This window comes from Pseudoalteromonas sp. XMcav1-K (assembly GCF_044005875.1).
In the GTDB taxonomy this organism is placed as follows: domain Bacteria; phylum Pseudomonadota; class Gammaproteobacteria; order Enterobacterales; family Alteromonadaceae; genus Pseudoalteromonas; species Pseudoalteromonas spongiae.
In genome coordinates this window covers 115343-230685 of the sequence record NZ_JBIPJE010000050.1, presented here as the reverse complement: position 1 = coordinate 230685, position 115343 = coordinate 115343, and the positions used below count along the sequence as shown (strand labels likewise).

102 protein-coding genes and 2 pseudogenes (2 of these 104 running past the window's edge) are annotated in these 115343 nt (G+C 40.8%); 55 read left to right on the top strand and 49 right to left on the bottom strand.

Going from position 1 to position 115343, the window contains the following annotated elements:
- A protein-coding gene (locus tag ACHSBP_RS17850; protein WP_100914613.1) for an autotransporter domain-containing protein crosses the window boundary here: on the bottom strand, positions 1-647 show its 5' portion. Its footprint begins 178 nt before the window's first position; 647 of the gene's 825 nt are visible here — the first part of the coding sequence; the start codon lies at positions 645-647; its stop codon lies beyond the left edge, outside the window.
- Between the two features lie 463 nt (positions 648-1110).
- Between ACHSBP_RS17850 and ACHSBP_RS17845 the strand changes: the two genes are divergently transcribed.
- Entirely contained in the window at positions 1111-1344 is a 234-nt protein-coding gene (locus ACHSBP_RS17845) for a hypothetical protein (protein ID WP_010558399.1), read from the top strand.
- 23 nt (positions 1345-1367) lie between these two features.
- Here ACHSBP_RS17845 and ACHSBP_RS17840 read toward each other — a convergent pair whose 3' ends face one another.
- Positions 1368-1967, bottom strand: coding sequence for a lytic transglycosylase domain-containing protein (locus ACHSBP_RS17840; protein WP_100914614.1), 600 nt, complete (start codon positions 1965-1967; stop codon positions 1368-1370).
- 364 nt (positions 1968-2331) lie between these two features.
- Positions 2332-4230: a beta-ketoacyl synthase gene (locus ACHSBP_RS17835; RefSeq protein WP_395389905.1), complete on the bottom strand. Its 1899-nt coding sequence runs from the start codon at positions 4228-4230 to the stop codon at positions 2332-2334.
- Positions 4231-4358: 128 nt separating this feature from the next.
- On the opposite strand from ACHSBP_RS17835, the gene ACHSBP_RS17830 reads away from it, so the two are divergent.
- From ACHSBP_RS17830 to ACHSBP_RS17820, 3 genes are all read left to right on the top strand, one after another.
- Entirely contained in the window at positions 4359-5345 is a 987-nt protein-coding gene (locus ACHSBP_RS17830; protein ID WP_395389904.1) for a GlxA family transcriptional regulator, read from the top strand.
- Positions 5346-5897: 552 nt separating this feature from the next.
- The gene (locus ACHSBP_RS17825; protein WP_395389902.1) at positions 5898-7715 is read left to right on the top strand and encodes a S8 family peptidase; all 1818 of its coding nucleotides are present in this window, start codon (positions 5898-5900) and stop codon (positions 7713-7715) included.
- Positions 7716-7725: 10 nt separating this feature from the next.
- Positions 7726-8166 carry a hypothetical protein gene (locus ACHSBP_RS17820; protein ID WP_395389901.1) on the top strand — a complete coding sequence of 147 codons (441 nt, stop codon included), beginning with the start codon at positions 7726-7728 and terminating at the stop codon, positions 8164-8166.
- A 45-nt stretch (positions 8167-8211) separates the two neighbouring features.
- On the opposite strand, the gene ACHSBP_RS17815 is transcribed toward ACHSBP_RS17820, so the two are convergent.
- Positions 8212-10341 carry an EAL domain-containing protein gene (locus tag ACHSBP_RS17815; RefSeq protein WP_395389900.1) on the bottom strand — a complete coding sequence of 710 codons (2130 nt, stop codon included), beginning with the start codon at positions 10339-10341 and terminating at the stop codon, positions 8212-8214.
- A 275-nt stretch (positions 10342-10616) separates the two neighbouring features.
- Entirely contained in the window at positions 10617-11183 is a 567-nt protein-coding gene (locus ACHSBP_RS17810; RefSeq protein ID WP_395389899.1) for a DUF6942 family protein, read from the bottom strand.
- Between the two features lie 85 nt (positions 11184-11268).
- Between ACHSBP_RS17810 and ACHSBP_RS17805 the strand changes: the two genes are divergently transcribed.
- On the top strand, positions 11269-11619 hold the full coding sequence (locus tag ACHSBP_RS17805) for a gamma-glutamylcyclotransferase family protein (RefSeq protein WP_395389897.1): 351 nt from the start codon (positions 11269-11271) through the stop codon (positions 11617-11619).
- 262 nt (positions 11620-11881) lie between these two features.
- Here ACHSBP_RS17805 and ACHSBP_RS17800 read toward each other — a convergent pair whose 3' ends face one another.
- Entirely contained in the window at positions 11882-12997 is a 1116-nt protein-coding gene (locus tag ACHSBP_RS17800) for an anhydro-N-acetylmuramic acid kinase (protein ID WP_395389895.1), read from the bottom strand.
- A gap of 172 nt (positions 12998-13169) precedes the next feature.
- On the opposite strand from ACHSBP_RS17800, the gene ACHSBP_RS17795 reads away from it, so the two are divergent.
- From ACHSBP_RS17795 to ACHSBP_RS17780, 4 genes are all read left to right on the top strand, one after another.
- A complete protein-coding gene (locus ACHSBP_RS17795; RefSeq protein ID WP_395389893.1) occupies positions 13170-15482 on the top strand; it encodes a S8 family serine peptidase in 2313 nt (770 codons plus the stop codon).
- Positions 15483-15494: 12 nt separating this feature from the next.
- Positions 15495-16031 carry a hypothetical protein gene (locus ACHSBP_RS17790; RefSeq protein ID WP_010558388.1) on the top strand — a complete coding sequence of 179 codons (537 nt, stop codon included), beginning with the start codon at positions 15495-15497 and terminating at the stop codon, positions 16029-16031.
- 369 nt (positions 16032-16400) lie between these two features.
- Positions 16401-16598, top strand: a complete 198-nt coding sequence (locus ACHSBP_RS17785; protein WP_395389892.1) for a GlyGly-CTERM sorting domain-containing protein — start codon at positions 16401-16403, stop codon at positions 16596-16598.
- 196 nt (positions 16599-16794) lie between these two features.
- Complete coding sequence (locus ACHSBP_RS17780) at positions 16795-18375, top strand: methyl-accepting chemotaxis protein (protein WP_395389891.1); 1581 nt, start codon at positions 16795-16797, stop codon at positions 18373-18375.
- Positions 18376-18488: 113 nt separating this feature from the next.
- Here ACHSBP_RS17780 and ACHSBP_RS17775 read toward each other — a convergent pair whose 3' ends face one another.
- From ACHSBP_RS17775 to ACHSBP_RS17765, 3 genes are all read right to left on the bottom strand, one after another.
- On the bottom strand, positions 18489-20663 hold the full coding sequence (locus ACHSBP_RS17775; RefSeq protein ID WP_395389889.1) for a M3 family metallopeptidase: 2175 nt from the start codon (positions 20661-20663) through the stop codon (positions 18489-18491).
- Between the two features lie 334 nt (positions 20664-20997).
- Positions 20998-22005 (bottom strand): S66 peptidase family protein, encoded by a 1008-nt coding sequence (locus ACHSBP_RS17770; RefSeq protein WP_395389888.1) that lies wholly within the window; start codon positions 22003-22005, stop codon positions 20998-21000.
- The gene (locus tag ACHSBP_RS17765; protein ID WP_100914629.1) at positions 22005-22538 is read right to left on the bottom strand and encodes a dihydrofolate reductase family protein; all 534 of its coding nucleotides are present in this window, start codon (positions 22536-22538) and stop codon (positions 22005-22007) included. The genes ACHSBP_RS17770 and ACHSBP_RS17765 overlap by 1 nt, the downstream gene beginning before the upstream one ends.
- Positions 22539-22754: 216 nt before the next feature.
- On the opposite strand from ACHSBP_RS17765, the gene ACHSBP_RS17760 reads away from it, so the two are divergent.
- From ACHSBP_RS17760 to ACHSBP_RS17750, 3 genes are all read left to right on the top strand, one after another.
- A complete protein-coding gene (locus ACHSBP_RS17760; protein ID WP_395389887.1) occupies positions 22755-23480 on the top strand; it encodes a substrate-binding periplasmic protein in 726 nt (241 codons plus the stop codon).
- A 243-nt stretch (positions 23481-23723) separates the two neighbouring features.
- On the top strand, positions 23724-24635 hold the full coding sequence (locus tag ACHSBP_RS17755; protein WP_395389886.1) for a DMT family transporter: 912 nt from the start codon (positions 23724-23726) through the stop codon (positions 24633-24635).
- 85 nt (positions 24636-24720) lie between these two features.
- Positions 24721-26766: a TonB-dependent receptor gene (locus ACHSBP_RS17750; RefSeq protein WP_395389883.1), complete on the top strand. Its 2046-nt coding sequence runs from the start codon at positions 24721-24723 to the stop codon at positions 26764-26766.
- 68 nt (positions 26767-26834) lie between these two features.
- Here the strand turns inward: ACHSBP_RS17750 and ACHSBP_RS17745 are convergent, their stop codons facing one another.
- Entirely contained in the window at positions 26835-28460 is a 1626-nt protein-coding gene (locus ACHSBP_RS17745) for a methyl-accepting chemotaxis protein (protein WP_395389882.1), read from the bottom strand.
- Between the two features lie 451 nt (positions 28461-28911).
- On the opposite strand from ACHSBP_RS17745, the gene ACHSBP_RS17740 reads away from it, so the two are divergent.
- Positions 28912-32343 carry a PAS-domain containing protein gene (locus ACHSBP_RS17740; protein ID WP_395389879.1) on the top strand — a complete coding sequence of 1144 codons (3432 nt, stop codon included), beginning with the start codon at positions 28912-28914 and terminating at the stop codon, positions 32341-32343.
- Positions 32344-32655: 312 nt separating this feature from the next.
- On the opposite strand, the gene ACHSBP_RS17735 is transcribed toward ACHSBP_RS17740, so the two are convergent.
- The gene (locus tag ACHSBP_RS17735) at positions 32656-33027 is read right to left on the bottom strand and encodes a DoxX family protein (protein ID WP_010558377.1); all 372 of its coding nucleotides are present in this window, start codon (positions 33025-33027) and stop codon (positions 32656-32658) included.
- 110 nt (positions 33028-33137) lie between these two features.
- On the opposite strand from ACHSBP_RS17735, the gene ACHSBP_RS17730 reads away from it, so the two are divergent.
- From ACHSBP_RS17730 to ACHSBP_RS17720, 3 genes are all read left to right on the top strand, one after another.
- On the top strand, positions 33138-34016 hold the full coding sequence (locus tag ACHSBP_RS17730) for a LysR family transcriptional regulator (protein ID WP_395389878.1): 879 nt from the start codon (positions 33138-33140) through the stop codon (positions 34014-34016).
- Positions 34017-34201: 185 nt separating this feature from the next.
- The gene (locus tag ACHSBP_RS17725; RefSeq protein WP_395389875.1) at positions 34202-35443 is read left to right on the top strand and encodes an EAL and HDOD domain-containing protein; all 1242 of its coding nucleotides are present in this window, start codon (positions 34202-34204) and stop codon (positions 35441-35443) included.
- Positions 35444-35939: 496 nt separating this feature from the next.
- Positions 35940-37790 (top strand): hypothetical protein, encoded by a 1851-nt coding sequence (locus ACHSBP_RS17720; protein ID WP_395389874.1) that lies wholly within the window; start codon positions 35940-35942, stop codon positions 37788-37790.
- A gap of 82 nt (positions 37791-37872) precedes the next feature.
- On the opposite strand, the gene ACHSBP_RS17715 is transcribed toward ACHSBP_RS17720, so the two are convergent.
- The 7 genes from ACHSBP_RS17715 to ACHSBP_RS17685 all read right to left on the bottom strand — a co-directional run bounded on the left by ACHSBP_RS17715 (position 37873) and on the right by ACHSBP_RS17685 (position 46017).
- On the bottom strand, positions 37873-39201 hold the full coding sequence (locus ACHSBP_RS17715; protein WP_395389872.1) for an ATP-binding protein: 1329 nt from the start codon (positions 39199-39201) through the stop codon (positions 37873-37875).
- Positions 39188-39883, bottom strand: coding sequence for a response regulator transcription factor (locus ACHSBP_RS17710; protein WP_395389871.1), 696 nt, complete (start codon positions 39881-39883; stop codon positions 39188-39190). The genes ACHSBP_RS17715 and ACHSBP_RS17710 overlap by 14 nt, the downstream gene beginning before the upstream one ends.
- A gap of 242 nt (positions 39884-40125) precedes the next feature.
- Positions 40126-41007, bottom strand: a complete 882-nt coding sequence (locus ACHSBP_RS17705) for an NAD-dependent epimerase/dehydratase family protein (RefSeq protein WP_395389870.1) — start codon at positions 41005-41007, stop codon at positions 40126-40128.
- Positions 41008-41052: 45 nt separating this feature from the next.
- Positions 41053-41994: a DMT family transporter gene (locus tag ACHSBP_RS17700; protein WP_395389869.1), complete on the bottom strand. Its 942-nt coding sequence runs from the start codon at positions 41992-41994 to the stop codon at positions 41053-41055.
- 99 nt (positions 41995-42093) lie between these two features.
- A complete protein-coding gene (locus tag ACHSBP_RS17695) occupies positions 42094-42801 on the bottom strand; it encodes a helix-turn-helix domain-containing protein (RefSeq protein WP_395389867.1) in 708 nt (235 codons plus the stop codon).
- 121 nt (positions 42802-42922) lie between these two features.
- The gene (locus ACHSBP_RS17690; protein WP_395389865.1) at positions 42923-43594 is read right to left on the bottom strand and encodes a response regulator; all 672 of its coding nucleotides are present in this window, start codon (positions 43592-43594) and stop codon (positions 42923-42925) included.
- Between the two features lie 110 nt (positions 43595-43704).
- Positions 43705-46017 (bottom strand): TonB-dependent receptor, encoded by a 2313-nt coding sequence (locus ACHSBP_RS17685; protein ID WP_395389863.1) that lies wholly within the window; start codon positions 46015-46017, stop codon positions 43705-43707.
- A 258-nt stretch (positions 46018-46275) separates the two neighbouring features.
- Between ACHSBP_RS17685 and ACHSBP_RS17680 the strand changes: the two genes are divergently transcribed.
- Genes ACHSBP_RS17680 through ACHSBP_RS17660 form a run of 5 tightly spaced genes read left to right on the top strand, consistent with a single transcriptional unit; the run spans position 46276 to position 50896 of the window.
- Entirely contained in the window at positions 46276-47577 is a 1302-nt protein-coding gene (locus tag ACHSBP_RS17680) for a GntP family permease (RefSeq protein WP_395389861.1), read from the top strand.
- Positions 47578-47586: 9 nt separating this feature from the next.
- Entirely contained in the window at positions 47587-48762 is a 1176-nt protein-coding gene (locus tag ACHSBP_RS17675; RefSeq protein WP_395389859.1) for a homoserine O-acetyltransferase, read from the top strand.
- Complete coding sequence (locus ACHSBP_RS17670; RefSeq protein ID WP_395389858.1) at positions 48762-49523, top strand: 3-hydroxybutyrate dehydrogenase; 762 nt, start codon at positions 48762-48764, stop codon at positions 49521-49523. Before ACHSBP_RS17675 ends, ACHSBP_RS17670 begins: the two co-directional genes overlap by 1 nt.
- Positions 49524-49532: 9 nt before the next feature.
- Complete coding sequence (locus ACHSBP_RS17665; protein ID WP_395389856.1) at positions 49533-50237, top strand: CoA transferase subunit A; 705 nt, start codon at positions 49533-49535, stop codon at positions 50235-50237.
- Complete coding sequence (locus ACHSBP_RS17660) at positions 50237-50896, top strand: CoA transferase subunit B (protein ID WP_395389853.1); 660 nt, start codon at positions 50237-50239, stop codon at positions 50894-50896. Before ACHSBP_RS17665 ends, ACHSBP_RS17660 begins: the two co-directional genes overlap by 1 nt.
- 74 nt (positions 50897-50970) lie before the next feature.
- On the opposite strand, the gene ACHSBP_RS17655 is transcribed toward ACHSBP_RS17660, so the two are convergent.
- From ACHSBP_RS17655 to ACHSBP_RS17640, 4 genes are all read right to left on the bottom strand, one after another.
- On the bottom strand, positions 50971-52047 hold the full coding sequence (locus ACHSBP_RS17655) for a DUF4340 domain-containing protein (protein WP_395389852.1): 1077 nt from the start codon (positions 52045-52047) through the stop codon (positions 50971-50973).
- Between the two features lie 10 nt (positions 52048-52057).
- Entirely contained in the window at positions 52058-54985 is a 2928-nt protein-coding gene (locus ACHSBP_RS17650) for a Gldg family protein (protein WP_395389851.1), read from the bottom strand.
- Positions 54975-55928: an ABC transporter ATP-binding protein gene (locus ACHSBP_RS17645; protein ID WP_395389848.1), complete on the bottom strand. Its 954-nt coding sequence runs from the start codon at positions 55926-55928 to the stop codon at positions 54975-54977. The genes ACHSBP_RS17650 and ACHSBP_RS17645 overlap by 11 nt, the downstream gene beginning before the upstream one ends.
- Positions 55929-57050: 1122 nt before the next feature.
- Positions 57051-57602, bottom strand: coding sequence for a TetR/AcrR family transcriptional regulator (locus tag ACHSBP_RS17640; protein ID WP_395389847.1), 552 nt, complete (start codon positions 57600-57602; stop codon positions 57051-57053).
- Between the two features lie 105 nt (positions 57603-57707).
- Between ACHSBP_RS17640 and ACHSBP_RS17635 the strand changes: the two genes are divergently transcribed.
- Positions 57708-58172 (top strand): HPP family protein, encoded by a 465-nt coding sequence (locus ACHSBP_RS17635; protein WP_395389846.1) that lies wholly within the window; start codon positions 57708-57710, stop codon positions 58170-58172.
- A 143-nt stretch (positions 58173-58315) separates the two neighbouring features.
- Here ACHSBP_RS17635 and ACHSBP_RS17630 read toward each other — a convergent pair whose 3' ends face one another.
- The 4 genes from ACHSBP_RS17630 to ACHSBP_RS17615 form a co-directional block, all read right to left on the bottom strand.
- Positions 58316-58675, bottom strand: a complete 360-nt coding sequence (locus tag ACHSBP_RS17630) for a hypothetical protein (RefSeq protein WP_010558355.1) — start codon at positions 58673-58675, stop codon at positions 58316-58318.
- A 164-nt stretch (positions 58676-58839) separates the two neighbouring features.
- A complete protein-coding gene (locus ACHSBP_RS17625; protein WP_010558354.1) occupies positions 58840-59049 on the bottom strand; it encodes a cold-shock protein in 210 nt (69 codons plus the stop codon).
- A 482-nt stretch (positions 59050-59531) separates the two neighbouring features.
- On the bottom strand, positions 59532-60074 hold the full coding sequence (locus ACHSBP_RS17620) for a redoxin domain-containing protein (RefSeq protein WP_395389843.1): 543 nt from the start codon (positions 60072-60074) through the stop codon (positions 59532-59534).
- An 11-nt stretch (positions 60075-60085) separates the two neighbouring features.
- A complete protein-coding gene (locus ACHSBP_RS17615; protein WP_395389841.1) occupies positions 60086-60667 on the bottom strand; it encodes an NAD(P)H-dependent oxidoreductase in 582 nt (193 codons plus the stop codon).
- Between the two features lie 117 nt (positions 60668-60784).
- On the opposite strand from ACHSBP_RS17615, the pseudogene ACHSBP_RS17610 reads away from it, so the two are divergent.
- From ACHSBP_RS17610 to ACHSBP_RS17590, 5 genes and pseudogenes are all read left to right on the top strand, one after another.
- Positions 60785-61149, top strand: a pseudogene (locus ACHSBP_RS17610) (winged helix-turn-helix transcriptional regulator).
- A 182-nt stretch (positions 61150-61331) separates the two neighbouring features.
- On the top strand, positions 61332-63203 hold the full coding sequence (locus ACHSBP_RS17605) for a methyl-accepting chemotaxis protein (protein ID WP_395389839.1): 1872 nt from the start codon (positions 61332-61334) through the stop codon (positions 63201-63203).
- Positions 63204-63268: 65 nt separating this feature from the next.
- On the top strand, positions 63269-64399 hold the full coding sequence (locus ACHSBP_RS17600; RefSeq protein WP_395389837.1) for a porin: 1131 nt from the start codon (positions 63269-63271) through the stop codon (positions 64397-64399).
- Positions 64400-64405: 6 nt separating this feature from the next.
- Positions 64406-65212, top strand: coding sequence for a substrate-binding periplasmic protein (locus ACHSBP_RS17595; RefSeq protein WP_395389834.1), 807 nt, complete (start codon positions 64406-64408; stop codon positions 65210-65212).
- 29 nt (positions 65213-65241) lie between these two features.
- Positions 65242-65616, top strand: coding sequence for a hypothetical protein (locus ACHSBP_RS17590; protein ID WP_395389832.1), 375 nt, complete (start codon positions 65242-65244; stop codon positions 65614-65616).
- 76 nt (positions 65617-65692) lie between these two features.
- Here the strand turns inward: ACHSBP_RS17590 and ACHSBP_RS17585 are convergent, their stop codons facing one another.
- The 4 genes from ACHSBP_RS17585 to ACHSBP_RS17570 form a co-directional block, all read right to left on the bottom strand.
- A complete protein-coding gene (locus ACHSBP_RS17585; protein WP_395389831.1) occupies positions 65693-66628 on the bottom strand; it encodes a GTP-binding protein in 936 nt (311 codons plus the stop codon).
- Positions 66629-66742: 114 nt separating this feature from the next.
- Positions 66743-67408 (bottom strand): DUF1826 domain-containing protein, encoded by a 666-nt coding sequence (locus tag ACHSBP_RS17580; protein WP_395389829.1) that lies wholly within the window; start codon positions 67406-67408, stop codon positions 66743-66745.
- 36 nt (positions 67409-67444) lie between these two features.
- A complete protein-coding gene (locus ACHSBP_RS17575; protein WP_395389828.1) occupies positions 67445-68773 on the bottom strand; it encodes a dihydroorotase in 1329 nt (442 codons plus the stop codon).
- A gap of 31 nt (positions 68774-68804) precedes the next feature.
- Positions 68805-69254, bottom strand: coding sequence for a Fur family transcriptional regulator (locus ACHSBP_RS17570; protein WP_395389826.1), 450 nt, complete (start codon positions 69252-69254; stop codon positions 68805-68807).
- Between the two features lie 133 nt (positions 69255-69387).
- On the opposite strand from ACHSBP_RS17570, the gene ACHSBP_RS17565 reads away from it, so the two are divergent.
- Positions 69388-70788: an alkaline phosphatase PhoX gene (locus ACHSBP_RS17565; RefSeq protein ID WP_395389825.1), complete on the top strand. Its 1401-nt coding sequence runs from the start codon at positions 69388-69390 to the stop codon at positions 70786-70788.
- 110 nt (positions 70789-70898) lie between these two features.
- Positions 70899-71612, top strand: a complete 714-nt coding sequence (bla, locus tag ACHSBP_RS17560; RefSeq protein WP_040642207.1) for a subclass B1 metallo-beta-lactamase — start codon at positions 70899-70901, stop codon at positions 71610-71612.
- A 28-nt stretch (positions 71613-71640) separates the two neighbouring features.
- Here bla and ACHSBP_RS17555 read toward each other — a convergent pair whose 3' ends face one another.
- The gene (locus tag ACHSBP_RS17555) at positions 71641-72045 is read right to left on the bottom strand and encodes a helix-turn-helix domain-containing protein (protein ID WP_084616563.1); all 405 of its coding nucleotides are present in this window, start codon (positions 72043-72045) and stop codon (positions 71641-71643) included.
- Positions 72046-72156: 111 nt separating this feature from the next.
- Here ACHSBP_RS17555 and ACHSBP_RS17550 point away from each other — a divergent pair, with 111 nt between their 5' ends.
- The 4 genes from ACHSBP_RS17550 (at position 72157) to ACHSBP_RS17535 (ending at position 75950) form a co-directional block, all read left to right on the top strand.
- A complete protein-coding gene (locus tag ACHSBP_RS17550; RefSeq protein ID WP_010558339.1) occupies positions 72157-72636 on the top strand; it encodes a nuclear transport factor 2 family protein in 480 nt (159 codons plus the stop codon).
- Positions 72637-73255: 619 nt separating this feature from the next.
- On the top strand, positions 73256-74353 hold the full coding sequence (locus ACHSBP_RS17545; protein ID WP_395389823.1) for a hypothetical protein: 1098 nt from the start codon (positions 73256-73258) through the stop codon (positions 74351-74353).
- Positions 74354-74458: 105 nt separating this feature from the next.
- The gene (locus ACHSBP_RS17540; RefSeq protein ID WP_395389821.1) at positions 74459-74932 is read left to right on the top strand and encodes a hypothetical protein; all 474 of its coding nucleotides are present in this window, start codon (positions 74459-74461) and stop codon (positions 74930-74932) included.
- Positions 74933-75005: 73 nt separating this feature from the next.
- Positions 75006-75950 carry a glycerophosphodiester phosphodiesterase family protein gene (locus tag ACHSBP_RS17535; RefSeq protein WP_395389820.1) on the top strand — a complete coding sequence of 315 codons (945 nt, stop codon included), beginning with the start codon at positions 75006-75008 and terminating at the stop codon, positions 75948-75950.
- 135 nt (positions 75951-76085) lie between these two features.
- Here ACHSBP_RS17535 and ACHSBP_RS17530 read toward each other — a convergent pair whose 3' ends face one another.
- The gene (locus tag ACHSBP_RS17530; RefSeq protein ID WP_395389819.1) at positions 76086-76589 is read right to left on the bottom strand and encodes a lactoylglutathione lyase family protein; all 504 of its coding nucleotides are present in this window, start codon (positions 76587-76589) and stop codon (positions 76086-76088) included.
- 102 nt (positions 76590-76691) lie between these two features.
- On the opposite strand from ACHSBP_RS17530, the gene ACHSBP_RS17525 reads away from it, so the two are divergent.
- Positions 76692-77591, top strand: a complete 900-nt coding sequence (locus ACHSBP_RS17525) for a LysR family transcriptional regulator (RefSeq protein WP_395389818.1) — start codon at positions 76692-76694, stop codon at positions 77589-77591.
- Here the strand turns inward: ACHSBP_RS17525 and ACHSBP_RS17520 are convergent.
- Positions 77586-78200: a LysE family translocator gene (locus ACHSBP_RS17520; protein ID WP_395389817.1), complete on the bottom strand. Its 615-nt coding sequence runs from the start codon at positions 78198-78200 to the stop codon at positions 77586-77588. The two genes, ACHSBP_RS17525 and ACHSBP_RS17520, sit on opposite strands and share 6 nt — an antisense overlap.
- Before the next feature lie 9 nt (positions 78201-78209).
- Entirely contained in the window at positions 78210-78545 is a 336-nt protein-coding gene (locus ACHSBP_RS17515) for a DUF2834 domain-containing protein (protein WP_395389816.1), read from the bottom strand.
- A gap of 230 nt (positions 78546-78775) precedes the next feature.
- Between ACHSBP_RS17515 and ACHSBP_RS17510 the strand changes: the two genes are divergently transcribed.
- The 5 genes from ACHSBP_RS17510 to ACHSBP_RS17490 all read left to right on the top strand — a co-directional run bounded on the left by ACHSBP_RS17510 (position 78776) and on the right by ACHSBP_RS17490 (position 83253).
- Positions 78776-79480, top strand: a complete 705-nt coding sequence (locus tag ACHSBP_RS17510; protein ID WP_274761672.1) for a spondin domain-containing protein — start codon at positions 78776-78778, stop codon at positions 79478-79480.
- A 12-nt stretch (positions 79481-79492) separates the two neighbouring features.
- Positions 79493-80203, top strand: a complete 711-nt coding sequence (locus ACHSBP_RS17505; protein WP_395389815.1) for a spondin domain-containing protein — start codon at positions 79493-79495, stop codon at positions 80201-80203.
- A 142-nt stretch (positions 80204-80345) separates the two neighbouring features.
- Positions 80346-81083, top strand: coding sequence for a response regulator transcription factor (locus tag ACHSBP_RS17500; protein ID WP_395389814.1), 738 nt, complete (start codon positions 80346-80348; stop codon positions 81081-81083).
- Positions 81080-82555 (top strand): sensor histidine kinase, encoded by a 1476-nt coding sequence (locus ACHSBP_RS17495; protein WP_395389812.1) that lies wholly within the window; start codon positions 81080-81082, stop codon positions 82553-82555. Before ACHSBP_RS17500 ends, ACHSBP_RS17495 begins: the two co-directional genes overlap by 4 nt.
- A 140-nt stretch (positions 82556-82695) precedes the next feature.
- Complete coding sequence (locus ACHSBP_RS17490) at positions 82696-83253, top strand: type II secretion system protein (RefSeq protein ID WP_395389811.1); 558 nt, start codon at positions 82696-82698, stop codon at positions 83251-83253.
- Between the two features lie 15 nt (positions 83254-83268).
- Here the strand turns inward: ACHSBP_RS17490 and ACHSBP_RS17485 are convergent, their stop codons facing one another.
- Both ACHSBP_RS17485 and ACHSBP_RS17480 read right to left on the bottom strand, forming a co-directional pair.
- Positions 83269-84393 (bottom strand): hypothetical protein, encoded by a 1125-nt coding sequence (locus ACHSBP_RS17485; RefSeq protein ID WP_395389810.1) that lies wholly within the window; start codon positions 84391-84393, stop codon positions 83269-83271.
- A gap of 86 nt (positions 84394-84479) precedes the next feature.
- A complete protein-coding gene (locus ACHSBP_RS17480; RefSeq protein ID WP_395389809.1) occupies positions 84480-85511 on the bottom strand; it encodes a helix-turn-helix transcriptional regulator in 1032 nt (343 codons plus the stop codon).
- A 191-nt stretch (positions 85512-85702) separates the two neighbouring features.
- Between ACHSBP_RS17480 and ACHSBP_RS17475 the strand changes: the two genes are divergently transcribed.
- The 5 genes from ACHSBP_RS17475 to ACHSBP_RS17455 are packed head-to-tail and all read left to right on the top strand — an operon-like array spanning position 85703 to position 90925.
- Positions 85703-87061, top strand: a complete 1359-nt coding sequence (locus tag ACHSBP_RS17475; protein WP_395389808.1) for a DASH family cryptochrome — start codon at positions 85703-85705, stop codon at positions 87059-87061.
- On the top strand, positions 87062-88513 hold the full coding sequence (locus tag ACHSBP_RS17470) for a deoxyribodipyrimidine photo-lyase/cryptochrome family protein (protein WP_395389806.1): 1452 nt from the start codon (positions 87062-87064) through the stop codon (positions 88511-88513).
- Positions 88513-88665 carry a DUF2256 domain-containing protein gene (locus tag ACHSBP_RS17465; protein ID WP_010558322.1) on the top strand — a complete coding sequence of 51 codons (153 nt, stop codon included), beginning with the start codon at positions 88513-88515 and terminating at the stop codon, positions 88663-88665. The genes ACHSBP_RS17470 and ACHSBP_RS17465 overlap by 1 nt, the downstream gene beginning before the upstream one ends.
- Entirely contained in the window at positions 88655-90214 is a 1560-nt protein-coding gene (locus ACHSBP_RS17460) for a cryptochrome/photolyase family protein (RefSeq protein ID WP_395389804.1), read from the top strand. Before ACHSBP_RS17465 ends, ACHSBP_RS17460 begins: the two co-directional genes overlap by 11 nt.
- A 54-nt stretch (positions 90215-90268) precedes the next feature.
- Positions 90269-90925 (top strand): flavin reductase family protein, encoded by a 657-nt coding sequence (locus ACHSBP_RS17455; RefSeq protein WP_395389802.1) that lies wholly within the window; start codon positions 90269-90271, stop codon positions 90923-90925.
- 76 nt (positions 90926-91001) lie between these two features.
- Here the strand turns inward: ACHSBP_RS17455 and ACHSBP_RS17450 are convergent, their stop codons facing one another.
- From ACHSBP_RS17450 to ACHSBP_RS17440, 3 genes are read right to left on the bottom strand one after another with little or no spacing between them, the layout of a single operon-like run.
- Entirely contained in the window at positions 91002-92192 is a 1191-nt protein-coding gene (locus ACHSBP_RS17450; protein WP_395389801.1) for a hypothetical protein, read from the bottom strand.
- Between the two features lie 16 nt (positions 92193-92208).
- Positions 92209-92619: a phosphate ABC transporter substrate-binding protein gene (locus tag ACHSBP_RS17445; RefSeq protein WP_010558318.1), complete on the bottom strand. Its 411-nt coding sequence runs from the start codon at positions 92617-92619 to the stop codon at positions 92209-92211.
- Between the two features lie 14 nt (positions 92620-92633).
- On the bottom strand, positions 92634-93713 hold the full coding sequence (locus ACHSBP_RS17440; RefSeq protein ID WP_010558317.1) for a porin: 1080 nt from the start codon (positions 93711-93713) through the stop codon (positions 92634-92636).
- A gap of 157 nt (positions 93714-93870) precedes the next feature.
- Between ACHSBP_RS17440 and ACHSBP_RS17435 the strand changes: the two genes are divergently transcribed.
- Positions 93871-95484: a methyl-accepting chemotaxis protein gene (locus tag ACHSBP_RS17435; RefSeq protein WP_395389800.1), complete on the top strand. Its 1614-nt coding sequence runs from the start codon at positions 93871-93873 to the stop codon at positions 95482-95484.
- A 52-nt stretch (positions 95485-95536) separates the two neighbouring features.
- Here the strand turns inward: ACHSBP_RS17435 and ACHSBP_RS17430 are convergent, their stop codons facing one another.
- Positions 95537-96067 carry a GNAT family N-acetyltransferase gene (locus tag ACHSBP_RS17430; RefSeq protein WP_395389799.1) on the bottom strand — a complete coding sequence of 177 codons (531 nt, stop codon included), beginning with the start codon at positions 96065-96067 and terminating at the stop codon, positions 95537-95539.
- Positions 96068-96275: 208 nt separating this feature from the next.
- On the opposite strand from ACHSBP_RS17430, the gene ACHSBP_RS17425 reads away from it, so the two are divergent.
- Together ACHSBP_RS17425 and ACHSBP_RS17420 are read left to right on the top strand one after the other, a co-directional pair.
- On the top strand, positions 96276-97061 hold the full coding sequence (locus tag ACHSBP_RS17425; RefSeq protein ID WP_395389798.1) for a hypothetical protein: 786 nt from the start codon (positions 96276-96278) through the stop codon (positions 97059-97061).
- Between the two features lie 283 nt (positions 97062-97344).
- On the top strand, positions 97345-97884 hold the full coding sequence (locus ACHSBP_RS17420; RefSeq protein ID WP_010558313.1) for a hypothetical protein: 540 nt from the start codon (positions 97345-97347) through the stop codon (positions 97882-97884).
- 146 nt (positions 97885-98030) lie between these two features.
- Here ACHSBP_RS17420 and ACHSBP_RS17415 read toward each other — a convergent pair whose 3' ends face one another.
- A complete protein-coding gene (locus ACHSBP_RS17415; protein ID WP_395389796.1) occupies positions 98031-98909 on the bottom strand; it encodes a LysR family transcriptional regulator in 879 nt (292 codons plus the stop codon).
- A 136-nt stretch (positions 98910-99045) separates the two neighbouring features.
- Between ACHSBP_RS17415 and ACHSBP_RS17410 the strand changes: the two genes are divergently transcribed.
- From ACHSBP_RS17410 to ACHSBP_RS17400, 3 genes are read left to right on the top strand one after another with little or no spacing between them, the layout of a single operon-like run.
- The gene (locus tag ACHSBP_RS17410; protein ID WP_395389794.1) at positions 99046-99663 is read left to right on the top strand and encodes a glutathione S-transferase family protein; all 618 of its coding nucleotides are present in this window, start codon (positions 99046-99048) and stop codon (positions 99661-99663) included.
- A complete protein-coding gene (locus tag ACHSBP_RS17405) occupies positions 99653-100015 on the top strand; it encodes a nuclear transport factor 2 family protein (RefSeq protein ID WP_395389792.1) in 363 nt (120 codons plus the stop codon). Before ACHSBP_RS17410 ends, ACHSBP_RS17405 begins: the two co-directional genes overlap by 11 nt.
- Positions 100016-100017: 2 nt before the next feature.
- The gene (locus ACHSBP_RS17400; RefSeq protein ID WP_395389791.1) at positions 100018-100248 is read left to right on the top strand and encodes a 4-oxalocrotonate tautomerase family protein; all 231 of its coding nucleotides are present in this window, start codon (positions 100018-100020) and stop codon (positions 100246-100248) included.
- 73 nt (positions 100249-100321) lie between these two features.
- On the opposite strand, the gene ACHSBP_RS17395 is transcribed toward ACHSBP_RS17400, so the two are convergent.
- Positions 100322-102169, bottom strand: coding sequence for a TonB-dependent receptor plug domain-containing protein (locus ACHSBP_RS17395; RefSeq protein ID WP_395389790.1), 1848 nt, complete (start codon positions 102167-102169; stop codon positions 100322-100324).
- A 178-nt stretch (positions 102170-102347) separates the two neighbouring features.
- On the opposite strand from ACHSBP_RS17395, the gene ACHSBP_RS17390 reads away from it, so the two are divergent.
- A complete protein-coding gene (locus ACHSBP_RS17390) occupies positions 102348-102869 on the top strand; it encodes a peptide-methionine (S)-S-oxide reductase (protein WP_395389788.1) in 522 nt (173 codons plus the stop codon).
- Between the two features lie 464 nt (positions 102870-103333).
- Here the strand turns inward: ACHSBP_RS17390 and ACHSBP_RS17385 are convergent, their stop codons facing one another.
- Positions 103334-103642 (bottom strand): hypothetical protein, encoded by a 309-nt coding sequence (locus ACHSBP_RS17385; RefSeq protein WP_395389786.1) that lies wholly within the window; start codon positions 103640-103642, stop codon positions 103334-103336.
- Between the two features lie 244 nt (positions 103643-103886).
- Between ACHSBP_RS17385 and ACHSBP_RS17380 the strand changes: the two are divergent.
- A pseudogene (locus ACHSBP_RS17380) lies at positions 103887-105812 on the top strand (alpha/beta fold hydrolase).
- A 48-nt stretch (positions 105813-105860) separates the two neighbouring features.
- On the opposite strand, the gene ACHSBP_RS17375 reads toward ACHSBP_RS17380, so the two are convergent.
- Complete coding sequence (locus tag ACHSBP_RS17375) at positions 105861-106511, bottom strand: peroxiredoxin-like family protein (protein ID WP_395389785.1); 651 nt, start codon at positions 106509-106511, stop codon at positions 105861-105863.
- A gap of 106 nt (positions 106512-106617) precedes the next feature.
- Here ACHSBP_RS17375 and ACHSBP_RS17370 point away from each other — a divergent pair, with 106 nt between their 5' ends.
- Positions 106618-107499, top strand: coding sequence for a LysR family transcriptional regulator (locus ACHSBP_RS17370; protein ID WP_395389783.1), 882 nt, complete (start codon positions 106618-106620; stop codon positions 107497-107499).
- A 49-nt stretch (positions 107500-107548) separates the two neighbouring features.
- Here ACHSBP_RS17370 and ACHSBP_RS17365 read toward each other — a convergent pair whose 3' ends face one another.
- From ACHSBP_RS17365 to ACHSBP_RS17350, 4 genes are all read right to left on the bottom strand, one after another.
- A complete protein-coding gene (locus tag ACHSBP_RS17365; RefSeq protein ID WP_395389781.1) occupies positions 107549-109198 on the bottom strand; it encodes a hypothetical protein in 1650 nt (549 codons plus the stop codon).
- Positions 109199-109496: 298 nt separating this feature from the next.
- Complete coding sequence (locus tag ACHSBP_RS17360) at positions 109497-110759, bottom strand: M23 family metallopeptidase (protein ID WP_395389780.1); 1263 nt, start codon at positions 110757-110759, stop codon at positions 109497-109499.
- Between the two features lies 1 nt (position 110760).
- Positions 110761-112071 carry a M23/M56 family metallopeptidase gene (locus tag ACHSBP_RS17355; protein ID WP_395389779.1) on the bottom strand — a complete coding sequence of 437 codons (1311 nt, stop codon included), beginning with the start codon at positions 112069-112071 and terminating at the stop codon, positions 110761-110763.
- 3 nt (positions 112072-112074) lie between these two features.
- Positions 112075-112449, bottom strand: coding sequence for a BlaI/MecI/CopY family transcriptional regulator (locus tag ACHSBP_RS17350; RefSeq protein ID WP_010558299.1), 375 nt, complete (start codon positions 112447-112449; stop codon positions 112075-112077).
- 384 nt (positions 112450-112833) lie between these two features.
- Here ACHSBP_RS17350 and ACHSBP_RS17345 point away from each other — a divergent pair, with 384 nt between their 5' ends.
- Both ACHSBP_RS17345 and ACHSBP_RS17340 read left to right on the top strand, forming a co-directional pair.
- Complete coding sequence (locus ACHSBP_RS17345; protein WP_395389778.1) at positions 112834-113286, top strand: GNAT family N-acetyltransferase; 453 nt, start codon at positions 112834-112836, stop codon at positions 113284-113286.
- Positions 113287-113607: 321 nt separating this feature from the next.
- Entirely contained in the window at positions 113608-114822 is a 1215-nt protein-coding gene (locus ACHSBP_RS17340) for a hypothetical protein (protein ID WP_395389776.1), read from the top strand.
- 60 nt (positions 114823-114882) lie between these two features.
- Here ACHSBP_RS17340 and ACHSBP_RS17335 read toward each other — a convergent pair whose 3' ends face one another.
- Positions 114883-115343, bottom strand: the 3' portion of a protein-coding gene (locus ACHSBP_RS17335) for a substrate-binding periplasmic protein (protein WP_395389775.1). Its footprint extends 304 nt past the window's final position; 461 of the gene's 765 nt are visible here — the last part of the coding sequence; its start codon lies beyond the right edge, outside the window; it ends in the stop codon at positions 114883-114885.

Sequence of the window (115343 nt, the reverse complement as noted above, 5' to 3'; positions counted from 1 at the left end):
ACAAACTTATCGGTTTGTTTAGTACCATCGCCTTGAAACAGTTCATTCCAGCGTATAACGCCACCTGCAAGTAAATAGGTATCGGGTCTAATTTCAATGATCTTTGACGCCGATAGTAAGCCACTTACTACCAGGGTTTCGTCCTCTAGTGCATCGCGCAATGCTAGCGCCATTTCATTTTGCTCAATCATAATATCGCGATAACGCCATTCGTTGTATTGCACAAGTAACGACGGCTCGATAACCCACTCGTCAAAAAATATACCGTAACCTACAGACAGGCCGTAACTAGGAGCATACGTTTTGTGTTGTGATGAGGGGAGTTCTAAAAATGATTCTCGGTAATCGCTTTGCCAGTAAGTGTAATTTCCCGATATCGCAAAGTTTTCAATGAAGTAGGTTAGCGTTGCAGCGTAAGATTGTGAGTCAATCTTTAGTGAATTCGCTTTTCGTGAAAAGTGGGTATCTTCCCAGTTTATATAATCTAAACTGACTCGCACGCTCTCACTAAAGTCGTGTGCTAATGAAAAACTCGTGCCACTGGGAGTTACACTAGTCAATGTGCCAGATTGATCTAGCGGTAAATCTGAATGGCTTTGGCCTACTTTAATTTCAACAGCATTCGCACCAGTTGTTATGCCAAGCATTAAAACTGGTAAAAAACAGTGATATGTAAAGCGGTTCAAATTGCACATAGCCAACTCATAACGATACAGCGGTGACGATAATAGCAGCAATTAGCCGCGGCAAATAAGTGAAATTGCTAATAAAGTGTGAAATTTTGTAATCCAATTTAACAGTTGAGTGCTTTTTGAACGCTTGTGTGGTTTTTATTTAATCGACAGCCGCGCAACCCCAAGGAAATTTGCTTAGCGTAGCGTGTGATTCAAAGTTGACGCTTTAGATTGATTGCACTTGAAAAATGAATTGTTACTGCGGATTACATAACGAATGTAAAGCTTATTCGTTTGCTTGGTAAGTTTTTATTCACTATTGCTAATTGCGTATTGCACTTTTTTTCTACTTAGTATTTAATAGCCGCCACTTTTTTGCCTTGGGCAAAAATACCGAAGTTAGTATTGGTTAGAGAAATAAAAATAACGGTGCGTTATGGATTTTTATATCCTAAAAAAAGGGGATGAGCTAAAAGCCATTCCTGCTGACAAAGCAATTTGTAAAAGCTATGAAAAATCGGGTTATAGCTATATTGATAAAGTAGCGGCATGTACTGAGCAAGCAGCTATTAACAAGCTAAAGGGAAAAACCTTTGAAACGCTTAAAGGGCCATTGCTCCGTTTAAGTGTTGTTATTTTTGCATTGATTCTACTGTGGTGGGTGAGCTAACCACCACAGCTTCCTTATTTACCCTAGCTGGGTGAAATCTTTCTTTTCTTTTTATTTATTGCCACACGATAACGGTTGTGCAGTATGCCAACGCGTTCGACATACGCTTTCGTTTCCGCAAATGGTGGTATGCCTCGGTATTTTTTAACGGCATTAGGCCCTGCATTATACGCAGCCGTTGCTAATCTGATATTGCCATTAAACTTTTCTAATAAATAAGATAAATACTTAACGCCGCCTAAGATATTTTGGCTTGGTTGAGTTGGGCGTTTTATACCCATGTATTTAGCCGTTGCCGGCATCAGTTGCATTAATCCTATTGCGCCTTTTTTTGAACGTGCATTGGCTTTAAATGCCGATTCAGCGTGGATCATTGCACGCACGAGAGCAGGGTCAACATTATGTTGTTTACTTGCTGTCGCTATTTCCAAATGATACTTGTCTGGATAGATAGGAATTTTATGCCAATTTAAAGACGAGCGCAGTTGGCAGGCATAACAGCCCGTACGATAAATACTGTAGCTGTGTTTAATTGGTTTTCGGTCGGTAAAAGCAATAGAACCATCACTTTTAACGTACTGATAAATAGGTTTAGCAGCCGCTGAAAACGCGAAAAACAGCATTATTAGAAGTAGTCTAAAAATCATTTTCGGTAAGGTATAACGTATTATTGTAATTATGGTCTGAAAGAGCAGATTTTCAACTCTTTCAATGATGGTTACTTTACCTGTTTTTAGATGTGCTTTGTAGCCTAGATAGAGGAATTCGATAAATTCTGTTATTGATAAATGAAATGCTAACAAAGCTGAGTTTATCTTATCGCGTTATGCTATATCGATAAATTAAAACGTAGTGAGCATGTTATGTAGTGCGTAATCATGATGAACTGGTTAAGTGCAGTGTTATAAAGAGTGCAAAAAAGTAAAAAGGCGCTTAACGCGCCTTTAGTAGATGACAGTGTATCCTATTTAAAGGAAGTGAATTTGCTTACACCATATCATCGAAAGGGTTGCTTGCAGTTAGTTTTACAGAGTGTGTAAAACCAGGCAAAGAAAGGGTTTCTTGCGTTAATTCGATATCGTTTTCATCAATTAAGCCATCACCAAAGCGGTAAATTAATTGGTAATCACCTAAATTTGCAGCCGCGCTGTAATCAGCTTGGTTTTGTTTAGTTTGTGTGAGTTTATCGCGATACGATGCCATTGCACTTTCGCCATGACGTTTAGTGAGCATCTCTAGCGTAATATTTGCTGAGAACATTGGCGCCGTAGCGTTATTACCGCCAAAGCCTTTTGAGTTAATAAAGGCAATATCTTGTGCTTCACACTCATAGTGTTCAGTGCGAATATCAAGGCGCTCGGCGTAAACGTCGTCAGCGACTTTATCGATAGTGGTGATACCCGGCATAATGTTATGGCTAAAAATACCAAGTGCCATGGCCATTTGGTCGCCACTTGCTGGGCCAATTGTATGACCAACAAATGCTTTCGGCGCGGCCAGTTTCCAATTATCAATATTAAATGCTTTTGCAACGCGGTCATAAATGATTGACTCAGTTACACGGTTTTGTGGTGTACTTGAACCATGGGCAAGAATATAGCTACGTTTTTGTACCGCTTCTTCACCGAGAATGCTTGTTGCAAGTGCTACTGATTTTGCCATCGTAATATAATTACCAGGACCTGGCGCAGTAATTGATTTTTTGATGCCATCAGCGTTTACAAATACATCTGGTACAGAGCCCATAACGTCAGCGCCAAGCTCTAATGCTAAGGCGTCATCCATTAATACCGCAAATTGTGCGCCTTCACCTATGGTGAAACCGCAGTTTTCACCAAATGGACGGCTGGTGCGACGTAAATCTGGGGTATCGCTATTATCAAGCTTTTTCAAGCCTTCAATATTTGCCAGTGCGCTCATATTGCCAAAGCCTTCAACAATTTCAGGCGTAATTGCACAATCAACACTACCAACAATTGCAACACGGGTACGGCCCGCTTTGATATCGTGCACTGCTGCACGTAAGTTGTATAAGAAGGTGGCGCATGCGCCTGATGTAGTGAAGGTTGTACCTACATTGCCGGTTACATAAGCGTTAATAAAGTCCGTCGACATGGTATTTAAACCAAGTGCTAAGTTTTTGGTGCTAACGCGGTCGCCTCTTAAGCGGTTTTTCATCATACCGCCGAATGCTTCATCTTGCATTTGGCCTGCAACAGATGCGGAATAAGTACCGATTTGATCAGGGTCGACAACAGCAAGTACATCTTGCCACGCTAAACCAGTTGATTTGATTGCATCAGTTGCGGCAAAAATAGTGGCTTGTAAGCCACGAGGCTGATAGCGACTGTTATAAAGCGTACTTGGATCAAAGCCCGTTGGAAATTGGCCAGCTGCTTTAATTGGATTATCGCGGTAGGTATCGTGCTTAAGTGATAATTCACCGTTAATCGTTACTTTAACTTTACCGCCTTCCAAGTTTTCTATTTGCCAATCGCGCGGCTGGGGTGACGGTAAGTGACGCGCACTTGTTTCAAATACAATGCTGTCGCCTTCACTTGGCATTACCGTCATTTTTTGATGTCCATGAGTTGCATCAACATCAAAATGATTGTTTTCAATCTTACGAATTAAGGTACCAGCAATAATTTGCTCACCAAATTTAGCTTCGATCTCGCTTGCGCAAATAGTTTGGTTTTCATGGTCAACAAGTTCACCGTTTTCTTGGCGTACTAGATTCATTAACGTTGCAAGGCCAAGAAATGTTTCTTGTCGCGCTTCTTGCGTTAATTTATCTATTACAATGCGACGGAACCCTTGGTGAGCAGATGTGCGCCCTGCGGCATTAATACCACCCATTCCAACAACAATAGGTAATGCAGTCATAAAAACCCTAGATATATACAGTTTGCGTTATTTAGGCACAGTTTATTTTGATTTTAAGTTTTAGTTTGTGTTTAATTGGACATAGTTTTGGTGTATTTGGCCATTTTGAACTGGTTTGAGCAGTTATTATGACAACAAAAGTACGACTCTTATTGTATCCACAAATATTGGCGACCAGCGTTACGCTGCCAGTAGAAATGCTTAAAGCGGGCGAAGCATCATTTCATGACCGCAAAAATCGTAAGCTCGATATTAAGTTTGTAGCCGATAAACAAGAGCTTATCCAATGCCGCGCGGGGTGTGCTTTTTTACCCGAATTAACCGTTGGCTGTGATGACGATGCCGATTTTATTATTGTACCGGGGATCTGGCGAAATCCTCGCCCTGTTATTAAGCAAAACCAAGCAGCGATTGGCTATTTGAAAGCTCAATGGCAACAAGGTGCAACAATTGTCGGTGTTGGTACTGGTAACTGTTTACTTGCGGAAGCAGGCTTGCTTGACCATCACGCAGCAACGACGCATTGGCATTACGCTAAACAATTTCGCAAAGACTATCCTAAGGTCGACCTCAAACCGGAATTTTTTATTACGCAATCGGAGCGTATTTTTTGTGCAGCCAGTTTAAACTCGCTGGCTGATATTATGGTTTACTTGATTGCGCAATTATTTGGGCGAGATGCTGCGCAAAATGTGGAACGTAACTTTTCTCATGAAATTAGAAAGCCATATGAAGAGCAGCGCTATTTAGAAGGGGCAGTTGATAGACATGCCGATGAACTGATTGCACAAATTCAATTTTGGCTCAAAAACAACGCGTCGAGCGAATTATCAATGCAACATGTTGCTGAGCAATTTGGTATTAGCCAGCGCACCTTATCACGGCGTTTTAAGGCGGCAACAGGCACCACAGCCAACCATTATTTGCAAAAAATGCGCCTTGAAATGGCGCAAGAGTTATTGGCATCGACCAACCTAACGGTGCAAGATGTAGCGGTAGCTGTAGGTTATGTTGATCAAGGTTATCTCACTAAAGTATTTAAGCGCGAGTTAAAACAAACACCGTCCGATTATCGTTTACTGGTGAGGAAAAAATTGTTTAAAACGGATTCGTGATTTTTTAATTATCTTGGTGTTTGGAATAACAGTTAAGCAGTTATCTAAAATTCATTTCTGCAAATAAGTTTAAAATTTTTTGCAACTTACTGTGCGCAAAAACGGCGTAGCAAATTGGTCATCTACAAAGGTTATATCGCGAAAGCTCAATGTATTAACAGTTGTTTTGGTAGTAACTGAACACAGATTCAATATGCTTGTTTGTGATGTTTATTGAGAGATTATATGTCTTCGATAAGGCGCAGGTAATAGCGTATTTCACGCCTATCGACAGGTGTTGAGAGCGCTCTTGTTATAGCTGAATAATCTAACTTATTTGATTTTTGTTAATTTACTGTAAATAAATGTAAACCCTTATCTTTCAATTAGTTAAGAGTGCATAAACAAGCTTAAAAAGACAGCGTTGTCATAATTAATTTGTTTAAAATTAATGGTTTATACTTTTTCGTCATTGTTTGCTGTAACTGCTATCGGCGTACTTTCTTTTTTATTGTTATCTGTTTTAAATGTTCGTCCCGATTAAAGGGGAAATACTAAATTTCAGGGGACAAAATGAAAATAAAAATAAAACCTTCCTTGTTGGCTGCGAGTGTAATACTTGCCTGTACGCCAGCAATTGCGAAAATTACTGATTCAACTTTTCCATTACAAAATGGCGATCCATTAGTTGCTGAGCAATGGCACCTACAGAACATTGGACAAACCGGCTTCTCACAGTCTGCGGGCACATCTGGCAATGACCTTGATATTGATTTTACGCATTTAATGGGTATTAAAGGTCGTGGTATTACAGTTTCTGTGATCGATTCAGGTGTAGAGATTGATCACCCAGATTTAAGAGCTAACGTTGTGGCGGGTTCTCTTAATTTAGGTGACGGTTCAGATTATCCGCAAGATAATAATGGTCATGGTACATCTGTCGCAGGCTTAATTGCTGCTACCGAGGCAAATGGACTAGGTGGGCGCGGTGTTGCACCTCACGCTAATATTGTTGGCTTTAACTATTTACCTAATCAAACTGTTGGTAACTGGCTTGTGTCTCACGGTTTGTCAGAAGATTTTCGTCAATTAGACCGTTTTACCGATCCGCGAGTGTTTAACCAAAGTTATGGCAGCACACCTGCGACACCGGTTGTGCACAATTACGTACTTAACCCGTGGCAAGAGCTGCAAGACGACGTATATCGCTACATTACTGAAGAAAGCCATTGGGGACGTGGTTCTGTTTATGTTAAATCGGCGGGTAATTCGTTCGGAACATATAACGCTTATTACCAAGGTGTGCCTATTTTAGTGCTGCCTTACGAAAACAATCAGTTCTTTAATAACCAAGGTTTACCTTTCCATAATGCGAATATTGCTCCGGATAACAATAACCATTGGAACCTAGTCGTGTCAGCGTTAGACGCGCATGGCAAGCTAACGTCTTATTCTTCTGTGGGTTCAAACGTATTTGTTGCAGCGCCGGGCGGTGAATTTGGCGAAGCTGCACCTGCAATGGTAACAATTGACTTACAAGGGTGTGAAGCTGGTAGTAATGTAGCGGGTGAGCATGGCAATGCATTGCATGGTGGCTCTGAGCTAGATCCGAACTGTGATTATACAGGCACAATGAACGGCACGTCATCGGCAGCACCTAATACATCTGGTGCAATAGCGAATATTATGTCTGCGAATCATGCACTTGACGCTCGTGCGATTCGTCATATTTTAGCGCAAACAGCACGCAAAACAGATGAAAACCACCCAGGTGTTGATTTAACATTTGAAAATGCCGATGGTGAGCTCGTTACGTATAATGCAATTCCATCTTGGCAACGAAATGCAGCTGGCTATAACTTCCATCAGTTTTACGGTTTTGGTGCGGTTGATGTGGATGATGCAGTATATAAGGCGTTGTTCACACCGGTAACACCACTGCCTGAGCAAGTGATTACGCCGTGGCAAACGCAAATCGCAGATTCTGAAATTCCTGATGCAAGTTTGACTGGCGCAACCAGCACATTGGCGTTTGAACAAGATGTGACTGTTGAAGCAGTTCAAGTGAAATTGAATATTGATCATACTCGCTTACGCGACCTTGCTATCGAATTAATTTCACCTTCCGGTACTCGCTCAGTATTAATGAGTGCACGAACTGGCTGGTTAGGTACTACTGAAGGTGGATATACCGATACACTAATGCTGAGCAATCATTTTTATGGTGAATCAGCACAAGGTGAATGGCAGTTAAATGTAATCGATACAGACAAAGGAAATAGCTTTACTGTTGGTTTCAATGCAAGCATTGGTTTAGTTGGCTTTAACCGAAATAACAATGCAGAAAACGGCGTGTTGAAAGACTGGTCGCTACGTGTAATTGGTCATTAAGGAGTAAAATATGAAGAAATTATTTATCATTGCGGTGTTAACTCTAAGCACGCAAGCTGCAATCGCAAATAGCGCCGAGCAATTTAAAGGCTTAACAATTACTCCGGTAGAACAACTCACCTTGGCGCAATCTGAAGTGGTTGTGAACGATAAAACGTTTAAAACTAATGGTACGAAAACGGTTGTGCCTGGCTTGGATGTATTTGATGTTAGCGGGCTAAATGCCTACACCGTTACGGGCGAAATTATCGTAAAACTTTCAGGTGATGTAGATTTTGAGCAATTTAATAAAGACAATGACCTGATTATTAAACAGGCATTTAAATCTTATTACATTCTTAAATCGCAAAGTCAGCGTGACTTGTTGCCATTAGTTGATGCACTGAAAAAGTTAGAAGGTGTAAGCTCGGTAACATTAGAGCTAGTTGATAAGGGCGTTATTGAAAAATAGCGTTATTAAATCACGCATTAGTATAGTTAACGTCTGCTATTTGGGCTAAATAGCAGACGTTTTTTTAAATGAATTTTGCTTTAACTTTTGCTGCATCGCAAAGGGATCTTGGCTGGCAAGTTCACGCTCAAACAATAGATGGCTAATTGGCTTAGAGACAAAGTAGCCTTGAGCATAGTCGCATCCAGCTGCCTCTAATATGAATAACTGTTCTTGTGTTTCAACACCTTCCGCGATTACTTTTAAACCCAATTTATGCGCCATTACGATAATTGCTTCACACAGCGCTTGGTTTTGTGCCGAACTTTCAAGATTCATGACAAAGGCGCGATCGATTTTTAAAAAGTCGAGTTCAAACTTGGTAAGGTAAGATAGCGCGGCGTACCCAGTACCAAAGTCATCAAGAGAGATTGCTACGCCTGCTGAGCGAAACTTCTTAAGTGTTTCTTTTATTTCGTCATTGTCATCAAGTAATAAGCCTTCGGTAATTTCGATACAAATACCGTGCTTAAGACTCAGTTGTAGTAAGGTATTGAGCCAAATAACATCGTGCTTACTCAAGCTTGATTGAAATTGCGCAGGGGAGCGGTTAACACTAATTTGAAAGTGTTGATCATAGTTTGATTGCCATTTTTTTACTTGCTCTGCGGCCTGTTGAAACACCCAGTTGCCAATATCAATAATCATTCCTGATGTTTCAGCGAGAGGAATAAAGTCAGCAGGGCTCACCATGCCAAGTTCTGGATGATGCCAGCGTAGTAGCGCTTCTGCTTTATGAATTTTTAAATCGGAGATTGATAAAATGGGCTGATAGAGCACTTCGAGCTGTTGATTAATGACTGCAAGGCGCAGTTCTTGCGTGAGTAAATGGGCTTTTTCGGATTTTTCTTGCAAGGTTTTGTTGAAATGACGGTATTGTTTGCGTCCTTCTTCTTTCGATAAATACATTGCTTGATCGGCAAAACGCAGTAACTCTTCCATTTTTTCGCTGTGATCAGGAAACAAAGTAATACCAATACTGGCCGAAATAAATATTGATTCATTATTAATGTAGAACGGCATCTCAATCGCTTGAATCAACTTTGAGGCAATGTTTTCAACATCAGCTAGGTTGTGAATATTGCACAGCAGTGCAGTAAACTCATCACCACCAATGCGCGCTACCGTATCGGTTTCGCGTAAAATTATTTTTAGGCGCTCAGATACCTCAACTAACAAAAGGTCGCCTGCATTGTGACCCATGGTATCGTTAACTTCTTTAAAATGGTCTAAATCAATAAATAACAGTGCAAATTTATCGCCTGAGCGCTTACTTTTGGCTATTTCTTGATTGAGCCTGTCGGTAAACATATTACGATTGGGTAACTGGGTGAGTGCGTCAAAGTTAGCTTGGTGCCAAATAACTTGCTGAGATTGCTTTTTCTCAGTGATATCCGACATTGAACCAACCATGCGATACGGATTGCCTTTTTCATCGCGCATGGCTTCACCAACAATATGGAACCATAACTCTTGTTGTTTGGCGCTATTCATACGCACTTCAATATCAAATGCTTCAAATGGGTCGGCTAGGTGCACCTCAAGGCTTGCTTTAAACTGTTTAATGTCATCAGGGTGGATTTGTCCAGTAAAGGAAGCAAAATCACAACCAAACGCTAGATTGTCAAAGCCAAGTAGATCAGTAAATTTAGTAGAGTAAAATACTTCGTTATTTGAAATATCCCAGTCCCATACCCCAGCGCTGGCACCTTTTGCAGCTAATTCGTAACGTTGTTGGCTTAAACAAAGCTCACGTTCTGTTTCATTGATGGTTGTTACGTCTTCAACGATACCGATATAGGCGGTGATTACTTTGTTCTCAATGAGCGGTTCAGCGTGAATCGATAACAGCTTATTTTTTGTTTTTGCAGCAGATCGGAATGTAAATTGAAAATTAGCACCTTTGGCAGTACAGGCATACCAGTGTTTAATGGCTTTTTGCCGATCATCTGGGTGCATTGCGTTAATGTAGCTGCTGCCGACGATATCAGTATTGGTTAAGCTTAACACTCGATACAGCGCATTATTTGCAAACATGCATTCGCCAGTTGGCTTGGCGACAAACAAACCAATCGGGACGTGCTGCAGCACCGCTTGTGTGTTAAATGCAAAACCTTTGCTTAACTTCCTGACCAAAATAGCTATTCCATTATCTAAATATGCTTAGCTTATAGTAAGTGTAGTCAAAAAACGTGCGTATGTTTGAAATCCTTGTCTTTTTCTAACAATAAATTGATGAATTTTTGGTGTAGAGAAAAAGTGCGTTGAGTGGGAAGTTTTTTCCGAACTATTAGCTCCGCTTTTTTAAACTAATACTTCGCGCTAATAGCTGCTTTTTGCATGCAAAACTAATCTTAGCACTTGTATAAACGACGACTCGCAGTACAAACGTTGCTTTTAAATGCTATTCGCTACAATTGCGGTAGTTGAAATCGTTCTAACTGAATACTGTTATGTTGAATTAGTTGTTCACACATTTGTGCTAAAAAATCGATTTTACGATTAGAAAGTTGGCGATAGTCTAAAAATGGTGACACCAGTAATTTGTTTTCGATATTGTACGCAAATTCGTCGTTAAGCCAGGTTAAATTGCCACCAAGTAAGTCTTGTGAAGCAAGCTTTTTTGCGTAACCGCGTCCAGCAATAATATGTAGCGTATTTGCGCGTGTGTAGTTTGGCGGGCTGAATAACAATGCGGTAGCAGAGCCTTGCTGCAGTAACTGGCTATCTCGATATTGCTGCCAGGTTGGCGCTGCGGTTTTACCCGAAAAAACACTGGAGCTTAGGTTGTAAATGAATTTAGCGTAAACATTAAACTGTTTTCGCCAGCCATTACCGCATGCTATGGAAATTTCATTAATCGCACCAGGGGGTAACTCAATTAATGAGTTTGGAGTCGCGTATGAGGAAAACAGTGGCGCGTTTTCAACATAGAAAGCAAGCTGATATTGATTGCAGCCAAAACCGATTTCTGACATGTTTAGTACTGTGTTTTTTTTTAACGAATTTATACCACAAAGCGGATAAGGCTTAAATGGTTGAGTCAAACGAAAAGGATCTAAGATGGAACGTTTGTTTAGCTATGGCACTTTGCAACAAGAAAACGTGCAGCGAGCTAACTTTGGACGGGTGTTAGAAGGCGAGTGTGCAGTACTTCAAGGATATGTTTTATCTGAAGTGAAGATTGAGGATAAGGATGTTATCACCAAAAGTGGTAAGCAGTACCATCCAATTTTAGTACGCACAGGTAACCAAACTGATGAAATTACAGGCCATTGCTATTGGCTTTCAACGAAAGAGTTAATGCAAGCGGATAGTTACGAAGTGGCGGAATATACGCGCATAAAAGCTAAAACAAAGGATGGCCAAGCATGTTGGATATACGCTGCTAGTAAAGAGCAAAAAAATGCATAGTAACTAGTAGCGTTAAAGCCTAGTATTTTGCATCATTTGCGCCATGTGGCTGCTCAACGCTCCATTGACCAAGGTTTAAATGGGCAATTTGATATAAAAACAAATAAGTATCTTTAATTGACTTCATAGTGGCTTCTCCTTTACATGTTTCTTTAGTAATGGAAAATCCGTGCCAGCATCAGTTTGTTATTTAAATCAAATGATTAGCAATATAGATATATCTATTCGAGTTATAATGGTGCAAATCTGCACCATTATAAAACTAAGGTGCAAAGGTGATCTGCCCTAATATCGCTGCCTTGTTAGCACCCGTTACAGAGGGCGCATTAGCTGGCAGATGATTTAACGTGCGATAAGCCATCCAAGCAAACGCCATTGCTTCCATAAAATCGGCACTGACACCAATATTATCGCTAGTAGTAACATGCCAACTGGGTAAATGATGTTGCAGGCGCGCAACCAAGTAAGCGTTTTTAGTACCACCGCCACACAATACCAATGTACCTTCTTTTGACTGAATAGGGTTTGCGATGGTCACGGCTGTAAGCTCAGTTAGTGTTGCTAACACATCGTGGTTGTTGAGCGTATGTTCAGTACACTTCTGCCTAAGCCAAGTCAGATTGAAATACTCTCGCCCAGTACTTTTTGGCGTGGGCAGTGCAAAGTAGTCATCATCTAATAATTGTTTCAGTAATTCTTGATTGATTTTACCTTGCTTTGCGAGGTCGCCATTGCGATCGTAAGGTTGGTCAAATGCTTGCTGTGTAAAACTGTCAATAAGTGTATTGCCTGGTCCTGAGTCAAAACCAAGTAAGGTGTCTTGGTGGCAAATCGTTAGGTTTGCAATGCCGCCAATATTGGCAAAAATCAGAGAGTCTTTATGCTTATTAGTGCTTACTTGAGCTAACAAACTTTGATGAAAAAGTGGCACTAGCGGGGCGCCTTGACCACCAAGGGCAATATCCATTTCGCGGAAGTTATGTACACAAGTAATGCCTGTTTTAGCGGCGAGCACAGATGCATTTAATAACTGGGTTGAATGCGGTGTTTCACTGTTAGGGTCATGGAAGACAGTTTGCCCATGTGCGCCAATGGCTTTTATTTCTTTGGCATCAATTTGCTGTGTTTGCAGTAAGTGATTAACGGCAACTGCGTATTCACAGGCTAGTTGATAGGACGCATTACCTATATCTGCAATATTGCATGTCTTATTAGTAATAATTGAAGATAACAACTGATGCAGAGAGTCTGTAAAGGGGGTTTCCAAGCTTGCCACTAACCTAGTTTGCCCGTTTACTATGTTAACTAACGCAATGTCGATACCATCTAAGCTAGTGCCAGACATAATGCCAATGTAGTAGATAGAGTTCTGTTTCATGATCTCAATTTTGAAATAAGTATTCGTCAATTGTAAAGGTTAATTCAATGAGATAAAGCAGTAGACGAAAATATGTAAATAAAAATTTAAAATGCAAATATTTGTAAATAGCATGTTGTGCGCTTGGTGTGACCTTGTTAACTTGTAACTAATTTATTAACAAGGGTTGATTATGAAAAATAATAAACTGAAGTTATCAGCACTTAGCGCAGCTATTTTAATTTCTCTAGCAGGATGCGGAAGTGACGATAATAAGCAATCAGTTACACCAGATGTTGCACCTACGGCAAATGATGTGATGGTATCTGATGCGATGCAATGGATGGTTTTCGAAGGCAAGTTAAATGCGCGTGATGGTAACTATGATGAATTAACCGTTAGCTTTAGTGAAAATGGCGAGACGGTTACAGCTCAAGATGGCGTATATACGTTTTCACACGGTGTGTTAGAGCTAAGCGGCATTGACTTTAAATACGTAAGTATCTCGGGTGAAGATGCGGTAATTGATTACACTGTTTCTGCAAATGGTAAGTCTGCGTCTGCTCAACTTGTTGTTTCAGGTGTAAAAGGTGACCCACTTGCTAAGCATCAGTGGCATCTACGCAACTCAGGTCAAAAGGCGTTTGCACTTAGTGACTCGTTAAAAGCACTATTAGTTCAGCTTGATGTAGGACGAGGCTTAAGCGAGGAAGAAGCTAAAGCAAAAAGAGATGCAGAGTTCGCAGCTGATGAGAATTTTTATCTTGTAGCTGGTGAAGATATTAATGTAGTTGAAGCCTACAAACATGGCGTGACGGGCGCAGGTGTTACAGCAGTTGTTGTTGATTCAGGTCTTGAAATTCGTCATGAAGATTTAGCGCCAAATGTGCTACCAAATCGTTCTCTAAATTTAAATGACAAGGCGATTGATAGAACAGATCCTACAAGCACCTCAGAAAGTGGTGACCATGGCACAAGTGTTGCCGGTTTGCTTGCGGCAAAAGGTTGGAATGGTCTTGGTGGCCGTGGTGTAGCCCCTGATACAGGGCTTATCGGGATGAATTACCTTGGTGGTGATAAAGTACCGCAAACTGAGTTTTTAGTTCATGGTTTCCCAGGCTCAGGTATTTCGCTAAATGAAGAAATTTCTGCGTTTAACCGCAGTTATGGTCTGACTGTACCTACGCATATTGTTTACTCTGAGCTAGATGAAGCGATCGAGTCTTATCCAAACAAAGCGTTACGTGGTGGTAAAGGTGCTACTAACATTAAATCAAGTGGTAACAGCTTTGTCGATGGTGGTCGTGAAGGTAGCTTCTGTGAAGATAATGGCGCTAATGCTTTAGGTCTTACATGTTATAACGGCACAAGTGAGAGTAGCCAAGCACATCCATACTATTTCTCAATAGGTGCAGTAAATTCAAATGGTAAGCATACAAGCTATTCTACGGCAGGTGCTAACGTGTTAGTAGCGGCACCAGCGGGTGAATATGGAGTGTTTGCACCAGCTATGGTAACGACCGATTCAATGACATGTTTAAACGGTTATTCTGGCTATAAAGGCAGAAGTATCGTGCAATATACGTCAGACTTTGCGGCAGCTATTTACCCGTTCGACTACCCAGGGCATGAAGAAAATACGAGCTGTAATTATACATCTACTATGAACGGTACGTCATCGGCTGCTCCAAATGCATCAGGTGTGGTTTCTCTTATTCTTTCTGCTAATAATGAGCTTACTTGGCGTGATGTACGTCATATTCTTGCAACGACTTCAACTAAGAATGACGCTGAAAATGAAGCGATTAAATTAGCAGTCGGTGAAGGTGAATTTGTTGCTCATGATGGTTGGATTGAGAACGCTGCAGGATACAAATTCAATAACTTGTATGGCTTTGGTCGCGTAGATGCAGGTGCTGCTGTCGCCATGGCTAAATCATACTCAGTTGACCTTGGTGATGAAGTGATTACACCATGGCAAGGTGCAGGCTCTGTATTGGGCCAAGAACCATTATCGTTAGAAATTCCTGATAATAATGCTACTGGCGTCGAATACAAAATAGTCATTGAAGAAGAGCTAAACATTGAGGCTATGCAATTTAAATTTGACGTATTTAGCGCTGAAATGGGTTTCGGTTTTGAAACGGATAATGGTGTACTTCAAACAACAGCGGGCACAGACCTTGCCATTGAAGTAACATCGCCTAGTGGCACACGCAGTGTACTATTATCTTCGAAGCAAGCTTTATCTTTACCAGCACTTGATTTATCTAATGGCTGGGAAGTTGGGTATATTTTGAAAGATGGTGCGTTCCTATCAAATGCGTTCTACGGTGAGTCGTCAAAAGGTGAGTGGACTGTACGCTTTTTAGATACATCTGATGCTAGCTTTACAGCAAAGGATGGTGGTGACAGTTGGGCTGGCTTTGCAGGTTATGTAAATAATACAACGCCATCTACAATGACTGGTATTGCAGTTCGTGTATTTGGTAATGCTGCTAATTAAGAGGTAATTGCAATGAAATTTAAAAACGTAACGATCACTTTAGCAGCTCTAACATTGTCCGCTCATGCGGCAGCTGCTAATAATTTAGAGCTTAATGTGCCAAAAAACGCGGTTGTGAGTAATCAAGTTAAGGGTGTTATTAAACCTGATTTTGGTACTTACAAGGTAGAGCGAAATTTGGCGCTTGTTCCCGCTTCAATTGCATCTGCAGATGCTGTGATTGAAAAAAGAGGTAATGAAGCTGTTGTAAAACTTGATAAACGAAACGATTTGGTTACACCGGGTACATTGGTACGTAATATATTTACCGGAAACCTTGCACCTGTTTCTGGGAACATTACTGTTCTTCTTTCTGAAGGTATAAGTGCTAACGATATTTTGGTTAAAACAGGCTTTAAATTAGTAAGTGAGTTTACTGAGACAGGGCTAGCTGTTATTGCAGTTGGTGACAATCAAGATGTTCTGGAAGCAGCTGAAGAGCTTCGTAGTTTGGGTCTTGTAAAAGAGGCACGTGTTGAAGTATTAGAAACGCGTCATACAGCACGTTAGTAAATGCTTTTTAAATAAAGCCCGCTTTTTAGAGCGGGCTTTTTTTGCAAAATCTCACCCAAATAACTAAAAAAGTGGCTACCTATTATTAGTATTGCCAATATGCAGAAAAAATTAAGGTCATTAATAGAGTTAAGCTTTTGCTCTGCTGCCGTTGTTGTAGCAACTAATGAGCCAACAAAGATCTCACATTCGAGTTAATCGAAGTATCAATATTTATTTAAACGCCTTTAGCTGCGCGGACCAATATTTAATTGGTGGTTTAAACTATAAAAGAGCCACAGTGTTAAAAACGAATGAGTATTAGATATCGCTAACGTTGTTGTAGCATTTTCAGTAATTAAGTTATCAACGTCACATAATTAACAAATGGAAGTGGTTGTTACCGATACTGCTGGCAATATTTCTGAGCCTGCGATGGTGAAAATTATGGTGACAGATGTGAATGAAAATCCACTTCCTGAATCAGTAACGCCACCTAAAACGAAAAAATCGTCAGGTTCATTTGGTTGGCTTGCTCTGCTTGCTGCACCACTGGCATTTATTCGTCGTAGAAAAGTGAAGTAACTATTTCATTTTTATTGAAAAACTTGCAATAATGCGGGCTTTTTTAGTGCTTTTTTCTGACGTACCAATTAATTAGATAAGTGTATACTAGCGAGCCCCAAAGAGCTTAATTAGAGGCTTAGTACAGTGTTTATTTTCTGTACTACACTTTGTATAACTAAATAAATAATTAATAAAAAATAATTGGCGTCGTCTTATGCAGAAAAACCAAACCCTCACAGGCAGTGAGGTAAAACTAAAGTCGTCACAACGGATTGTTTCAACCACGGACCTTAAAGGTCGCATTACTTACGCAAACCAAGACTTTATCGACATTAGTGGCTATCAAAGCGAAGAGCTCATTGATCACGGCCATAATATTGTCCGTCACCCAGCGATGCCGTCATTGGCGTTTAAGGATTTATGGAGCACCATCAAGCAAGGTAAGCCTTGGATGGGTATCGTTGATAACCGCTGTAAAAATGGTGATAACTATTGGGTTGATGCTTACATTACCGCTGTCATGGAAGGGCAAAAAATTGTCGGTTATCAATCGGTGCGCCTAAAGCCAGAAGAAGAATACCTAAAACGCGCAAAAGCGCTTTATAGCTCGGTTAATAATGGCGCTAGTCTTGGTCAAAAAATTACGTCAGCAATGTCGTTTAACTTAATGGGTAAGTTAACATTTGCGGGCGTGTTTGCAACTGTTATTCCTGCCTTAATTGCTTCTTTCTTTGTTTCGTCAGTTGCACAGCTTTGGCCATTAATGCTGGCATTCGTGCTGTTTAGCGTATTTGCATGGGGTGTTGCCAAGCCTTATCAGGATGCTGCACGAAAAGCGAGTGAGATTTTTGATAATGATATTGCAAAACAAGTGTACACCGGTCGCAGTGATGAGCTAGGCCAGTTGCAGCTTACGATTAAAATGTTGCAAACCCAGCAAGAAACCATTGTGTGGCGTATTAACGACGCAACATCTGGGCTTGATACTGTAGCGCACAGCACAATGGACACGGCTGAGAAAACGAATCAATTAATGCAGCAGCAAAACCGTGAAGTTGAACAGGTCGCAGCTGCCATCAATCAAATGTCTGCAACGGTAAAAGAAGTGGCGCAAAACGCCTCTCTTACCGCTGATGCAACGCAAGTAGCCGATAACGAAGTAGTCGAAGGGCAACAAGTGGTTGATAGAACGACCGCCGATATTAACGAGCTTGTACGCGAAGTAGAGTCGGCTGTTGCGGTCATTAACAAACTTGCGTCAGATAGCCAGCAAATTGGCACTGTGGTTGATGTGATTCGTGGTATTGCCGAGCAAACCAACTTACTTGCGCTTAATGCCGCAATTGAAGCTGCAAGGGCAGGTGAACAAGGTCGTGGCTTTGCCGTTGTTGCCGATGAAGTACGTACACTCGCCGCGCGCACTCAGTCATCGACCGAAGAAATTCAGCAAATGGTTGCGACGTTACAACAATCTGCGGGTGAAGCTGTGTCAGCAATGCAGCAAGGGCAAACTAGAGCAGAGCAAAGTGCCGATCAGGCGCAACTTGCAAAAGCGTCACTTAGTCGTATTTTAGATGCGGTAAATACCATTACGGATATGAGTGCGCAAATCGCAACCGCTGCAGAAGAGCAGTCTGCGGTATCCGATGAAATTACAAAAAATGTGATTAACATTGATAATGCGAGTAAAGAAACACTCGACGCGTCAGAGCATGCATTTGAGTCAACAGAAAAACTGTTAAACGAAGCAGAGCGATTAACCACGATGGCGAAGCAATTTAGTCAGCACCGTTAATCTATCGTTGGGTCATTTATTAACTAAGTTTTAAGCTAATAAGATTCAGTGTGAAAAAAATGCCGCGATATTCGCGGCATTTTTGTATCAATTGATTTTAACTCGAAGTCAGATTACTTAACTGGGAAGCCACGGTCACGCATTAGTGCTTCAACTTCTGCGTCACGTCCTCTAAATAAACGATATGCTTCAGCTGGGTCCATTGCATTACGAATTGAGAATAAGTGCTTAACAAGCTTGTCAGCTAATTCTTTATCGTAAAAACCGCCCGGTGCTTCAGCAAATGCTTCAGATGCATCTGACGTTAGTACTTCTGCCCATAAGTAGCCGTAATAACCTGCTGAATAACCTTCACCAGAGAAGATATGGCCAAAGTGTGTGCTGCGGTGGCGCATTACAAGTTCACTTGGCATACCAATGGCTTCTAATTGCTCTTTTTCAAATTTAGCTGGGTCAATTTTAGCTGGATCGGTTGTATGGTATAGCATATCCATAATTGCCGATGCTAAGTACTCAGTAGTTTTAAAGCCTTGGTTAAAGGTTGCTGATTTCTTAATTTTAGCAACTAACTCTTTTGGCATTGGCTCACCAGTTTTATAGTGAACAAGGTAGTTATTGATCACTTCATCGGTTGTTAACCAGCGCTCAAGTAATTGCGATTGGAATTCAGTATAGTCACGTACACCTGAATGCGATTTAGGGTAAGCAACCGTTGCTGATAAGAAGTGAAGTGCATGGCCAAACTCATGGAAGTAAGTCTCTGCATCTGACCATGAGATCAGCGTCGGTTCGCCTTCAGGGCCTTTAACAAAGTTAGAATTGTTTGACGACAGAACGGTTTTCTTACCATCGAATGTTGTGTGGCTACGATAGGTGGTTGCCCACGCGCCTGAACGCTTACCTTTACGGCCAAATGGGTCTAAATACCATAAACCAATATGCTCGCCAGTGGTTTTGTCTGTTACATCCCACACGCGCACGTCTTCATGGAATACAGGTACCGAACCTGCTGCCACTTCGTTAAAGTTGAAGTTAAATAAACGACCTGCCACATAGAACATCGCTTCGCGCAGTTTATCTAGTTGCAAGTATTGTTTTACTTCGTTTGAATCAAGATCGTATTTCGCTTTACGTACTTTTTCTGCGTAGTAGCGATAATCCCATGGCGCAATTTTAATGTTTGCACCTTCGCTATCAGCGATAGCTTGCATGTCAGCAACTTCTTCACCCACGCGTGCAATTGCCGCAGGCCATACTTTATCCATTAGGGCTTTTGCATTCGCCGGTGTTTTTGCCATGCGATCTTCTAAACGCCACTGGGCATAGTTGTCGTAGCCCAATAGCTGCATGCGCTCGTGACGAAGCGTTAAGATGTCCTTAATTGTTTGGTTGTTATCAAATTCATCACCGTTGCCACCGCGGTTATAGTAGTTTTTCCATACTTGCTCACGCAATGCACGCTCATCTGAGTAGGTTAAAAACGGATCCATTGATGAACGCGAATTAGTGATTGCGAACATTTCTGGTTTACCACGATCTTTCGCCGCCGCTTTTGCCGCTGAAATTAACGAATCAGGTAAGCCTGAAAGTTGCTCTTTAGTTAAAAACACCACGTAATTTTCTTCATCTGCTAACACATTGTTGGCAAATTTAGTGTGAAGACCTGCAAGCTCTTGGTTAATTTCTGCAAAGCGTGCTTTAGATGGTTTATCAAGCGTTGCTCCATTGCGTGCAAAGCTATTGTAAGTAAGCCAAGTAACTCGTTGCTCTTCTGGTGTAAGTGATTTTAATGCATCGCTTTCGTATACCGCTTTAATGCGCGCAAAAAGCTTTTCATTTTGCGTAATTTTTGAGTTGAAGGCAGATAACTTAGGAGCCATTTCTTTTTGAATTGCACGAAATTCTGCGCTTGAAACGTTTGAGCGCCAAATACCGTAGTAAGTGTAAACGCGTTTTAAAAGGCTGCCTGATTTCTCAAGTTCAACAATGGTATTGTCAAACGTCGCTGGCGCAGGGTTATTGGCAATGGCATCAACTTCTGCCAGCTTTTGTGCCATTGCGGCATCAAATGCAGGCTTAAGCTCACTGAGTGTTACTTTATCAAATGCTGGTACACCGTTATATGGACCGCTAAATGCTGCCAAAATTGCGTTGTCGTTTTTAGTGTTTGTGGCAACTGTTTTTTCGGCTGCTGGTGCGTTTGAAACTGTTGGTGCTGATTTTTCACCACAGCCTGACAAAGCAAATACTGTTGCCATCGCAACCAGCGAAAGGTTAAGTTTTTTCATTGTGTGTTCCTAGTGTTATTTGCGAGTCTAAATTGCAATCGGGTTTAGAAAATAAGGCACGCTAAGCGTGAATGCTCACTCTTTAAATAGTTAATCATTCTACGAGCTAAATAGCGTGCTGAATGCGTGCATTTGGCGTGATGTCTGATTACATACTTAATAGAATTGATACAAAACAGGCAAGTAGGTGAAAGCAAATGTTAGTAAGGGTGTTTCATACTAAAAATGTTCACTGCACCAAGTTGCTATGTTTAATTCGCTAGCAGAGCGACTCGCTTAATTCGATTGTGTGCTTATGCTAAAAAGCTTTTTGCATAAGCACAATGTTTTTGCGTTAAATGAGCGTTTGCTTAAGGTTAAGCTCAGGTGATACTTCGCACAGCGCACCGTTTACCAAGGTAAGGTTAGGCGGCTGATGGCCTATATCCATATCGTAAATAATTGGAATATCAAGTTCGGCTTGCGTGAGTGCCAAGGCAAAATCAATTTGCTTGTTAGCAGTTGAGGCCGCATGTCTGCCAACAAAAAGTGCGTTAATGCGCTCGAAATGGCCTTTGTATTTTAGCATTAGCAATGCGCGTAGCCAGGCGGTAGGGCTGAGTTCAGCATTTTCGATGTATAAAATAACACCTTCTTTTTCATAGTGTTGGCAAAAACCCTGCAGATCACAATACGGGCTATCTAAGGTAAAAATAAGCGTATCTAAACAGCCGCCGATTAAACGCCCAGAAACACCCTCACTTGGCCAATTAAGTGTTTTCCAACACGTTTTTTGCGTTAAATTATAAGCCGCATCAGGATTGTTAATTACATCAGCGTAGTCTGCTTCAAAATGACTTGATGCGGTTTGTGTAAAGCTATCGCCCTTTTTCAGCGTTATTGCGTTATAAAAAGCAGCTGTCGTGCTATCAGATTGATTAGGAACCAATTGCATTAGATTAGCTGTGTGCATACTTGCCCAACTTAACCGCGTTGACAGTGCAACTTGCAGTGTACTTACATCCGAAAAGCCAATTAGCCACTTAGGTTTCGCACTTTGTAATTGCGCAAAATCAAGCAGGGGCAATAGTTCCATTGCAAGTTCTCCACCCCAAGGCGGCATAATCGCATCGATACTATCGTCTAGCAGGCATTGCATTAGTTGTTGTGCGCGAACTTCTTTGTTGGCGCTGACATGCTGGTGGTTATGTTTTAGGTTTGGGTCAAGAACTAGTTCAAAACCCAATTGTTTGAAATGCGCTAGTGCCAAAGATAAGCGGGGGTGAAAGGCTTCGTCGACGCCCGATGAAAATGCACAAACAGCGATTTTACTGCCTACAACTAGAGCATTTGGGTACTGCATTATCTGTCTCTAATGTAATGATTTTGCACCACTTTATCTATATACTTTTTGCTTGCCAAGAGTTTAAAGCCCAATGGCTCAGGTAAATCGCCAAATAATGGGTAGCCACCACCCAACAGCACAGGAATTCGTGTCAGGATCATTTCATCGACTAAGTCTTCCTTTAAAAAGCTTTGAATAGTTTTACCGCCATCAATATAAAGGTTGTGATAGCCAAGTTCAGCTAAGTTTTTGACAATTTTTTGTAGCTCACCGTTTACCAGAAAAACCTTGCCTTCGTAACCCTTAGGAACATGTGTTAGGGAGTTAGAAAGTACAAAAACGGGTTTGCTGTATGGCCATTCCACGCCAAATGACAACACCATTTCAAAAGTGTTTCGGCCCATTAACAGTGCATCGATGCCTGCGATAAATGCATCAAAACCAAAGTCATCGCCGTCAGGGTTGGGTAACTGATGTAGCCAATCAATTTTGTTATCTTTATCAGCAATATAACCATCGAGACTAGTTGCAATAAATACTTTGTTTGTCATCAGAAATTCTTCTTTTTATTGTTCCGAATTCAATTTAACGTAAAAATTTTAATGGGGCTAATAACTCTTTGTTGTAGTGAACTAAACCCATACGACTTATTTTGGCATAAAAATAGTTTTGTGATGGGGTTTTTCTCATAAGCAGTCATGCCACTTTTACCTGCGTAATTACATTGAGCTTCTATACTTAAAGCGTTATCAGTGAGGAAGTTAGCCATGTTGCGGTTATTGGTTTTTATTGGGTTTTTGTATGTTAATATAAGTTACGCAGAGAGCTATACGGTATTGAGTTATCACGGTGCCAACCCGCCCTACAGTTATTTTGAAGGCGATATTATGAAAGGTATTTTTCCTGATATCTTTGCGCGCATCTCGGAATTATCTGGGCATCAGTTTACATTCGTTACTTTTTCTGTTGCCCGTGGTTTACGATTGTTCGATCAAGGCAAAGTTGATATTGAACCGGGCATTAATCCAATATGGCGCAGTCACACCAAAGTACCGGGTATCTACAGTGAATTTTATGCCAGCTCGCGAGAAATTGTCATCGCGTCGCAATATCGTCAGGAAAAAACACCATCAGATTTATATCATAAAGTACTCGGCGTAGTACGTGGTTATCGCTACGGTGATTTTGAACAACACTTTGCACCCGGGAAAATAGTGAAAGTAGATTCCCGTTCTGAGGTTGAGTTATTGGCGCAAATTGAACATGGCAATATTGATTACGCCATTTTAGGCGAAGCAAGCGCGCTGTTTTATATAAATAAAAACAAAAGAACCTCGTTTAAACCGGTATTATTAGTGAGTGATTTGCCAGTTGCCATGCGGTTTCAACCACATTTACGTGTTTTGCGCTCAGAGCTAAATAAAATTTTGGTCGACATGAAACAACGCGGTGAAATAGACACTATTTACGCTAAATATGGCGCAAAGCCGTAACGTCTAACGGTAAACTTAACAGCTGAAAAAACGAGCTTAAAAGTGCAACACACAACAAAGATTTAGTATATGCTACAGGCCCCTGTTATTTAACGTTAGCATTGTGTATGTTGCTTTGTTTTCCCTTTCTCAATGGAGTGTTATTTGCTCCGTTTATTAGCCTATTGCAAAACCGGACTGCTTTAAATAAGCAGCGCAGTATCGCTTTTCTCACCCTGAACTTATCGCTATTTGGGTATAAATATGACCAATAAACAGTTTTTTCTTTTGCTTTTGCTCGCTGCAATTTGGGGCGCGTCGTTCTTGCTTATTCGTATTGCCGTCGACAGCTTTGCACCGGTTTTTTTAATTGAGGCGCGGGTATTATTTGCTGCGCTTAGCCTATCAATTATTGCGCTATTGATGCGGCGTAAAGCGATGGTAAAAGGCCTCGTTGGGCATTACTTTTTTGTCGGGCTTTTTAATTCGGCAATTCCATGGATGTTATTTGCCTACGCGGCGCAAACCTTAACTGTTGCGATGTTAGCTATTCTAAATGCCACCGCACCAATTTGGGGCAGTTTAATTGGCCGATTTTGGCATGGAGAGCGAATTTCTCGGCAAGGTTGGTGTGGGCTTGGCTTGGGTATTTTAGGCGTTGTTTTAATGGTTGGATTAGCCCCGAATATGATCAATGCCGAAAGTTTAGTCGCGTTACTAGCCGCTACGTTTGCGGCGTTTTGTTACGGTATTGCGACAAATTACACTAAGCATGTAAAACACAAAGTGCCGAGTTTTGATACATCTCATGGCAGCTTGTGGGCAACGGTCATTTTGTTAGTGCCGCTATTGCCGTTTTTCCCAATGAATCAAATGCCATCAACAGATGAAATATTGGCGGTGGTATTGCTTGGCATAGTGTGTACTGGTATCGCGCTTATTTTTTACTTTGATTTAGTTGCCGAAATTGGTGCAGCGTCAGCATTGTCGGTCACCTTTTTAATTCCGGGATTTGCTGCAATTTGGGGTTATGTTGTCCTTGGCGAAGTACTCACTTTAAATGTGTTGGTAGGCATTATTACGGTGTTACTAGGTACCATGTTAGTAACCGGGTTTTCACCCATGCGCTTTTTAAAAAAACGTAAAGGGGATTTACAACCATCAAGCAAACTGTGACATATTGTCGCAGTTTGCGGTTTTTACTTTGTGATGTGGTGCTTTTTTTAAGAAAATTTCCTTAGTTTGTATATGGAAGTTTTTTATGAAAAGCACACTTAACACAATAACGCTTTGTATTCTCTCGTTATCGTCATCTTTAGTATTTGCTAAGTCAGATATGGAGGTGATCACTGTTTCGTCTCACATTAATCAATTTGCGCTATCTACTGAGCAGGCCAAGGCCAGTGTATCACTGCCTGATGTATCAGATTGGTTACTTTCAGTACCTGGGGCAAATGCCAATAAAAATGGTCAAATATCGGGTATAGCTCAATATCGTGGGTATTACGGTGACCAAGTCGCTGTTGCCATTGACGGCGTAAAGCAAATTGGTGCAGGCCCTAATGCCATGGATGCACCGCTGAGTTATGTTTCGCCGCTTTTAATTAACTCGGTAGATGTGTATCGCGGTATTGCACCGGTGAGTAGCGCGTTAGATTCGTTTGGTGGTGTGGTTAAGGTGCATCAAAAACGTGCTGCTGATATTGATGCAGGTGAGCGTAATTTAGCACTTACCGGTACTTATTTATCTAATTACGCCGGTTACAATGTGTCAGCCGTGGCAGGCGCAGGGTTTGATGAATTTGCCTTAAATAGCTATGTCGCATTGCAGAATGCGGATGATTATGAAGATGGTGATGGACGAGAAGTTCACTCATCAAAAGTCGAACGCTTGCAGTATGGCGTTGATGTGGCGTATCGCCAACAAGCGTCTTCAGTTGGCTTAATTTGGCAGCGCACTGACACCAAACCTACCGGCACAATCGCATTGCCAATGGACATTGATTACGTAGAAAGTGATCGCATTAAGCTTGATTACCAAACGCAGCTTAACGAGCTTGCATTAGATGCATACATTGCCTACCACACAGCAGAGCATGGTATGGACAATTATTCACAGCGAAGTAATGCAAATATGCAAAAACATCGCTACAACACAACAGATGTTGAGAATTTAAGTTATTTTGTTGCAGGCAAATTGGCTCAGTGGCAATTTGGTTTAGAGGGCTATATTAGTGAGCATGGCTCACGCATTACTAACCCAAATAATGCGATGTTTTTTGTTGAAAACTTTAATCAAGTTGAAGACAACCGCCATTCAATCTTTACTGAGTGGCAATCAGAAGCCAATGACTTTAGCCAGCGTGTAGGTGCGCGTGTTAAATACAATCAAGCAAATGCAGGTACTGTGTCTAGCTCAATGGCGATAATGAATCCGCATATTAAAATGTTACAACAGCAATTTAATAATGCCGACCGCAGTGTTAACGATACCACAGTTGATATTAGCTACTCGGGCAGGGCACAGCACTCAGAGCGCTACTCTACGGAAATCAGTTTTGGTTTAAAACAACGCGCGCCATCTTATCAGCAGCGTTATTTATGGTTACCAATGCAAGCTACAGGTGGCCTTGCTGATGGTAAAACCTATATTGGTAATATAGATTTGAATGCGGAAACTGCTTATCAGTTAAATCTTGCATGGCATTATCAAGCTAATGGCTTCAGTATCTCACCACAGGTCTTCTATCATCAAATTGATGATTATATTCAAGGTACGCCATCAAATAATATGGCTGCGAATATGGTCGGTACTATGATGGGAGGTGAAGCGCCACTTCAGTTTAATAATATTGATGCACACTTATTTGGTGCGGATGTAAATCTTGTTTGGCGTTTAAATGATATGTGGCAACTAACCGGGGTTGTTAGTTACGTCACCGGTGAGCGAGAAGACATCGACGATGATCTCTATCGTATTGCGCCGTTAAACTCGCGGATTACTGCTCATTATCAAATTGGTGATTGGCACTCGCAGTTAACACTGAGTGGGTATGCTAAACAAACTAAAGTGAGCGAATTAAATAATGAAAAAGAGTCAGCAGGTTACGGCACCCTTGATTTGCAATTGGATTACGATGTAACAGCACAACTAAGAGTTAACTTTGGTGTCAACAACTTGCTAGATAAAGCTTATCGTCCTCATTTAAATGGAGTTAACCGTGCTATGGGCAGCGAAGTAATGGTGGGTGAAGGCGTACCTGAGGTTGGCCGCAACGTATTTGTTGGGTTTAATGTGAGCTTATAACGCGTTACTGTAAATATTAAAAAAGGAGCGATATCGCTCCTTTTTTATTGGATGTGTAACACTATTCGTTAAACTTTAAAGATACTAATATCGTTATTAAGCTTGCCCGATAACTCCGACAGCGTACGACCAGTTTGCGCCATATCAGATGCACTAATTGTAACGCTGCGAATACTATCGCTAAACTCGTTAATATTTTGGGAAATTTCAGCGGCAACCGTCGTTTGTTCTTCAGTTGATGTAGAAACCACGATATTCATATCGGCAATTTCGGTAATTGCGTCGGCAATAGATTGGATTGAACTGGCTGATGCTGCGGCAATTTCAACGCTGTGACTCGCTTTACCTGAGGCATCTTCCATACTCGAAACCGCGCGTTGAGACGCATCTTGTAAGGCTATGATCATAGAGCTAATTTGCTCTGTGGCTTTTTGCGTATTGTGAGCAAGCTGGCGTACTTCGTCGGCCACCACAGCAAAACCACGGCCCGATTCACCTGCGCGTGCAGCTTCAATTGCCGCATTAAGTGCAAGCAAATTAGTTTGCTCTGCTACATTTTGAATAATTTGCACCACTGAGTTGATTTCATTGCTTTTTTCACTCAGTAAATCAATGTCTTCTTTGGTGTGACGAATCACTTCGTTTAATTGATTGATTGAATCAATGTTCTCTTGAACTTTTGCTAATCCGTGTTTAGCGGTGTCGTCAGATTCGTTGGCTTTATGTGATGTAGTTACTGCATTGGACGCAACCTCGCCAATAGCTGCGCTCATTTCGGTAATAGCGGTGGCAATCATGGTGGTTTGGTGTTCTTGTTGCTCTGTGGTTGCCGCTACTTGGCTACTACTACGCGACATTTGCTCTGATTCGTTACTAAGGGTTTTAACCGCGTTTAGTAGCTCTTCAATTAGTGATTTAAAATGGTTAAGCATGGTATTAATGCTTACCGCGGTACGAGAAAATTCATCATTGCCGTATTCTGAAACGCGTAACGTTAAGTCGGTATTATTGGCAATATTCGCCATGGTAGAACCAATCGCTCTTAACGGGGTGATAATAGATTTATAAATAACTAGCGCCATTACTATGGTGGCGATAAGCAGTAAAACACAAGCAATGATAAAACTCAGTTGCGTAGATTCGTAGTTTTCTGTTGCATCATCGGTAAATTGCTGCGATGTGTTTAACTGTAAATCGATAAGGTCATTTAAACTGGTACTAAAAGGGTCAAACACATCGTACATTTCTTTTACGAACATTTCTGGAGAACTGGCGAGAGGCTGCTCCATTGCTATTTGATTTTGGTACCAATTTACTTTTTGTTTTACTTTGCTAAATAGGGATTCGCTTACACCAATAAGTCTTTTTTCTTCGCTGGTAAGCTCGGTATTTAAGTAAGCCTGCCAGTTCTGATTAGCAACGTTTTCAGCGCTTTCAATGGCTGCAAGTAATTGGCTTTTAGAAAGTAACTTTGCGTTGTATTTATGCAGATTATCAACAATGCTTACGGCGTAATTGTCAGACACCACTTTTATTTGTTTTAAGGGGACGACACGATCGTTGTTGATACTTTGAATTCCCATCACCAGTGACTTAGTCATCATCAGCGATATGATAGCAAGGCCAATAAAAGCAACAATGGGGACGGTTATTAGAATGGTAAGTCTAGTTTTCACACTTACGGTATTGAGCATAGTAATTACCTTTTAGGCTTATTAAATTAACCTGAGCGAGTCAGATTAACGGCTTTAATATATACCCTTCGACCTTACTGTTTTGCTGATATGGTCCTCCCTATCCAATGTAAAAAACAAAACAAGCCATAAACCAGTTTTAATTATGGTTTATTGTTGAGAAAAGTACATTTTTGAATTCACTAAAAATTCATTTTAAATTTATTTTATTTCATCTTGATTAAGGAATATCGATAAATCAAAGGGTTATTGATTTTGATCAAATTATGCTCGTACTTATTTCTGGGTTCGGTATTTTAGTTTTTACAATGAAGGATGTGTTGTTTGAAATGTAAACGATTTGATTTTTGCAGCACAATTAATGAATGTACTGATAGTACTAAAGTTATACGAGCTAATTACTGTAATATGACTTAGTCTAGAGTTACGCACATAAATAAAAACGAAAATAATGCTTACAATTTGGTCAGTTAGTGCAATTGCATTTGTTTATTTAGCACTGTTATTTGCGATTGCTTATGTTAGTGAAAAATATAAGTTCCAGTCATTTAAGTCCATGGTTTATGGGCTAACATTAGCAGTTTATTGTACCTCTTGGTCGTTTTATGGCACCACAGCGCAAGCGGCGAATAATGGCTGGTGGCTTGCGCCCACTTACGTGGGGAGTTTGCTTTTATTTATTTTTGGCTGGCAAGTTTATTTAAAGATAAGCGAAATTTGCCAGACACATAAAATCACTTCTATTTCTGATTTTATTGCTACCCGCTATGGGCAATCTAGTTCACTGGCGAGCTTAATTACCACTATTTCAGTGTTTGCCATTATTCCTTATATTTCGCTGCAGCTAAGCGCTATCAGTCAAAGTACCCAATTAATTGCCGGTAGCGCTGAAACGCATTCAATTTGGCACGATGGAACGTTTTATATAACGCTAGTTTTAGCGATTTTTGCGATGTTATTTGGTGCTAATAAGCTGCGCCCTAATGCGCATAACTTAGGCTTGATGAATTCAATTGCATTTGAATCATTAGTTAAGTTGTTCGCGTTTTTAGCGATTGGTTTATATGTATGTTTTGAATTATTTGAAAGCCCTACAGCGCTGCTGCATAGCGCTAAATCTGCGGGGTTAGAACAACAAGTTGCTGATCATGGCAGCGCCAATTATGTGTACATTAGCCATATGATTTTAGGCGTACTGGCTATGCTGTGCTTACCACGTCAATTCCACGTTAGTTTTGTTGAACGCGACGATAAAACTGACATTAAAAAAGCACGCTGGATATTTCCTATATATTTGCTTTTGCTAAATATTTGTACACTGCCAATTGGATATGCAGGGCTATTGCTACTCGAGCCACAAAGTGTTGCGTCAGATACCTTTGTACTGGCGTTACCGCTTGCATTTGAAAATCAAACTTTGGCAATGGTGGCTTATTTAGGTGGTTTCTCAGCTGCAATTAGCATGGTGATTTTAGCCGCAATTGTGCTCTCAGTGATGATAACAAACGACATTATTAACCCATTACTGTTAACTAAAAATAAAGAGGAAAGTGCCGCAGCAGGGCTTTCACCCACAGGGATTTTACGTGCGCGAAAAGCGGTTATTTTGGGTGTGCTTATAGCCAGCTATTTTTGCCACAAGTTGCTAAGTGGCACCAATAGTTTGGCAAATGTGGGGCTTATGTCGTTTACGTTGGTTGCGCAATTTGCCCCTGCGTTATTGCTGGGGTTAGTATGGCGTGGGGCGTCGCGTAAGGCAGCAAAATACGCCATTTTAACGGGCTTTGCTGTATGGGTTTATGGCTTATTTTTACCCTCAATCGCTACTAGTTTAAATTGGCAAAGTGCGTGGTTAGTGGCCGGCCCATTGGGATTACAGTTCCTAGCACCAGCTGACCTTTTAGGACTCGGTCTTGATAGTATTTCGCAAACTTTGTTGTTATCACTCACCTTTAACACCGTCGTGTTTGTGTATATTTCATTAAAACGTGGCGCGGAAGTGGCAGAGCAGTTACAGGCTGAAAAGTTTGTATTTTCAGTAGAGCAACAACACGCCAATAATACCAAACATCAGCTAAGCGTTGATGAATTGAGCCGTTTATTACTGCGCTTTGTTGATGGCGCGACCGGCAAGCAAATTATTCAGCAGTATTTTCCATTAGCGATAACAGGCTGGCAAAAACCCGCTAGCATGGAGTTAGAATCTTTGGTTGCCCGAGAAATGGCTGCGGTGATTGGCGGCTCGTCAGCAAATTTGGTGCTCACGGCTGCGAAGAATAAACACGGGCAATTAAGCGAAGTGGCAACCATCGTCGATGAAGCTAGCCAAGTACTTAAATTTAATCGCGATTTACTGCAATCGACGATTGAAAACGTTAACCAAGGCATTAGCGTGGTAGATGGCGATTTAAACTTAGTGGCATGGAATAGCGTATATCAAACCATGTTCAATTACCCTGATAACGCCCTTTATATTGGTCGCCCCATCGCCGATATTATTCGCTTTAATGCCGAACGCGGGTTATTTAAGGCAAGCGACATTGAAAGCGAAATAGCTAAACGTTTGGCGTTTTTAAAAACCGGCAGTGCTTATAAGTATCAGCGTGCTCATCAAAATGGTCGGGTATTTGAAATGCAAGGCAATCCGTTGCCTAGCGGTGGCTTTGTAACAACCTTTAGCGATGTTACTGAGTTTGTGAATACTCAAGATGCGCTGAAAGAAGCTAATACTAATCTCGAGCAAAAGGTTAACGAGCGCACCCATGCATTAACGCAGGCCAATTTAGAATTAGCGCAAGCAACCGAGAGTAAAACCCGTTTTTTTGCCGCGGCGAGCCATGATTTATTACAGCCTTTCAATGCTGCCAGCTTATTTTGCTCAGTAATGGAAGAAAAGTCGCAAGGCTCAGAATACGCAGAGCTTGCGAGTAATATTAAAAACTCCCTTACTTCGGCAGAAGACTTACTGAGCAGCATTTTAGAGCTCACAAAACTCGAATCTGGCAGCTTAAAAATCGAAAAAAGTGAATTCTCGATTGCCAAATTGCTTACGCCTCTTAGCGCTGAATTCTCTGCCCTCGCGTATGAAAAAGGCCTAGTTTTTACATCGCAATTTGATGACGAGACTGTTAGTTCTGATCGCACTTTACTGCGCCGTGTGGTGCAGAACTTGTTAAGCAATGCGGTGCGCTATACCCAATCGGGCGAGGTATCACTTTGCGCTGAAAAAGTAGGAAAACAACTGGTGTTATCGGTTAAAGATACGGGCCCCGGTATTGCAGCTGAGGATCAAACTCTGATATTCCAAGAATTTAAACAACTCGATGGACATGATAAAGCGCAAGGACTTGGCCTTGGCTTAGCCATTACAAAGCGTATTTCCGATGCGCTTAATCTAGACTTAACTTTACGGTCAAATATAGGTAGCGGCGCGCAGTTTTCTATATCTTTGCCACTTGTCGTAGAAAATAAAAATCGACAAGAGTTTACTCCAACACCTGTAAATACTGAGCAAACAGCGAGTTTTGTTGGCTTAACTGTTTGGCTGATTGATAACGATGAAACGGTGTTACAAGCCCTAGCCAAGCGTTTACAAACGTGGGGCTGTAATGTGCAAACGGCAACCAATAAAGTTCAGTTAACGGCACTTAAAGAGACAAAAGTACTGCCTATGTTGATCATTGCAGATTATCACCTAGATGATGGTGTGACAGGGGTGGAATTACTTCAAGAATGCGGTTTAAACTATTTGCCTTGTATTATAAATACCGCGGAACATGACGAGTCGGTGCGCGAATTGATAAGCGATGCGGGATACCCGCTTTTATATAAACCAGTTAAAGCACCAGCGTTAAAGCGCTTAATTAAAAAGTTATGTGCCTAACGGAAGCGTTACGCAACCACTTAAGTTTAATCTATATGATAATTTGTATTCCGGTTGCTAAAGAAGGAAATAACTGCACGCTACCAAGTTAATGAAGTTGCGTTTTGTGAAAAAGTTACAACTCGGTATATACCAGTAATATCCTCTTTTGAAGTCTTTAGATACAAAGTCAAACTAACTCTTCGACTTTTAACATAACTTTTTGGTCGGGATTAAGCTGTGTTGCATCGCTTTGCTCAAATGTTTAGGTAGTCTAAAGCGATTGATGAGACAATTTATGTAACCTCACCAGAGTGTTTATTATTTGGCGTGTTAAAGTAAATTAACGATCAAACCATAATGTTTGATTAATATCATGCCAGATAAAACGAGTGTGATTAGCGCGGGTACTGCATCTTTAAACGTGTCATATCGAAAGTGAAAAAAAAGCGCGCCAATAGATGTAAACGCAATCCCTAATGCGCCTAACACCATGAGTAAATCTAGCTTTAATATTAGAGATGCAACTAACAAAATAGCTGCAGCCATTTCAATCAATCCGACTAAATACATATGGGTACGCGTGAGCCCATACTTTTTAAAAAAGGCTAATTGAGTATTAAAGATAAACGGTTGCCAACCCAGCACTTTGATTGAGCTTGCAAATAGAAAAAATAGAAATAGCACGCAAGTAATTATAGTCATAATGTGACTCCTTAAAGTAATTGTTAGCGCTATTTAAGCATTCCTACTTTTACTCATAAATACCTATATAATGATTTATAGTATTCCCAATTGGAATGTATGGGTGGAAGATGGATAAACTCGAATGTATTAATTTATTTTGCGTGGTGGCAAGACTTAATAGTTTCACAGCCGCAGCAAATGAGCTTAATGTGACGCAAAGTGCAGTGAGCAAAAAGATTGCGTGGTTAGAGCACAAATTGGGCTTTAATTTATTTGAAAGAAGTGCTCGCAAAATAAACTTAACGGATGCAGGAAAATCTTATTTAGCATTTTGTGTGCAATTAGTTGAGCAAATTAATGTCACCGAGCAAATGTTAAAGGGTGAGCAGGCAAAAGTTTCGGGAAGATTAAAAATATCCGTTCCGTCAGCGTTTGCAACGCACATGCTGTCTCAGCCTGTGTCAGATTTTTTAAACCAACACCCAAAGGTCCAGTTAGAAGTCTCTGTAAATGATCAGCAAGTGGACTTATATAAAGACGATGTTGATATTGCACTTAGAGCCGCGCACCTGCCAGATTCTGGGCTGAAAGCAAAAAAGTTATTGGATCATGAGCTATGTTACTTTGCTGCGCCTGATTACTTAGAACAAAATGGCTATCCTTCAACGCCCTCAGATTTGGCGTACTATCAATGTATTACTTATTCGCTTAGTCGGCCATCGAATGTGTGGTTTATTAATCAGCAAAAGCATTCGGTTTTAGAGTTTATTAAAAGTGATAGCCCAGAATTTATTGTGCAAATGGCCCTGATGGGCTGTGGAATTGCGGGAATGCCTAAATGGATGGTGCAAGATAAGTTGAATGAAGGTGCATTGGTAGAGCTATTTAATGATTGTAAAAAGGCTTCTCTCCCGATGTATGCAGTATATAAAAATGCAGACTATATCCCGTTTAAAATCCGCGCTTTTGTGGATTACTTATCGCGTTATTTTACTGAACAGGTCTGAACCCTTTTGTGTAAGCTAAGTGAGGGGGCATTTACGATACGGCTTTAATTCATCAACATGTTTTGTTTGCTCAAACGGCTTGGCTGACGTAGTCTTAATGAAAGTGTTGATAATTTAGTCAGAATCATAGTTGATAAAATTTAAATCACTCTGTTAGAGCTTTCACTACTCAATTGGCTGTACTTATGACGAAACCTGTAACCCAGTTTATTGCACGACAAGCCATTCTTGATGCATCGAAGCAAATATTTGCTTATGAGTTGCTGTATCGAGATTCAGACAATAATGCCTTTCCTGTTGGTGTTACCGATGAACAAGCAACAGGGCGAGTTTTTTTTAACTCACTGATTTTAGTTGGCAAAGATAAATTGGTTGCTAATCACTGTGCATTTATAAACTTATCTGACACAACGTTATTACAAGAAATTCCGCGATTACTGAAACCCGATAACTTGGTGCTTGAAATTGTTGAACGCTCTCAGAATCTTGAGGAATTGCTGGCGATTGTAAAAACGCTCAGAAAACAAAATTATAAATTTGCGCTAGATGATTACGACAAAGACCCAAGATGGGAGCCTTTGTTACCTTACATGTCTTACGTAAAATTAGAGCTAGAGCACCCGATTTTAAAAACCACCACCTTAGCTAAGAAGCTAAAGCGTTTATACCCCAAACTTAAAATTGTTGTTGAACGAATAGAAACCTACGAAGACTTTAACTACTTACAACAAGCAGGCGTTGATTTGTTTCAAGGCTACTTTTTTGCCAAGCCCGAGATGCTAACCCATGGCAATGTTGAACCATCAAAGCTGGTGGTATTTGATTTATTAAAATCGACCACTCAACCTAACCTCAATTTCAAAGAAATCGAAAGCAAGATTTCCAAAGACTTAAGTCTGACTGCGCGCGTACTTAAACTGGTTAATGCCCATTCCGGCCTTGATAAGCAAGAAATGAAGTCAATTTCGCAGGCTGTGGTGTATTTGGGAGAAGATACCCTCAGGCAGTTTATACGGGTATTAGCACTCAGTGACTTGGGGGTTGATAAGCCTTCAGAGTTGACCAAATTTGGCTTAATGCGCGCCCAGTTTATGTCGCTATTTCTCGCACCGGGCGGTAAAGAGATGGCCGAGCAGGGGTACCTGATTGGTTTAATGTCTATTTTAGGCGCCGTATTAGATATGGATCTTAATACCGTTATTAGCGAATTTTCATTAGACAGCAATTCAAGTGGAGCGCTGTTAAATTATGACGGTCTTCTCGGTGGCGCATTAAAAATCGCGATGGCGATTGAAGAAAATAATTGGCAAACAGCCGCATCCATTTTAGCTGAAGTAAGACCTGCAACACCTATTTCAAGTATTTTTGAATTGTCAGAGCAAAGCCGCACCTATGCAGATGATGTGTTTGCGGTTGTATCTGGGTAAGAAGGATTAGAGCTCGTCTTAAAACGTTAAAAAGTCGGTTTTAAATTGCTAAAGTAGAATAAAAGCCGCTTATCCACCCCATTTAATTTTTGATATAGCATTTAGCCATATTTGGTGCCGCTTATTACAGTAGTCAAAGATTTGAAGTAACCGAAACGCGGTTTCTCAGTAAATTGACCGAGTTTAGCAGTGACCGATGGAGCCATGCCATATGGATGAATTGTAAACTTGGTGCATATCTGCAGACACTTCCCTTTTTACTCCCTCGACTGCTTAAAATTAAACTTGTTTTTCAAACATTATTTAAATATCAACATAAAAGATATGAAGCAGCGTACGAAAGCGCTTTGTATGCTTTTTACTTGCCCTATTTACACATATAGGTATATGTGAACTTGCATAGGATAATGCTTACAAACTTACGTTTTTGCTTACACGTCCTTACGTATTTTTGATAACTCATGACTTAAGATTTTGTTTACTTAGGCTGTTAATCATGAGAGGTAAAATACCAATGATCAATAATAAGAAAGCAAAATATATTGCTTTAGTAACCGCGCTTACACTCACAGGTTGTAACGATTCTTCAAGTAAGAAAGTTCCTGAACCAGTTACACCGCCAGGTAGTGGAAATCACTCGAAGCTAGAAAGGGCGTTTCCATTACATACAAATGTATTCGGTGTATCAATTCGAGCTACCAAAGAGACGAATAAAGATAAAGTTCTTCACGCTGCGAATATTATGGCTCAATACTTAGATAATAATGAGGATGGTATTCCAGACAACCAAGATGTTGTTGATAAGTTAGTAGAAAATGGTGCAACCCTCATTATGGCACCGACAGAGAGCGGACTAGAAAGTGCTGCGAGTGATTTAACACCAAGTGATTCTTGGCAGGCTCTTTTTGGCAATGAGACAATTCTTCCAGGAGAAAGTGACAGGTTTGACGCGACACTTGAAGAAGTTCTTCACTTGATCACCCATGTAGGCTACTCTCAGGTATATACTGAAGTTTTTGGTGAAAAAATTAACTCTTCTATTGCAAATGCAATGGATATTGCTAGGGGAGGGAGATTTGAAGATGTCCCAGAAAATTATCCTGAGAGTGCTTGGTATACTTATGACGATGAAACTTGCGATTACAGTTGTATGGTTACTGAATATACCTATTGGGCGTTAACGTCAATTCTTGGTGCACAAAAAAACAGACTTAATGAAATTGGGCATGAATGGAAATTAAATACGCCAACGAAAGTGGAACAACAAGATCCAGCAATATTTGCGATTCTCACAAATCCAGCTTATGCACTCGCTTCTAAACTTCCAAATGGTGACTATTCAGCTATCGAGTTTATTATCGAAGGAGAGGGGGTATCGCAAGAAAACGGAGTCGATGAAACAAATGAAATATTACAATCAGCTATCGCTGGAAACCCTGATTATAAGATAGCTTTTACAAATCAAGCTAAAGTTTTAATGATGAATCCTGATGGAACTGAAATTACCGAGTTGGCTGATGCAAGTCCCATCGCTGGGTACGTATCTTGGAGTCCTGATGCTCAGTTCGTATATTTTGCGAGTGCCAAGGGGCCAGAAGAAAGTGCATGGGAAGCATTTAGAGTAAATGTGAAAACAAAGGAATTAGAAAAGCTATCAATGTTTGGTCAAGATGTTAGATCGCTAGGTGTTTCGCCAGATGGGAACTATCTTGCAATTTCAATCATGTCTGGAAATTCTAATATTGGCGACAATAATGACAATTTAACGCAATTTCATACGAACCTATACATTGTAGATATGAGCTCAGCAGAAATTAAATGGGCAAATAATGAGTTGCTTGAAATAACAGATATGACGGAGTTAGTCGCTTCATCACCATCGGAGCAGTTTTGGTACGAGGAGCTTAGTTGGAACCCTAAGTTGCCTGCGGATGGTGTGCCAGTTTTAGCATACACTAAAACATGGCGCTATGATGAAGACGATGTTTCTTATACTCACGCTTATACAATAAAAGCTGATGGCAGTAATAATCAACTCGTTCAAAAAAACAAAGATATGCCGGTCTGGGGTTTTGATGGAGACCGCTTAACTTTCCTGGACTTGAGTTACCAGGACTTTAAAGAAAATACTTTAAAGCAGTTAATTGTTAAAGGTATTCCGGAAGAAGTTTCTGGCCCAGCTATATCTCCCGACGGTAACTTCATTATCTTTGAAGTTGGTGATGAAAATCGTCGTTCTGGCATGGCAAGGGTTTCAGAAGAAGAGAATAATCAAGGTGTCATTATAGGTAATACTAATGTTTATGAACCAAGATGGTCTCCAGTTCCAGTTTACATTAGTAAATAACTTTTAATCCGGCTGAAGTAAAAGTCGAGCTGAGCTCGGCTTTTCTTCGTTTAAACAATGCTATGTTGATAAACAAAAAATTTTAATTCATCAAGGAAAAGGTGAACTTTGCTCCACCTAAACTTGATTGAGTAACACAAAGCTTGCTATCCATTCTGTTTGCAGAAGCGTTTGCAATAGCTAACCCCAATCCGAAACCTCCGGTTTTTCTATTCCGACTTCTATCTAATCTTTTAAATGGTATGAATATTTTTTCCATATCTTTTATAGGGATGCCCTCACCATCATCCTCAACTGAGATGGTTATTCGGCCATTTTGGCTTTTTACAATAACTGCTACTTTACAATTACTGTATCTAAGCGCGTTTTGAAAAAGGTTATCAAACAATAGAGTTAAATAAATTGGGTCGTTTTTAACACGGATCGACTCATCTATATCAATGATCACTTCTTTTAGTCGCTCAGCATTTAACTGAGAGACTCTAGCTTGTATAAAATGAGTAAGAGTGATGGTCTTGTATGATAAGTTAGATGAATTTCTTATTTCGTTATTTAATTTGGTTAACTCCATAATTTGTGTGATAAACATATTGATTTCGTCTATATAATCATCGATGTTACTTGCCCAAGCTGTAACGTCTGATTGACCTGAATTTTTTTGTATCAGTCCCGATGCTAACTGAATTCTACTTAAAGGCGTTCTTATTTCATGTGGAATGGCTTGAGCGAAAACAGTTTTTTCTTCGATGTTCTTGTCTATAGACTCGGCCATTTCATTAAAGCTACGAGCAATTTCATCTAAGGGCTTAGGAATGTTAGTTTTGGCTCTTAACTTATGGTCCCCTTTGGCAAAACCTTCAAAACAACCCACTAGCGCTTTGATATTAGATTGTAGTTTTCGTACAGGCCAATACAAAAGTGAGGCAATAGTTATAAAACATAAGAAAATTAATAACGGAAAAGCAACTTCTTCCATATTTCTTTCTGCTTCATCTTCTATTAATGCCTCTAGGTTTTCTGTGATAATGAGAGATCTATTTCTAAGGTTTAAGTCTATGACGGCAAACCTAACACCGTTCTCTTTTTCATAATATGCCTTGCCAATAGAACGGCTTAATTCCATGCAATCAGTACATAAAAACTCTTTATTTGGATTTTCAATGACGAAAGCAGAGAACCTATTTCTAAAAAATTTGGGGAGTATTATCGGTTGATTTATCGGTATGGAGTTGAGTTCTGAACTATTGTCAAAATAGTTGTATATATACTCGATGTCTTCGGCAAAATCGCTTACTTCTTCTTCATATAAATATGAATCTATTATCGTAAACGTTAAAAAGGCACTAATTAGCAGTGCGCAGCTAATAGATAAATACAGTCGTGTAAAGAGAGTAACCTTAAATTTTTTCATCTAATAGTTTGTATCCTTTGTTTCTAATAGTTGCAATGACTTTATACGGAGCTACTTCATCACCAAGCTTCTTTCGTAAACCTGAAATTCGCATATCTATAGATCTATTAGAGAAGTCATAGTTAATGCCTCTAAGAGCTTGGCAACAAGCCTCTCTAGAGACTACTTTCCCGATGTTTTTTTTCAAAATTTTTAACATCTCAAACTCGGCATTTGTAAGTTGAATATGCTCACCGTTAAAAACTATCTGGCAATTATTATCGTCTAACTCTATTGAAGGGTGAGCACCTATTTCATGATGCAGTTTATAGACTTTGCCAGAGCGTCTTAACAAGGCTTCAATTCTCGCAACTAATACATGTGGTTTAAGGGGCTTTGATAAGAAATCATCAGCCCCCAATTTTAGAAGGCTGACCTCTGTCACATCATCACTGGACGCCGTTAAGACTAATATTGGATTTGAGTAACAACCTCTGACCTCTTTACAAATTTCAATGCCACTTTTACCCGGCAACATGAGATCCAAAATAACCAAATCGGGATTAGCTTTTTTAATCGTTTCAGTAGCAGCACTTCCATCATGAACAACTGATACATCAAAGCCATCAGCCTCTAAATATAGCGCTGTCAGTCTTGATATCTCTTCATCGTCCTCAACCAATATAATTTTTATTTTGCTCATAATAGCTCCTCTCAACGTTTATAGTTTAACTAAAAAGTTCCGTGGCGCTCACTTATACTTACACGAGCTTACAAAGCAAATTTATTGGCTTACATCTCTTTGCGATAATCGTATATGCTTTTTTACTTAAATAGTTAAACGCTAGTGAATTAGTGTAAAAAAGAGTCAGGCTTTGCATTTTTAATTGTGATAGAAGTTTCATAAGCAAGCTAAATTCGCTCATTTTTTAGGGGGAATATTTCCTAGCGCTGTTTTAAAACGGGTAACACTTCTGCTATTTCACTATCTAACATATCCAGTACACTCGCGAAGCCATGCTTTGGCTGCCAACCTAACTTGGCTTGTGCTGCTGATGAGTCATATACGCGGTCTAAACTTGTTGGCAAACGCCAACCTCTTTGTTTAAACGCTAATGCTATCTCTGGGCACTTTTCTTTTATGATTTCACTTGCATGATTGTAAAGGTGTTTGCAGTCATTTTGATTAAACGGTGTAAACCCAGAAATAATGAAACGATTAAAGCCGTTTAATCGTTTATCTATGGCACATGCATGCGCACTTGCGACATCACGCACATCTATACCGCGAGTAAGGCGATAGATTGCCATAAAGTCTGCGGGTTCGGGAAAACATCGAGACATTTGTAATACGGTAATTGGAAGATTGAAGAGTTTTGAAATTTCATTCAGCTTGTTTTCTGCAAGTATTTTACTTTTATGATAGATAGACTTAGGTTGAGGCTCAACTTGCTCTGTAATCCAACTGGTTTCACCTTCAGAAGATGAAGCATAACCATAAAGCGCGGTTGTACTGGTAAAAACAAAGTGCTTAATGCCTGCTTTGATGCCAGCTAAGGCTAGCTTTTCGGTTGCATCCACATTGACCGCTAAAAACATTTCATCAGCTATTAGCCCAACATGAGGAGCATGAAAAGCCGCGGTATGAACAACAACATCCACACCTTTAAGTGCTTTAGAAATTAACTCGCCATCGCAAATATCTCCGATAACGTCTACCGTTGAGCAAGGGGTTTTATCCAAACCTACTACATCATGATGTTTCATTAATTTAATATAAATAGCACGCCCGACTCTTCCTGCAGAGCCTGTTACCAATATTTTCATTTTTGTGCCTTTTACCATGTGAAACGCGATGCAGCCATCAAAGTATTATGAGGTAAACTGATTATTATTGTCACTGAGCGAAGTGTTAATTTTAGTTAGATTAATGGACTGAATAACCAAGCAAAGTAAAACTAACAATGCGCCGATCCAACCCATTAGCTTAAAACTTTCCCCCAACAGCAAAACCGCCAATATTGTTGCTATTAAAGGCTCCAGCAACGTTATTAATGTCGCATTGCTTGTTTCAATAAATGTTAAGCCATATGCAAATAATAAATATCCTAGAAACATTGGGATAATTGCCATATAAAGTGAAACAGCGCTATTGGTGATGTTTAAAAATAAATTCTCACCTGTAAAAAATAGAGAAGGTAATAGCAGAATTGCCGCTCCCCCGAATAACCCTGACATGGCGGCTTTAGAGTCAATGCCTTTCTCTATAAAGGATTTTGCGACCCACGAATAACACGCGTAAGTTAACCCAGCGATACAGCCTAAGACAATTCCTAATGAATTGAGAAATAAATTAGATGCGTCATCAAATGCGGGTTTTTTACCGTGAGTGAGCAAAATGACACCAATCACACCAACCGTAAAACTTACCCCCCATTCTCTGGAAATTAATTTTTGATTAAAAAGACGCTCAAGAAGGGCGGCAAACATGGGCGCAGTGGCTATTGACACAATAGTACCTATCGCAACGCCAGATAAGTGCATAGCGGAATAAAACGCCAGAGGATATATTGCAACTGATAAGGCGCCAGCAGTAAATAGTCCCTTTCGTTTGATAAGCTGTCGATAGTTTGCAAGTAGACTTCGAATGTTGGTTAGTACCATCAATACACCGCCCAAACCCATAGCAAATGCGCCAATGGCTAGGGGGCTTACATCATTTGAAAAGCTTGCAACAGTGCCGGTTGTACCCCAAAGAAAGCTAGCAATAACAATCGCTAAAGTACCTTTAATGATTTTTGACTCAACTAACATAATAACCTCTCAGATTAATACTTGAGGGCTAAATAATATGTTTTTTAGAGACTTTATTTTTGACTATTCGGACGGAATACTTATCAAATTGGACAGACATTAATTTTTGAAATTTTTAGGAGATAAACCAAAATACTGTTTGAATTTACGGCTAAATGCCGATAAATCTTTATAGCCAACTTTCTCACCAACTATCTGTAGCGAGTAGTCTGTATGTGTAAGTAATGCTTGGGCTTTTTCCATTCTAAGTTGGGTAATATGCTCAAGCACAGTTACACCCAATTGTGCTTTAAATATTTTTTTAAATTGAGTTGGGCTTAAATAAGCGACTTCAGCCAGTGTCGCAATATTAAGAGGTTTGGCAATGTGTTCAGTAATGTAAAGCAGTGCATTGTTAATTCTCGCATCTAGCTTAGGCAGCAAGTTCTGGCTTTCTAACAATAGATAAAATGTTTCGTACATTGACTGTTCAATAAGCGGGTTGATTTGATTTTCTAACTGGCTCTCGATAAAAAGTAGATAATTTAACAAAGGCTTATTTATTTCAAAAACAATCTGCTCTGTCGAGATAAGATTGTTAGGTAGGCTGCGCATATCAGCAACAATAAAACGTGCCTCCCGCTCTGCTGCAAATAAATGCTTCTCATTGGCTCGAATAACGACACATTCTCGCGGCGCGACCTTACCGCTAAAATCGTCAACGTGTATGTTGATGACTCCTCGCAAGGGTAAAACAATTTGATTGAACTCATGGGAGTGAGAAACAGGGTTTGCACTGTAAGAGCGAATAGATAATAGGTTTGGCATGCCAACTACATCAAATTGTGATAATTCATTGCAATTTAATCGGTAATTTACGCCGCGACAAGAGGCGTTTTACCTTCGAATGAGTTTAAACCGATATTTAAACCGATATCACAATAGCAGGTCACGCAAAGCCTTCTGCTGATTTGGTATCTACTTGGCTGAGTTGATTAAATAAAATACCGGCTTGGGTGCGGTTGTTTAGGCCAAGTTTACGTAAAATGGCGGATACATGTTGTTTTACTGTGGTTTCTTGCACTGACATTTCATAGGCAATTTGTTTGTTTAACAGGCCGTCGGCAATCATTGCCAGTACTTTGTATTGCTGTGGTGTGAGCTTTTCTAAGTTTTGTGCAAATTCAGTTTGTTCGTTGTCGATTGGGTGGGCTTCTAGGTCTAGATTTTCAGGCAGCCAGGTGTCGCCATCAATCACAACTTCAATGGCTTTGCCAATATTGCTCAGCGAAGAGGATTTTGGAATGTAGGCGCAAGCTCCTGCTTCCATGGCGTGGTTGATAATTTTGGCGTCTTCCGTTGCCGATACCATAATCACTAAAATATCAGGGTATTGGTTGCGAATTTGCGTGAGCCCTTGCAGGCCTTTGGCGCCAGGAATATTTAAATCGAGGAAAATGAGTTCGGTTTCTGGGTGAGTTTCCAGCAATGAAAACAAGCTCGCTAAATCATAACACTCTTGAATATTGTCTTTTTCGAGATAGTTTGCCGCCGCTTGGCTTAAAGCACTGCGAAATAGCGGGTGATCGTCTGCGATAATGGCTTTCACTTGCGTAGTCATCCAATTAACTCCAATTCTTCCTGTTATAAGGTATTCGAAATACGGTTACAAGCATTTCCCCAAAGCTGGGCCACCAAACTAAGTGTTGGCGACCCAAGGGGGAGTGTTAATTAAAAGCGGTAATTAACGGTGAGCGTAACGGTACGCGGGTCGCCGTAATAACCAATTAAGGTATTGTCACCACCTAACCCCGGCGTATATTTGCTTGTATCCGTTGGGTCTGTAGGATCAGGGGTGACAAATTGGTATCCACCAACCAGGTATTCTTCGTCGGTGAGGTTTTTACCCGTTAGCGATGCGCTCCAATGGCCATCATTCGAGTACCAAGTAACACCCAAATTCACTAAACCGTAGGCATCTTGCGAAAGCAGGCTGGCTTCTTCAAACAGCACGTAATCGCCGCGGTGGTAGTAGTTACCATTTACTACAAAGTCACCAAATGTTGATTCAATTGAGTAATCAAATCCGAGGTTAAAGGTTAAATCTGGGGTGTTGGCAATATCAAATTGGTCTGATTTATCAAACTCTTCGCCTGTTTCTGGGTCGGTGTCGATCACTTCAGTAAATTCAGCATCGATATAACCAAGCGAGGCATTAAAATTAAGGTTGTCAGTGGCAACATAAGTAAATTCGGCTTCAATACCTTGCGACTCTGAGCGGCCAATATTGCCAAGACGCTGGTTGAGATCGGCTGAGGTTTCGCCCGGTAAAATCGAAATATACTGGCGGTCTTTATGAAGCAATGAGAACAAGGTGATATTGGCGCGCAGATTATTGTTCCACTCGCTTTTCATACCGAGTTCAAATGAATCTACAATCTCTGGGTTTGCAGCGGGCTCTGCGGTTGTGGCACGTGGGTTATAAGTACCTGACTTAAATCCCTGTGCGTAGCTTGCGAAGAACATCATGTCATCTGAATGTTGATATTCCACACCAAGGCGTGGCGTAAAGCGCGACCAATCTTCGTTATCGTTCAGTACTTCTGGTACTAACTCGCCTGCTGGTCGCTCATAACCTGGGATCCAACCTGAGTAAGGGTAGACAGTTTCAAATACTAAGCCATTGTTTACGTTTGCTTCTTTTTCATCTTGGGTATAACGGGCACCAAGGGTTGCCGACCACTGTTGGTTAAAGTAGTAGCTGCCTTGAATATACGCGGCTTTGCTTGATGAGTTATTACAACCAGAGACTTCACGAGTTAACCCTGGCAATGAAATGGCATTACCTAGTACTTCTAAAATGGCTTCAAACTGGCCGCATGATTCGCCATCATAGTAATAAAGGCCCGACACCAATTTGTAGTTTTCACCTGCGTGGTTTAGTTGTAATTCATGGCTGGTTTGATTGTCGTCATACACAGCAGGTACATCAAAAATGCGAAGCGGTGTATTATCAAAGTCGATATTAGTTGGTGAATAGCTTTCACGTTTTGATGAAACGTATTTTACGCTGGTGGCATCTGTTAAGTCCCAGTTGGCAAGTAGGCTGTAGCCTTCAAGCTCTACCTTGTTCCAGGTTGGTAAGCTGGTGTAGGAGTCATATACGCTATTTGGCACAGGCGCATCTGTCAATAAGCTCGGCAGTAAACGGTAGCCGCCTTTGGCATTTGATGTATCGTCGGTTTTATCCCAATTTAAGCGGAAGAATAAATCGTCATTGGCATGCCATTCGAGCGTAACGCGGGCTGCTTCCACTTCTTTGTTGTAGTTTTCGCTATCTTGATTTGGTAAGTCTGATTGTAAATATTCACCAAACCCGTCGCGGTTTAAGTTGGCATAACCAACGCCAACATAAAGGGTATCTTGAATAAGTGGGTATTGGCCTGTGAGTTTAATATCGCGCTGGTTATAACTGCCTACGCTTGCCGATACGTTTAATGTTGGGTCGCCCGACATCTCTTTGGTTACGTACTTAATTGCGCCACCTATGGTATTTTTGCCATACAGTGTGCCTTGCGGACCGCGTAATACTTCAACGCGTTCAACATCAAGTAAATCGAGCACGGCACCTTGCGGGCGCGCTAAATATACATCATCAATGTAAATACCGACACCTGGCTCGTAGCCCCAAAGCGGGTCTTGCTGGCCAACACCACGAATAAAGGCGGTAATGGTCGAGTTTGTACCACGGCTACGTTGTAGCGTGGTATTTGGAGAGAACTGCTGTACTTCAATAAGCTCAGCAATGCCTTTTTCGGCAAGCTCGGTTGCACCTATTGAAGTAACTGCCACTGGCACTTGTTGTAAGTTTTCGACGGTTTTACGCGCGGTTACTTGAATGCGTTCAAGCTCTGCTTTTTTCTCGCCGTTTTCCTGTTGATTTGCAAATGTAGGGGTTGCTAATGCCAGTAATACAGCACCACTTACTGCAGACAGTGAGCGCAGGCAAGCGTGTTTGCTGCTGTTGATATTTGCCTTGGTCATAATGTTGTTCCTATCTTTATTGTTATACGTTACATCGCACAGCCAAGTCAGTTACCAATCTAGTGGGTAATCTTTAAAATAGCTTTAGCACTATAGTACTATTCACTGTTAATTTGTTGTTTTTAAATAATAAATCGTTCACGTATAACTATAGTGCTATTGTTTAAATCGCCACCCTTAGCCACATTGATAGTCAGCAGTAATTTGACGCACTAGCAGCCAAGTCACCCTTGTTAGTGATTCAAATAGGAAGATTTTATGTTAAGTATGCTTGGCCTGATTGGTGGTCTGGCGCTTTTGATTGTATTAACGCTGCGTGGCATGAATTTATTTATTGCCGCGCCAGCATGTGCATTCATTGTGGCGCTCACTAGTAATTTGGCGATTTTTCCAAGCGCTGGCGCTGATAACTTTATTCAAGGCTATATGAATGGCTTTGCGAATTTTGTTAGTGCATGGTTTTTTATGTTTTTGCTTGGCAGTTTGTTTGGCAAATTTATGGAAGACACCGGCGCTGCCGACAGTGTCGCTCGCTATATTGTTGATAAACTCGGTATGAAGCACGCGGTGCTGGCAATTGTCATTGCCTGTGCCGTATTAACCTATGGCGGTGTTAGCGTGTTTATTGTGGCGTTTTCGGTGTACCCAATGGCGCTGTCGCTATTTAAAGATGCCAATTTACCGCGCCGATTTATTCCGGCTACGCTGGCATTTGGTTCTGTCACCTTCACCATGACATCCGCAGGTTCGCCTGAAATTCAAAACTGGATCCCCATCAAGTATTTAGGCACTTCGCCCTATGCTGCGTGGGAAGTGAGTTTGGTTGTAGCGATTTTTATGGCGTGTTTTGGCTACTGGTGGCTGAAAAAAATGATTGGCAAAGCAGTGGCTAATGGTGAGCAGTTTGAAGCGCGCGATGACGACCCAGAAATCCCCGAACGCGATTATCCGCATCCTGTAACGGGACTTATTCCGCTGTTAGTAGTGTTGGCACTGTCATTTATTTTGCACGATAGCTTACAGCAGGCGGCATTGATTGTGGCGTTATTAGGTGGGGTGTTGTCGATTGTGGTGATTAACTTTAAACACTTTCACAATCTTGCCAAAGCCACTACCGAAGGCACTAATGGCGCACTGATTGCGATTGGTAACACCGCCGCTGTTGTGGGGTTTGGTGCGATTGCTAAATCGTCAGAAGCGTTTACCGTGGCAGTTGATTTAATGACGCAAATTCCAGGCAACGAGCTGATTGGTGCAGCGGTTGCGGTCAGTGTGATTGCGGGGTTAACGGGCTCTGCCTCAGGCGGGCAAGCGATTGCGCTGCCATTAGTCGCGCCGCACTATTTAGATGCAGGGGTCAACCCTGAGCAATTACATCGTGTGGTATCAATTTCATCGGGTGCGCTCGATACCTTGCCACACAACGGGTATGTGGTAACTACCATTCGCGCAATTTGTAAAGAAACCCATCAAGCGGCATATTGGTCTATGGCGGCATTGAGTGCGGTAGTACCGTTACTTGGCGTTGCATTGGCATTGTGTTTGTTTATTTGGTTTTAAGGGCTGATTATGAAAATAATAAAAATGATTACTTTGGTGTTTTTGCTACTGTGTTTGCACGTAAATGCCGAAACGCTACTTGTTGAAAAACAAACATTTACGACACAAAACTTTAAAACCTTTGGCGGCAAAAACATTGCCGAAGTAAAGGTAGGTTATGAAAGTTACGGCACGCTTAATGCCAAAAAAGACAATGCTATTTTAATTACCCATTTCTTTTCCGGTAATTCGCACGCTGCAGGCAAATACGCCGAAAGCGATGCGCTACCAGGTTATTGGGATGCGATTATTGGCCCTGGCAAAACCATTGATACCAATAAATATTTTGTCATTAGTGTGGACTCACTTGCCAATGCCAATGTAAATGATGGTCGCACCATTACGACAGGCCCTGCATCAATCAATCCTGCCACAAACAAACCGTATGGCCTTGATTTTCCGGTGGTGACCATTCGCGATTTTGTTAACGTGCAAAAGTTAGTGCTTGAGAGTTTAGGCATAAAAAAACTGCATGCGGTGATGGGCGCATCAATGGGGTCGTTTCAAGCGCTTGAATGGGCGGTAACTTACCCAGATTGGGTTGGCAAATTAGTGCATGTGATTGGCGCTGGCCAAATGGATGCGTGGAGTGTATCGGCGCTAGAGCATTGGGCGTTGCCAATTCGTTTAGATAAAAACTGGAATAACGGTGATTACTACGGCAAAACAGCGCCTATCGACGGGTTAACTGCCACTATGCTCAATATCACCCAAGATGCGATGCACCCAAATATGTTTGCGCTGAGCTTCCCTAATTTTAAAGTGATGGATAAAGGCGCACTTAACGATATCCGCACCCAACCTGAGGTAGTACAAACCCTGTTAAGCCGCGCCAAGCTTCGCGCTAAAACACAAGATGCCAACCATGTGCTTTATTTAGTGCGCGCATCGCAGCTGTTTGTAGCGGGCCATCAAGATGATTACTTAGCAAGCCTTAGCAAAATCAGCGCGCCAAGTTTAATTATTCCTGCCAGCAAAGACTTATTGCTGCGTCCAGAAATGGGCCGTGCTCTTAATAGCGCATTAAAAGCGCAAGGTAAACAAACCGATATGGTAGAGCTCACCGGCGATTGGGGCCATTTAGAAGGGGTATTTGCAATCTCTGCACAAAAAGAACGTATTCAAGCGTTTTTGGAGGCCAAATAATGAATAAACATATTTTGATCACCGGCGGTGCCAGTGGCATTGGTTTGGGCATTGCAGAAGCACTTGCCGATAGCGACACCTTAATTACCGTAACGGATTTAAACCAAGACGCTGCGCTTGAGGCGGCAAAAAAGCTCAGTAGCAAAGGCTACCACGCGCTTGGTGTGGCACTTAATGTGACCGACGAAGCTGCGATTATTCAGCTGCTTAGCGAACTACCTGCACCGGTTGATGTGTTAATTAATAATGCGGGTATTCAACATGTTGCGGCGCTTGAAGAGTTTCCGCAGAACCAGTGGCGTTTGCTGGTGGATGTAATGCTTACCGGCACAGCACTAATGACCAAAGCGGTATTACCAAGTATGCGCGAGCGCAATTTTGGCCGCGTGATTAATATTGGCTCAATTCATAGCCTTGTGGCGTCGCGTTTTAAGTCAGCCTATGTGGCGGCCAAGCATGGTTTAGTCGGTTTTTCGAAAGTAATGGCGTTAGAAACCGCTGAGCACGACATTACCATTAACACCATTTGCCCAGCGTATGTAAAAACCTCACTGGTTGAAAAGCAAATTGCCGATCAGGCAAAAAACCACGGCATTAGCGAGCAACAAGTGATTGAGCAAATTATGCTCGCGCCCATGCCAAAAAAATCATTTATCGATATTGCAGAAATCGCTCACACAGTGCGTTTTTTAATGGCAAAAGAGGCATGCAATATTACCGGGCAAACCTTGGCGCTTGATGGCGGCTGGACCGCACAATAGGAGTTTAAAATGGCAGGATTTAATAAGGTAGTTTCAAGTTACAGTGAGGCAATGGCTGGGCTTGAAGATGGTATGACGGTAATTGCGGGCGGTTTTGGCCTGTGTGGTATTCCTGAAGGTTTAATTAGTGAAATTAAGCGCCAGCAAACCAAAGAACTTACGGTAGTTTCAAACAACTGTGGTGTTGATGGCTTTGGCTTGGGTATTTTGCTTGAAGACAAGCAAATTAAAAAAATGGTGTCGTCGTATGTGGGTGAAAACGCTTTATTTGAGCAGCAACTTTTAGCGGGTGAATTAGAAGTTGAACTTACCCCACAAGGCACGTTGGCTGAGAAAATGCGTGCAGGTGGGGCGGGTATTCCCGCATTTTATACGGCAACGGGTGTAGGTACTTTAGTTGCTGAAGGTAAAGAAATTAAGCAATTTAATGGCCGCGATTATTTGCTCGAGCCGAGCATTGTCGGTGATTTTGCCATTATTAAAGCGTGGAAAGCTGACCGCTATGGCAACTGTGTTTATCGCCATACTGCAATGAACTTTAACCCCATGGCGGCTACCGCAGGCAAAATTACCGTGGTAGAAGCAGAAGAAATCGTCGAGCCTGGCGATCTTGCGCCAAGCGAAATTCATACCCCAGGTATTTATGTAAACCGCGTTATTAAAGGTGAATTTGAAAAACGCATTGAGCGCGTTGTGACACAGGAGCAAAACTAATGGCATTAACCAGAGAACAAATTGCACAGCGTGTAGCGCGTGAACTTGAAGACGGTTTTTACGTAAACCTTGGAATTGGTATTCCAACACTTGTGGCAAACTTTGTGCCTGAAGGTATCGAAGTGATGCTGCAATCAGAAAATGGGTTACTCGGTATGGGTCCTTACCCAACAACAGACCAAGTAGACGCCGATATGATAAACGCGGGTAAAGAAACTGTTACCGCAGCTACAGGCGCTGCTATTTTTAGCTCGGCAGAAAGTTTTGCCATGATCCGCGGCGGCCACGTTGATTTAACCGTGTTAGGTGCATTCGAAGTGGACCAACATGGCAATATTGCCAGCTGGATGATCCCCAAAAAATTGGTTAAAGGTATGGGTGGCGCGATGGATTTAGTGGCAGGCGCTAAAAACATTATTTGTGTAATGACCCACGCGAACAAACACGGCGAGTCCAAATTACTTAGCCATTGCAGCCTACCGCTAACAGGGGTTAACTGCATTAATAAAATTGTTACCGATTTAGCAGTGCTAGAAGTAAAAGACGGTGCATTCCATTTACTAGAGCGCGCACCGGGTATTAGCGTGGATGAAATCATCAGCAAAACTCAAGGCAAGTTAGTGGTGCCAGAATGTGTGCCAGAAATGCTGTTTAGTTAAATTAATTTCCAGTTGTAGCGCAAAATAAAAGGGGAACGTAATAGTTCCCCTTTTTATCGAAACATGCAGTCAAACTATTCTGATGTTTCAGTATCGGTTTGTTGGCCCGTTTCCTGACTCAATTGCTGTGAATTTTCGTCATCATCTGGGGTAATGAAAAAGTCATTGGCATTGATTTTAGCCAGGTTGTCAAACTGCGCTTTGCCAAGGCTAAACCAAGGTGCAAAGTCGCTGCGTTTTACATAGTAGCTGTCTTCATGTTGAGCAAACTCAAAGTCGAACTGCTTTCCGTCGGCATCTTTCACGCTGAGCTTTTCAATCTCTGAAAAATCGATTTCTTGCTCGGCGATCGCCGTAACCGTTAAGCTCGAAAATTGCGCAAGCAGCTCATCAATACGCTCGGTATCGAGTGTTTGACCTTCAGGCAATTTTGCAGGCGCTTTAACTTGCCATATGGTTTCAACACCGGTCTTTGAGTTGGCGTTTGCATTTATGATATCTGGTAAGACAGCGCTTTTATCTGCGATAGACTCAGTGCGTTTGTCTAGGTCAGCATCTTGCTTTACTTGGGTTTTTTCAAATGCTAATCCTGCTTGGCTGATTTCGCTGATATCTTTTACCGACAGCAATGACTTACTCAACCAATCATTTTTATCGACACTCAGCTGATAGCCGCTGAACTCTATGGTGAACACATCGTTATTGTCGACATTACGCACGTAGAGCTTTTTAAAGCTGGGTGACTCACCTAACAATATGTCAACTTCATCATCACCAAGCTTGTAGGTAATGCGTTTTTCGAAATTGTCATCGGCCACTTTAAAACGTTCGTGACTGGCTTGAGTGCGTGACACAGGCCAATTAACCTTGCTGTTGATTAAAGTGTCGGTTAGAGCTGACACTTTATAATCAAGTAAAGGTAAATTTGGGTAATCAGCCAAATGCCAATCTTCACCGTTTTTCACCAATGTAAGCGGCTTATCATTATCACCTTCTTGTAAGGTAATTTCGTTGATGGTTTGCTGTTCTAGGCTTAACAATGACACTGGCGTTTGCGTCTCAAAGCTATTTTGGCCGTTATAAAATAGTGCGCCAGCTAAAATCACTTGCGCGCCTAAGACCACAGATAAAATAGTTACTGCTTTATTCATGGTTGCACTCCTATTGCGAAATCCAAGTTAAATACTCACGCTGCTTGCGCTTTCTACGTTGACGATCAAATAGGGCTAAGCCCATTAACAATGCGAATGCCAGCGCATAGTTACCGTATTCCCATATCAGCTGCTGGTCGTGCTCCATCGGTGGTAGGGTGCGATTGAAATTGCCACGCGCGCGAATGCTCATTAACGCTCGGTCTTCAAGCGACCAATCCACGGCGTTCATCATCAGCTGCAAACTATTTAAATAATCATTTTGCGATACGCCTGCGGTTAGTTGCAGCACTTGGTCTTGTACAAAGTCGTTTGAACTGAACAAGATAATGCGTGCACTGTCTGGCGCATGTTTAATCACACTACTGACATCAAACTGTGTGTCGCTCTGGGCTTCACTGTTTTCAGACTCATTCTCAACGTTGTCAGCCGATGCATCGCTTTGAGAATTGGACTCTTTGGCAGCTAAAAGCGGAGAGTTTTTATCAGCAAAGTATGAGGTAAATTTACCTTGTGCCATCACACCCATTAACTGCTTCGCGGTGTCACCTTCTGAGAGATAACTCGCCTCGCCTTGCGCGTTTAGCTGCGGCATCACATCAAGAGACGATGACGTCCAGGCTTTGTCAGAGCTTTCAATCAATTTAGTGAAAGTTACATTTTCTTTATTCTCTGCAAGGGTTATGGGCGATGACCAAGCCATTGTCAGTTGCGGTAGCTCAGAGGTGATTAAATTGTCTTGATTTAATCCATCACGGATATCTGCAAAGTAGGGGTAATCTAACATACGCATTTCTTGCAACTGGAAACCACCGACATTGCGGGTCACCGGAATTGGGAATGCCGCATTGGTGGCATCCATCACTAGGCTGTTTTCGATGTTTAACCCATGATGCGCCAACCAATCTGTCAGCCCACTGTCGACTGAAGTCATGTTTAAACTACCACCAGCAAGATTGATGCTGTAAGGCGACGTTGCTGCGATCACTGTCCCACCTTTCATTAAGAATTGGTCTACAGCAAATAACTGTTTTTCATCCAGTGATTTAGGGGCGACGAGCATTAGAATATCGGCTTCACCCGAAACACTACCGTCACTTAAATCTTCATTGATGATGTTCAGCTCACTGCCTAGCATGCGCTCTAGCTCTCTAAAGCTGCTGCTTGGCATGTCATAACTCGGGGCTGAAGCGGGTTTTACCAGCGCTAAGTTTTTAGTGAATCCAGAGGCAAACCGCTTAATTGCCGCATCGAGGTTGCGCTCAAAGCTTGCGTCGCTAAAGTCATCCAGTGGAATTTGTACGATTTGATCTTCGCCCGCCAAAGTCAGATAAAAGTAGAAGGTTTGATCTGAGAAAAAGCTGGTTGCCATTGGCTCAAAGCCATAGTCTTCGGCAATTTGGGCTGCGACTTTACCGCCTTCGGCTTCTGGCTCGATAAAGTTTACTGCCAGCTTATTGTAAGACTTGGCCTGCAGATCGTTTAAGTGCTTTTCAATGCCTTGCTTTAAGCTTTGTAATTGCTCTGGCAATTTGTCATTTGCCGACACATAAGCGTTAAAGGTCAGTGTTTGCTTCACGGTATCGAATAAGTTACCACCGCTTTGATAGTTTTGCAGTACAGTTTTAATCGCACGGGTAATGTCGTGTTCTGGGTTACGTAAAAGCACTTCAACATCTGACTCGGCGCGGGCATTAACCTCGATTAAATCTCTAAACCCTAGTACTTGATGCTCGTCACCGTATTGCACCAAAATATTAAAATAAGAGCTGACAATGGACGCTTGATAACGGTCGGCAACCTGGAACGGCATTGGTTTAATGCCAAATTGGGTGTTGGCTTCTTCTTCAAGCTCAGGGTGCATTTGCGGATCAATAAACTCAACGCGCACTCTGCCATCGGCAACAACTTCGTACTCTTGTAATAAGTCTTTCACTTGGGGCACCAGTGGCGCTAGTAACGGGTGGGTTTTATTGCTGAAATATCCTCGGATCAACATAGGCTCTTGTAATTGTGCCAAATAAGACTCAGTTGCCTCAGAAATCGAGTATTGTTTGCCTGCGGTGGTGTCTAAACGCAATTGTGGTAACTGACTGAGCCACACGTTAGCTGTGAGTAAATTTACTACTAGCAAGCCTGTCACTCGTTGCCAGGTTTTATGGTGCCTTGATTGTATATTTGCTTTATTGTCGTTTTTCGCCCAGCGCTCTTGCTCTAAAAAGTAAGTATTTAAAGCCAAGAACACTAAAGTTAATGAAACATAATAGACCAAGTCCCGAACATCAATGACACCACGGGTGATGTCGTCAAAGCGCGTGCCTGTGCCGAGTTGTCTTAAAAATTCAGCCCCTTGATGGGAGAAAAAGTCAGTGATTGCAGCGGTACCAATAAAGTAAAAAATACCACCAATCACGCATGCGGTGATCAAACTGACAATTTGATTATCACTGCGCGCTGATACCGCTAAACCAATGGCAATATAGGCACTGCCCAGTAACAACACCGCCAAATAACCCGAAATAACTGGGCCCCAATCTAACTCGCCTAAAAAGCTAACGGTGATCGGCAAAGGCAGTGTGATCACTAACGCTATCGCTAACAGTGTCAAGCAGCCTAAAAATTTTCCTAGCACAAAATGCCACAAGGGCACCGATAAGGTATGCACATATTCGATGGTGCCGCTGCGTCGCTCTTCACTCCAGAGCTTCATGGTTAAGGTTGCCGATAGGAAGATAAGCAAAATAGGCATCCACTCAAACATCGGGCGCACATCGGCAATGTTACGAGAGAAAAATGCCTCAGCCCAAAAGAAGATAAACAAGGTTAACGACACAAATGCGCCAATAAACAAGTAAGCTATAGGCGATGAGAAAAATAGCGCGATTTCTTTTTGCGCAATACGAACAGCATTAAACTGCGCAGATTGACTAGGCTGCATGCGCGGCTCCTCCCTTAGTGTTATTCGCGGTCGCGAAAAATTCGTCGTTATTGATTTGGTTAAAGACGGTTTCTAGGTCACGTTTTTGCGGGTAAATGGCAAACAATTGCTCGCCACTTTCAATAATGGTTTTGCTGATATTGGCTGCTACTTGCTGCATGTTCGCCTTGTCTGCTAAGCTCACGATAAATTTTTGTGGCTCGTGTTCAACAGCAAAAATGCCTTTAATATCTGTGAGCTTTTTCACTTCTGTTAAGTCGCTTTCGACCACCAGCTGTTTGCTGTGCTGCAATGCTTCGAGTTGTTCATCGAGCACCAGTTGCCCAGATTTCAAGATCAACACACGATCACATAAAGCATTCACCTCTTGCATAATATGTGTCGATAAAATCACCGTGGCTTTTTTGGCGATGTCTCTGATCAGCTCACGCATATGTTGTGTTTGCTCTGGGTCGAGGCCATTGGTTGGCTCATCCAAGATCAATAGTTTTGGTTGCCCCAAAATAGCCTGCGCCACACCCACACGCTGCTTGTAACCTCGCGATAAGGTTTCGATGGGTGCCAATAATTTTGCAGATAAATCCGTAGCTTTGATGGCGCGTTTTATTTCGGCTACTTTAGTGTTGCCCTTTAACCCTTTTAAATCAGCGGCGTAATCTAAGTATTCGGCCACGCTCATTTCTGGATAGACAGGCAAACTTTCGGGTAAATAACCAAGTTGGCTTTGAAGTTTTTTAGGGTCTTTAGAGAGCGTTACGCCATCTAAGCTGACCTCGCCGTTGTCGGCTTCAAGATAGCCGCTGATCATTTTCATTATGGTGGTTTTACCCGCGCCGTTGTGCCCAAGCAGCCCGATAATTTCACCTTTTTGGATTTTAAAACTCACAGAATCTACAGCTTTAAAACTGCCATAGCTGCGAGTTAAATTACTCACCTCTAACATGGAAGTCTCCGAATTAAGCTTAACTAACCTGATCTCTGGATAATAAATCTATCTTCAGCGGCTACTTTCAACGCTAACTGTGTTAAATTTACTTGCAATAGGCCTGCTATTGACGCGCAAATTTGCCTTGTTATCCCTAAAAGTTTCCGGCTGCAGACTTAAATGACGCTTATCGATTAAATATCGCTATGTCAGTAAATCTCTTAACCAAAGCTCAGCTTAGTTTCTAGTTGTTTATAAATAGATTTTTATTTGAAAAGAGTGCTTGAGACGTTATCGAAAAATACATTGTTATTATCTCCATAGTTGCAGGGTAAATTCCCCAAACAAAGTAAAGAACGAATCGTATTTTCTGATATGGGCAAATTAAAAAAGTTCAAGAGGGAAGACTATTTTTATTTCGGTATCAATTTAGGTTATAGCGGGATTCATAAGTAGTAGATAGCGACGAGTTAGTTTGTGTCGAAAACTAAGTATTTCTTTTGTAGGTCAAGTAAAACGAGCCTGAGGCTAACTCATAAAAATTTTGACGCCATCAAATATTTTATTGTGTATTAACGTTTAGCTAATTATGTATTGGGGTAGCTTTCAATCTCACTTACTGCTTTAAAAAATGCGATATTTTGTTACTTGAATGCACAATGGGTATTGGTGTCAATGAATTAGTTAGTAAAACACAAGGTAAGCTGAGCGCTGCTCTTGTGCTTTTTAAGTGTTTTATTTATGGCAGACTACTGTCGATAAAGTGAGAATGTGGCTTAGCTACGAAGTGCTGCTTGTTATGAGTACGGTGTTCTTTTGTGTGGTATTTTTGGTTCCGAATAACAATGTGCTTTTGGCAAACCGGTTTGGTGATTTCATTGGCAAAATATCGTATTCATTGTACTTATTACATATGCCGATCATTACTAAAGTGAATCAACTTCAACTGTCTATCGAGATTAAATTGCTACTCTCATTGGTTTTAAGTGTGCTTGTTGCTTTTTTATCGTATCAATACTTTGAAAGACCGATTGCAAATTTAATAAGGCGAAATGTAAATTTTCGAGCTGCTAGTTAATAAAGCGAGCACGTTAATAGCTCGCTTGTTGCTACGCTAATTTACGTTAGTAATTAGGTGTTTTAGTCGAGCATACCTTGCAAGGTAGTGATGCAGCTTTCTATGTGTTTTGGGTTGAACCCTGAGACTTGTGTGCTGACAATAGCACCTTCTTTCATAATACAAATGGCATCAACTAATAATGGGTTAATGCCTTGCAACTTATTTTCAATTACGTTTTTTACTTCGGCTTTATGTTGTTGACATAGCGCATAAATATTACATTGGGTATCGCTAAATTCAGCTGATGTATTTATAAAAAAACAGCCCCTAAAATCCCCTAATTTGGGTTCATTGTGTGTAAACCAACTCGCTAACGCGTTAAAAAGCAGTTCAATAGTGTGCTGATCCGAATTTGCACCATCTAGCTTATCATTTAGCCATGCCATAAAGGTGTTATGGCGCGTTTCGAGTGCCGCCTCTAACAAAGCGTCTTTACTTGCAAAATGACTATATAAGGTGCGTTTTGCCACGCCAGATGTAGTTAGTATTTCATTGATCCCAATAGCGTGAATGCCTTGCTTATAAAAAAGCGTTAGGGCGGTATCAATAAGCAATTGACGTTTTTTACTCATATTTATCTTTGCATGGCTTTGTCTGAAAAGTATATTGACAAAAGTAGACCATTTTGTCTACTCTAAAAATGTAGACAAAACGGTCTACTTTTATTTGGAGTTGAAATGAATACATTATTTTTACCGATACTAGCAGGTATGGGGGCGTTTTTAGGCATCGCTTTACTCTCGTTTTTTGATGCGTCTGTTATGGACTTTGCCTTACTTATGGCGCCGTTTGGTGCAACCGCCGTATTAGTTTTCGGTGTGCCAGAAAGCCCATTAGCACAAGCGAAAAATGTGATTGGCGGCCATCTAATTACGGCTTCTATTGGTATTATATTTACCTTGTATATTGGCGTTTCACCGCTCACTCTGGCGCTGGCATCAGGTCTTGCGGTAACCGCAATGTTATTGACTAAAACAACACACCCGCCAGCGGGAGCAAATCCAATATTAATAATGTTGGCGGGAGAAGGTTGGAGCTTTATAGTGACTCCGGTGCTGATTGGCGCGGTGCTGTTAGTGTTAGTTGGAAAATTAATGTTGGTTGTAAAACGTAACGGGGTAAGTATGTTAAAGCGTGCTTAAATACCTGTCCGATGCGAAAGCAATTTTTATTCTGGGCGCATTGTGATGAGTTGCATCGGTAAATGTGACATACGACTAGATGCTACCTCTTTTTACTCTGTTTTTATGAAGTGATTATCTCAGGTAAATATTGCAGTGAGAAATTAATGTAATTCGGCTTCTAGCCAGTCCTGTGCTTCATTTACTGTTTTAAAAAAGGCGATGTTTTGCTGTTTTAATGATGGCGTACGCGTTAGCAAAATATGTTTTGTGACGTTGTCATCAATGATAAATGCTTTTGCAACGATAGCTTGCTGATTTAACCAGTGATTGTAGTTATCGAGGGTTTGGTATGCCTCTGGCGTGCCACCCTCAATTTCCAGATTATTGATTAGCATTGCAAATGGTTTGCCGGCAAAATCACTGATTATTGTTTTCACCTGATTGATGTAATCACTAATACCACGCTCACTAAAGCTGCCAATAAGTTTAGCGTAAATAATGCGCTCACTTAATAGGGACACAGTGAACTTTCCATAGCTGCTTGATGAATTAACTTTCATTTTCGGTGATAAGGGGTGAAAAATGTAATTGTAACCGAATTAGTGACAGATATCAGTTGGAATTTAATACGAATTTATTGGAGAGGAGCTGAGGCAAATAGATTACTTGCCTCCGGAATTTTTGCTTATAAAACCACTAGGTTTTCAGCTTGAGGTCCTTTTTGACCTGTCGTTACAGTGAACTCAACTTTCTGACCTTCAGTTAAGGTACGGAAGCCGTCACCAGTAATAGCACTAAAGTGTACAAATACGTCTGGGCCTGATGCTTGCTCGATAAAGCCAAAACCTTTTGATTCATTAAACCACTTTACAGTGCCGTTTACTTTTTCTGACATGATATAAATCCAGTATATAAATAGGGGTGTAACAATTGCTCACAATGAGCGTGAATAGCGTCAAAATAAAGCAAAGTGTTAATCACAACAGGACGACGTACATCATATTCGACGAAATGAAGAAATAATACTGTAACTCAACTTATTAGCTACTAACTCAAGTTAACTGGCATGCAAGTCAAAGTCAATGATAATTTAATGACAATGTTGGGAAAAATTTACTCAATTTTTGTTTGATAAGTGAACAGGTGTTGCGTGTTAATGCTTACTTTAAGACTAGCTTGTCTGATAGTTTAATTATTTGAAGTATAAGTAATTAGTTTAAATGTTTTGATAATGACAAGACGTTACATTAGTTACAGTAGTGTTGAGTGTGCAAAAGATACCGCAGTGGCATTTGTGAAGCGCTTAAATGCAGCGTTAACACGTTGCAGTTTATTACTTTAAACTGCAACGGATAATTCGCTTTGACGCTACTTCAATTAAAGGTGCATCCCCCGAATTGGATAGTTATTTTCAGGGTTTCGGATCCACGCTAAGCCATTTACTAATGCTTCCAACTCAGGACGGACAAATGGGTTGTTTGATATATCGACAACTTGAATATCGCCTTTTGCATTTACAACAAATAATCCTGGCTCAGCAAAAGGGTGATCGGTTTCTTGTTCAGAGCGAGGATCGGAAATATAAAGACCCAGAGTTTTCATTTGCTCTATTGTTAGGCCATAAGCAATTGGAAAGTTAACTGTAAGCTGCTCTAAATGAGAAGTTAATTGATCTTTACTGTCACCTGAAATGGCCACTATATCCACCCCAATTTCAGATAATCGCTCTTTAAAGGTGGCTAATTGATTGAGGTATTTAGTGCAAAGCGGGCAATGACGACCGCGATAAATCAAAACTAATTGCCAATCATGATTGGCGGTCGGTAAGCCAATCTTAATAGTCTCACCAGATAACTGCGTTGCATCAAATTTCGGAAATACCGAACCAGCGTGCAATTTTTGTGTGTATTCAAAAGGCATTATTTACTCCGTTAAAAGTGATCATTCAGGTGGGCTTTAAAACGTTCTAAATCGTTTTCTACATTTGCGTTTTTCATCACATCAAAACAGGCAAATGTTGGTAATGCGCTCATATCAAAAAATTTAAAATTCATGTGCATAGGAAAGAGTAGATCATCTACCGATTTACCGTTAAAAAACTCACTTGGATCATTAAAGGCTTCTTCCGGCGCATTAAATGTAACTGACATCATATATTTAGTGCCTGTCAGTGTGCCGCCGCGTCCATAATGTTTTTTAGGTTCATCCGCGGTTCTGCCGTCACCATTACACAGTGCGCCACCCATACCGGCTGTGTATACCTCATCCATGTATTTTTTGAATGACCAAGTCATGCCCATCCAATTAATTGGCGACTGAAAGATAACAACGTCTGCCCATTGATGGTTTTCAAGCTCTTGCTCAATATTGATTTCGTCTTGCATTGTTACTACGCGTGTTTCGTGACCTTTTTGCGTCAATAATGAAACGGCTTTATCTACTAAGGTTGCGTTTAACTTACCTTCTGAGAACGGATAATACTGGTGACCATTAATAATTAAAATATTGCTCATATGTTGCTTCCTAATGTTAGGTTTCATCAAAAATGCATATGAGGTATATTTTAGGAACCTAGCATGCTAATTCAATTAGTATACTTTTAGTAACCTAGTATTTAGAGGCAGTTTTTGATGGAAAGTTATGTAAAAACAGATGCTAAGGGCAGGAAAAAAGTTTTTAACGTGTGTGATGAACCCTGCGCTATTGAAAAAGGTATGCGTTTAATTGGTGGTAAATGGAAAGGCTCAATTATCTATCATTTAAAAGACGAGCCTGTGCGTTTAACGATTTAGTAAGAATGTTAGGTGGCGCAACTAAAAAAATGGTGGATCAACGCTTAAAAGAACTTGAACAAGAGGGCATGGTACTGCGTAAAGTCATTAATGAGCGACCAGTAGCTGTAACTTATGAATTAACTGAGTTTGGTCGCTCTGCACTTGATATTTTAGAGTCGCGGAGACAGTGGTCTGAGTCACATAATTTAGTCATTAAATAAGGCTAACCATCAAGTTCTAACGGGCTTTTAGTTAGGCTATTTCGGCATACTATTAACCGTTAATGCACAGGAAAAATGTAAACTTATCAACTAATGTTAAAGACATCTCATAAAAAGAGGCTAAGCAATCTAATTTCTTAGACGCTTTTTAGTTATGTAGCAAACATTAGGTTGAGAATGTTATGAAATTTGTTCATAAGGTTGCAATTGCATCTTCACTGTTACTGATTATCACCATTGCCTTTCTTGGCACCATTCAATTTTTCACTGTTAAATCAAAACTTCAAACAACCATTGAAGAAAGTATTCAAGACATTGTTCACGGTGTTAAAAATACAGTTTCGTCAGAGCTTGGTGGTAAAAAAGCAATTGCCAGTTATGCTACATCGCTTGCACAACTAGACCCTTCTCATCAGCACATTACTGATGTCATTCGTATTCCTGAAATTAAACAAGAGTTTTTACTGATTGGCGGCGGCTACGAATTGGATGGTTCAAACTTTAAAAGTGATCCTGATTGGGAGCCAGGAGCTGGTTGGGACCCAAGAATAAGACCTTGGTATGTAAAAGCAAAAAATGAAAGGCAACTGATTATTACTGAACCTTATGCGGATTCGGCTACAGGTGAAATACTCATTTCCGTTGCCACTCCACTGATTAAAGCGAACGAATTTATTGGCGCGATCTTTTTTGATTTGAGTCTGTCTGGTTTATCGGATTTGGTTAATCGCGTGCAATTATTTGATGCAGGTTACATTTTTATTGTGTCTGAAAGTGGCGTGGTAATCGCCCACCCTGATGCCAGTAAAAATGGCAAAAATATGAGTGAGTTTTTACCAAATTCTCGTATTCAGGTTAATAACATTGAACACCCAATCGTTGATGGTGAAGAGTTTAACCTAAGGTTTGCCAAAATTCCTGATCAAGATTGGTACATTGGCGTGCTACTCAACGAAAAAATTGCGTATAAAGCGGTTACCGATATGCGTAACCAAGTTGTCATTTTTAGTATTATTGCCTTAATTGTAAGCGTGTTAGTGCTGCAGTTTATAATGAAAAAATTATTGACGCCGCTTAATGCACTAAACAGTGCGATAGAGAATATCGCAACTGGCGAAGGGGACTTAACAAGACGGCTATCTACCGATACTGATCAAGAATTTGCTGAATTGGCCACTGGATTTAACCTGTTTAAAGAAAACCTTAGAGAACAGATTAAGCTGTTAAAGTCGACTGGTGACGATGTTCTAAGCAGCATGAGAGTATCACAACAAGGCGTACACGATTCGAATGCTGCGGTATCGAAGCAGTTGCAAGAAATTGATTTGCTTGCCACTGCGATGAATCAAATGACGGTAACCGCTTCCGAGGTTGCCAATAATGCACAAAGTGCCGCTGAAGCAACGAAAGAAGCTGATAACGCCACCCAAACAGGCGTACAAATCGTAGAACAAACAACCTCATTGATTGATACATTATCGACGCGCATTGAGCATGCGGTTGGTAATGTCGAAATTTTAGAAAATGCGACCCATAACATTGAAACCATTTTGCAGGTGATCAACGAGATTGCTGAACAAACTAACTTGCTGGCGCTTAATGCCGCAATTGAAGCTGCAAGGGCGGGTGAACAGGGGCGTGGTTTTGCCGTTGTGGCAGATGAAGTTCGCACACTCGCCTCTCGTACCCAAGATTCCACAACTGAAATTCGCGCCATGATTGATCAATTGCAATCGGGCGTAAAAACGGTTGTAGAAGCGATGAAAGTAAGCCAAGGCGCTGCACAAGAAACCGTTGAACAAGCAAAAAGCACACAGCAAGCACTCGATAGAATTTGCGCTGCAATTAATTTAATTAATGACATGAATACGCAAATAGCATCAGCGGCCGAAGAGCAAAGTTCGGTGTCGGAAGAAATTAATGAAAACACCGTTAGGATCCGAGATATTTCCGTCAATGTTTCTAATTATGCACACCAAACTAGCGAATCAATTGAATTGCAGGCCAATAGTATTCAAGAGCAAAAGCAAATATTAGACCGCTTTAAGGTGTAATGGACAATCGCCTGTTTAATCAATGGACAGTAGTTTAGTCAGTTAGCCATAGTGAGGATACACCGATGAAACGCTTTAACTTACTGCTTTGTGCACCGTTACTTTTTGCTCATTTTGCACATGCCGATACCAGCCAAGAAAATGAAATTGAGCTTATAAAACAGCAGTTACTTGAGTTGCAAAAACGGTTGGCAGAGTTAGAAGCAAAAGCCAAGCAACAAGGCGCTACGAATAAAAACAATATGTCAGAAAGTCCAGAGGTTTTACAGCCGAAGAAGCGCGAAGATGGCAGTATTAAGCTGTATGCAACGTTACGGCCAACTTACGGTTATATTGAAGATCAAAATGATGAGTTTATGGATATTCAGGATGCCTTATCTCATGCTGGATTTAAATCTACTTATCAATTTAAACCCGGTTGGCAGGCAATTGCTCACGGTGAGTGGAGTATTGACCTTGGTAACAATGGTGATTTTGGCAAGGCCAGACAAGTATATGTAGCGCTAGATTCGCCAATCGGCCAGTTTGGTCTTGGTAAACAAAGACCGGTGCAATACACCTTAATTGCTGAATATGTGGATATTTTTAACCATCGCAGTAGCCCCTTTGCTTACGATGTTGAAAGCCCATTTTTTGTTAATAACCTTGTTACTTATGAAAACCAAATCAGTGATTTTAAGTTTATGATAGGTGGACAGTTTGACGGTGATAGTGGCGATGATTTTGCCGACTTTATTAATACCGGTTTAGGTTATAGCCGAAATGGATTGCATTTAGCGTTAACTTACTCAAGACAGAATGATTATAACCAGCAACAACTTAAAATTGGTAAAACTGAAGTGGTAGCGGGCATGGCAGCGCTTGATATTAGCGACAATCTTTATGCAGCCATTGCGTATCAAGATGTTGACTATCAGCGTGTTAACTCAAGAAGCGGCGCTACGCTCGATGTTTCACTTGCCTATCGTTTTCATCCTTTGTATCGCGCTAAATTGGGCTTCTTTGACTTTGACGATGGAAATTCGAAACTTGAAACTAAAAGCCATCAAGGAGCCAACTTAACATTTGAGTGGCTGCCAAGCGATAACCTACGTTTTCATTTAGAGTATTTAACGAAAGACTTTGATGCTTTGAACGATACTCAGTCAATTTCGGTAGGCTTTCGCTATGATTACTCTCAGCAGTGGGCGTATTAAAACTATATGATAATTAAGTACTATTTGCGTTTGCGCTCATTTATTGCATTGAGTTTACTGCTTTTTTGCAGTGCCCATTTATTTGCGGCAGATAGTCAAGAAGTACGCATTTTAGTTGACGATGATTACCCACCTTACAGCTATATTGAAAATGGCATAGTGCAAGGCATTTACATTGATTTTATACACCAAGTAAGCCGTGAACTTGCACCTAATTACCATATTACGTTTGTGCCACTGCCATGGAAGCGAGCATTAATGCTTGTTGAACAAGGTAAAGAACTGGCCATTTTACCTCCTTATAAACATCCTGAAACACGTCCCTTTATTTCCCATTATTCGGAAAAAATTGGATTAGAAGAAGTCGTAGTGTTGTGCCATAAAAATGTGCGATTAGTTGATTATTTTTTTCAAAATAAAAACTCAAAGCCGCTTAGTTTAGGCATTAATGCTGGCTACATATTGCTCAATGATAAATATTCTAAAGCGGTTAAACAGGGCAAAATATTGTTAGAAAGTAATAAGAGCACTGAGCATAATGTTGAAAAATTACTGAAACGGCGAATTGATTGTTATATAAATGATAAAACATCAACCTTGTTGGTGTTAAAAGATGCGTTAGCGCAAAATGATATGCCGAATAATGCCGATTTTATTGTTATGGAAACCATTTCTTCCCAATCTGCACATATTGGCTTTTCAAAAGAATATGTGAAGCATTTTACTGATTTTGAGTCGTTTTTGGCTGAGCTAAATAACGCCATTAAACAGATATCTAATCAGCAGCGAACGACTGACTCAGTTGATCAGTAAACTTAATCTATAAAGTGGTACATAAGGATATGACGTTTCTACTCTACATTTCTGCTTGCTTACTGTTAATTTTATCGTTTGCACATTCTAACCTCGGTGAGCGTTACATTCTGATAAGGTTATTTAAGCGAGATAATTTACCGAAGCTTTTTGGTAACGATGATTTTACCAAACGCACATTGCGTTTTGCTTGGCATTTAACCTCGGTAACTTGGGTTGGTTTTGCCGCTATTTTGTTGGCACTTGCAGAGCCAAACCTTAATAAGGTTACGGTGCTTTATATTATTGCAGTGACGTTTGCTATTCATTTTATCGTGGCATTAGTGGGCTCTAAAGCAAGGCACATATCGTGGATGTTATTTGCGGTAGTTAGTATTTTGAGTGCGGTTGCGGCAAATAGTTAGCGTTGTGTTGTTTTTTGATTAGCAATAAAAATAGCGCTGTACGCGCTATTTTCAATTACCGTAAAGTGGCTTTGCGTTAAACGTTACAGGCTTTCTGGTTTTCCCGTTTTTTTGCTGTGATTAAAGCTTTTTTAATCACCAGCTCTAACAGCGTCTTATCGCTGCCTGGGCCAATGGTAAGTAATTTTGTTCCGGTGTCAGGTTTTCCGCGATAAGGTCTCACATATACTTCTCCGTCTGGGCAACGCTCAAAATACACGTAATGAGGCTCATCGGCGATAGTGGTGCAGCCTTTTATGCGTAAAATGGTGCTGGGCAAAGCATCGCAAATGTCTTTTACGCTTAGGTAATCGGGTAAATGCGGTAAATCGGCCGAACTAGATGCCCAATGCGCTTTATGATGGTCGAGTTTAGTTGCACTATTTTCAGACGGTGCGACTTCAGGCAACTGGGTGATGTTTAACTCATCTGCTCTGATTATTTTAGCGCTTGGGTTGAGCGCTTGTAACTGAGTCTTTACAGCTTCAATTCGTGCGCTGTCAATACCACTTTCATGGGTTAATACCAAGATTGACGAAACCTGTATTTGATTAGCCTCAAGCTCATTATGCTCCCCTCGCAGTTGCCAATTTTTCACGTCAACAACTGATATTTGAACGGGCGGGAGAAATCGTTCGTCTATGCCAACGCCTAAAAAACCCATTAACGAGCATGCATCGGTTGTGCCGTTCGCTTCGATAAAGGTGATGCCATTTTTGCGTTCAGGTATGCGATTAACGCTGTCGCGCAGCTCTGAAATACCGCTGCAGCAAATGCAGCTGCCACTTAAGGCTTTTAACCACTGTTTGTCTAGTTTATCGCTAAGCTGAGCGATATCTAACTCGGCAGTTTCATAGTCGTTAAGCACAATAAACGGCTGCCAAAATTGCGCAAGTGCATTATCGACTAGCTTTTTAAGTAGGGTTGTTTTGCCGGCTCCTAAAAAACCAACAATAACTATAATTGCTTCCATAAAATTCTCTTGATGAAATGTGAAATGGTATTAATACCTTGTCATAATGGTTAACGCTAAACGCCAATTTTTAACTGAGCTAGGCGCGTTAAATCTGCCACTTTGGCAGGGCAGCTAATCGATAAAATCGAGTGTGATTACTAGGCGTTTTTCATTATTTGCAACGTGAGGTGAACGATGAACAAGTGCCGCATCTTGATTGTTTTGCCAGCCTGAACCTTTTAGCAATGCCACATCACCAGATTGCATTTGTTGTATGGCATTTTCATGCAAATACACGCCAGACTCATCATCGCTTAGGCCAACACTGGCTAAACCTAGCTTAGTGTAATCAACATCTTCAAAAGCGAGCCATTCAGTTGCAGGCCCGCCCAAGGTTGAAACCAATCGACACGGGATTTTGTCAACGTGGAATTTGGGACACATTGCTTTATCAAGTAAGGTTAGGCGCAGCCCAGCACGCTGTAATTCAAACAAGGTACAAAACATATCGAGCAATATTTGAATATGCTGACAAAGTGCTGGTTTATCGGCAAGGGCGTGATTTTCCATTAATTGCGTCATAACGTTGTCTGGTGTTGCCGCCAGCACCATATTTAAGTGTTCGCTACTTTGGCGCAAATCATTTGTTTGCTGTGTTGCGAGCTCGCTCAATTCGTTTTGCCAAATTGTTATGTTTACATCTTCTTGATAAATATCCGCAAGGATATTTGGTTGGTCAGAAATGGCAGCGTGGCGGTAAAGCGCGGTGTTGTTTTCTAAAATGGCATGATTACTCATAAGTTACCCCTGTTAAATCGGTTTATTTGCTAAAAATTAGCGGTTAAAAATTAGCGGCATTGCGCTGGTGGTGTCGTCAATAATGTCGCCATGGTTGTAAACGCATTGACCATTTACAAAGGTATAGCGAATGCTGTGTGAAAACTGGTGCCCAGCGAATGGCGACCATGCACAGTGATAATGGGAGTTGTCGTGTGTTACCGCTTCGCTCGCGCAACAACTCACCACGGTTAAGTCGGCAAAGTAGCCTTCACGGATAAAACCGCGTTCATTTATTTTGAAGCGTTTAGCTGGGTTATGAGCTGTTTTTTCAACAACTTGCTCAATAGTTAATGCGCCGCGTTTTACTTGGTCAAATAAACTCAGCAGAGCATGTTGCACTAGTGGTAATCCTGCGGGTGCTTCACTATAGGGTGCTTGTTTTTCTTGCCATGTATGCGGTGCATGATCGGTGGCAATAATGTCTATTCGGCCATCGTTTAACGCGTTTAATAAGGCGAGGCGATCATGCTCTGATTTAATCGCTGGATTACACTTAATTAAATTGCCAAGGCGAGTGTAATCATCTTGGTTAAACCATAAATGATGAACACAGGCTTCTGCGGTAATGTGTTTGTTATCAATAGGGCCAGCTTCAAATAGCGCCAGCTCTTTAGCTGTTGTGATATGCAGCACATGCAAGTCGCTACTATATTTTTTCGCCAAATTCACAGCGTAAGAAGACGAGGCATAACAGGCTTCAACATCGCGAATAATCGGATGATCGTGAATCGTTAGCGGTCTATTTGCCAATCCTTTTAAATTGTTGGCAATTATATCGCCCTTTTCACAATGTGTGGCGATAAGTGTTGGGCATTCTTTAAAAATTGCTTCAAGCGCAGCGGGGTGCTCTACTAATAAATCACCTGTTGATGCACCCATAAACACTTTTACACCACATACGGTTTTTGGGTCACACGCCTTAATTTGATCTAGGTTGTCAGGAGTCGCACCTAAGTAAAATGCGTAATTTGCCAGTGAATTGGCTGCGGCAATATCGCGTTTATGCCTTAAAGCCGCATGATTTGTGGTTGCAGGATTTACATTGGGCATTTCCATATAACTTGTAATACCGCCAGCGACCGCAGCGCGCGATTCGCTAGCGATATTTGCTTTCCACTCAAGACCTGGTTCGCGAAAATGAACTTGATCATCAATCATCCCCGGAAGTAACCAATCACCTTGTAAATCGATGACTTGTTCGTTTGGCTGTGCATTAAGGTGTTTTTCGATGCGCTCTATGCGGCCTTTTTTTATTCGTAAATCGGCTTCAAATATGCTGCTTTCATTAACAATTTTGGCATTTTTTAAAAGGGTTAAATTCATTTATATTCCGCAAAGTGTCAGTGTTAAAGGGTCAAGACGAACATGCTTGGCAAATGCCTTGAAATTCGTATTGAGGTGATTTGAGTTGAAATCCGTGTTTTGCAATATGCTCACTTAATTCATTTGTGATGGTGTGGGGAATATGGATTTCGGTGACTTTTTGACACACATTACAAATTAAAAATTGGCTGTGAGGATGATGTGATTGGCACTCTAAATGGGCACAGGCAATGAATTTGTTTACAAGGTCGAGCTTATGAACAAGATTAACCGAAACGAGTAAATCGAGCGTGCGGTAAATTGACACTACAGGAATTGACAGTGAGAAATCGTTCTCACAAAAATGTGCTAATTCGTAAGGTGAAAGCGCCCGATTAGCCAGCACTAAGGTATGGAAAATTTCCATGCGTTTTTGTGTTGCTTTTACACCTGCGAGTTTGAACCGCTTTTTCAGTTCGGTTTCCTTTTCAATTGATAACATTTTCGCCCCTGTTACGAATTTGTGAAATGTTATAATATAACAAAATAAACCAAAGGCAACATACACAGCGATTTAATGAAAATGTCGTCTTTATGGGGTAGGCTAAAATTTATAACGAAAGGAGGCTTTTATAATGGTTTCACGCAGACAATTTACTAAAAATACCGTGACATTAGCGTTTATGGGGTTGAGCAGTAGTTTACTCGGCTGTGCAATTTCGCCGTCGAGTAATTCAAACCGTGCTAGTACCCCCAGTGTGCGCGGTTATGGTGATTTAGTTGAAGATCCAAAAGGGTTAATTGATCTGCCAAAAGGATTTAGTTACCGCGTTATATCTTCTTTGAATAATGAAATGAGTGATGGTTTAACAGTACCCGATCGCGCCGATGGTATGGGCTGTTTCGCGCTTGATGAAACCCGAGTTGCGCTTGTGCGTAATCATGAATTAAGCCCAAAGCATTTAGATGATGCATCAAATGAGATTAAACATCACGTAAGCGACCTTGCTTATGACTCGCAACGTAGCAAAGTTGCACTCCCTGGAGGGACCACTCACATCATTTATAATTTGCGCACGCAAAAAGTAGAGCGTGAGTTTTACAGTTTAGTTGGCACGATTCGAAATTGTGCGGGCGGCACAACACCATGGGGAAGCTGGCTAACGTGTGAAGAATCGGTGGCGACACCCGATGGTGAAATAAACAAATCCCATGGTTATATATTTGAGGTGCCGGCAACTGCTACGGGCTTGGTAGAGGCAAAACCACTTCGCGCTATGGGCCGTTTTAATCATGAAGCGGCTGCAGTTGATCCGCGTACAGGCATTGTCTACCTCACAGAAGATAGAGGCGATAGTTTGTTTTATCGCTTTATTCCTAAAGTAAAAGAAAAATTGCACTTAGGTGGTCAATTACAAGCACTTGTTTTTAAACACAGCAAACAGTTCGATACACGCAATTGGCAGTTAACCACTTTGCCAATTGCGAAGTGGTTTGAAGTGGAATGGATAAACCTTGATAACCCTGAAAGCCCAGAAGATGACCTGCGCAAACGCGGCTATGAAGCGGGTGCAGCGGTTTTTGCTCGTGGAGAAGGCATTCATTTTGGCGAAAACGAACTTTATTTTTGCTGCACCAATGGTGGTACAAAGCAGCTTGGTCAAATAATGCGATATCAACCGTCTGCTTTTGAAGGCACGGATAACGAGGCAGAGCACCCCGCATTATTACAACTGTTTTTAGAAAGTAGCGATGAATCACTATATAACTTTGGCGATAACTTAACAGTGATGCCAAATGGCCATTTATTGGTATGTGAAGACCAATATAGTTTATTTCCTGATAACTATTTACGCGGTGTAACGCCAAGTGGGGCAGTTTATCCATTTGCCAAAATAAATATTAATACAGAGCCTGCAGGGGCGTGTTTTTCGCCAAATGGTGAGGTGTTATTTGTTAATTTGTATTCGCCTACGCGCACATTGGCAATTACGGGTCCTTGGCAAAATTTTATAAATGAAGCAGCCGAAGCATAAACTGTTAACAACATAAGTTGACCTTTGTTGTTTGTTTTTGCAAGGTAATAGCTTTATTTCTCGTTACTGGTTTTTACATGTTTAGTTCAATTAATGCGCTGGGTAAATCTATGCTATATGTGCTTTTTATTATTAGCTTTAATCTTAACGCCGCGGATCCGAAATTAACGATAAAGCCAATACAAAATGGGGTTTATGAGCATATTTCCTATCAGCACGTTGGTCAGTGGGGCAATGTTTCTGCACGTGGGTTAGTTGTTGTTGACGGTAAAGAGGCTTACATGATTGATACGCCTTGGTCGAACAGCGACACCGAAAAACTGATTAATTGGACAAACGAGCAAGGCTTTACACTGAAAGCCGCTGTTGTGACGCATTTTCATCAAGATGCAAGTGGCGGATTGACTGCACTAAACCAGCGAAATATTCCAACTTATGCCTATAAAAAAACGAATCAGTTATTAGAAAAACATAAAGGGCTGTCGGCAACACATATTATTGAAGAGGATAAGTTTTCGCTGCTCAAAGATAAAATAGAGGTATTTTATCCTGGTGGCGGGCATACCGCTGACAATATTGTTGTATGGCTTGAAAAGCCACAAATTCTCTTTGCAGGCTGTTTTGTAAAGGGGCTTAACAGTAAAAATTTGGGCAACCTTGAAGATGCGCGTGTTTCAAAGTGGCCAACATCAATTGAAAATACGCTCAGTGCGTATCCGAATATCAAGCATGTATTTCCGGGGCACGGTCGCGCTGGCGATCAATCGTTACTACTTCATACCGCCAAACTAGCCAAAAACTACTTGGCAGAGCAAAATAAATAATTAGCTCAGGGGCAATAATTTAAGCGCACTAAGGTGCGCTTTTTATATTCGCCAGCAAGTCATTAATTAGTTCTTCGCGGTCGTTTTTTATACGCGTTAAAAGCTGCTCTGGTAGGTTTAAATTCTCACCGTGTTTACTGCTCCACACAATCATTTCAAGCAATATTGGCAAGGTATCTTTACCCGCTTGAGTAAGTGTATACAGCTTTTTTCGTTTATCGCTTTGCGCTGTTTGCTTACTTATTAAACCAACACTTTCTAGTTTTTCTAGCCTGCTCGATAAAATATTTGTTGCCATTTTCTCTTCAGAGTTTTGTAACTCCGAATAAGAACTTTTATTGAAGAAAATCAAATCCCTTAGGATCAGTAAGCTCCATTTATCACCAAGGTGATCCAACACATTCGAGATAGGGCAAAGTGATCGTTTACTCATAAGTATGCTCATTGAATAAGTTTTAGAGATTTTAATTTACTTGCAAACTGCAAGCAAATAATTTAACTTGCAAAATGAAAGTTAAATTTACAACTATATTTGAGAGTATTTATGAGCAAACCACATATTAATGTTGCAGCGTTAATCAAGCCTCACTGGTCAGCACAAGACAGAGAAAAAGTTGAGGCCGTTATCGCCTTTGTTCAACTGATAATGAATGACCACAATTTTGACCAAGTGACCAAACAATACGGACAAAATAGTTATAGGCAACATAATCGCACCATCGCTGATAATATTGAGGGTGTAGTTAAAGCGGTAAGCGATCTTGTAAAAACGGCGCCGGAGTTTAGTTACGATGTTAAACATGCGTTTGTTGATGGGGATTACGTTATTATTCATTCGCATGCAACGCTAAAACGTAAACATCGTGGCGATGATACCCAAGGTTTTAATATTATCGATACATGGCGCTTGGAAAATGGCAAATTGGTTGAGCATTGGGATGCCGTGCAAGGTTTAAGTTTTTCGATGCGCCTTTATAGTTTGATGGTTGGCGGTAAAATGCGTAATAGTAATGGCGTGTTTTAGCTTATAGGTATTAACTTAAAGGTGTTAACAGTAAAGATGGCGTTAATTTATAGCTGTTTAGATATAAAAATTCTTTTCTAACCATCCATGATGCATTCTTGTCTATTTTTGTTACACAACAAAAATGAAACACGAGTTTATTGGGAATAAATTTGAACAGCGAAGCTGGCCGGCAGGAAGCCTAGAATCATCTGAGCTTCGTAGCTTGAGCAAGTGAGGTGTGTGGCATACATGGTCGTAAGGCATTAGAATAATGCAGGAGCGATTATCGAGGTGACCGATGGAACAAAGCTTCATGGAGGAATTCTTAACTCAGCTTCATAACATGCTTAGTTGCGATAAGGCAGATCAGAGCGAATAGCAGTCATTAGAAATTTATTTTTCAGCACCGACTTTATGTCCAGTTGCTATGAGTTTCTCCTATATTCAGGAAACGACCCATTTGGTCGTCTTTATCCTCTTCATAATTTCTATAATGATTAAAAGTATATCTGTAGCAACAAGTTAGTAAGTGTGATAGAACTGGTGCAATGACAAAAATAACCCGTGGCTCGGTAAAAAAACAACCCATTGGGTCGATATTAAATTGTTATGTATTCAATCATTATACGGAGATTCAATGGCACAAGGTGTAGTTTCAGACAATTGGTCACTTCAAGATATTTCAAGCCTTTTAGTATCAGGTATGGATGATAGCTCAGCAGATGAGATCATAGTTAAAGATAAAAGTTATTCATATAATCCAATTTCATTTGCTTCTGTTCAAACAGAAGCACTTTTTGATTTTATTACTGACTTAGTCCTTCGCGATGAAATTTTGGTTGATAAGAGCTTCACACATGCTTGGACTGCTTCAAATAGTCCGATTTTAAAAGCGAAAGAGCAAGGGGTTGTTAGAAGCTATCCATTTTTAAATGAATCTGAAAAATTAGCCTTACCAAAAAGTCGAATAATTGAGCATATGTGCTCAAATGAGTCTCTAAAAAAATCACATCAAGAAAACATAACTAGTTGGAAAGAGACCCAACAAGTTACGCATCCGCTACTCTCAGCAACTATGTGGGGCGGAGCTGGAATGTGTGCAAGAAGTTTTGTTTATGAAAAGAGTTATACACCACACCCTTTGAGAAAAAGATTTTTTGTTAATTCAGGTTTCATGTTGCCTGCTGGTGATGCACTTCATCAGGTGACGTCATTTTTGAATGATGAGCAGATGAAAGTTTCTAAGAAAATTTATGGAATAGACTCTCTGTATTCTTTGTTTATAAATATGCCTGCGATCCCGCTCCGAGTAATACAAGACTCATCGTCAATACCTCAACTTATTGAAGTAGCTTTAGAAATGAGAAACGATTTCTTAAATCTCCGGGAATGGCTTAAGCAATTTCAAAATGCGCTATCAAATGATGATATCAATGAGATTAATAATTACCGAAAACAATTGGATTCGGTATCACAAAATGTAAGTGCAAAAATTGGGTTAGGGGCAACAGGTAAGCCAGTGACAATGGAAGCTGGCATGGGGATTTTTAAGATTGCAACTCAAGTTAATCCTATCAATGCTCTCAAAAATCAGTTTGGTGTTAGAGCAACTCTGAATAAATTAATTTTTGGTTCAAATGGGAAACCGGAAATGAAAAAGTTTGTGAAAATGTTCGATCAACATAATACATCCATCGGTTATGACATTGAACGCCATTTCACTAAAAATACATAACAAGTTGCTTAAACGGAATAAAGACAGTTGGTCATCGCTTCGCGATTATAGCCAACTATTTTTATCCGCTTAACGCGGCGTTAGGGTTATAGGGAAATATTAATTATGGACGCAGTATTACCAAGGGAACGCAATTACATTCAGATCTTTATGGCATCCTTAGCGCCTCTTCCTGTTGTATTGTTTATGGCAGCCCAAGCTGAAGGCTTAGGGGCATTTATGCCCATTGTTATCCTAGTCGTTATGTTGGCTTCATTTGTGTTTTGGTTTAAAAATGGTACCAAGCCTTCTGCCTGGATTAAAGCCGGTACTTTGTATATTCGTGATGGTGCTTTCAGTGAAATCAGAATTCCGCGTAACAAAGTCCAATCTATGCGTTACGAGTCTCACCACTTTCAGTACATATCAAAAGGGCGCACCGGTGAAACTGTGCCGATGCATAAGCTATTCGTCAAAATGGAAGGGTTCCAAGAGTGGGATGTTCCTATCAAGGACATGGTTGAGCTAGGTGCTGAACTAAGGCTGTATAAGTTTATTAAAGACAATTTTTACGATGTTGTTTTGGCTAAAAAGCCCTAACAATCGCATCAATTCGCGCCCCGCATGCGGGAGTTTGCTTTCATCGACCATCGATCAAGGATCCAGGTAATAAATGTTTATAAAAATAGTTAAGACGTTTTTGATTTGTCTGTTTTGCATAATTACTCTAGGAGTGTTTAATGCTTATGTGTTCGTTCCTGACCTACAGCGACATGGCGAGATTGTGGCCTATCGAGGAGGCGGAAGTGCAGTTAACTATGAAAAATTAAAAAAAACTGGCTGTACCTCCCTTTCAATAAACGCATCAAAGGTCAATTCAGTTGAAAACACACTAGAAGCTGTGGCGTCTTCCGTTGCAGCGGGGGCTAACGTAATTCATCTAAATGTTCACAGAACGCGTGATGATCAACTGGTTGTTTTTCATGACTGGACGTTAGATTGTGCTACAAATGGGTCTGGGCCAGTACATAAAACATCGTTTGAGCAGTTGAAAAATCTTGATGCAGGATATGGATATACATTTGATGATGGTGCGACTTTCCCATTTAGAGGAAAAGGTTTTAGGATTTCCAAGTTAGAGGCGTTTTATGAGCGGTATCCAAAGCATGAGTTTTGGTTAAACCTAAAGAATAACGACATACGATCATTCGAAACTCTATATGAGTATTTAGCTGGAAAAAAGTCTAACCATATTGTAATTACCTCTTCAAAAGGTATGGAGTGGTTTCGAAACAAGGATTCATCTTTACGGTTAGCAAGCGTTGGTAGTGTAAAGAGTTGCGGAATAAATTACCTTTTAGTTGGATGGGCTGGATTAGTTCCCGAGTCCTGTAGGAACACCATTCTTTTTATACCTCCCTCGATGACAAAGTTTTTTTGGGGCTATCCTGAACGCCTCGCATCAAGATTACAGAGCTATGGTTCGGATGTTTATCTTTGGTCTCGACATGAATCGATTACCCAATCCTACGATGACGCTGTCGCATCGGGTGTTGGAGTTATCACGAGTGATCTTGATTTTATTCGCGCAACACAAGCTAACAAACGCGTCAATTAAGACGCCCGCTAGCTCAAAGCTATTACGGCGTTACGAATAACATTTGTTGGCACTTTTAAGCCTTTAATGGCGACTGTAAAAGGGGCTGATCATTCACCAAACTGTAAAATGATCAGCCTAATAGGAATGCAACAGTTAGTTGTAGGCGCCACTTGCATAATGTAGCTCGTAGCTGTGGCTGTATATTTCTAAAATATTGCCAAATGGGTCTTCCATGTAAATCATACGGTAAGGCTTTTCACCAGGGTAGTAATAGCGTGGTTTTGCCATGCGTTTTTTACCGCCAGCAGCAACGATTTTTTCAGCCAGTCCTTCTACATCTGGGTCTTGCACACAAAAGTGGAAAATACCTGTTTTCCAATATTCAAAGTTATCTTCGGGGTTTTCTTGGTTCTTAAATTCAAATAATTCAACACCAATACGGTCACCAGTAGATAAATGGGCAATGCGAAAACGCTGCCAGCCAACACCAAACACATCGGTGCACATCTCGCCAATTGGCGAGTCGTCTTCAATAATTTCAGTGGGTTTCATAATTAAATACCAGCCTAACACCTCAGTGTAGAATTTTACTGCGGCTTCTAGGTCAGGTACTGAAATACCAATGTGTGAAAAACTTCTAGGGTACGTGTGTGACATTGTGTTTCCTTTTTTAACAAGAAAAATTACTTGTGCTAAGCCTAGTTAATCCACTAAATTAATTGAAATTATTAAATTTTAGAAAACCTATAATTTAAAATTATGATGTTAAATAACATATGGTTAAAAACTTATATCACCCTAGTTGAGACAAAAAGTTTTACCAAAACCGCAGATTTATTAGCAATGACACAACCGGGTGTTAGCCAACATTTGCAAAAGTTAGAGAGTTATTGCGGCCAAGCTTTAATAAAGCGCTATGGCAAAGCATTTGAAATTACCGAGCAAGGAAAGTTGGTATATGACTATGCATTGTCGACGTTTAAGGGGCAGATTGATTTACTTGAGCAACTTAGCTTTGATGATAAACACAGTGGGGTGTGCCGTATTGCATGCTCTGGTGCAAATGCATTATCTCTGTATGAAAAGCTTATTGCACAACAAGTTAAGTTGCCAAAGCTGGTGTGCGAGCTTGAAATTGCACCAAACGAACGTATTTTAGAGCACATACAACAAGGCTCAATTGATTTAGGCATTGTTAACCACTATTCAGCTGATAAAGGGTTTTCAGCAATGCGCTTAAGTCATGAAAAAATTTCTGTGGTGATGGCAAAAGCTTGGCAAGATACGATTACATCGTTTGATGATTTATGCCAACGCGGATTTATTAATCACCCAGATGGCAAGCACTACCTAAGCATGGTGTTTAATCAACTTGATAAACACCCTGGCAGTATGGAACTTATGCCAGTTATCGGTTATATCAACCAGCTAAATCAAATCCTGTTACCAGTATCAAAAGGGTTGGGTTTTACCGTTTTACCGCAAGTAGCAATTGCTCATTCACCTTTTAAAGACGTGCTTTGTGAATTTGAATTACCTAAACCAATTTCACAGCCAAGGTATTTAGTTAAAAAATATCAACGGGACTTACCTGCTCGTTTCGATTCAGTCATCGATTTGATAAGTGAGCATTTTGACAGTTCAAGCAACGTATTATAAAAGTAATTGGGAAATAATCTCGTGCATTACCGGTAATACCGATAACACCAATAAACCAGCCATGAATAAATTAAATATGCGCCTGTGGCTTTGGCTATTGAGTGCGTTTTGCAGCATAGAGCCGAATAACAACCACACGCCAACACAGGGGAACGACACAATAAAAAATGTCAGTGAGATAATTAATTGCTGAGTTAATAAGTCGCCACCACTTGAGGTAAATGCTGCAATAGCACCTGTTGCAACAATCCATGCTTTGGCATTTACCCATTGAAACAGCGCACCTTTCATAAACGAAAAAGGCGTCGCTTGACGGCTTTTTTCAACATCTGAGCTGCTACTTGCAATAAGCCAGGCTAAATAAAGTAAATAGCCAACACCTACACATTTAATAATGAAATGCAGTGTGGGATAAAGGGCAAAAAGCTGGGCAAAACCAAACCCTACAACCAGCAGCATTAAGCTAAAACCAATACAAATTCCTAACAACAGTGGCAAGCTTTTTTGAACACCAAAATTTACCCCAGAGGTCATCACCATAATATTGTTAGGACCCGGTGTAACCGATGATGAAATAGCAAAAAGCGTCACTGCCAGCAAGTAATCCATGTAAATTCCTTAAATTGACTTTGCGTGAGTTAAGCGCGTGTTTTGCTCACGGGTACGCAAATATAAATAAAGTGGTAAGCCACATGACACGCCCACACATAATGTGCCCACAAGCGCTAAGTACCAATACGCAACTTTATTTGTTTTTGCATCGACAATAATAAACACAATTAAGGTAATTGCGGCGATTAACACATCAAGCCAAGCGAATAAGCTAATAGGGTTAGCCGATGCCAATTCAACAAATAAAGATATATTTGCGCCATTTTCGATTAGCCAAGGTAGAAACGTACCATAAGGAATAATGCTGCCTAAAAGTGCAGCTGTGAGATAAAAGTACTTCATACTATGTTGAACATCCATTTCATGTTTTGTGCGATAACCAAAATTAGCCAAGGCGTATTTTGCGCTACAGATTAATTTATATTTTGCCAGTGCTCAATTGAACAATTCTTATTCATTTATCGCAAGTTAAAATTTTTTATGAAATCGTGATAATTTTGTGAGATTTCGGTGATGGCATTGAGAACTTTGTTTTTCATAGTGAAAGGGTCAAAAACAACCGAGAACAAATTATGAAGACACAAATCCTTTCACTTTTTGCTACTAGTGCACTTCTTGCAGCTGGCAATGCAAGTGCTGCAGATATAGATGTAAAAATTACTAACTTAACCCAAGGCATTTATTTCACGCCGTTACTTGTTACGGCGCATTCGAACGATGCCATGTTATATAAATTAGGTGAAGCGGCTTCACCTGAACTGCAAGCAATGGCCGAAGGCGGCAGCTTAGATGGGCTTGTAGCTATGGTAAATGGTATTGGCGCAGATACCATGGCAAACCCAGCGGGTGGTTTACTTGCCCCAGCCATGAGTACCATGACCAACTTAATGACAGCTGACGGCAATACCCAATTATCAATTGTCGGTATGATGCTGCCAACCAATGATGGCTTTGTTGGCCTAAACAGCTGGAGTATTCCAAGCGAAGTGGGTACTTACACCATTTATTTAAATGCCTACGATGCGGGCACAGAAGCCAATAATGAGTTAGTAAAAAATGGATCTGGCGCACCGGGTGAACTTGGTATTCCGGCGTCTCCTGGGGTTGCTCCTGGCGAAAATGGCACAGGCGTTACCACTAGCGAAGAGAATAAAATGATCCATGTTCACCGCGGAAACCTTGGCGATGACAATGCTTCTGGTGGTAGTAGTGACTTACATAACACAGTTCACCGCTGGTTAAACCCAGTTGCGAAAGTAACCGTCACTGTGAAGTAATTGGGGGTCATTATGAGACTTAGTAAAATTTTGATCCCAGCAGCATGTTTAGCGCTTGTTGCCTGTGGAGATGACGATAACGACAAAATGACGGTTGAGCCACCAGTAATCACGCCGCCAACCACAATGACTTATGAATTTATGGTAACTGCCGTGAATTTAACGCAGGCACAACCGATGTCGCCGCTAGGCAGTGCTTTACATACCTCTGGTCAATTTTGGCAAATTGGTGAAATGGCATCTGAGCCACTTGAAGTACTGGCAGAATCCGGTGATAACTCGGGCCTTTTGGCTTTAGATGTGGTGAATGCTAGCACATCAAGTGATGGCGTATTAATGCCGGGGCAAAAAGTTGAGCTAATGCTCACAAGCGAGATGCTAGAAGGCCAAAAATTATCATTAATTTCGATGATGGTGAATACAAATGATGGCTTTACCGGTCTTAATGCCATAGATGTTTCTTCAATGAGTGTAGGGGATATGCAGTACTATAAAACCTTTGCTTATGATGCGGGCACAGAAGCCAACTCTGAAGCGCCAGGTACCATACCGGGGCCAGCTGATGGAGGTGAAGGCTTTAACAGTGCACGCGAAGAAATAAATAAAGTTGCGATGCATCCAGGTGTTGTTGGACAAGATGATGGGCTGAGTACTTCAGTATTAACCAGTCTTCATAAATTCGACAACCCGCTATTGGCTGTCACCGTAACACGCGTTAAATAGGCCGGCGATTTGTTTTGCCACGTTGAATAGTGTGCTGCAGTAAACCCGAGTTAGCACTTTAAAACACTGTAGCGCACTTATTTAGTGTACCTTGTTGTTGTCTTCGTCGGCCTATCTTATTTCTATAATAAGCAGAGGTGTGATGATGCAACACTCGGTACTGATTGTTGAAGATGATCACGATATTGCGGGGTTACTGCAAGTTCATTTAAATGAACTTAACTTGCATGTCGATCATGTTACAACTGGTGAAGCGGCACTGGCCCAATTAGCAAAACAAGATTATCAAATTATCTTACTGGATATAATGTTACCCACAGTAGACGGGCTAACCTTATGCCGCGAAATAAAAACCAAAATGCCCGAGGTGAGCGTGGTACTACTCACATCTAAAAGCAGTGAAATGGATCGTATTATTGGCCTTGAAATGGGCGCAGACGACTATATTTGCAAACCGTTTAGCTATCGTGAATTTCAAGCGCGTATTAAAACGCAAATCAGGCACATCCGCTTATTACAGCAAAGCCAAGCACAAAGCATGCAAAACAGTGAGCAACCGCAGGTGCTTAATTGTGGTGCGCTACACATCGACCCCTTTAGCCATGAAGTGCGTTTTCAAGGGGAAGATTTACCACTTACCGCAACCGAATTCGACTTAATGGTGTTTTTTGCAAAACACCCTAACCAAGTGTTTTCAAGAAGCCAATTATTAGAGTCAGTTTGGGGCTACGACCATAGCGGTTATGAACATACCGTAAACTCACATATCAATCGACTGCGAGGCAAACTTGAAAAGCATGCTAAACAACACGTTATTGAAACGGTTTGGGGCGTTGGTTACAAACTCAATGCTAAGTCTTTGGCTGTTGCGGCACTATGAAAAACTCGCTGTATACTAAGCTCTCACTTACATTAGCGAGCATATTTATTCTTACTGCCAGCCTTTTTTTATGGTGGACACAAAGCGTATCGCAAGTAAGTCGAGCACAGGCAGAGCAAGCGCTGCACTTGGGTTTGGCCGAACATTTAGCCAATGATAACCCACTGCTAAAGCAAGGAGTATACGACTACAAGGCATTGGAAAACTTATTCCATACCTTAATGGTACTTGGCCCTGCGTTTGAGTTTTATTTTGTTGACCCGAGTGGCAAATTACTGACGTTTTCAGCCAAACCAGGGCAAGTTAAACGCCAGTTTATCGATTTAGCGCCGCTTGTTACCTTAATTGAAGACCAGTCTAATTTACCGATTTACGGTGATGATCCGCGCAATTTTGATCACAAAAAGATTTTTTCAGTTGCCCCTGTGTATAACGGCGATACCCTACAAGGTTATTTGTACGTGATTATTGGCTCGTCGATTTACGATTCTATATTTGCGTCGATTAAAAGCTCAGAGCAAATTCTAGTAAGCAGTATCTGGTTAGTATTAGGTTTAGGGTTTTTGCTCATTAGCATGTTGGTGGTGTTTCGCACTATTACTAAACCACTTAGAACTTTAAGTAGTTTTATTCAAAAAGTGGATAAAACGGAATTTGATATTTCAGAACTGCCTTTATTGGATTGGCCAGAACACCACAATGAAATTCATCAATTAGGTGCGGCGGTAAATCGCATGCTTATCACTATCAATCAGCAAATGATGCAGCTAACAGCGCTTGATGAGCAGCGCCGAGAATTACTTGCGCATTTATCTCATGATTTACGCACGCCACTTGCCTCGCTGCAAGGCTATTTAGAGTTACTTAACAAAGAAACGCCCAATGCTAATGAAAAAGCCGCGCATTATTTAAATGTAACGCTTAAAAATTGCGGCCAATTAAAAGCCTTGATTGATCAAATTTTTGAACTCGCCCATCTTGAATCCGGCCAAACCAATATTAATCTGGAAGTGTTTAATTTAGGTGAGTTAATTTACGATGTGATGGCAAAGTTTGCCCTACGCGCTGAAAAAGCGGGCATACAATTACAAGTGCATCCAAAAGAATGCGATTTTAGTGTTTATTCAGATATTGCAAAGTTAGAGCGTATTTTGACCAATCTAATCGAAAATGCGCTACGTCATACTAATCAAGGAGGCACGATCAGTATCAAAGTCGTTTTAGAGTCACAGCTATACAAAATTGTTGTTGCCGATACCGGCGTGGGTATTAGCAGCGAAGATTTACCCTATATTTTTGAAGCGCGATACCGTGCAAGTAACAGCCTAGGCTGTAAAAAGTCCCATGCGGGGTTAGGGCTTGCAATAACAAACCGTTTAATTCAGCTGATTAAATCCGATATCAAAGTAAAAAGTGAACTTGGAAAAGGCACTGAATTCGCATTTACCTTACGCCCCTCCAAACCGGTTTAATGCTCATTTGGTATTAGTGGAACACGGATGTTCGCTATTTTAATTATTTGAACATTTTTGCCAGAAAGCTTATCTTTAGGGCATGTATGAGGACTCCCCTTATCCATTAAGCGTTTAACGTTAAAAGGTATTTCACTTCTATGATCTCTCATCGCGGCTTTACCTTAATTGAATTGATTTTAGTGATTGTTGTAATCGGCGTTTTAGCTGTCGTTGCAGCGCCTAAATTCCTTTCACTTAATCGTGATGCAAACATTGCAACACTTAAACAAGTAGCTGCAGGGTTAGAACAGCTTACCGATGGCATTTATGCCAAAGCTGTAATTCAACATAAACACAAAGTCAGCAATGAATCCGTTACTGTTAATGGGGTTACTATTAATACCTATTTTGGTGCGCCGCAAGAAATTTGGAACAACGCGTTGGGCAATTTAATGGACGGTGATTTTAGTTATGTGGGCAATGGGTATTTCGATTTAGGTGCTAGTTTAGTTGCAAGCTATAACTGCCAAGAGCGCTTATGTGTGATAGATCAAACCCCGGCATCGTATGTAAATAGCAGTATTCAGGGCTGGGGATTATTTATTTTCCCTAAAGGCTACAGCCTACAAGACGAATGCTATGCCTATTACGCCTTTGCTGAAAATGGCAGCCAAGTTACCAGTAAAGTGGCCTCTACCGTTGATACTGGCTGCTAGTTTAGATTAGCCGAATCACTTCTGCTGAATGCTAACACCTTCAAATTCGGCGAGTACCAATGGCTGCGCCTTTAAAAAGTGACTAAAAAAGCGCTGCATATGTTGTTTAACAATGTTATGCATGGTGTTTTTATCAACCTCGCTCGGATAACCAACAATCCAGCGGTTTTGGTCGGTAAAGTCATTATGCTGGCTGCCGTGAATTGATACCAAAATGCTGTCATTTTGGTTCGCGTGATAAATTGGCTCGAGCTGTGAGAAAGGATTTTCCGAGCGAAATAGTAACAGTGGTTTGTTTAGTGGATATAGTGCCACGTCACCCAATACGATACCATCCATATTTGCTGCGGCCTTGCATACTAACAGTTGCTGGCAGGCATTCATTGCCGCACTTGCTCCTAAGCTAAAACCCAGCATGCCAACATTGTTTAAATTGAGCTGATGCTCAAATTGCCAGCTTTCTTGCGTTAACCACTGATATGCAGCGAGCACGTCTTTGGCAATTTCAGGGGCAACGTTATTATCAAAGTATGCGCGACCAGCAGGAGTTTGCACATCGTGTTTGCCACTTGGTAAAAATAGCCCTTTTTGCTCGCCATTTTGAAAACTGGTAACGCCAGCCAAATAAGTATGGTTAATTGAAACCACGGCAAAGCCATGACTTGCGAGCTCCTCTTGCAGCTCGGTGTTGTCAGCATTAAAAAGTCCTAAGCCATGAGAGTAAAAAAGCACCGGCCAGCCATTTTCCTGATGATATGCGATCGGCGCTTTTGAATTTGACCAAGACAACATGCTTTGCAGCTCATGTTGCCTGGGGTGAATAGGTGCATCTTGTGGCCTCTGTGCAGATAGGTAATCAACTTGGTGTTGCCATTTATCAAAGTACGGATGGTAGAGCGTTGAACGTAATTGGCTTGGGTAATGCACACGAACCGTAAACTTACGCTGTTCGCCGAGCTCTGGAGCCAGTTTATCTTCGCGGTAGTCGGTAATATCAAACTCCATGATACCAACACGATATTGCCCGCTTGGTGCGGGGTAAACGTGTTGCGTAGATGGGTTGTCAAACAGTGCATCATCGCTATCACACGCAATTAATAACAGCGACAAACAAAGCGCAATAAGTGTTTTGTAGTTCATAAAGTTCTCCTTTTATTTAAAGGCTTTATGGTTCAGCGTTTCGCATTTGGTGTCGTCTTATTGGCGTTTTTGTACGTACAGATTCGCTAATATGTACTTAATACTTGGGATTTATACTCGCTTGGGGTGAGATTGCGATATTTTTTAAATGCCGCATTGAAGGTCGATTTAGCATTAAAGCCCGCTTGCATCGCAATTGTTAACATTGGCATATGTGGCTGATTTTTAATTAGGTTGCAAACATATTCAATTCGCCGTTGATTAATTAAATCAATAAATTTTATCCCCAAATGATGGTTTAACACCTGCGAGAGCAAATAGGGTTTCATTGCCAAGTGATCGGCAAAGGTTTGTAAACTCAGGTTGGGATCGGTAAAAAGCTGCTGCTCATCAAGTGAGGTTAAAATGTGCTCGGCAAGTAATGCATCTTCACTCGCGTGTAATTTTTCTTTGTGAGTGTTTGCCACTTGCTTAGCTTTAAAATCAAGTAGCTGGGGTTTTAGTAACAGCACATAGGTAATGCCATACATCACACAGCACATTAATAGTTGCGGTAAAGGCAAGCTGGTTTGCAAGAGGTATTGAAATGGAATAACAGAAATAGCTAAAAATAAGCTGGCGCATATTCCCCATAACAACAGAATATTCTCGTTGCTAAGTGTGGTTGAAAACCGCGCTTGTTGTTTGCGATATCGCCTTACTGTTATAGTTGCCCAAATGGCAAAATAAAGATAAATAACCAGTAAAAAGTAGCCCGATAATTCGTGACGCAATGACAACACTGTGCTTTTCGGATCGTAAAGAAAATCAATAACAGAAATGTTAAGTGCCAGCCAAGGCGCGAAGTAACATATAATTTCGCGCTTTGACGGCATCAAACCGATGCAGCTGCGAATAAAAACAAAAAATAAAATGGCGTAAATTGCTCCCCAACATGCGTTTAGTCGCGATGAAAGCCAATTAAGCTGACCGGCAAATACTAAAAAGAGATCTAAAGCAAACACTAAATGGATCAGCATCAAAATTTTAAACTGCTGAATTTGTTTCGATTTATTGTACAAAAAGCCAGATAACACCAAACTCTGTGCAAAACCGGCTAATAGAATCGCTGTGATCACGTTTACTTCCCCACTCATACCGCTAGCGACAAACAATACCAAGGCTAATTGACAATAATGTTTAAACAAGCCCTTTGTGATAAATGCACAATGCTATGGGGCGGTTTAAAAAGGCGGGTTGTTGTTTTGAACTTTTTAACTTTGAATTACGTATCTAATGCTACAGTTCGTAACACGCTCGGTTGAAAATAGTGCTTAAAACCCTTTACTGGTTTACCCATGATTTACGCTTAAGTGATAATTCTGCGCTAGAATATGCGCTGAAAAACAGTGAACAAATCGCTTTTGTTTATGTGCTTGACCCCAGTACAAAAATTGCCAATAACTATCACAGCCAACTGCTAGGCGACCATCAAACGCGATTTATTTTAAATGCTCTACAAGAACTTGCCGATGAGCTGCAAGCACTAGGTCATCAGTTAATAGTGTTAGAGGGCGCGGCTCAAAGTGAAGTAAGTGAGTTTATTCGTGAGCATGACATAAATCAGCTGGTGGTTGCAGAGCAAGTAGGTGAATTCGAAAAGCGTAAGCTAGCTGAATTGCAAAGCACCCATTCAAAAGTTAACTTCACGCAGTTTTGGCAACATACACTGTTTTCACAGCATCAAATTGCTACCCTCGATTGTATGTCGGGCAGTTTTAGTAAATTTCGCAATAAAGTTGAGAAAAAGCCATTAACAGTTTCGGCACCAACCTCGTTGGAAAGCCCATTAACGCCAGAGCATTGGCCCAAAGCTATTAAGGTTGACAACAATTGTGCGCTGCTTGCTTGGTTTGAGCGTTATGGTGGGGCTTATACAATGCCCAATGAAATGCCTTTTTTTGCAGGAGAACACGCGGGTAAATATCACTTGGTGAGTTACTTAAACAGCGGCGCGGCAAAAACATACAAAGAAACCCGCAATGAACTTGATGGCTGGCACAACTCGACAAAATTTAGCCCTTATTTAGCGATAGGTAATTTATCGCCAAGGCAAATTTGGCATGCGGTATTACAATATGAACAATCAGACGGCGCCAACGAATCAACGTATTGGATTAAGTTTGAACTGTTATGGCGTGAATATTTTCAGTGGCTGAGCGTAAGATTAGGCGAGCGCCTTTATACGTTTTCAGGCCTCAGTGATACAAAACCGCTCACCAGCTTTTTTGCTGAGCGATATCAAAAATGGTGTAGTGGTAATACACCTTACCCGTTAGTTAATGCACTTATGAAACAACTTAACGCGACTGGTTATATGTCAAATCGTGGCAGGCAAATTGCGGCAAGTTGTTTTGTAAATGAGTTACAGCTTGATTGGCGCTATGGTGCTGCTTACTTTCAACAGCAACTGATTGATTTTGATGTGGCGTCAAATTGGGGTAATTGGCAGTACATTGCAGGCGTTGGTGTTGATCCGCATGGTGGGCGGCATTTCAATATTGAAAAGCAAACCGAGTTGTTTGATGCAAACGGCGTATTTATTCGAAAGTGGCAAGGCTCAGCGGTTGGCTCTTTGCTTGATGCTAATGATGCAGCAGATTGGCCAATCTTAAGCGATGTAACTTAAATGAGCATTGCAGTTGTTTGGTTAAAACGTGATTTACGCCTGTCTGATCACGCCCCTCTGTTTGAGGCAACAAAAACGGAGCTACCAGTATTATTGGTGTACTGTTTTGAAGACATGTTGCTTGACGATGCGAACTATTCTGAGCGCCATTGGCGCTTTGTCTCGCAGTCACTAAGCGATATGGCAAACAAACTGCCAACAGGCGCGTTGTATGTCGCAAAGGGGGATGCTCTAGCAGTATTTCAAGCGCTTAATCTTAAATACGTTATTTCGCAGGTGTTTTCTCATCAAGAAATAGGCCTTGATAACACCTTTGCGCGCGACAAAGCGTTTGCGACTTGGTGCAAAAACAATCAAGTTAGCTGGCATGAAACCCCTTTAGGGGCGGTACAACGGGGCTTAACCCATCGCACTCATTGGGATGAAAACTGGCAGCAGGTAATGCGCGCGCCTTGTTTGAATCTTGATTTAAACAAAGTTAACTGGTTTAAAAATAATGAGTTTGAATGTCAGTTGCCACATTTTGAAACGCGCTTTCAAAATATTCAGGGGCAGTTTCAAAATGGCGGAGAAAGCGAAGCATTTAATGTGCTTAACGACTTTTTTACCGCTCGCGGTAAAGAGTATGCATTTAACCTTTCAAGCCCAAGTTTAAGTCAAATTCATTGCTCGCGATTATCGCCGTATTTGGCGTGGGGCAATATTAGTTTGCGACAAGTGTATCAAACGGTACTCAGTCACTGGCAAGTTCCCGGCTGGCGTAGAAGCCTTGTTGCTTTTACATCGCGACTTCATTGGCATTGCCACTTTATTCAGAAATTTGAAAGCGAGTGTGAGATGGAGTTTCGCCACGTTAACAAAGGGTATGACGACTTACCACGGGTGACAGGTGAATTAGCAGAGCAAAGATTACACGCTTGGAAAACGGGACAGACTGGTATTCCAATGGTTGATGCCTGTATGCGCTGCCTAATTGAAACTGGTTATATAAATTTTCGCATGCGCGCCATGTTAGTGAGTTTTTTGTGTCATCACTTAGAGCTTGATTGGCGCGCAGGTGTAGCGCACCTTGCCAGTTTATTTTTAGATTTCGAGCCAGGTATTCATTACAGTCAATTTCAAATGCAAGCGGGTGTGACAGGTATTAATACCATTAGAATTTATAGCCCCGTAAAACAGGGGGAAGAAAAAGACGAAAAAGGCGTCTTTGTTAGAAAGTGGGTGCCTGAACTTTGTGAAGTACCAGCACCATTGATCCACAGCCCGTGGCAGTTATCACAAATGGAACAAATGATGTATGGCTTTACATTGGGTGAAGATTATCCTGAGCCGATTGTTGATGTAAAACAAAGCTATAAAGATGCACAAGCGTTACTTTGGTTATGGCGTAAAAAGCCAAAAGTCGTGATTGAAAGTAAGCGGTTACTTAATCGCCATGTTAGGCCAAATTAGTGAAAAAATCAGAACTACCCACAAAAATATGCCAAGTGTGTGAACGCCCATTTACATGGCGAAAAAAATGGCAGCGAGATTGGCACAATGTGAAATATTGCTCTAAACGCTGTGCGGGTAATCGACAAAAAGGAAAGCATAATGACCAGTGAGCTTCGTTTAATTTTGGGCGACCAGCTTAATGCTCAGCATTCTTGGTTTAAAGAAAAGTCGCACAATGTAACGTATGTGATTGCCGAGCTATATCAAGAAGCGAGTTACACCACCCATCATATACAAAAAATATCGGCGTTTTTTGCGGCAATGCATGCATTTGCTGGCGCATTAGAAAAAGCTGGTCATAAGGTGATTTACTTAACCTTAGACGACACGCAAAAGTACGCTGATTTACCCGACTTATTAAATCATTTAATCAAAGAGCACGGTATTCGTTCTTTTTGCTATCAATTGCCCGATGAGTACCGTTTACGTGCCCAGCTAACTGATTACTGTCAAAGCCTTTCTATTGACTACAAGGTATTTGATACCGAGCATTTTTACTTGGCTGATAATCAATTAGCCAGTTATTTCAAGCATGGTAAAAAACACCGGTTAGAGCATTTTTATCGCAAAATGCGCGTGGAATTTAATTTATTAATGAATGGCGATGAACCCCTTACGGGGCAGTGGAATTTTGATAGTCAAAACCGCAATAAGTTAAAAGCAAGTGATCTCGCCGATATTCCTGAGCCACTTGTTTTTGCTAATGATGTCAGTGACATTTTGGCGCGCATTGAAAGGCATGGCATTAAAACTATGGGTAAAGCGGAAAAACAATTGCTGTGGCCAATTAATCGCAGTCAAGCAAAGCAGCTGCTCGCCTTTTTCTGTAAAACGCTATTACCGAAGTTCGGTCAATTTCAAGATGCAATGACAGGCAAACTTATTGAGTTTGGTGAGGATAAAGGCTGGAGTTTATATCATTCAAGGTTATCGTTTGCCATTAATGCAAAAATGATAAGCCCCCATAGCGTTGTGAATGCTGCCATAGAGGCCTTTGAACAAAATGACGACATAGATATTGCACAGGTAGAAGGCTTTGTTAGGCAAATTTTAGGCTGGCGTGAATTTGTGCGCGGTATTTATTGGGCCAATATGCCCAATTACGCATCGCTTAATGCCCTTGATGCAAAATTGCCACTACCAAGTTGGTTTTGGAGTGGAAACACCAAAATGCGCTGCCTGTTTCATGCGATTACCCAATCACTTGATTATGCATATGCTCACCATATTCAACGCTTAATGGTTACGGGTAACTTTTGCTTAATAGCAGGTATTCACCCTGATGAGGTCGATGACTGGTATTTAGGCATTTATATCGACGCACTTGAGTGGGTAGAAATGCCAAATACGCGGGGGATGAGCCAGTTTGCCGATGGCGGTATTGTTGGTTCTAAAGCCTATGCCGCAAGTGGTAATTACATTAAAAAAATGAGCGATTATTGCAGCGATTGCCATTATAACGTAGCAAACACTGTGGGTGATGATGCTTGCCCGCTTAACTCACTTTATTGGCAATTTATGGATAAACATAAAGACAGTTTTACCAATAACCCACGCACTAAAATGGTGTTAAGTAACTGGCTTAAAAAACCACAAGGTGATCGCGATAAGGTGCTTAGTCGCGCGAACTTTTTACTGCAAAATCTTGAAAATTTGTAATCGATAACTTGTGGTTAAGCGTATAGCAAAGCAAATGATTTTTAGGCAAATGCAATGATAAAACACATAACTCAAGATGATATTAAAGCGATGGAGCAGCGCGAACGCGCTCGGTTAATTAATAGTTTATCAGGCTTTAAAAGTGCGAATTTAATTGGTAGCCAAAACGCATCTGGAATAACAAATCTGGCGATCGTCAGTTCAGTATTTCATTTAGGTGCAGATCCTGCGTTAATTGGTATGATCATCCGGCCAGATACCGTTCCAAGAGACACGTTGAGCAACATTAAAGTTACGGGTGTCTACACCATTAATCACGTAAATTCATTGATTTGGCAACAAGCCCATCAAACATCAGCACGTTATGACGAAAGTGAATCTGAGTTTGAAAAAGTAGCGTTGACGGAGCAATTTGAGAAAGGCATAGATGCGCCATTTGTTGGTGAATCGCAAGCCAAATTTGCCCTTAAATTACGCGAAATTAAACCGCTCGAAATTAACGGCACAGTATTAGTCATTGGGGAAATAACCCATATTATTGTGCCACAAATGGCGCTTGCAAAAGATGGTTTTATTGATATTGAAGCGCTTGATACCGTGGCGATTTCAGGTCTTGATTGCTATCACACAACCGAGCGACTAGGGCGATTAAGTTATGCTAAGCCTAATACAAAGCCAAAGTTACTGAATATTGAAGGTGACGTTTGCTAATAACATTGGTTTAACCGATTCCATAAAAAAGCCCTACTCAAAAAGAGTAGGGCTTTTGCTTTTAAGGAAATAATAATTAGAACACCAGGTCCACACCAAAGGTCACTAAGTCGGCGTCGTTGTTGCTTAAATCATCTTCAAAGTGGGTGAATTCCACTTTAAATGCTGCTGATGGATGGAAGTCATATCGTACGGTAAACGAATATGCATTCGATTTAGCAGCTTGTGATGCGAGTGCTAAGTTAGTGGCATCTTGTAAATACAGTGGTGGATTTGTACCAGGTGCAACAACAGGTATTTGTACACCGCCAGGGCCTGTTATGCTGCGTGGTACTTGGTTAAATTGATCGTTTGAATTTTCATCATCGTTGCCTTCATACGTTGCACTTAATGTGACTGAATCCATACGATAACCAAGCGACACATAATATTGTGTTTGTTTGGCTAAAATACTGTTATCAATCTCAAATTGCGTGTATTCAGCGTCGAATAGAATATCGTTGTAATCAATTCCAATACCGATTGCTGCAAAATAAGCGTCGTCTTCTTCAATGGCTAAGTTATTATACTGCTGATTTAAGCCATAGGCTTGCAAGCCATTAAGTAACCCTGAGAGTTCGCTACTACCGCTAACATCAATACTGGCTTCAGAAACAAAATAAGCAACCCGTCCTGTTAGCCAACCGTTTGATAAACTCCAGTTAATACCAATTGTGTCTTTAAGTTCAGCAGCGTCGGAATCGGTAATTGCGGTTATATCTGTATCAACCGCACCCACCATTAGCTGTAAGCTGCTATCAAGTTCACCTATGGTTGAGTTATGCAGATAGCTTAATCCTTCATAGGTTGAAAACGACAAGTTATAAACCGATTGCGGAGGTCTTACCCAGCGGTAGGCGTAACCTACGTCAAGAAAATCGGAGTACCGATAAAATGGAATTCGCATTTTACCGGCACTTAGCTGTGAATTTTCAGATACTTCATAGGTTAAATATGCCCACTCAAACTCGGCATTAAAATCATCACTGCCTCGGGCTAACAGCTGTGCGGTTGCAGATAGCCCATCCATCACATCGGCGCTAACTTGTACCGCAAACAAACTGTCGTTCTGCCAGTCTAGTTCATCTGAGTAATTGTATAAGGCATCATCACTACCAAGGGTTTGCCCACCGTAGATAGAGGCAAAACCATTAACTCGGATATCTGCATAGCTTGATGTTGCAAATCCAGTTAATAGTAATGAAGCAATTAAATAACGTTTCTTCATATTAGCTCCACCTCAACTAGAAAGATTGAACAACCTTTACGCTACCATCGGCGCTGCCTTTTGAAACAAAACCAATTAAATTGGGATTCTTGGATACTAAACTCACTACCTCGGCATCATTTGCAGCTTCTTCTGGCGGAGTGCCTTTACCTGTGAACACTAACTTTGACCAATATGCTTTTAATTGGCTAGACGATTTGTTTAACACGTTTTGGTTAAACTCATCAGTAGCAGGGTTGCCATCAGCCTGAGTAATGGGCAGCGCTTTTGAACCATCGGCAAACGATTTTGCTTTGCCTGTAAAGATTTTCTTGATATCACCCGCGTCAATTGCATTTGCATTTGATGGGTGAACAATAACATCTACCGCAGCGCTTAATGAGCAAGATGTGAATAGAATAAGTGTTAAAATAATAAAATTTTTCATCGTATTACCCTCAATTAAAATACCATATCAACGCCTATAGTAATGGCCTTGCTATCACCTGCTACAGCCAGTTCATACGAGTTGTCTTCGACCTCGTCGTATTGAATTTTAAACGCTGCGTTTGAGTGGAAATCCCAACGGATACCAAATGATGTAGTGTTGTGATCTTCGCCATCATCACCATCTTTTTGATCGAAGGTAGAATAAGAGACAAAAGGGGTGAACGAATCGATACGGTAGCCTAATGTCAGCATCGCGGTATCTAAATTACCGTCAAGATCGAGACGGTTTAGTTCGCTTAATACAAAAAAGTTACCAAAATCAGCGTTGACAGCTAACCCATAAAAGTTGCCATCGCGCTCATCTTTACCGTTCCATGTTGATGGTTCGCCACCGATATAGCGTTGGTTGGTATAGCTCATAGCTGTTGCGCGAATTTCTAACCAGTCATTACTGGTTTGAATTACACCGCCAATAATGTCTTTCCAAATTTCACGTGTTTGTTCTTTAAAAAAGAACTCTGAAAGTAGTTTATTTTCTTTGTCGTCTTCGCGACCAAAATAGATATTACCCGATAAAGACCAATCACCGATTGATCCTGTGTAAAGGGCGTTTACACCGTTGTAGTTAAAAATCTGCCAAGTGTAGTTATCTGCGGGGGCACGCATCCAAACGTAGGCATAGCCAACGTCGTAAAAATCAGAATAGTAAAATAATGGAAGGCGTTTCTTACCTGCCTGTATTGTCCAGTTGTCGTTTATCTCATACGACAAATAAGCCCACTCAAACTCTGCGTTAAAGTCATCTGCACCGCGGGCAACAATTTGTGCTGTTGCGCTTAACCCTTCACCGACATCGGCACTAACTTGCAAGCCAAAAAGGGATTCGGGTTTAAAGGTGATATCTTCGTTATATACGCTCACTATAGGATAGTCAGCGAGAAAGGTGGGTTCATTAATGCCGTAGTGAGGAACACCTGTGCCACTAAGTACTTTGCCTGCATTTATGCTAGTAAAACCAGAGATATTAACATCTGAAAAGCTTGGAAAAGCTGCAAAACACAATGCACAACCTAATAAAACTCTATTATTCATAATCGTTTCCTAAATTGCTTAATTTGCGTTATTAGCGAGGTAAGTATAGTTAAATAAACGAGATTACTAGCAAAAAATAAAAAATAGACGACAATTTAATGGTAGTGCTTAAAAGGGCTTATTTAAAACAATAGCTTAATGTAGGGTAACAAGCAGAATGAATATTATTAGCAATTTAAGTATAAACAAGAAGATACACCTAATTACAGGGTTAACTGTGATACTGTTAATCGCTATTTTGGCGGTTAGTCGCAGTACCATGGTGGATAATGAAAAATCCATTAACGAAATTTCGAATGTCAGTTACGAAGTAGTGAAATTTGCAACTGCTAACAAATATTTAGTGCAAAAATTGGATGAGCTTTATACTCAGTCGGTTACATTTGGCGATGAAGAATTGATTGGTAAAGCAACAGAGACCGGTGAACTGATAAAACAGAACCTTGAACAACTTTCGCGTTTATCGCCTGAGGATGCCAGTGGTCGAGATATTAAACTGTTGCAAGAGTACAGTAAAATAGCAAAAGACATAGCGTCGGGTATGATTAACGGCACAGCCGACTTTTCAAAAATCCAACAACAAGCACAGGAAAAAACCGCAAAATATGAAGAGCTAGTGAGTCATTTTGAAACATTTCAAGCTAAGTCAGATGAGCGTTTTCAGGCGCTTATTAGCGATACATTAGAGCGTTCAAGCGATGCGATTAGTGTAACCATCGGGATTATTGTTATCGCCATCATTATGTCTGCGTTATTGGCCATTTACATTGCGCAAGCCATTAGTCAATCAGCTAAAGAAGTTGCGTCTTCACTTGAACAACTTGCCAATGGCGGAGGCAGTTTAAGCAGTAAGTTAGAAGTGCGAGGTGAAGATGAAATTGGTCAAGTATCGCAAAACTTTAATGGCTTTATATCGTTATTGAAAGACTCGGTAGAAAACGTTGTGTCAGTAGTCAGCCCGTTAATGGAAAACTCAACGCGCTTGGTACAAGGTATGGAGCGCGCTGAAAACGCAACTAACCAACAATCACATGATGCAGAGATTGTACGCCAGTCAATGGAAGAGATGAAATTAAGTGTAGGTGACATTTCTAACTCGGCGGCGAGTGCCGCAGAAGCAGCAAGAAGCGCTGAAAAAGAAGTGGAAGTCAGCGCGCAGCAAATTGAATCTTCGGTAACAGAATCAAATGCACTTCGAGATGAAATCGAGGCGGCATCGGGCACCATTGATCAATTAGCCAATGACACTCAAAACGTAGGGCAAATTCTAAACGTGATTACCTCTATCGCTGAGCAAACGAATTTACTTGCGCTTAATGCGGCCATTGAAGCGGCGCGTGCAGGTGAACAAGGGCGTGGTTTTGCCGTGGTTGCTGATGAAGTACGTGAACTTGCATCGCGTACCGCAAAATCGACAAACGAAATTCGCGATTTATTAAATGTTTTGACAGTGGCTGCTAATGACTCGGTAACAGCAATGAATTCAGCAATGGAAAAAGCCAAACAGAACTCAGACAACGCAGCAAAAACAGGTGACTCAATTCGTAAAATCGCCGAACAAATATTGGCGATTAATGGTATGAACGCACAAATTGCTACGGCAACCGAAGAGCAAACGTCGGTCGCTTCAATCGTGGTTGATAATGTGTCAAATATGCACTCGTCGTTTGAGTCGACATTAAACTCACTAGAGCAAGTTCGCAGTGTTGCAACAAACCTGCATGATTTATCAGACAAGTTACTGGATGCAACATCGCGCTTTAATCTTTAACTAAGTACTTTAAAACAAAACACCTACTATTTTCTGCTGTAGGTGTTTTGTTTTAAGAAAACTCGTTTTTCAACATGCCAAACTTCTGATCGTTAAACCACTTATCATCAATTTTGTAGTTGTCTCTGAGCACGCCTTCTAGTTTAAACCCCAGCGCAGTTAATAATCGACTTGATGCGTCGTTGCCTTGTGTAACCGTAGCAGTTACTTTGTGATAATCACATTCATCAAATGCAAACGCCATCACTTTACGCGTTGACTCTTTCGCATAACCTAATCCTTGAAATTCAGGGTCAAGCATAAAGCCAAGCTCGGCTTGCTGATAAGGTTGCCACTGTGATAAAAAGCCGGTTACGCCAATAGGCGTCATGGTATTTTTATCGAATATAGTGAGTGTAAGCCAATCGTTAGATTGTTTTTGCCAAGAAATACAGCGTTCATCAAATCGTTGCTTTATAACATCAAGCGTAGGCATATCGCTTATAAAGCGCATAACCGCTGGCAATTGGTGCAAATGTTTGAAAAACTGCCAATCGTCAGAAGAAAGCGATCTAAGAAGAAGTCTTTCGGTTTCAAGTTCCATTTTGTAGATAGGTTGCTCGTTATGTTTTTAGCATAATATGTCAAAATTATTAAACTAGCTCAATGAATTAGGGGATTAGTTGTAAGAAAAAGCGTAATCAATTATTTAATAACATGATGAGTTGCATGTTTTTTAAATTGTTTGAATACAATCTTTACTTATCTCGGTCTAAACTCAACATGATGTAATTTAATTTTTAAGGTGCGCTATGCTTGAAAATGTATTTAATTATATGTTTTTAACAGTACTCATTTTTTTGTCATTGCACGCGCATGGAACTAGCAATAAACAAGTGACATTAACTTATTGTTATGAAAACAAACCTGTTTTACCTCATTTTTATGGTGAAGGCCCATTAGTACCTCAGTCTAAGCCAGGTCCGACAATTGATATTTTGAATCAAGTAGCGACTTATCATCCCGGTTTAACCATTAAATTTGTGCGCTATCCTTGGAAACGTTGTTTAAACGACCTCGCTAGTGGCAAAGTAGATGCTGTGGTGGGGCGGTATCATCCGCTCAGAGAGCAAATAGCCCGTTACCCAAAAAGTAGCGATGGCGAATTAGAAAACCGCTTTAGTTTTTCGAATTCTGCATCGTGTTTGTTATACAAAGCGGGCAGCATAAATTGGGATGGCGAAACACTGAGTTTTGACAAACCAATGAGTATGTCTATTCCAAATGGTTATGGCGTTATTGGCGAAATGCGCAAAAAAGGTTTCGATATATACGAATCACCATCAATAAATAAAGCCCATGAGCTACTATTCAAGGGGCGTGTGGCTGTTTCGCTAAGTAATTGTCATATGGAAGATGTACCAACTGGCTTTGAACAAAATACCATTCCAATTAATCAAAGTATTGGATATTTGATGTTTAGCCATCAATTTTTTGAGCGCCAGCCTCTATTGGCGAATAAGCTTTGGAAAACGCTATCTGAAATTGATGCTGAGGCGTTTTATCAAGAGTACTTTAATCAAGCCTTGGCAAATTAAGCTGATAACAGCGCATATAAAAAGCGGGTAGCCCCGCTTAAACTTTCCCCAAATATTATTTGAGCGTGCGAATACTCCGATTTTTGTGCAACAGCATCTTTATTATCAATGACAAATAGATGTTTAGCTTGTAGTAGCTCGATGATCAGTTGTTTATTTTAAAGTATGAGTCATTGTTACATTTTGTTTTGATTAATAAAAATTAGCTTTTTATTAAACCTTTTTCCTTTTGCTCGCGACTAAGCTTTTAAACCAATACATTTACTCAACAGGATTAAACGCTATGAAACAGTTCGCCCTTGTTATGTTAAGTTCGGCTATTCTTACCGCTTGCGCGGTTGCAAATGCAACATCAGACAACACATTGGAGAATGATGCACCGAACATCTATGTGTTTAAGGATTGTAAGCGCCTAGATACTATCGCGATGACAGATTTGCAACTGACCGCTTACCATGCAATGAAAGCGGATGAAGTGAAGCTAAAAACGCTTGAAAAGCCGATGAAAAGTATGGAACGTGAACTTGCAAAACATGAGCATGCATTAGATAGCTTATCAGGTGATATGGTTATTGAAGATGGCGATACTGTGGTTGTGAATAAAAAATTAATTAAGCAACACGAACAAATCGCTGAAAAAATGGAAGCGATAGTCCGTTCTCATAGCAAAGATATTGAAGCCCTTGAACTGCATGCGCGTCAGTTTGAGCGCACCGCTCGTGACTTTGAAGCGGCAATTCAGCCGTCAATTAGCAAATTTGGTGAAAACAATATTCAAATCACAATTGGCAACAAAGCACCTAATTGGCAATGCGAAGCCTAAAATAAACGCTATCAGTTATGGTGTGGTGTGCGTCACCCACCTATTGTAATTTTCATTCAGCAAACGAACATAATTAACAGCATTAGCGTTTATAATCGCGCTATGTTAATTCCGTTCAGGGTTTGGCTTTTTGGTTAGCTGAATTCTTAAGGTTTTTTGGAAAACCAATCAGCGATAAACTCTATGCACTTTGCAAGAATAGGAGGGGTATGCTTGCGGTTTGGATATAAAGCGTACAAAGTTAAATCTGGTTTCGAACAGTTGCTTAGCACCTCAACAAGCTGACCTTTTTTAAATGCGGGTTTCGCAACAAAGCTTGGTAAAAAACCGATACCTAAACCCGCTACAATCACATCTTTCATATACAAAGTAGAATTCACTTTTAAATTGCCTGTTACGGTCACTCCTTCATTTATTGGCCATTTATTACCTCCTTTAAAGTAGCTGTAGATAAAACAATTATGTGTTTTAAGTGACTGAGGCGTTGTTACATCGCCATGCTTTGCTAAGTAATTTGGCGAAGCGCAGACATGATAAGTAAATTTGGTGAGTGGTTTACCAATGTAATTGGAATCAAATACAGTGCTGCTAGCACGAAAGCCTAAATCAAAACCATGTTCCAATAGATCTAATGCTTCATCGCCTAGGTGAATATCTAATTCGACTTCTGGGTATGCACTCATAAAGTCACTTAGCACAGCATTTAAATCGGTTAACCCCAACGCCATTGGTAAATTAATTCTGAGTTTGCCTTTTACGCTGTTTTGCATTTGCTGCACATAGGCATCAGCATCATGAACTTGAGCGAGTATTTCTCGACAGCGGTTTAAGTACCCCTCACCAATGTGAGTTAGTTGAATTTTACGTGTTGAGCGGTGAAGTAAGCGAGCGTCAAGCGTCATTTCAAGTTTTTGAATTTCTTTACTCACCATCGATGGTGTTACGCCCAATTCTTCAGCGACCGCGGCAAAACTGCCAAGATCAGCAAGACGCGCGAAGAGGTGCATGCATCTGAGTTTATTCATGCTGATATGCTTTCTGTTAAAACTGTTTCCATTTTGGCATTAGTTTAGTTCCATTTCTATGATTTTTGGATTTAATTCTTTAGCACATACTGATTTTGAATTTACTCAATATTAAAAAATAAAAGGAAACACCAAAATGTATCGGCTTTTTTATTCTCCTGACGCATGTTCATTAGCAACACATACAGTACTAAACTTACTCGATCAACCACCTCAATTAGCTTCGGTAAATGTGTTGGATAGCTTTGCTAAGGTAAATCCTGCGAAGCAAGTGCCGGCCTTGCAATGCGGTGAAGAGGTTATGTGCGAAGGCGCGGCAATTTTACTTTATTTGTTAAATAAACATGAAAATGACCTGCTGCCTGCAAATGGTGTTCAACGCCTGCACGCGATTGAAAATATAATGTTTGCCAATGCAAGTATGCATCCAGCCTATAGCCGCTTATTCTTTATTAATAACTTAGAGTTAGACCAAGAAACAAAGCTTATTTTGTTTAATGCGGCACGTGAACATATCAACCATTTATGGCAAGTAGTAGATCAGAAATTATGTGGTAACGCATTTCTTGGTGGAGAATCAGTATCGGCCGCTGATATTTTGTTGGCTGTTTATTCGCGTTGGGGGGCGTATTTTCCGGTCGATATTCCATTGAGCGAACGTATCCAAGCGATGCTCAAAAACGTATTTGCACTCGATGCTTTTAAGCTTGCATTAAAAAATGAACAGGCGGATCAGAAAAAACATGGATATTAATGCAAAAGAGGCGGTGGTCAACACTGTAAATGCTTATTTTGAGGGATTACATTTCGCCGATATTGAAAAGCTACATGCCATTTTCAGCCATGATTGTGTACTTAAAGCCCCCGGTATTCGTAGAGATTTAGACAGTTGGCTTTCGCTAGTTGCTGCTCGTGAAGTTCCTCATGAAAAAGGTGATCCGTTTAGTTATAAGGTGTTGCAATTAGAAGTTATAGGAGAGCAAGCGCTTGTTAAAGTGTATTGTCCTCTATTAGGACAAGAATATATCGATTATTTAGGGCTGCTTTATGAAAACAACCGTTGGCGTATTGTGAATAAAATGTATGCACCCAGAGTAGGAGAATAGTTATGCCATACGTAAACATTCAGGTAACGAAAGAAAGTGGTACACATAATGTAGGCCCGACTGATGAGCAAAAGCGCCTGCTAATTGCTGGTGTTACCGAGTTACTGCAAAATGTATTAAATAAAGACCCAAAGACAACGCATGTTGTTATTAGTGAGGTTGCGCTGGCTAATTGGGGGGTAGGGGGAGTGCCTGTCATTGACTACCGAGCGCAAAATAAGGAGAGCATTTAACTAGTAATGCGATAAATAGCAGCCTAATGGCTGCTATTTTCATTTTACACTTAGAGAAACTAAGTCGAAGCAATTACCAAGTATAATTTGCAGTAATCGAGTATTGTTCACCGCGACCTGGTGTACCTGGTACTTCTTCGAATTTTTCATTCCATAAATTATCAACGGCGAACACCACATTTACACCTGATAATTGGCTTGGTGTATAGGTAGCAGTTAAGTGGGTGAACAGCGCGTTGTCATCGCCGTTACGCAGGGCATTTTCTTGCTGTTTGCGCCATTCATTATCAATGCGCAGTACCACACTGTCATGAAGGTGCCATACGGCGCCAAGCGTTACGCGATGCGGTGGATAATTTAACGCATAAAAACTGGCGTCTACGGTGTCGTCAAAGTAGTTTTCAGATTTATCTAAATAAGTGTAACTAGCGACAATATCGGCGTTACCAAAACTTTTAATCGCAAAAAGTTCAAAACCTAGCGTGTCAATATCAACGGCGTTGGCTGCGCGCGCTGAAGTTGCATCAAAACTATATGTCCAGTCAGTTAAATCGTTATCAAAACGATAAAAAAGTGAAGAATCGAAGCGCCAGTCTAGGGCATCAAGCGACATCCCAACTTCAATGTTCTTACTTACTTCACGTTTTAAATCGTGATTACTTCTAAATAGGCCGCCCGTTTCGCTGCCTCCAATTGCGGTGTAGCCAGCAACTTGCGTAGCTTCAGCATACGATAGGTAGAATTTGCGTGTTGAGTTACCTTGACCACGTGTTAGCCATGAAATATCACCAATTACAGATACATGAGAGTCATCACGATTAGTGTCGTCAAATGCAACGCCAAGTCGAGCGGTTAGGCTCTGGTTTGCATCAAGTGAGGTGGTGTATTCAGGTATAACACTCAGTTTGTAATAATCACGCGAAGTAAAATTGTTTTCAAGGGTAGTTGATTCAATTGAATCAGCCATCGCTTGCGCCGAATACAATACGTTAAATTGGCTATTTACACTGTGCGTGCCTGATAAAGCAAAAGCGTCTACTTCCGTTTCATGAAAAGCCTCAAACATTGATGGGTTTTCTCTTGAGAACACATAATGATCTTGATGTTTTCTGTGGTACGCGGTTACTTCAAAGTGACTATCATTTGTGTATTGCTGCGTGTGATTTATCATAAACAGCTTAGTTTTTAACGCTTCTGTTTCGTTCACGTTAAATGGCGTATACATATTTGGCCAGCCGAAGAATTTCTCTTGTTGTCCATAAAACACATCGGTTTGAGAATGTTCGCTGGCGAGTTGCACGCGTCCTGAGGCGCGGTCAAAATCATGATCGCCAAACTCGATGGTACCATCACTTTGTGAGTGAGAGTATTCACCTTCCACGCCTAAAGTCCACGAACGGTTAGATGCAAGCTGTGTGCTGTATGCACTGTGCAATCTAAACAGTTTAAACCCATTGTTACCAGCACCTGCTGATACATTGCCACCGCTATTAATAGTATTCCATTGATAAGCGATTGAACCTACAGAACTATTAACACCGTAAAGGGCGTTATCTACGCCAGTGAATACCTGTGGTTTAGATAGCATTTCAGGTGCAATAGGAATTTCAGCAAAGTAATGGCCTGTTTGCGGGTCGTATAAGGTTGCACTGCCAATGCGAAAACCTGTGTTTTCAAAAATACCGCCGCGGATGGTAACATCAGCCTGCGCTTCAGCCATATTACGCGATTGCAAATCAACGCGCGGGTCGTATTCTAAATTTGAAACAGGTGAGTCAAAGGTGCCGACAGGACGGTTATTTGCCGTGGCAGCGCTTTGAACGGTGATTTTTTCGATTTCGGTAGAAGAGGCAAGGTCGCTTGACGCGAAAGAGTAAGCGGAGAGCGTGCTTAATAACAAAGCGTTTGCAACGCGAAACATGTGATTTCCTTTTAGACGTAAGTAACTACATTCAGTTGTTGTAAGGGCTACTTGCCAACTAGCTTGGCTCAAATAAAACACAGGGGACTACCCATATAACAACATCGCTAATTTGGCGCGCATTGTATATGATCTAACTCCTGAGGCATATACGAATCATTCTCAACTTTATATATTTATGAATAAACAAAACAAACAGCGCTGCGTTGCTAGCGCAAACACGTTAGATCACGTTATCTACTTTGCAGGTGGCTGTTTATGGGGGGTGCAAGAATACCTAAGACATCTTCCCGGTGTAATAAACAGTGAAGCAGGCAGAGCAAACGGCACTGCCAACAGCACACATGCGCCATACGATGGGTATGCAGAATGTGTAAAAGTACAGTTTGATCCCGCATGTATCACGATTGAGCAATTGATGGCGTATTTCTTTGAAATTATCGACCCGTACAGTATTAATAAGCAGGGGCAAGATATTGGGGAGAAATACCGTACGGGGGTTTATAGCCAAAACCCAGCTCATTTGGGCGCTGCTGCTGCGTTTATTAATGCTCGAGATGATAAAGAACAGATTAAAGTAGAAGTATTGCCCCTTACCAATTACGTAAAAAGTGATGAAGAACATCAAGATAGGCTTACTCGCTGCCCTGATGACTACTGCCATATTCCGCAATCGCTTTTACATAAATACAAACAGTAAATTGTTGACCTTATAAGTTGTTTGTCACAAGGTGGGTATGCAGAAAGGTTCTTACATAATATTTAAGATGTCTGGCGCTACGTATTTAGCTCGGTTGATGCAGTTTGCAATAAACTAGGGTCTGTTGATCTTTGCTATTCTATTTTTGTTCTCTTTAAGCGTGCTTTTATCGCGGCGCTCGATGTGTGGCCTACCAATCTAAGCGAATATCGAGCAAAGCTTCCGCGTCCTGCTCACGCCCCTTACCTACATCCGTGTAGGCAACAATGAGAAAAGTGCGCTCAAAAGAACCGTTCGGCAACGCTTGATTGGGTTTTCTACTGTGTTATCGGCTGACTCACATAGAATAACTATGCCACGCAGCCTCTGCCTTGTATAAAACCCAATCAAACTGCTGCAAAACGAACTTGAAAGATCAACAGACCCTGGGCATCAACCTCAAAGCTCTTTTTGTTTGGTGATTATTAAGTATCTTGTTGTTGGTTTGCATTATTAAATTTGTGGAATGTTATACGTTGCCAAACAAACCACTGTGCGAATAAAGCGACAATTAATACAGGTACAAATGCCTGCAACATAGGTATATCGTTGGCGGCAGTGAAAAGACCGTAAATAACCCCTAATCCAGCTGATATTAGGGTGATATTTTTCCATTTTTTACTGATATCGATACGCTTTCTACAGTTCGGACAGTGGTAATTCCACGGATTAATATTTCTAAAACTTTGCAAAAACGTGATTTCATTATTACATTCTGGACATGTAGGTTTCATTTCAATACTCCCTGTTATTATTATGTTTATGAGTATAATCAAACACCTGCTAATAGCCCTCGTTATGTGTTTAACGGTTTGGTCAAGTGATTAATGGCAAGTACGGACAGAGTGTTGTAACAGCCCTATGAGATTACCCGTTACGCATTTCAACATTTTGAAACAATTATTCTTATTTGACGCTTGTGTCTATAAATTGTTCAGGTAACAATCGAAAGCGGATAATTTACAAGGAATAATTACAATGAAAAAGCATTTTCAATTAGCCGCTGTCGCCTGTGCGCTGGGGCTTGCGTTGGCAGGCTGTTCACAAACAAGCAGTACATCGAAAGCGGCAGAGGCCGTACAACAAGCACAAACATTAAAACAATATGATGCTGAAACTTTCTTTGACACCACCTCTATTATGGGTAGTAGTTTTTCACCAAATGGTGACAAAATTCTGGTGAGCAGCGATGAAAGTGGCATTTATAGCCTTTATGCGGTTGATATTAAAACCGCAAAAAAAACACGCTTAACAGATTTCCAAGACAGTACCTACGCGGTGCGTTATTTTCCAAATGACGAACGTGTGATCTTTACCAAAGATTCAGGCGGTAATGAGCGTTTTCATGTGTATGTACGCGAAGTAGACGGCAGCGTTAGAGACTTAACGCCAGGTGAAGAAACCCGTGCGCGCTTTGCCGGTTTCACAGAAAATGGTAGTCATTTTTACATCACCAGTAACCAGCGCGATGCTAAGTTTATGGATTTATACCGTGTTGACGCAAAAAGCTATGAAGTAACCCCTGTTTATCAAAATAAAATGGGTTTAGATGTGGGGGCAATTAGCCCTGATGGCCGTTTTATTGCGCTTTCTAAAAATAACTCAAACAAAGATAGCGATGTGTTTATTCTCGATACGATGAAAAAAACACTTAAACCAGAGTTGATTGCAGGAAAAGATGTTGAAGCCACATTTGGCCCAGAAACCTTCTCGCGAGACAGCAAAGCACTTTATTACTCAACCAACGCAAAAGGCGAATTTGCACAGATTTGGCGCTACGATTTAACCTCGGGTGAACATCGCCTTGCACTCAAAGATGACTGGGATGTTAATTTTATTTACTTCTCTAAATCAGGGCGTTACCAAGTGAGTGGTGTAAATGCCGATGCCAGCACTAAAGTCACTGTGATGGATACAAAAACTGGGCAATCGATTGCGATGCCAAGTTTACCTGCGGGGAATTTACGTGGCGTAAATTTCTCGGCAGATGAAAAAACCATGGCGTTTTACTTAAATTCCGATACGTCACCTAATAATTTATTTGTTTGGCAGGTAGGATCATCAAAGGCATCACAACTTACAAACAGTTTAAGTGCTGCAATTGATCAAAATGATCTGGTTGAAAGTACTATTGTGCGTTTTAAAAGCTTTGATGGGTTGGAAATCCCAGGTGTGTTATACAAACCAAAACAAGCAAATAGCAATAATAAAGTACCTGCACTTGTGTGGGTGCATGGCGGACCAGGTGGACAAAGCCGCACCGGTTATAGCGCTATGCAGCAGCACTTGGTAAACCATGGCTATGCAATTTTTGCGGTGAATAACCGAGGTAGCTAGGGCTATGGCAAAACTTTCTTCCATTTGGATGATAAAAAACACGGCACTGATGACTTGCAAGATATCGTGTACGGTAAACAACACTTACAAAGTTTAGATTGGGTAGATGGCGATAAAATTGGCATTATGGGCGGCAGTTACGGTGGCTTTATGACCGCGGCAGCGCTTGCGTTTGAGCCAGAAGAATTTAAAGTAGGTATTAATATTTTTGGTGTCACTAACTGGGTAAGAACGCTTAATTCTATTCCACCATGGTGGGAGAGCTTTAAAAAAGCGCTTTACGATGAAATGGGCGACCCAGCAACAGATGGTGAGCGTCACCGCGCTATTTCGCCATTATTCCATGCTAAAAATATCACCAAACCTTTAATGGTAATTCAAGGTGCGAATGATCCTCGTGTACTGCAAGTAGAAAGTGATGAGCTGGTGGCAGCGGTAAAAGCAAATGGCGTACCGGTAGAGTATGTCTTATTTGATGATGAAGGCCATGGTTTTACTAAAAAAGAAAACCGCATTGAAGCATCGAATGCTTACCTCAAGTTTTTAAATACCTATTTAAATAACTAATCAACGATTTTTAAAATTGCAAAAAGCCGGAGTAATCTCCGGCTTTTTTTATCTCGCTAGCGCTTTAACCGCTGAAAGTACGTCCTCAGGTTCAGCTCTTAGGGTGTAATCTTCTTTTGCAAAGGCAAATTGAATTACGCCATTTTGATCGATGACATAGGTTGCCGGTAGGGGCAATTCATAACTGTTGTCGCCATTCGCTTTTGGAATATCAAGACCAAGTTGGTGATACACCGGAACTAAACGCTCATCAAGGGTAAATACTAAACCACAGGCTTTTGCTAAGGTATTTTCCACATCCGAAAGTACAGTGTAGGCAAGCTCATTTTCGTTTTTGGTAGAAAGTGAATTGTCTGGTAACTGTGGTGAAACAGCAACTAATTGTGCGTTATGTGCTGTAAATTCGGCTGAAAGTGCATTTAGCGCTCGCAGTTCTAAATTACAATAAGGGCACCATCCACCGCGATAAAAACTAAGCACCAGTGGGCCTTTTTCTAATAATGCTTGTGAACTAACTAAAGTGCCATCGCTATTTGGTAAGTTAAATGCTGGCAGCGTATCACCCACTTTAAGTGCATGCTGGCTTAACTGCTTTGCAATTAGTTTATCTGTGGTGATATCCATTAAATCTAAAATATCGTTACTAAGGTTAGCTTTTTTTTCGACTTCAAACGCGTCGATTTGGCTTTTTAATGTCATATGTATTCCACTTTTTATGTCAACAATGAACTCAGTATAGAGTTTTATTTTTTTAGATATACAATAGAAAAATGAAACCTAAATTCGAAAATATTAAATCAACGCTATGTATAGTTTATGTGATTTAGAAACCTTTATTGCCATTGTTGAAAATCAAGGGGTGGTTGTTGCTGCAAAAGCACAAGGTCTTTCCCCTGCAACGGTCAGTCATCGTTTAAATAAGCTAGAAAAATCGCTTAATACGGTACTTATTTTTAGAGATAGCCGGCGTATGCGGTTGTCGCCTGCAGGAGAGGTATTTTATCAACGCGCGGTGGCAATTTTAGAGGCGTTGTACGATGCAGAGCATCAAATTGGTGCCCGAGGTTCGGCCATTTCGGGTGTGCTGAGAGTGACCATGCCACCGTGGGTTTTTTCCAAATTTGTATTGCCCGCACTTGCAGCGTTTGAGTCACACTATCCCGATTTAAAGCTGGATTTTATGATCACCGATCAATTTGTGAATGTGGTGGATGATGCGCAAGATGTTGCAATTCGGGTAGGGCTATTAACCGACTCTAACTTACTGTCGCGCAAGATTGCCCGTAATTCACGTATTTTGTGTGCATCACCTACTTATTTGGCAAAGCAGGGCACACCAAAATCGATAACCGATCTTACTAATCACCAATGGGTCTGTTTACCATGGCAACGGCAGCTTAAATTTAAAGATAATGACCGCGTTATTAACCACAGTGTGGCAACTCAACTGACGATTTCAAACTCGGATAATATGACACAAGCTACAGTTGCAGGGCTGGGTATTGCAATTAAATCGCGCTTGGCAATACAAGATGAATTAGCGGCTGGACAATTAGTTGAGATTTTACCAAACACCTTGTTAGATGATGACGCGCCAGTTTGGTTTCTAAAACCGCAAAACAGTTTAGTTACACGTAAAACCGAAGTGTTTTATGAATTTATGAAGTCGTTGTTTGAAAAAACTTAGGGTATATATTCAACGCCAAGGGCTAGCTGAAATGCTAGCCCTTGGCATGTTAAAGCGGTGAAACGATTAGCCCCTTGGTTAAGCTACTAAAACTGTAGGTTCGACTGCCACCTAATCGTTGCCCCCCGTTTTTAGCGTCGTAATAACCACCTAACTCAAGTGTTGAGCGTTTGCTGCAGTTGAAGCAAGATGCCGAACGGTGACGCACAGTAATTAAATCTCCATTTTGTACGAACCCTGGCGATGTTGTGTAAGGTTCATTATTAATGGAGTATTCGCCTTGTTCAATTATTGCCATAACTTTGGCACCAGACGTTAAGTCACTTACAGTAAATGGAATAGAGTATGTCCAAGTATTAAGTGCGACAGACATTCGGCGTCCAATTCTTGCTGGACGCGGGGATACATTAAGAGCTGTATCTTCAATAGCTGTCACAGCAAAATTGTTTAAATAAGGGCGTTCGGTAGTGGCTACCTGAATGTGTCCATTTGATTGTAATACTGAAAAGGCTGCGCCATAAGCATTCACGATTCCGGCAAATGGCGGTTGACCAACGATAGCAACACCGCCGTTTGCAAAGTTTGCTACTGGTTGACCTGAGTTATCAAAGCGTGCGACTAAAAGTTGATGGTTATTATTTTGTTGAATACTTCCGGTAACGATAGGTGCAGAAGTCGGTCTCAATGTAAGACCTAAGCATAGTGACGAACTGCCATTAGGCACAACAACGTTTGCTGCTCCGTTGTTGCCAAAAGAAGTATCTAACATACCATTTGCCGTATATCGTGACAAAACGCAGTTTTTGGTAAGCAATAAAGTGCGGTTATTTATATCGCGCTTTACACTGACTAACTCTTCACCATTTGCAGCGGGTACAATTATATGGCCTGAGTTACCAAAGTTAGTTACGAGGTTTCCGTTAGGATCTAATTGTGTCACTACTTTGGTTGTTACCGCAGTTGATGAACCAGTAAGCACCCAATAGCCATATGTAATAATACCCAGCGGATCTATTTCTAAACTAACAGGCATATGAGGAAATTGGCCACCAAGTGGGTATGAAACGGCCAATACTCCGTTATTTGCAAAGCTATTATCAAGTGTGCCAGATGGCGTAAAGCGCGCAACTAATGTGCCATATAAGCATCTTGTGGCAACCAAAATGTGGTTATTTGCATCAACAGCAAGAGCATAAGGAATTATATGACCTTGACCAGTAAACGGTGCGAAATTTCTTAATGTTAAGGCTCCTACACCATTGGCAAAAGTGCTATCTAAGTTACCGTTTGCATCTAACTTAGCAAGTACGCCATCGCCACCAATAGAGCCAAGGTTAAATCCAGTAATAATTGTTTCTTGATTATTGGTGCGCGCCATATCGGTTAAATTGAAATTACTAATACCGAGTACAGAGGGTAGGTTTATTTCAACATGCCCAGAACTGCCAAAGCTTGCATCCTCAGTTCCGTCACTTAATAGTTGGGTTATTCTAAAGTCGCTCGGATGATGGCCTATTCCAGCAATGATAATCCCATTATTTGAAGTGGCAGATGCAGCAATAACGTTAGCACCCGAAGGCGTATGAACTATGCCTCCAACACCATAATTAGTATCAACATCCCCTTGAGCCGCTGTTGCATTCCCAGAGAACAAAAATACAAAAATGATCAGGTGACTTAATAGATTATGTTTTTTCATATTGAATTCCTTTTGATTAATTCCTTGCTCGGGAGTGTCCCGCGTTTAAAAAGTAGTCAACCAGCGCTTCTTTGCGTACAGACAAATGCCTAAAATTGGGCGCGTTATCTCTTAAAAATCAGGAGGGATTTGCAATGTTTCAACAAAGCACTAAATACTCTTCTAAAAATTAGTTAGTTACGTTTTTTATTGCATTTTTAGATTGAAACGGCACTCCGTTTTTTGAAAAAATCAAAATAAATTTTGTGGTGATAGATAGAGTAGGATCCAGTCAGAATTTACCTGACTGGGTTTTTGATTAGTCTAAAGCACTTTTATTATTGCTATCGTAAACCAACGCCGCATAGCGTTTATCAATAGTACTAATGTGGCTTTTAAAGGCGTGTAACTCATCGCCCGTTAATTGAATATTACTTGGTTGCTTCATTTTTAATGGGTTAATTACTTTACCGTTTTTATGCACTTCATAATGCAGATGGCGTGCGCTAGAAAGCCCTGTATTGCCTAAAAAGCCAATTGTTTGCCCTTGGCTTACACGAGCACCATGCTTGATACCTTTAGCAAAGCCTTTTAAATGTGCATACAAAGTGCGATAGCCGTTGCCGTGATCAACTAGCACACGATTACCAAAGCTTCGGCTGTAGCTGGCTTTTAGTATTTTGCCTTTACCCGCTGCCATAATTGGCGTACCAATTGGTGCGCTAAAATCAATGCCTTTATGTTGCCTTGTGTAGCCTAAAACGGGGTGTTTTCGTTTACCAAAGTTTGATGACAATCGCGCGCCATTAAGTGGGGTTTTCATTAAAAAGCTCTGTGCTAGCTTGCCATCTTTAAAGTAAAAAGTGTCTTGGTAATGGTAAAGTTCGTAATGTTTACCTTGATTGATAAAGGAAATCGCAACCAGCTGTTGTGGGTTACTAAAGGTGCTAAATAAATGTGCATCTTGCGTGAGTTTTACGCTATTAAAATTTAAGGTAATTTGATCGCCTTGTCGAATCTCCCTTTGAAAATCAACAAAATGTGACATCGCTAATATCGCGCTGTTAATCACATTATTGGGTACTTCAGCATCGCTCGCCGCTTGATAAAGGCTGTGATTAATTGCAAAAGAACGACTTATTTTCTCCGTTTGGGTTGTGATTGCATTTTGCGTAATTTCCCAATTTCCTTTTACTAATTTTGCGTTAATTAATTGTGCGAAACTCGCTGCAAATCGAATGGTTTTACTGTTTGGCGTTTCAATTACATCAAACTGAGTGTGCGACTGAATTTTCTTAAAATCATAGAGTGGTTTAATCGCATCGGCTAAGGCGTAAACCTCTGAAAATGAAAATCCCGCCAAACGTAATAAATGGGTCAGTGTATCACCTTTATTTAGGATATAGGTTTGATGTGTCACCTCAGTGTTATGCGGAGCTGTATTGTCTTTTTCGTGCGAACTTACTTGCGTACGTGAGTCTTCTATGTCGACGTTGTTGTTTTGCATTTCATCGTTACATTGGCTTTGTTCATCACAGCCTACGAGTAATAATGCTACTAAAATAATACGTGAAAAATGCATGTTATTTCTCGTTTAAATAAATGAGTGGATCAACTGTTTGGCCATCTTTTGCTAGTTCAAAATGCAAATGTGTGCCTGTTACCTTGCCGCTATCCCCCATTTTTCCTATCAGCTCGCCGCTTTTAACCCACTGACCTTGAGTAACTGAAATTTCGTCTAAATGCGCGTAGAGCGATTGCCAGCCATTGCTGTGTTGGATCACAATGGTGTTACCAAATGCAGCTGCCATAGTTTTGTTGTCGGCAATAATCACTTTGCCAGTTTTTGCGGCAACAATGGATGTGCCTTTTGCATCAACTAAGTCCACGCCGCGATGAGGCCGGTTTTTGCGAAACGAAGTTACGTGGCCATAATGAGAGCTGATATCGATATTTGCGACCGGATACTGCCACTTATCTTGTCCTGCATATACTTGCGATATTGCGCCTTGTGCCAGTACAACAATTAATAGCGCGCAGCTGAACACATAAAGTGATTTTTTAATTTGGACTGGCGCGTGGCTAAAAATAAACGTAAAGCGTTGCTTGTAGTCGGCTACCTTGATGGTTTGCCCTGTAAAATAAGCAGCAAATGGGTTTAACGCGCCTTGCTGTGATAATTTAATACTGAGTAACAAGGTATTAGCGTAATCTTGCGGCGTATAGCGATGGCGCGAGATTGTTTGTAAATCGCAGCGTTGTTCCATTGCATTTACATACAATTCGCTGAGCCGTTTTATAGCGGGATTAAACCAACAGATTTCAACCAAAACTAACCACAGCCAAGTATGAAAATGATCTCGGTTAGCAATGTGCATTTCTTCGTGGGCGAGAATAATATCCTGCTGCTGTTTGCTCAAATGCATAAAATACTGAGGTAACACAAGCGTAGGTTTATGAAAACCAATAACAAACGGCGATTGATTCATCGGCATCACCATACAAGGCACAGTACTTAAGTGATACGGAGTACCCGTCGCAATTAATGCCTTTGCGTTACGATAACGTTTAGTTAGTCTCATTAGGCGATATGCAGATGGGATAAAAAGCCCCCCAAAAAGCAACCAATTAATGTTAAAGCCGTTTTGACTAGTGGTTTGCTTCGCCACTTCACCAACAAATTGCATTTGTTGTTGCGCACTGGAACTAAGCCAAACAAAGTTGACTTCTGTCACCGTGAATACGTCGAAATTTGGTAAAAATACCGCACATGGAAGGATGAGTGCAACCCAACAAAACAGCGGTGAAAGGCGCTCTTTTTTCGCTATTTTTTTTAATAAAGCAGCAACTAAAAAACTAATTACTAGCCAACATAAAAATGAGATTAACCACATAACTTAGTTGTTTTTCTGTTGTTGTAATGTATTTAAATGAGCCTCCAATTCAGAGAGTTCATCTTGTTCAAACAATTGGCTGCCAGAGAACATGGCAACGGGTAAATTGCCGTCTATTTCAAGTACGCGTTCAGAGAAGTCTTTTACAAATGCGGCGAGCGTAGGCACTTTATCAAGTAATGCTGAATAGATTTTTTTATTCCCTTGCGTTTCTACACTGACATAGTTTTTTTGCGCCATGCGCTCTAATGTTTTGCGTGTAGATGAATAACTCCAACCGTAGAGTGACTCCATCCGTTGGTGAATTTCTTTACCCGTTAGCGGCTGTTGCTGCCATAAAGACTTGAGTATTTCGAGTTCTGGGCCGGTAAGTTGCAAAACAGTTTCCTTTTTATGTTTATTCGAATATGGGAAGTCACAAGTTTTATGTGACAGGTGTCGCAATTTAACAGTGTTTTTAGTGTGACACAAGTCGCAGTTGGTGTTTTATTTGTTGGTGAACGCCTAAAATACCTTTTTTAAACAAGATGATTCTGCATGTTATTTGTTTGAATTGATGATTGGTTTTTAAGGAGTTGCTGAGCGTTAGATGGAGGATAACTTCGGTTTACATAAAAAACTTGTGTTAAATTAGTTTTTAAATATCTGACTAGTAACCACTAATTAATAGTGTTATGTGTTACGTTAAAATATAAATAGGCGAAGCTGCGACAGAAAAAGTTTTGCCGAGCATCATCAGCCTTTGTTTGGAGCTAGCTTGATATGCATATTCGAGAGTACAACGAGAAAGACTTCCCAAGTGTTTTGCAGATTTATGCGAAATCCAAATTGGATGAGCTTCGCTTTGAGCAAAGAGCGTTTAAACTCTTACCGTTAGAGAACGATGAAAAGAGACTGTCAGCGATAAAAGAATCAAAGATATATGTTTTTGATAATGGTGAGATTCTCGGTTATGGGGCAATATTCGAGTCCGAGATCAGAGCGTTATTTGTGTGCCCTAGTGCAAGAGGAAAGGGAATTGGAAAACAAATTTTCGAATTTCTATTGTCACAAATAAACGGCAAGGCTAGCCTATTTGTCGCTAAAACAAATGAGCCCGCAAAGGAGCTCTACAAAGCATATGGATTTAAAGTGTCTGCTGAGTTTCTTACTGAATATAATGGTGAGCCAGTGTATGCAAATGAAATGATTCGTAACAATGTGTCGCGCAATTAAAGCATGGTTACTGACCGACTAATCTATACCTAATCCCCATATTTAAATTTCTCTTAACCTGAAATTATTTTCTTATAGAAAAAGTCATACAATACCTTAAGCAAACTAAGAATTAGATTTAAGCAGCACTGTTAAAACTTCAAGCATATTCAGAAAGTTAGATTTAAGCTTATATGGCTAAAAATACTAACTTTTGGTTTTTTTGTTTGGTATATTTCACCGTGTATATTATTAAATAACTAAATATCATAGGGTTACACTTTGGTATGCGGCTTGCCTTAAAGCGAATATATTCTAAAAACAATAATGGATTACAATTTTATGCACACATCTCTTTTTAAATCGCTTCACCTTACAAGCTTAGCTGCCATCGTTCTTATTGCGTCAGGGTGTAGTGGCGTTGTGAGTCATCAATACATCAAAACCAACTCAAATGGTGCAATTACCGAAATTAAAAAAAATTATCAGCAATTTGGTGATGAATATCAGGTTATTGCAGAAATTAACGGACCAATCACCTTTAGCTCAGACGCGTTAACCATAACAAGTATGAGTAAAGGCAGTTTTGTTAAGATTAAGCATTTCAAATCAGATGACTTTTTGATGATCAGCGAGAAAAATGGTGAAGTGACGTATGGTGATCAAAAAGGGAATACGCCTAGTAAACATGAAATTGAACAGTTTATGACAAGCGTGTTTGATAATACCCCATTATTTGCTGTTGAGCGTACGAAGGCATTAATTGAACAGCAGGGAATATCTGCAGCACTTAACCAAATGGAACGGGCAAATAACGATGATACAAAATCGGCGTATATCGCAGCAGTTAGTGCCAATAACTTAGACGTACTGGCGCAAAAACGAGTGTTGGCTGTACTTGCTCAAATTAAGAGTGACTACAGCCAAAGAGTAACGGCAGAGCGTTTTTTAGATAAGCAAAAACAGCTTCCAGAGCAAGTATGGCTTACGCTTTTACGCGGATTAAATGGCATGAGTTCAGATTATGAAACACGTGTTTTGCTCAGCAAGCTAGCACCACAACTGCCTAATGCGCAAACGGTTCATCAAGCTTATTTTGATGTGTCAAAAACCATTGATAGTGATTATGAAAAATTCAGATTAATAAGTGAAATATCATCACAATCAACACACTTATCAATTGCTGATATGTTTACTGCAAGCGCTGATATTGGTTCAGATTATGAGGCTTACCGCGTCGTAAATGCATTAGCGAGCGAAGTTAAAACACCAGATGATTTTGAAGCGATGCTAACTTTTATGCAGCACATTGATTCAGATTATGAAATGAAAAGAGCTTTTCTTTTGCTGCCGTATCAAACAATGGACCGCGCAACTACTGCTCAGTCGATTGAATTAGCTAGCAAGTTTATTGACTCTGATTATGAATTAAGCAAAACGCTGATCCATATTTGTCAAAAATCACCTCATAAAGCGCAACTAACTGAAACGGTTAAATTAGCTCTGCAATCTATTGGTAGCGATTCTGATAGGGTGAAAGTGTTCGATGTTTTGTAAATAACCTTAGCTTAGGTTAAATCGTTAAAAGGCGCGTATTCACGTAACTATTAAGTGAATTTAATGCGCCTTTTCGTTTAGGTTCCATTTAGTTAACAACATTTGGTATTGCCCGTTGTGTTTAATGGCGTTGAGCGAGTTTGTTAGTTTTATCGCGAGCGTATTCTCTAATTTTCTGTTTGCCGTGATATGCAGTTCATTTGGAAAGTCAGGTAAATGCAGTTTTTTCTCAATTTTTGTTGGATCAAGGCCAATACTGTTAAGTTCTTTATCGAGATGTAAGGTGTTAGTTAGCACTAAATCGGTACGATTTTTATAAAGCATTTTCATTAAGCTTTCAGGCTCTGGTGCAAGCACTAAATCGCGTTCAAGTGAAAATCCAGCGTTTTCTAAATAGCGTTGGCTAAAATACCCTCGCACTGTGCTAACACGTAATCCTCGTGCACTGTGTAGGTTAAATAACTCAAATTGATTGCTTTTCAAACCAACTAAATAGGCGTGGGCGTTAAATACTGAACCTA

Excerpts from the sequence above, each read along its gene's own strand:
- ACHSBP_RS17595 (WP_395389834.1), top strand. The coding sequence starts at position 64,406 with ATGATAATTAAGTACTATTTGCGTTTGCGCTCATTTATTGCATTGAGT.
- ACHSBP_RS17725 (WP_395389875.1), top strand. The coding sequence starts at position 34,202 with ATGACGAAACCTGTAACCCAGTTTATTGCACGACAAGCCATTCTTGAT.
- ACHSBP_RS17470 (WP_395389806.1), top strand. The coding sequence starts at position 87,062 with ATGAGCATTGCAGTTGTTTGGTTAAAACGTGATTTACGCCTGTCTGAT.
- ACHSBP_RS17710 (WP_395389871.1), bottom strand. The coding sequence starts at position 39,883 with ATGAGCAAAATAAAAATTATATTGGTTGAGGACGATGAAGAGATATCA.
- ACHSBP_RS17790 (WP_010558388.1), top strand. The coding sequence starts at position 15,495 with ATGAAATTTAAAAACGTAACGATCACTTTAGCAGCTCTAACATTGTCC.
- ACHSBP_RS17640 (WP_395389847.1), bottom strand. The coding sequence starts at position 57,602 with ATGAGTAAAAAACGTCAATTGCTTATTGATACCGCCCTAACGCTTTTT.
- ACHSBP_RS17495 (WP_395389812.1), top strand. The coding sequence starts at position 81,080 with ATGAAAAACTCGCTGTATACTAAGCTCTCACTTACATTAGCGAGCATA.
- ACHSBP_RS17510 (WP_274761672.1), top strand. The coding sequence starts at position 78,776 with ATGAAGACACAAATCCTTTCACTTTTTGCTACTAGTGCACTTCTTGCA.
- ACHSBP_RS17455 (WP_395389802.1), top strand. The coding sequence starts at position 90,269 with ATGATAAAACACATAACTCAAGATGATATTAAAGCGATGGAGCAGCGC.
- ACHSBP_RS17755 (WP_395389886.1), top strand. The coding sequence starts at position 23,724 with ATGACCAATAAACAGTTTTTTCTTTTGCTTTTGCTCGCTGCAATTTGG.
- ACHSBP_RS17460 (WP_395389804.1), top strand. The coding sequence starts at position 88,655 with ATGACCAGTGAGCTTCGTTTAATTTTGGGCGACCAGCTTAATGCTCAG.
- ACHSBP_RS17395 (WP_395389790.1), bottom strand. The coding sequence starts at position 102,169 with ATGTTTCGCGTTGCAAACGCTTTGTTATTAAGCACGCTCTCCGCTTAC.
- ACHSBP_RS17550 (WP_010558339.1), top strand. The coding sequence starts at position 72,157 with ATGAGCAAACCACATATTAATGTTGCAGCGTTAATCAAGCCTCACTGG.
- ACHSBP_RS17705 (WP_395389870.1), bottom strand. The coding sequence starts at position 41,007 with ATGAAAATATTGGTAACAGGCTCTGCAGGAAGAGTCGGGCGTGCTATT.
- ACHSBP_RS17545 (WP_395389823.1), top strand. The coding sequence starts at position 73,256 with ATGGCACAAGGTGTAGTTTCAGACAATTGGTCACTTCAAGATATTTCA.
- ACHSBP_RS17765 (WP_100914629.1), bottom strand. The coding sequence starts at position 22,538 with ATGACAAACAAAGTATTTATTGCAACTAGTCTCGATGGTTATATTGCT.
- ACHSBP_RS17505 (WP_395389815.1), top strand. The coding sequence starts at position 79,493 with ATGAGACTTAGTAAAATTTTGATCCCAGCAGCATGTTTAGCGCTTGTT.
- ACHSBP_RS17400 (WP_395389791.1), top strand. The coding sequence starts at position 100,018 with ATGCCATACGTAAACATTCAGGTAACGAAAGAAAGTGGTACACATAAT.
- ACHSBP_RS17695 (WP_395389867.1), bottom strand. The coding sequence starts at position 42,801 with ATGCCAAACCTATTATCTATTCGCTCTTACAGTGCAAACCCTGTTTCT.
- ACHSBP_RS17785 (WP_395389892.1), top strand. The coding sequence starts at position 16,401 with ATGGAAGTGGTTGTTACCGATACTGCTGGCAATATTTCTGAGCCTGCG.
- ACHSBP_RS17590 (WP_395389832.1), top strand. The coding sequence starts at position 65,242 with ATGACGTTTCTACTCTACATTTCTGCTTGCTTACTGTTAATTTTATCG.
- ACHSBP_RS17690 (WP_395389865.1), bottom strand. The coding sequence starts at position 43,594 with ATGACTACGCAAGTGAAAGCCATTATCGCAGACGATCACCCGCTATTT.
- ACHSBP_RS17805 (WP_395389897.1), top strand. The coding sequence starts at position 11,269 with ATGGAACGTTTGTTTAGCTATGGCACTTTGCAACAAGAAAACGTGCAG.
- ACHSBP_RS17355 (WP_395389779.1), bottom strand. The coding sequence starts at position 112,071 with ATGTGGTTAATCTCATTTTTATGTTGGCTAGTAATTAGTTTTTTAGTT.
- ACHSBP_RS17600 (WP_395389837.1), top strand. The coding sequence starts at position 63,269 with ATGAAACGCTTTAACTTACTGCTTTGTGCACCGTTACTTTTTGCTCAT.
- ACHSBP_RS17535 (WP_395389820.1), top strand. The coding sequence starts at position 75,006 with ATGTTTATAAAAATAGTTAAGACGTTTTTGATTTGTCTGTTTTGCATA.
- ACHSBP_RS17570 (WP_395389826.1), bottom strand. The coding sequence starts at position 69,254 with ATGTTATCAATTGAAAAGGAAACCGAACTGAAAAAGCGGTTCAAACTC.
- ACHSBP_RS17580 (WP_395389829.1), bottom strand. The coding sequence starts at position 67,408 with ATGAGTAATCATGCCATTTTAGAAAACAACACCGCGCTTTACCGCCAC.
- ACHSBP_RS17450 (WP_395389801.1), bottom strand. The coding sequence starts at position 92,192 with ATGAAGAAACGTTATTTAATTGCTTCATTACTATTAACTGGATTTGCA.
- ACHSBP_RS17645 (WP_395389848.1), bottom strand. The coding sequence starts at position 55,928 with ATGTTAGAGGTGAGTAATTTAACTCGCAGCTATGGCAGTTTTAAAGCT.
- ACHSBP_RS17605 (WP_395389839.1), top strand. The coding sequence starts at position 61,332 with ATGAAATTTGTTCATAAGGTTGCAATTGCATCTTCACTGTTACTGATT.
- ACHSBP_RS17575 (WP_395389828.1), bottom strand. The coding sequence starts at position 68,773 with ATGAATTTAACCCTTTTAAAAAATGCCAAAATTGTTAATGAAAGCAGC.
- ACHSBP_RS17565 (WP_395389825.1), top strand. The coding sequence starts at position 69,388 with ATGGTTTCACGCAGACAATTTACTAAAAATACCGTGACATTAGCGTTT.
- ACHSBP_RS17365 (WP_395389781.1), bottom strand. The coding sequence starts at position 109,198 with ATGAAAAAACATAATCTATTAAGTCACCTGATCATTTTTGTATTTTTG.
- ACHSBP_RS17520 (WP_395389817.1), bottom strand. The coding sequence starts at position 78,200 with ATGGATTACTTGCTGGCAGTGACGCTTTTTGCTATTTCATCATCGGTT.
- ACHSBP_RS17840 (WP_100914614.1), bottom strand. The coding sequence starts at position 1,967 with ATGCTGTTTTTCGCGTTTTCAGCGGCTGCTAAACCTATTTATCAGTAC.
- ACHSBP_RS17615 (WP_395389841.1), bottom strand. The coding sequence starts at position 60,667 with ATGAGCAATATTTTAATTATTAATGGTCACCAGTATTATCCGTTCTCA.
- ACHSBP_RS17620 (WP_395389843.1), bottom strand. The coding sequence starts at position 60,074 with ATGCCTTTTGAATACACACAAAAATTGCACGCTGGTTCGGTATTTCCG.
- ACHSBP_RS17500 (WP_395389814.1), top strand. The coding sequence starts at position 80,346 with ATGATGCAACACTCGGTACTGATTGTTGAAGATGATCACGATATTGCG.
- ACHSBP_RS17670 (WP_395389858.1), top strand. The coding sequence starts at position 48,762 with ATGAATAAACATATTTTGATCACCGGCGGTGCCAGTGGCATTGGTTTG.
- ACHSBP_RS17540 (WP_395389821.1), top strand. The coding sequence starts at position 74,459 with ATGGACGCAGTATTACCAAGGGAACGCAATTACATTCAGATCTTTATG.
- ACHSBP_RS17675 (WP_395389859.1), top strand. The coding sequence starts at position 47,587 with ATGAAAATAATAAAAATGATTACTTTGGTGTTTTTGCTACTGTGTTTG.
- ACHSBP_RS17340 (WP_395389776.1), top strand. The coding sequence starts at position 113,608 with ATGCACACATCTCTTTTTAAATCGCTTCACCTTACAAGCTTAGCTGCC.
- ACHSBP_RS17825 (WP_395389902.1), top strand. The coding sequence starts at position 5,898 with ATGAAAATAAAAATAAAACCTTCCTTGTTGGCTGCGAGTGTAATACTT.
- ACHSBP_RS17415 (WP_395389796.1), bottom strand. The coding sequence starts at position 98,909 with ATGAATAAACTCAGATGCATGCACCTCTTCGCGCGTCTTGCTGATCTT.
- ACHSBP_RS17845 (WP_010558399.1), top strand. The coding sequence starts at position 1,111 with ATGGATTTTTATATCCTAAAAAAAGGGGATGAGCTAAAAGCCATTCCT.
- ACHSBP_RS17650 (WP_395389851.1), bottom strand. The coding sequence starts at position 54,985 with ATGCAGCCTAGTCAATCTGCGCAGTTTAATGCTGTTCGTATTGCGCAA.
- ACHSBP_RS17370 (WP_395389783.1), top strand. The coding sequence starts at position 106,618 with ATGTATAGTTTATGTGATTTAGAAACCTTTATTGCCATTGTTGAAAAT.
- ACHSBP_RS17660 (WP_395389853.1), top strand. The coding sequence starts at position 50,237 with ATGGCATTAACCAGAGAACAAATTGCACAGCGTGTAGCGCGTGAACTT.
- ACHSBP_RS17720 (WP_395389874.1), top strand. The coding sequence starts at position 35,940 with ATGAGAGGTAAAATACCAATGATCAATAATAAGAAAGCAAAATATATT.
- ACHSBP_RS17435 (WP_395389800.1), top strand. The coding sequence starts at position 93,871 with ATGAATATTATTAGCAATTTAAGTATAAACAAGAAGATACACCTAATT.
- ACHSBP_RS17385 (WP_395389786.1), bottom strand. The coding sequence starts at position 103,642 with ATGAAACCTACATGTCCAGAATGTAATAATGAAATCACGTTTTTGCAA.
- ACHSBP_RS17775 (WP_395389889.1), bottom strand. The coding sequence starts at position 20,663 with ATGAAAAAACTTAACCTTTCGCTGGTTGCGATGGCAACAGTATTTGCT.
- ACHSBP_RS17585 (WP_395389831.1), bottom strand. The coding sequence starts at position 66,628 with ATGGAAGCAATTATAGTTATTGTTGGTTTTTTAGGAGCCGGCAAAACA.
- ACHSBP_RS17685 (WP_395389863.1), bottom strand. The coding sequence starts at position 46,017 with ATGACCAAGGCAAATATCAACAGCAGCAAACACGCTTGCCTGCGCTCA.
- ACHSBP_RS17830 (WP_395389904.1), top strand. The coding sequence starts at position 4,359 with ATGACAACAAAAGTACGACTCTTATTGTATCCACAAATATTGGCGACC.
- ACHSBP_RS17730 (WP_395389878.1), top strand. The coding sequence starts at position 33,138 with ATGGATAAACTCGAATGTATTAATTTATTTTGCGTGGTGGCAAGACTT.
- ACHSBP_RS17625 (WP_010558354.1), bottom strand. The coding sequence starts at position 59,049 with ATGTCAGAAAAAGTAAACGGCACTGTAAAGTGGTTTAATGAATCAAAA.
- ACHSBP_RS17680 (WP_395389861.1), top strand. The coding sequence starts at position 46,276 with ATGTTAAGTATGCTTGGCCTGATTGGTGGTCTGGCGCTTTTGATTGTA.
- ACHSBP_RS17820 (WP_395389901.1), top strand. The coding sequence starts at position 7,726 with ATGAAGAAATTATTTATCATTGCGGTGTTAACTCTAAGCACGCAAGCT.
- ACHSBP_RS17555 (WP_084616563.1), bottom strand. The coding sequence starts at position 72,045 with ATGAGTAAACGATCACTTTGCCCTATCTCGAATGTGTTGGATCACCTT.
- ACHSBP_RS17740 (WP_395389879.1), top strand. The coding sequence starts at position 28,912 with ATGCTTACAATTTGGTCAGTTAGTGCAATTGCATTTGTTTATTTAGCA.
- bla (WP_040642207.1), top strand. The coding sequence starts at position 70,899 with ATGCTATATGTGCTTTTTATTATTAGCTTTAATCTTAACGCCGCGGAT.
- ACHSBP_RS17835 (WP_395389905.1), bottom strand. The coding sequence starts at position 4,230 with ATGACTGCATTACCTATTGTTGTTGGAATGGGTGGTATTAATGCCGCA.
- ACHSBP_RS17665 (WP_395389856.1), top strand. The coding sequence starts at position 49,533 with ATGGCAGGATTTAATAAGGTAGTTTCAAGTTACAGTGAGGCAATGGCT.
- ACHSBP_RS17405 (WP_395389792.1), top strand. The coding sequence starts at position 99,653 with ATGGATATTAATGCAAAAGAGGCGGTGGTCAACACTGTAAATGCTTAT.
- ACHSBP_RS17345 (WP_395389778.1), top strand. The coding sequence starts at position 112,834 with ATGCATATTCGAGAGTACAACGAGAAAGACTTCCCAAGTGTTTTGCAG.
- ACHSBP_RS17445 (WP_010558318.1), bottom strand. The coding sequence starts at position 92,619 with ATGAAAAATTTTATTATTTTAACACTTATTCTATTCACATCTTGCTCA.
- ACHSBP_RS17530 (WP_395389819.1), bottom strand. The coding sequence starts at position 76,589 with ATGTCACACACGTACCCTAGAAGTTTTTCACACATTGGTATTTCAGTA.
- ACHSBP_RS17360 (WP_395389780.1), bottom strand. The coding sequence starts at position 110,759 with ATGCATTTTTCACGTATTATTTTAGTAGCATTATTACTCGTAGGCTGT.
- ACHSBP_RS17420 (WP_010558313.1), top strand. The coding sequence starts at position 97,345 with ATGAAACAGTTCGCCCTTGTTATGTTAAGTTCGGCTATTCTTACCGCT.
- ACHSBP_RS17485 (WP_395389810.1), bottom strand. The coding sequence starts at position 84,393 with ATGAACTACAAAACACTTATTGCGCTTTGTTTGTCGCTGTTATTAATT.
- ACHSBP_RS17490 (WP_395389811.1), top strand. The coding sequence starts at position 82,696 with ATGATCTCTCATCGCGGCTTTACCTTAATTGAATTGATTTTAGTGATT.
- ACHSBP_RS17655 (WP_395389852.1), bottom strand. The coding sequence starts at position 52,047 with ATGAATAAAGCAGTAACTATTTTATCTGTGGTCTTAGGCGCGCAAGTG.
- ACHSBP_RS17735 (WP_010558377.1), bottom strand. The coding sequence starts at position 33,027 with ATGACTATAATTACTTGCGTGCTATTTCTATTTTTTCTATTTGCAAGC.
- ACHSBP_RS17750 (WP_395389883.1), top strand. The coding sequence starts at position 24,721 with ATGAAAAGCACACTTAACACAATAACGCTTTGTATTCTCTCGTTATCG.
- ACHSBP_RS17430 (WP_395389799.1), bottom strand. The coding sequence starts at position 96,067 with ATGGAACTTGAAACCGAAAGACTTCTTCTTAGATCGCTTTCTTCTGAC.
- ACHSBP_RS17635 (WP_395389846.1), top strand. The coding sequence starts at position 57,708 with ATGAATACATTATTTTTACCGATACTAGCAGGTATGGGGGCGTTTTTA.
- ACHSBP_RS17760 (WP_395389887.1), top strand. The coding sequence starts at position 22,755 with ATGTTGCGGTTATTGGTTTTTATTGGGTTTTTGTATGTTAATATAAGT.
- ACHSBP_RS17440 (WP_010558317.1), bottom strand. The coding sequence starts at position 93,713 with ATGAATAATAGAGTTTTATTAGGTTGTGCATTGTGTTTTGCAGCTTTT.
- ACHSBP_RS17810 (WP_395389899.1), bottom strand. The coding sequence starts at position 11,183 with ATGTCAGAAATCGGTTTTGGCTGCAATCAATATCAGCTTGCTTTCTAT.
- ACHSBP_RS17780 (WP_395389891.1), top strand. The coding sequence starts at position 16,795 with ATGCAGAAAAACCAAACCCTCACAGGCAGTGAGGTAAAACTAAAGTCG.
- ACHSBP_RS17795 (WP_395389893.1), top strand. The coding sequence starts at position 13,170 with ATGAAAAATAATAAACTGAAGTTATCAGCACTTAGCGCAGCTATTTTA.
- ACHSBP_RS17425 (WP_395389798.1), top strand. The coding sequence starts at position 96,276 with ATGCTTGAAAATGTATTTAATTATATGTTTTTAACAGTACTCATTTTT.
- ACHSBP_RS17410 (WP_395389794.1), top strand. The coding sequence starts at position 99,046 with ATGTATCGGCTTTTTTATTCTCCTGACGCATGTTCATTAGCAACACAT.
- ACHSBP_RS17770 (WP_395389888.1), bottom strand. The coding sequence starts at position 22,005 with ATGCAGTACCCAAATGCTCTAGTTGTAGGCAGTAAAATCGCTGTTTGT.
- ACHSBP_RS17375 (WP_395389785.1), bottom strand. The coding sequence starts at position 106,511 with ATGACATTAAAAAGCCAAATCGACGCGTTTGAAGTCGAAAAAAAAGCT.
- ACHSBP_RS17745 (WP_395389882.1), bottom strand. The coding sequence starts at position 28,460 with ATGCTCAATACCGTAAGTGTGAAAACTAGACTTACCATTCTAATAACC.
- ACHSBP_RS17525 (WP_395389818.1), top strand. The coding sequence starts at position 76,692 with ATGATGTTAAATAACATATGGTTAAAAACTTATATCACCCTAGTTGAG.
- ACHSBP_RS17800 (WP_395389895.1), bottom strand. The coding sequence starts at position 12,997 with ATGAAACAGAACTCTATCTACTACATTGGCATTATGTCTGGCACTAGC.
- ACHSBP_RS17700 (WP_395389869.1), bottom strand. The coding sequence starts at position 41,994 with ATGTTAGTTGAGTCAAAAATCATTAAAGGTACTTTAGCGATTGTTATT.
- ACHSBP_RS17390 (WP_395389788.1), top strand. The coding sequence starts at position 102,348 with ATGAATAAACAAAACAAACAGCGCTGCGTTGCTAGCGCAAACACGTTA.
- ACHSBP_RS17515 (WP_395389816.1), bottom strand. The coding sequence starts at position 78,545 with ATGAAGTACTTTTATCTCACAGCTGCACTTTTAGGCAGCATTATTCCT.
- ACHSBP_RS17715 (WP_395389872.1), bottom strand. The coding sequence starts at position 39,201 with ATGAAAAAATTTAAGGTTACTCTCTTTACACGACTGTATTTATCTATT.